107 protein-coding genes are annotated in these 111,994 nt (G+C 59.8%); 28 read left to right on the forward strand and 79 right to left on the reverse strand.

Features of this window, described 5'->3' with window-relative positions; translation table 11 throughout:
• Positions 1-196 precede the first annotated feature (196 nt).
• Positions 197-1,150: a DMT family transporter gene (locus KGB14_RS13170; protein ID WP_223487262.1), complete on the reverse strand. Its 954-nt coding sequence runs from the start codon at positions 1,148-1,150 to the stop codon at positions 197-199.
• Between the two features lie 201 nt (positions 1,151-1,351).
• Between KGB14_RS13170 and KGB14_RS13175 the strand changes: the two genes are divergently transcribed.
• Positions 1,352-1,546, forward strand: coding sequence for a DUF6316 family protein (locus tag KGB14_RS13175; protein ID WP_223487263.1), 195 nt, complete (start codon positions 1,352-1,354; stop codon positions 1,544-1,546).
• Positions 1,547-1,684: 138 nt separating this feature from the next.
• On the opposite strand, the gene KGB14_RS13180 is transcribed toward KGB14_RS13175, so the two are convergent.
• On the reverse strand, positions 1,685-2,869 hold the full coding sequence (locus KGB14_RS13180; RefSeq protein WP_223487264.1) for a thiolase family protein: 1,185 nt from the start codon (positions 2,867-2,869) through the stop codon (positions 1,685-1,687).
• A gap of 105 nt (positions 2,870-2,974) precedes the next feature.
• Positions 2,975-4,498 carry a polyphosphate:AMP phosphotransferase gene (gene pap / locus KGB14_RS13185; protein ID WP_223487265.1) on the reverse strand — a complete coding sequence of 508 codons (1,524 nt, stop codon included), beginning with the start codon at positions 4,496-4,498 and terminating at the stop codon, positions 2,975-2,977.
• 324 nt (positions 4,499-4,822) lie between these two features.
• On the opposite strand from pap, the gene mnmC reads away from it, so the two are divergent.
• The 5 genes from mnmC (at position 4,823) to KGB14_RS13210 (ending at position 12,185) form a co-directional block, all read left to right on the forward strand.
• Complete coding sequence (gene mnmC / locus KGB14_RS13190; RefSeq protein WP_223487266.1) at positions 4,823-6,805, forward strand: bifunctional tRNA (5-methylaminomethyl-2-thiouridine)(34)-methyltransferase MnmD/FAD-dependent 5-carboxymethylaminomethyl-2-thiouridine(34) oxidoreductase MnmC; 1,983 nt, start codon at positions 4,823-4,825, stop codon at positions 6,803-6,805.
• Positions 6,806-6,927: 122 nt separating this feature from the next.
• The gene (locus KGB14_RS13195) at positions 6,928-8,700 is read left to right on the forward strand and encodes an N-acetylglutaminylglutamine amidotransferase (protein ID WP_223487267.1); all 1,773 of its coding nucleotides are present in this window, start codon (positions 6,928-6,930) and stop codon (positions 8,698-8,700) included.
• Between the two features lie 3 nt (positions 8,701-8,703).
• Complete coding sequence (ngg, locus tag KGB14_RS13200; RefSeq protein ID WP_223487268.1) at positions 8,704-10,449, forward strand: N-acetylglutaminylglutamine synthetase; 1,746 nt, start codon at positions 8,704-8,706, stop codon at positions 10,447-10,449.
• 159 nt (positions 10,450-10,608) lie between these two features.
• Entirely contained in the window at positions 10,609-11,799 is a 1,191-nt protein-coding gene (locus tag KGB14_RS13205; RefSeq protein ID WP_223487269.1) for an osmoprotectant NAGGN system M42 family peptidase, read from the forward strand.
• 158 nt (positions 11,800-11,957) lie between these two features.
• Positions 11,958-12,185, forward strand: a complete 228-nt coding sequence (locus tag KGB14_RS13210) for a YheU family protein (protein WP_003199186.1) — start codon at positions 11,958-11,960, stop codon at positions 12,183-12,185.
• Positions 12,186-12,190: 5 nt separating this feature from the next.
• Here the strand turns inward: KGB14_RS13210 and csrA are convergent, their stop codons facing one another.
• The 3 genes from csrA to KGB14_RS13225 form a co-directional block, all read right to left on the reverse strand.
• Positions 12,191-12,376, reverse strand: coding sequence for a carbon storage regulator CsrA (csrA, locus tag KGB14_RS13215; protein WP_064616631.1), 186 nt, complete (start codon positions 12,374-12,376; stop codon positions 12,191-12,193).
• Between the two features lie 153 nt (positions 12,377-12,529).
• Entirely contained in the window at positions 12,530-12,862 is a 333-nt protein-coding gene (locus KGB14_RS13220; protein WP_223487270.1) for a YnfA family protein, read from the reverse strand.
• Positions 12,863-12,926: 64 nt separating this feature from the next.
• Positions 12,927-13,742, reverse strand: a complete 816-nt coding sequence (locus KGB14_RS13225) for an SDR family oxidoreductase (protein ID WP_223487271.1) — start codon at positions 13,740-13,742, stop codon at positions 12,927-12,929.
• A gap of 294 nt (positions 13,743-14,036) precedes the next feature.
• Between KGB14_RS13225 and KGB14_RS13230 the strand changes: the two genes are divergently transcribed.
• Complete coding sequence (locus KGB14_RS13230) at positions 14,037-14,189, forward strand: DUF3309 family protein (protein ID WP_008012020.1); 153 nt, start codon at positions 14,037-14,039, stop codon at positions 14,187-14,189.
• A 62-nt stretch (positions 14,190-14,251) separates the two neighbouring features.
• Here the strand turns inward: KGB14_RS13230 and KGB14_RS13235 are convergent, their stop codons facing one another.
• The 10 genes from KGB14_RS13235 to KGB14_RS13280 form a co-directional block, all read right to left on the reverse strand.
• Entirely contained in the window at positions 14,252-16,345 is a 2,094-nt protein-coding gene (locus tag KGB14_RS13235) for an LTA synthase family protein (protein WP_223487272.1), read from the reverse strand.
• A 365-nt stretch (positions 16,346-16,710) separates the two neighbouring features.
• Positions 16,711-17,313, reverse strand: coding sequence for an START domain-containing protein (locus KGB14_RS13240; protein ID WP_223487273.1), 603 nt, complete (start codon positions 17,311-17,313; stop codon positions 16,711-16,713).
• A 41-nt stretch (positions 17,314-17,354) separates the two neighbouring features.
• A complete protein-coding gene (locus KGB14_RS13245) occupies positions 17,355-17,609 on the reverse strand; it encodes a YkgJ family cysteine cluster protein (RefSeq protein WP_223487274.1) in 255 nt (84 codons plus the stop codon).
• Positions 17,610-17,775: 166 nt separating this feature from the next.
• Positions 17,776-18,243, reverse strand: coding sequence for a translation initiation factor 2 (locus KGB14_RS13250; RefSeq protein ID WP_223487275.1), 468 nt, complete (start codon positions 18,241-18,243; stop codon positions 17,776-17,778).
• A gap of 87 nt (positions 18,244-18,330) precedes the next feature.
• On the reverse strand, positions 18,331-19,770 hold the full coding sequence (locus tag KGB14_RS13255; RefSeq protein WP_223487276.1) for a PLP-dependent aminotransferase family protein: 1,440 nt from the start codon (positions 19,768-19,770) through the stop codon (positions 18,331-18,333).
• Positions 19,771-20,195: 425 nt separating this feature from the next.
• Positions 20,196-21,008 carry an OmpA family protein gene (locus KGB14_RS13260; protein ID WP_223487277.1) on the reverse strand — a complete coding sequence of 271 codons (813 nt, stop codon included), beginning with the start codon at positions 21,006-21,008 and terminating at the stop codon, positions 20,196-20,198.
• Entirely contained in the window at positions 21,005-21,361 is a 357-nt protein-coding gene (locus KGB14_RS13265; protein WP_223487278.1) for a DUF4398 domain-containing protein, read from the reverse strand. The genes KGB14_RS13260 and KGB14_RS13265 overlap by 4 nt, the downstream gene beginning before the upstream one ends.
• Positions 21,362-21,370: 9 nt before the next feature.
• The gene (locus KGB14_RS13270) at positions 21,371-22,207 is read right to left on the reverse strand and encodes a substrate-binding periplasmic protein (RefSeq protein ID WP_223487279.1); all 837 of its coding nucleotides are present in this window, start codon (positions 22,205-22,207) and stop codon (positions 21,371-21,373) included.
• An 82-nt stretch (positions 22,208-22,289) separates the two neighbouring features.
• A complete protein-coding gene (locus tag KGB14_RS13275; RefSeq protein WP_223487280.1) occupies positions 22,290-23,219 on the reverse strand; it encodes an electron transfer flavoprotein subunit alpha/FixB family protein in 930 nt (309 codons plus the stop codon).
• Positions 23,220-23,969, reverse strand: coding sequence for an electron transfer flavoprotein subunit beta/FixA family protein (locus KGB14_RS13280; RefSeq protein WP_003226982.1), 750 nt, complete (start codon positions 23,967-23,969; stop codon positions 23,220-23,222). It abuts the gene before it with no gap.
• 547 nt (positions 23,970-24,516) lie between these two features.
• Between KGB14_RS13280 and KGB14_RS13285 the strand changes: the two genes are divergently transcribed.
• Positions 24,517-26,181: an electron transfer flavoprotein-ubiquinone oxidoreductase gene (locus KGB14_RS13285; RefSeq protein ID WP_223487281.1), complete on the forward strand. Its 1,665-nt coding sequence runs from the start codon at positions 24,517-24,519 to the stop codon at positions 26,179-26,181.
• A 181-nt stretch (positions 26,182-26,362) separates the two neighbouring features.
• On the opposite strand, the gene KGB14_RS13290 is transcribed toward KGB14_RS13285, so the two are convergent.
• The gene (locus KGB14_RS13290) at positions 26,363-27,253 is read right to left on the reverse strand and encodes an AraC family transcriptional regulator (protein ID WP_223487282.1); all 891 of its coding nucleotides are present in this window, start codon (positions 27,251-27,253) and stop codon (positions 26,363-26,365) included.
• A 217-nt stretch (positions 27,254-27,470) separates the two neighbouring features.
• On the opposite strand from KGB14_RS13290, the gene KGB14_RS13295 reads away from it, so the two are divergent.
• Entirely contained in the window at positions 27,471-28,523 is a 1,053-nt protein-coding gene (locus KGB14_RS13295; protein ID WP_223487283.1) for an NAD(P)-dependent alcohol dehydrogenase, read from the forward strand.
• 15 nt (positions 28,524-28,538) lie between these two features.
• On the opposite strand, the gene KGB14_RS13300 is transcribed toward KGB14_RS13295, so the two are convergent.
• The 6 genes from KGB14_RS13300 to KGB14_RS13325 form a co-directional block, all read right to left on the reverse strand.
• On the reverse strand, positions 28,539-29,342 hold the full coding sequence (locus KGB14_RS13300; RefSeq protein ID WP_223487284.1) for an IclR family transcriptional regulator: 804 nt from the start codon (positions 29,340-29,342) through the stop codon (positions 28,539-28,541).
• Positions 29,343-29,402: 60 nt separating this feature from the next.
• On the reverse strand, positions 29,403-30,713 hold the full coding sequence (locus KGB14_RS13305; RefSeq protein ID WP_223487285.1) for an MFS transporter: 1,311 nt from the start codon (positions 30,711-30,713) through the stop codon (positions 29,403-29,405).
• Between the two features lie 190 nt (positions 30,714-30,903).
• Positions 30,904-32,052: a galactonate dehydratase gene (gene dgoD, locus KGB14_RS13310; protein ID WP_030131992.1), complete on the reverse strand. Its 1,149-nt coding sequence runs from the start codon at positions 32,050-32,052 to the stop codon at positions 30,904-30,906.
• Positions 32,053-32,116: 64 nt separating this feature from the next.
• On the reverse strand, positions 32,117-32,737 hold the full coding sequence (locus KGB14_RS13315; protein WP_223487286.1) for a 2-dehydro-3-deoxy-6-phosphogalactonate aldolase: 621 nt from the start codon (positions 32,735-32,737) through the stop codon (positions 32,117-32,119).
• Between the two features lie 19 nt (positions 32,738-32,756).
• A complete protein-coding gene (locus KGB14_RS13320; RefSeq protein ID WP_223487287.1) occupies positions 32,757-33,749 on the reverse strand; it encodes a 2-dehydro-3-deoxygalactonokinase in 993 nt (330 codons plus the stop codon).
• A gap of 213 nt (positions 33,750-33,962) precedes the next feature.
• Positions 33,963-34,445 (reverse strand): GNAT family N-acetyltransferase, encoded by a 483-nt coding sequence (locus KGB14_RS13325; protein WP_052964833.1) that lies wholly within the window; start codon positions 34,443-34,445, stop codon positions 33,963-33,965.
• 364 nt (positions 34,446-34,809) lie between these two features.
• Here KGB14_RS13325 and KGB14_RS13330 point away from each other — a divergent pair, with 364 nt between their 5' ends.
• The 3 genes from KGB14_RS13330 to KGB14_RS13340 all read left to right on the forward strand — a co-directional run bounded on the left by KGB14_RS13330 (position 34,810) and on the right by KGB14_RS13340 (position 36,339).
• Positions 34,810-35,463 carry an HD domain-containing protein gene (locus KGB14_RS13330; RefSeq protein ID WP_223487288.1) on the forward strand — a complete coding sequence of 218 codons (654 nt, stop codon included), beginning with the start codon at positions 34,810-34,812 and terminating at the stop codon, positions 35,461-35,463.
• A 127-nt stretch (positions 35,464-35,590) separates the two neighbouring features.
• Positions 35,591-35,845 carry a hypothetical protein gene (locus KGB14_RS13335; protein ID WP_223487289.1) on the forward strand — a complete coding sequence of 85 codons (255 nt, stop codon included), beginning with the start codon at positions 35,591-35,593 and terminating at the stop codon, positions 35,843-35,845.
• Positions 35,846-35,958: 113 nt separating this feature from the next.
• Positions 35,959-36,339: a Rho termination factor N-terminal domain-containing protein gene (locus KGB14_RS13340; RefSeq protein WP_223487290.1), complete on the forward strand. Its 381-nt coding sequence runs from the start codon at positions 35,959-35,961 to the stop codon at positions 36,337-36,339.
• A gap of 135 nt (positions 36,340-36,474) precedes the next feature.
• On the opposite strand, the gene KGB14_RS13345 is transcribed toward KGB14_RS13340, so the two are convergent.
• The 10 genes from KGB14_RS13345 to KGB14_RS13390 all read right to left on the reverse strand — a co-directional run bounded on the left by KGB14_RS13345 (position 36,475) and on the right by KGB14_RS13390 (position 47,531).
• Positions 36,475-37,404 carry a PfkB family carbohydrate kinase gene (locus KGB14_RS13345; RefSeq protein WP_223487291.1) on the reverse strand — a complete coding sequence of 310 codons (930 nt, stop codon included), beginning with the start codon at positions 37,402-37,404 and terminating at the stop codon, positions 36,475-36,477.
• A complete protein-coding gene (locus tag KGB14_RS13350) occupies positions 37,397-38,863 on the reverse strand; it encodes a purine-cytosine permease family protein (protein WP_223487292.1) in 1,467 nt (488 codons plus the stop codon). The genes KGB14_RS13345 and KGB14_RS13350 overlap by 8 nt, the downstream gene beginning before the upstream one ends.
• Positions 38,864-39,035: 172 nt before the next feature.
• Positions 39,036-40,034 (reverse strand): ADP-ribosylglycohydrolase family protein, encoded by a 999-nt coding sequence (locus tag KGB14_RS13355; RefSeq protein WP_223487293.1) that lies wholly within the window; start codon positions 40,032-40,034, stop codon positions 39,036-39,038.
• Entirely contained in the window at positions 40,031-40,744 is a 714-nt protein-coding gene (locus KGB14_RS13360) for a GntR family transcriptional regulator (protein ID WP_223487294.1), read from the reverse strand. Before KGB14_RS13360 ends, KGB14_RS13355 begins: the two co-directional genes overlap by 4 nt.
• Positions 40,745-40,997: 253 nt before the next feature.
• Complete coding sequence (gene araH / locus KGB14_RS13365) at positions 40,998-41,966, reverse strand: L-arabinose ABC transporter permease AraH (protein ID WP_223487295.1); 969 nt, start codon at positions 41,964-41,966, stop codon at positions 40,998-41,000.
• Between the two features lie 9 nt (positions 41,967-41,975).
• The gene (araG, locus tag KGB14_RS13370; RefSeq protein WP_223487296.1) at positions 41,976-43,520 is read right to left on the reverse strand and encodes an L-arabinose ABC transporter ATP-binding protein AraG; all 1,545 of its coding nucleotides are present in this window, start codon (positions 43,518-43,520) and stop codon (positions 41,976-41,978) included.
• Positions 43,521-43,586: 66 nt separating this feature from the next.
• Positions 43,587-44,591 carry a substrate-binding domain-containing protein gene (locus tag KGB14_RS13375; protein WP_223487297.1) on the reverse strand — a complete coding sequence of 335 codons (1,005 nt, stop codon included), beginning with the start codon at positions 44,589-44,591 and terminating at the stop codon, positions 43,587-43,589.
• Between the two features lie 130 nt (positions 44,592-44,721).
• Positions 44,722-45,540, reverse strand: a complete 819-nt coding sequence (locus tag KGB14_RS13380; protein ID WP_223487298.1) for an SDR family oxidoreductase — start codon at positions 45,538-45,540, stop codon at positions 44,722-44,724.
• Between the two features lie 273 nt (positions 45,541-45,813).
• Positions 45,814-46,689, reverse strand: coding sequence for an SMP-30/gluconolactonase/LRE family protein (locus tag KGB14_RS13385; RefSeq protein WP_223487299.1), 876 nt, complete (start codon positions 46,687-46,689; stop codon positions 45,814-45,816).
• Between the two features lie 125 nt (positions 46,690-46,814).
• On the reverse strand, positions 46,815-47,531 hold the full coding sequence (locus KGB14_RS13390) for a FadR/GntR family transcriptional regulator (RefSeq protein ID WP_223487300.1): 717 nt from the start codon (positions 47,529-47,531) through the stop codon (positions 46,815-46,817).
• A gap of 249 nt (positions 47,532-47,780) precedes the next feature.
• Between KGB14_RS13390 and KGB14_RS13395 the strand changes: the two genes are divergently transcribed.
• A complete protein-coding gene (locus tag KGB14_RS13395; RefSeq protein WP_223487301.1) occupies positions 47,781-48,653 on the forward strand; it encodes an esterase/lipase family protein in 873 nt (290 codons plus the stop codon).
• Positions 48,654-48,714: 61 nt separating this feature from the next.
• On the opposite strand, the gene KGB14_RS13400 is transcribed toward KGB14_RS13395, so the two are convergent.
• From KGB14_RS13400 to KGB14_RS13480, 17 genes are all read right to left on the reverse strand, one after another.
• Entirely contained in the window at positions 48,715-49,275 is a 561-nt protein-coding gene (locus KGB14_RS13400; RefSeq protein WP_223487302.1) for a DUF1285 domain-containing protein, read from the reverse strand.
• A 16-nt stretch (positions 49,276-49,291) separates the two neighbouring features.
• Positions 49,292-49,897: a DUF4823 domain-containing protein gene (locus KGB14_RS13405; protein WP_223487303.1), complete on the reverse strand. Its 606-nt coding sequence runs from the start codon at positions 49,895-49,897 to the stop codon at positions 49,292-49,294.
• 216 nt (positions 49,898-50,113) lie between these two features.
• Positions 50,114-51,082: a GTP 3',8-cyclase MoaA gene (locus tag KGB14_RS13410; protein WP_223487304.1), complete on the reverse strand. Its 969-nt coding sequence runs from the start codon at positions 51,080-51,082 to the stop codon at positions 50,114-50,116.
• A 139-nt stretch (positions 51,083-51,221) separates the two neighbouring features.
• Positions 51,222-51,860: a TetR/AcrR family transcriptional regulator gene (locus KGB14_RS13415; protein WP_223487305.1), complete on the reverse strand. Its 639-nt coding sequence runs from the start codon at positions 51,858-51,860 to the stop codon at positions 51,222-51,224.
• Positions 51,861-52,247: 387 nt separating this feature from the next.
• On the reverse strand, positions 52,248-53,033 hold the full coding sequence (locus tag KGB14_RS13420; RefSeq protein WP_223487306.1) for a TatD family hydrolase: 786 nt from the start codon (positions 53,031-53,033) through the stop codon (positions 52,248-52,250).
• Between the two features lie 14 nt (positions 53,034-53,047).
• Positions 53,048-53,404, reverse strand: a complete 357-nt coding sequence (locus KGB14_RS13425) for a PilZ domain-containing protein (RefSeq protein WP_223487307.1) — start codon at positions 53,402-53,404, stop codon at positions 53,048-53,050.
• A 42-nt stretch (positions 53,405-53,446) separates the two neighbouring features.
• The gene (locus KGB14_RS13430) at positions 53,447-54,433 is read right to left on the reverse strand and encodes a DNA polymerase III subunit delta' (RefSeq protein ID WP_223487308.1); all 987 of its coding nucleotides are present in this window, start codon (positions 54,431-54,433) and stop codon (positions 53,447-53,449) included.
• Positions 54,426-55,058, reverse strand: a complete 633-nt coding sequence (gene tmk, locus KGB14_RS13435; protein ID WP_223487309.1) for a dTMP kinase — start codon at positions 55,056-55,058, stop codon at positions 54,426-54,428. The genes KGB14_RS13430 and tmk overlap by 8 nt, the downstream gene beginning before the upstream one ends.
• Before the next feature lie 19 nt (positions 55,059-55,077).
• Positions 55,078-56,268 (reverse strand): endolytic transglycosylase MltG, encoded by a 1,191-nt coding sequence (gene mltG, locus KGB14_RS13440; protein WP_223487310.1) that lies wholly within the window; start codon positions 56,266-56,268, stop codon positions 55,078-55,080.
• A gap of 3 nt (positions 56,269-56,271) precedes the next feature.
• On the reverse strand, positions 56,272-57,087 hold the full coding sequence (pabC, locus tag KGB14_RS13445) for an aminodeoxychorismate lyase (RefSeq protein WP_223487311.1): 816 nt from the start codon (positions 57,085-57,087) through the stop codon (positions 56,272-56,274).
• Positions 57,087-58,331: a beta-ketoacyl-ACP synthase II gene (gene fabF / locus KGB14_RS13450; RefSeq protein ID WP_223487312.1), complete on the reverse strand. Its 1,245-nt coding sequence runs from the start codon at positions 58,329-58,331 to the stop codon at positions 57,087-57,089. Before fabF ends, pabC begins: the two co-directional genes overlap by 1 nt.
• 110 nt (positions 58,332-58,441) lie before the next feature.
• On the reverse strand, positions 58,442-58,678 hold the full coding sequence (acpP, locus tag KGB14_RS13455; protein ID WP_003175607.1) for an acyl carrier protein: 237 nt from the start codon (positions 58,676-58,678) through the stop codon (positions 58,442-58,444).
• A 191-nt stretch (positions 58,679-58,869) separates the two neighbouring features.
• Positions 58,870-59,613, reverse strand: a complete 744-nt coding sequence (fabG, locus tag KGB14_RS13460; RefSeq protein WP_007942004.1) for a 3-oxoacyl-ACP reductase FabG — start codon at positions 59,611-59,613, stop codon at positions 58,870-58,872.
• A 16-nt stretch (positions 59,614-59,629) separates the two neighbouring features.
• Positions 59,630-60,568 (reverse strand): ACP S-malonyltransferase, encoded by a 939-nt coding sequence (gene fabD / locus KGB14_RS13465; RefSeq protein WP_223487313.1) that lies wholly within the window; start codon positions 60,566-60,568, stop codon positions 59,630-59,632.
• A gap of 126 nt (positions 60,569-60,694) precedes the next feature.
• A complete protein-coding gene (plsX, locus tag KGB14_RS13470) occupies positions 60,695-61,705 on the reverse strand; it encodes a phosphate acyltransferase PlsX (protein WP_263294608.1) in 1,011 nt (336 codons plus the stop codon).
• 3 nt (positions 61,706-61,708) lie between these two features.
• Entirely contained in the window at positions 61,709-61,891 is a 183-nt protein-coding gene (rpmF, locus tag KGB14_RS13475) for a 50S ribosomal protein L32 (protein WP_003179396.1), read from the reverse strand.
• Positions 61,892-61,904: 13 nt separating this feature from the next.
• Positions 61,905-62,432, reverse strand: coding sequence for a YceD family protein (locus KGB14_RS13480; protein WP_004371317.1), 528 nt, complete (start codon positions 62,430-62,432; stop codon positions 61,905-61,907).
• Positions 62,433-62,536: 104 nt separating this feature from the next.
• Here KGB14_RS13480 and KGB14_RS13485 point away from each other — a divergent pair, with 104 nt between their 5' ends.
• Positions 62,537-63,115 (forward strand): Maf family protein, encoded by a 579-nt coding sequence (locus KGB14_RS13485; RefSeq protein ID WP_223487314.1) that lies wholly within the window; start codon positions 62,537-62,539, stop codon positions 63,113-63,115.
• A gap of 148 nt (positions 63,116-63,263) precedes the next feature.
• On the opposite strand, the gene sppA is transcribed toward KGB14_RS13485, so the two are convergent.
• The 3 genes from sppA to rluC are packed head-to-tail and all read right to left on the reverse strand — an operon-like array spanning position 63,264 to position 65,890.
• Positions 63,264-64,253 carry a signal peptide peptidase SppA gene (gene sppA / locus KGB14_RS13490; protein WP_223487315.1) on the reverse strand — a complete coding sequence of 330 codons (990 nt, stop codon included), beginning with the start codon at positions 64,251-64,253 and terminating at the stop codon, positions 63,264-63,266.
• A gap of 25 nt (positions 64,254-64,278) precedes the next feature.
• A complete protein-coding gene (locus tag KGB14_RS13495) occupies positions 64,279-64,941 on the reverse strand; it encodes an HAD-IA family hydrolase (RefSeq protein ID WP_223487316.1) in 663 nt (220 codons plus the stop codon).
• A complete protein-coding gene (rluC, locus tag KGB14_RS13500) occupies positions 64,928-65,890 on the reverse strand; it encodes a 23S rRNA pseudouridine(955/2504/2580) synthase RluC (protein ID WP_223487317.1) in 963 nt (320 codons plus the stop codon). The genes KGB14_RS13495 and rluC overlap by 14 nt, the downstream gene beginning before the upstream one ends.
• Positions 65,891-66,590: 700 nt before the next feature.
• On the opposite strand from rluC, the gene rne reads away from it, so the two are divergent.
• Both rne and KGB14_RS13510 read left to right on the forward strand, forming a co-directional pair.
• On the forward strand, positions 66,591-69,782 hold the full coding sequence (rne, locus tag KGB14_RS13505) for a ribonuclease E (RefSeq protein WP_223487318.1): 3,192 nt from the start codon (positions 66,591-66,593) through the stop codon (positions 69,780-69,782).
• Positions 69,783-69,888: 106 nt separating this feature from the next.
• A complete protein-coding gene (locus KGB14_RS13510) occupies positions 69,889-70,929 on the forward strand; it encodes a LysR family transcriptional regulator (protein ID WP_223487319.1) in 1,041 nt (346 codons plus the stop codon).
• 83 nt (positions 70,930-71,012) lie between these two features.
• Here the strand turns inward: KGB14_RS13510 and KGB14_RS13515 are convergent, their stop codons facing one another.
• The 13 genes from KGB14_RS13515 to KGB14_RS13575 all read right to left on the reverse strand — a co-directional run bounded on the left by KGB14_RS13515 (position 71,013) and on the right by KGB14_RS13575 (position 83,819).
• Positions 71,013-71,930, reverse strand: coding sequence for a DMT family transporter (locus KGB14_RS13515; RefSeq protein ID WP_223487320.1), 918 nt, complete (start codon positions 71,928-71,930; stop codon positions 71,013-71,015).
• 429 nt (positions 71,931-72,359) lie between these two features.
• Positions 72,360-72,953, reverse strand: a complete 594-nt coding sequence (locus KGB14_RS13520; protein WP_223487321.1) for an NTP transferase domain-containing protein — start codon at positions 72,951-72,953, stop codon at positions 72,360-72,362.
• The gene (locus tag KGB14_RS13525; protein WP_223487322.1) at positions 72,950-73,933 is read right to left on the reverse strand and encodes an XdhC family protein; all 984 of its coding nucleotides are present in this window, start codon (positions 73,931-73,933) and stop codon (positions 72,950-72,952) included. Before KGB14_RS13525 ends, KGB14_RS13520 begins: the two co-directional genes overlap by 4 nt.
• Complete coding sequence (locus tag KGB14_RS13530) at positions 73,933-76,263, reverse strand: xanthine dehydrogenase family protein molybdopterin-binding subunit (protein WP_223487323.1); 2,331 nt, start codon at positions 76,261-76,263, stop codon at positions 73,933-73,935. Before KGB14_RS13530 ends, KGB14_RS13525 begins: the two co-directional genes overlap by 1 nt.
• Positions 76,260-76,730: a (2Fe-2S)-binding protein gene (locus KGB14_RS13535; protein ID WP_223487324.1), complete on the reverse strand. Its 471-nt coding sequence runs from the start codon at positions 76,728-76,730 to the stop codon at positions 76,260-76,262. Before KGB14_RS13535 ends, KGB14_RS13530 begins: the two co-directional genes overlap by 4 nt.
• Positions 76,731-76,964: 234 nt before the next feature.
• Positions 76,965-77,984 (reverse strand): UDP-N-acetylmuramate dehydrogenase, encoded by a 1,020-nt coding sequence (gene murB, locus KGB14_RS13540; RefSeq protein WP_223487325.1) that lies wholly within the window; start codon positions 77,982-77,984, stop codon positions 76,965-76,967.
• Positions 77,981-78,445, reverse strand: coding sequence for a low molecular weight protein-tyrosine-phosphatase (locus KGB14_RS13545; protein WP_223487326.1), 465 nt, complete (start codon positions 78,443-78,445; stop codon positions 77,981-77,983). Before KGB14_RS13545 ends, murB begins: the two co-directional genes overlap by 4 nt.
• A complete protein-coding gene (kdsB, locus tag KGB14_RS13550) occupies positions 78,445-79,209 on the reverse strand; it encodes a 3-deoxy-manno-octulosonate cytidylyltransferase (RefSeq protein ID WP_223487327.1) in 765 nt (254 codons plus the stop codon). Before kdsB ends, KGB14_RS13545 begins: the two co-directional genes overlap by 1 nt.
• Positions 79,206-79,391, reverse strand: coding sequence for a Trm112 family protein (locus KGB14_RS13555; RefSeq protein WP_007945752.1), 186 nt, complete (start codon positions 79,389-79,391; stop codon positions 79,206-79,208). The genes kdsB and KGB14_RS13555 overlap by 4 nt, the downstream gene beginning before the upstream one ends.
• Positions 79,392-79,416: 25 nt before the next feature.
• A complete protein-coding gene (gene lpxK, locus KGB14_RS13560; RefSeq protein WP_223487328.1) occupies positions 79,417-80,427 on the reverse strand; it encodes a tetraacyldisaccharide 4'-kinase in 1,011 nt (336 codons plus the stop codon).
• Positions 80,427-80,855, reverse strand: coding sequence for an ExbD/TolR family protein (locus KGB14_RS13565; protein WP_223487329.1), 429 nt, complete (start codon positions 80,853-80,855; stop codon positions 80,427-80,429). The genes lpxK and KGB14_RS13565 overlap by 1 nt, the downstream gene beginning before the upstream one ends.
• The gene (locus KGB14_RS13570) at positions 80,852-81,487 is read right to left on the reverse strand and encodes a MotA/TolQ/ExbB proton channel family protein (protein WP_223487330.1); all 636 of its coding nucleotides are present in this window, start codon (positions 81,485-81,487) and stop codon (positions 80,852-80,854) included. The genes KGB14_RS13565 and KGB14_RS13570 overlap by 4 nt, the downstream gene beginning before the upstream one ends.
• Before the next feature lie 97 nt (positions 81,488-81,584).
• A complete protein-coding gene (locus KGB14_RS13575; RefSeq protein WP_223487331.1) occupies positions 81,585-83,819 on the reverse strand; it encodes a DNA internalization-related competence protein ComEC/Rec2 in 2,235 nt (744 codons plus the stop codon).
• 136 nt (positions 83,820-83,955) lie between these two features.
• Between KGB14_RS13575 and KGB14_RS13580 the strand changes: the two genes are divergently transcribed.
• Positions 83,956-84,471, forward strand: a complete 516-nt coding sequence (locus tag KGB14_RS13580) for a DUF2062 domain-containing protein (RefSeq protein WP_223487332.1) — start codon at positions 83,956-83,958, stop codon at positions 84,469-84,471.
• Between the two features lie 960 nt (positions 84,472-85,431).
• Here KGB14_RS13580 and KGB14_RS13585 read toward each other — a convergent pair.
• The 4 genes from KGB14_RS13585 to KGB14_RS13600 form a co-directional block, all read right to left on the reverse strand.
• Positions 85,432-86,211: an ABC transporter permease gene (locus tag KGB14_RS13585; RefSeq protein ID WP_223487333.1), complete on the reverse strand. Its 780-nt coding sequence runs from the start codon at positions 86,209-86,211 to the stop codon at positions 85,432-85,434.
• Positions 86,208-87,140, reverse strand: coding sequence for an ABC transporter ATP-binding protein (locus tag KGB14_RS13590; protein WP_223487334.1), 933 nt, complete (start codon positions 87,138-87,140; stop codon positions 86,208-86,210). Before KGB14_RS13590 ends, KGB14_RS13585 begins: the two co-directional genes overlap by 4 nt.
• A 133-nt stretch (positions 87,141-87,273) precedes the next feature.
• Positions 87,274-87,897 (reverse strand): glutathione S-transferase family protein, encoded by a 624-nt coding sequence (locus tag KGB14_RS13595; RefSeq protein WP_223487335.1) that lies wholly within the window; start codon positions 87,895-87,897, stop codon positions 87,274-87,276.
• Positions 87,898-87,940: 43 nt separating this feature from the next.
• Positions 87,941-88,600 carry a transglutaminase-like domain-containing protein gene (locus tag KGB14_RS13600; RefSeq protein WP_223487336.1) on the reverse strand — a complete coding sequence of 220 codons (660 nt, stop codon included), beginning with the start codon at positions 88,598-88,600 and terminating at the stop codon, positions 87,941-87,943.
• 249 nt (positions 88,601-88,849) lie between these two features.
• On the opposite strand from KGB14_RS13600, the gene KGB14_RS13605 reads away from it, so the two are divergent.
• Positions 88,850-91,297 (forward strand): acyl-CoA dehydrogenase, encoded by a 2,448-nt coding sequence (locus KGB14_RS13605; RefSeq protein WP_223487337.1) that lies wholly within the window; start codon positions 88,850-88,852, stop codon positions 91,295-91,297.
• 114 nt (positions 91,298-91,411) lie between these two features.
• On the forward strand, positions 91,412-91,819 hold the full coding sequence (locus KGB14_RS13610; RefSeq protein WP_007905217.1) for a PA2817 family protein: 408 nt from the start codon (positions 91,412-91,414) through the stop codon (positions 91,817-91,819).
• A 158-nt stretch (positions 91,820-91,977) separates the two neighbouring features.
• Here KGB14_RS13610 and KGB14_RS13615 read toward each other — a convergent pair whose 3' ends face one another.
• Positions 91,978-92,976, reverse strand: coding sequence for a LysR family transcriptional regulator (locus tag KGB14_RS13615; protein WP_223487338.1), 999 nt, complete (start codon positions 92,974-92,976; stop codon positions 91,978-91,980).
• A gap of 90 nt (positions 92,977-93,066) precedes the next feature.
• Between KGB14_RS13615 and KGB14_RS13620 the strand changes: the two genes are divergently transcribed.
• From KGB14_RS13620 to KGB14_RS13630, 3 genes are all read left to right on the forward strand, one after another.
• Complete coding sequence (locus KGB14_RS13620) at positions 93,067-93,693, forward strand: alanyl-tRNA editing protein (RefSeq protein WP_223487339.1); 627 nt, start codon at positions 93,067-93,069, stop codon at positions 93,691-93,693.
• A 93-nt stretch (positions 93,694-93,786) separates the two neighbouring features.
• Positions 93,787-94,557 carry a 2OG-Fe(II) oxygenase gene (locus KGB14_RS13625; RefSeq protein WP_223487340.1) on the forward strand — a complete coding sequence of 257 codons (771 nt, stop codon included), beginning with the start codon at positions 93,787-93,789 and terminating at the stop codon, positions 94,555-94,557.
• 1 nt (position 94,558) lies between these two features.
• Positions 94,559-95,197, forward strand: a complete 639-nt coding sequence (locus KGB14_RS13630; RefSeq protein WP_223487341.1) for a LysE family translocator — start codon at positions 94,559-94,561, stop codon at positions 95,195-95,197.
• 65 nt (positions 95,198-95,262) lie between these two features.
• On the opposite strand, the gene KGB14_RS13635 is transcribed toward KGB14_RS13630, so the two are convergent.
• Together KGB14_RS13635 and KGB14_RS13640 are read right to left on the reverse strand one after the other, a co-directional pair.
• A complete protein-coding gene (locus KGB14_RS13635; RefSeq protein WP_223487342.1) occupies positions 95,263-96,504 on the reverse strand; it encodes an OprD family porin in 1,242 nt (413 codons plus the stop codon).
• 119 nt (positions 96,505-96,623) lie between these two features.
• Entirely contained in the window at positions 96,624-97,907 is a 1,284-nt protein-coding gene (locus tag KGB14_RS13640; protein WP_223487343.1) for an MFS transporter, read from the reverse strand.
• A gap of 284 nt (positions 97,908-98,191) precedes the next feature.
• Here KGB14_RS13640 and KGB14_RS13645 point away from each other — a divergent pair, with 284 nt between their 5' ends.
• Positions 98,192-99,139: a LysR family transcriptional regulator gene (locus tag KGB14_RS13645; protein WP_223487344.1), complete on the forward strand. Its 948-nt coding sequence runs from the start codon at positions 98,192-98,194 to the stop codon at positions 99,137-99,139.
• 91 nt (positions 99,140-99,230) lie between these two features.
• Positions 99,231-100,034, forward strand: coding sequence for a putative hydro-lyase (locus tag KGB14_RS13650; RefSeq protein ID WP_223487345.1), 804 nt, complete (start codon positions 99,231-99,233; stop codon positions 100,032-100,034).
• Between the two features lie 92 nt (positions 100,035-100,126).
• Here the strand turns inward: KGB14_RS13650 and KGB14_RS13655 are convergent, their stop codons facing one another.
• The 5 genes from KGB14_RS13655 to cysM all read right to left on the reverse strand — a co-directional run bounded on the left by KGB14_RS13655 (position 100,127) and on the right by cysM (position 106,280).
• Positions 100,127-100,669: a DUF2058 domain-containing protein gene (locus KGB14_RS13655; RefSeq protein WP_007899055.1), complete on the reverse strand. Its 543-nt coding sequence runs from the start codon at positions 100,667-100,669 to the stop codon at positions 100,127-100,129.
• Between the two features lie 28 nt (positions 100,670-100,697).
• Positions 100,698-101,531, reverse strand: coding sequence for a nucleoside triphosphate pyrophosphohydrolase (mazG, locus tag KGB14_RS13660; RefSeq protein ID WP_223487346.1), 834 nt, complete (start codon positions 101,529-101,531; stop codon positions 100,698-100,700).
• A 122-nt stretch (positions 101,532-101,653) separates the two neighbouring features.
• Positions 101,654-103,897, reverse strand: a complete 2,244-nt coding sequence (relA, locus tag KGB14_RS13665; RefSeq protein WP_223487347.1) for a GTP diphosphokinase — start codon at positions 103,895-103,897, stop codon at positions 101,654-101,656.
• Positions 103,898-104,025: 128 nt separating this feature from the next.
• Positions 104,026-105,378 carry a 23S rRNA (uracil(1939)-C(5))-methyltransferase RlmD gene (rlmD, locus tag KGB14_RS13670; RefSeq protein ID WP_223487348.1) on the reverse strand — a complete coding sequence of 451 codons (1,353 nt, stop codon included), beginning with the start codon at positions 105,376-105,378 and terminating at the stop codon, positions 104,026-104,028.
• A complete protein-coding gene (gene cysM, locus KGB14_RS13675) occupies positions 105,378-106,280 on the reverse strand; it encodes a cysteine synthase CysM (RefSeq protein WP_007899067.1) in 903 nt (300 codons plus the stop codon). Before cysM ends, rlmD begins: the two co-directional genes overlap by 1 nt.
• Positions 106,281-106,717: 437 nt before the next feature.
• Here cysM and KGB14_RS13680 point away from each other — a divergent pair, with 437 nt between their 5' ends.
• Together KGB14_RS13680 and KGB14_RS13685 are read left to right on the forward strand one after the other, a co-directional pair.
• Complete coding sequence (locus KGB14_RS13680) at positions 106,718-109,468, forward strand: response regulator (protein ID WP_223487349.1); 2,751 nt, start codon at positions 106,718-106,720, stop codon at positions 109,466-109,468.
• A 101-nt stretch (positions 109,469-109,569) separates the two neighbouring features.
• The gene (locus KGB14_RS13685; RefSeq protein WP_223487350.1) at positions 109,570-110,559 is read left to right on the forward strand and encodes a 2-hydroxyacid dehydrogenase; all 990 of its coding nucleotides are present in this window, start codon (positions 109,570-109,572) and stop codon (positions 110,557-110,559) included.
• A gap of 5 nt (positions 110,560-110,564) precedes the next feature.
• On the opposite strand, the gene KGB14_RS13690 is transcribed toward KGB14_RS13685, so the two are convergent.
• Positions 110,565-110,960 (reverse strand): hypothetical protein, encoded by a 396-nt coding sequence (locus KGB14_RS13690; protein ID WP_223487351.1) that lies wholly within the window; start codon positions 110,958-110,960, stop codon positions 110,565-110,567.
• A gap of 134 nt (positions 110,961-111,094) precedes the next feature.
• On the opposite strand from KGB14_RS13690, the gene KGB14_RS13695 reads away from it, so the two are divergent.
• Together KGB14_RS13695 and KGB14_RS13700 are read left to right on the forward strand one after the other, a co-directional pair.
• A complete protein-coding gene (locus KGB14_RS13695) occupies positions 111,095-111,529 on the forward strand; it encodes a hypothetical protein (RefSeq protein ID WP_007899088.1) in 435 nt (144 codons plus the stop codon).
• The gene (locus tag KGB14_RS13700) at positions 111,529-111,933 is read left to right on the forward strand and encodes an META domain-containing protein (RefSeq protein WP_223487352.1); all 405 of its coding nucleotides are present in this window, start codon (positions 111,529-111,531) and stop codon (positions 111,931-111,933) included. The genes KGB14_RS13695 and KGB14_RS13700 overlap by 1 nt, the downstream gene beginning before the upstream one ends.
• Positions 111,934-111,994: the final 61 nt, after the last annotated feature.

Genomic DNA, 111,994 nt, shown 5'->3' on the forward strand with positions numbered 1-111,994 from the left:
GTCCCCAAAATGATGGCGTTAATGGGCTGAAAAGCCTTTTTTCGTCTGCTTCCCGCACAAAAGCAAACGCCCCGAACAAGTCGGGGCGTTTGCTTGATCCGCTAATATTGCGTTTTCACACAGTCTGCTTCGGCAGCTCCTACACAAGATTGGCGAACACCTGTAGGAGCTGCCGAAGGCTGCGATCTTTTGATCTTCAGGCCATTCGCACCCGCCGAGCCCTGAGCCCCGCCATCAACGAGGGCCCCAACGCCACCAGCGCCGACCCCAACACCACCAACACCGCCCCGCCATAACCCAGACCATTGATCTGCTCGGCATGCACGTACTGCGGCCATAACCACGCGGCCACGGCTACGGCGGCAAAGGTCACCAGCGGCGTGATCGCCAGCGTCGCACTGACCCGCGAAGCTTCCCAATGGGCCAGGGCTTCAGCGAAGGCGCCATAAGCGATCAACGTGTTCAAGCAACACGCCAGCAGCAGCCAGCCTTGCAGCGGACTCAATTGCAGCGCTTCCAGCGGATGCACCCATGGCGTCAGCAACAACGCGCAGAACAGGTAGATCACCATCATCACCTGCAGCGAATTCCACACCGTGAGCAACTGCTTCTGACCCAAGGCATAGAAGGTCCAGACCGTGGACGCCAACAGCACCATCAGCACGCCAGCGGTGTAATCGGTCAGGGAGGTGAGCAACTCACTCAAGCGCTGATTGAAAAACAATGCAAAGCCGATCAACAGCACCAACAGGCCAATCCCCTGCCCCACGCTGAAACGCTCCTTGAACACGAACAGACTGGCGATCAGCAACATGATCGGGCCCATCTGCACCACCAGTTGCGCGGTGCCCGGGCTGAGCAGGTTCAGACCCATCAGGTACAGCACGTAGTTGCCGACCAGACCGAGTACCGCCATCAACACCAGCCAGCCGCCGCGCGGGCCGAGGGCTCTGCGACGTGGCAAGCGTTTCGTCGCCGCCAGATAAATGAACAGGCACCCGCCGGACACCAGCAGGCGAAACCAGGTCACCGTCACCGGGTCCATCACCAGCAGCACTTGCTTGAGCTTGATCGGCAGGATTCCCCACAGCAACGCGGTCAGCAACGCCAGGCACAGACCGTAAACCCAGCGACCCGATGAAATATGCATGCGAACCCCGAAGCCCATTGGCGAGAACCGTCATTCTAGGCCCAGACCGAGGCGCGACACAGGAACAGTTGTCGACGGGCCGCGAATGAAACTGTGCAGGTCGCACCATAAAGTTGACGATATGCCGTCGATCAGCTGGCAAGGCGCGATAAGTGGTTCATGCATAAGCTCATTGAAACCGCCATCCGCAGGAGATCGCCCATGTACGGCATGCGCGCCCAAGACAAAGCCCCCGCCACGCATTTTCGCTGTGACCGTCTGTGTCGTGTGAATGGAGCGTTGTACTTCACCACCCGGGAATGCACCCTGGAGGGGCCGTTTGATAATGCGGCGGCTGCCGAGAAAGAAATTCAGGCCTATATCGAGCGGATGCAGGTTTTGTGTACGAGCCGATAATCCGCGGCGCCTTCATCGCGAGCAGGCTCGCTCCCACAGTGGATCTATGGTGAACATGAGGTAGGTGAACACCAGTGATCAACGTGGGAGCGAGCCTGATCGCGATAGCGGTCAATCAGGCAACATGTACTTGCAGGTTTAACGCACCGCCTCAAACAACCCCGTAGCCCCCATTCCGCCCCCCACGCACATGGTGACGATGCCGTAACGCAAGTTACGCCGCTGCAACTCACGCACGATGTGCCCGACCTGACGCGAACCGGTCATGCCGAACGGATGGCCGATGGAAATCGAACCGCCATTGACGTTGTACCTGTCGTTATCGATTTCCAGCCGATTGCGGCTGTACAGGCATTGCGAGGCGAACGCTTCGTTGAGCTCCCACAAGTCAATGTCGGCAATCTGCAAACCCTTGGCCTTGAGCAACTTCGGCACCGAGAACACCGGGCCGATGCCCATCTCATCCGGCTGACAACCGGCCACGGCGAAACCGCGAAAGAAGGCTTTGGGCTTGAGCCCCAGCGCCAAGGCTTTTTCCAGGCTCATCACCAGGGTCATGGACGCGCCATCGGACAGTTGCGAGGAGTTACCGGCGGTCACCGAGCCGTCTTCGGCAAACACCGGTTTCAACCCGGCCAGGCTTTGCAGGGTGGTTTCAGGGCGGTTGCAGTCGTCGTGGTCGACGATGCCGTCGAGGATCTGCACCTGGCCGGTGGTCTTGTCTTCAACCCGATACTTCACTGCCATCGGCACAATTTCATCGTTGAACAACCCGGTGGCCTGCGCCAGGGCAGTACGTTGCTGGCTTTGCAGCGCGTACAGATCCTGCTCCTGACGAGTGACGTCGTAACGCCGCGCGACGATTTCAGCGGTCTGGCCCATGGGGAAGTAGATGCCCGGCACCTGCTCTTTGAGCAGCGGGTTGATCAGGTTGTCGGTGTTGACGCTTTTCATCGTCAGGCTGATGGACTCGACGCCACCGGCGACGATGATGTCGCTGCACCCCGAAGCGATCTGATTGGCGGCAATGGCAATGGCCTGCAAACCCGACGAACAGAAGCGGTTAAGGGTCATGCCCCCCGTGCCGATGCCCAGGTGCGACAGCACCGCGACGTTGCGACCGATGTTGAAGCCCTGGGCGCCTTCATTGGAGCCGGCACCGACGATGCAGTCCTCGACGCTGGCCGGGTCGACGTCATTGCGCGTGAGCAACGCATTGACACAGTGGGCCGCCATGTCGTCCGGACGGGTCATGTTGAACTTGCCGCGAAAGGATTTGGCCAGGCCGGTCCGCACGCTGTCGACGATCACCACTTCACGCATGGCATACACCTCATTGTTGTTATCAGTCAGAAGTTGGACCGAGCATAAGTCCACCCTATGACTGACCGCGACAATCATTCACCCCGCGTATGCGCAACCATCGGCTCAGCGCTTGCGTTTTTGCGCTTTCCTCTCGAGCTTATCGGACTTTTCGAATGCCTCTTCCAGCGCGAGGTTGAGGGTGCGCAGGACCTTGACCCGCGCCCAGCGTTTGTCATTGGCTTCCACCAGGGTCCAGGGTGAAATCTCGGTGCTGGTGCGATCGACCATATCGCCGACGGCGGTGCGATAGTCGTCCCATTTGTCGCGATTACGCCAGTCGTCTTCAGTGATTTTGAAGCGTTTGAAGGGGATCTGTTCGCGCTCCTTGAAACGCTCTATCTGAGTCTGTTTGTCGATGGCCAGCCAGAATTTGACCACGATCACCCCGGCATCGGCGATCTGCTCTTCGAAGTCGTTGATCTCGGCATAGGCACGCATCCAGTCCGCCTTGCTGCAAAAGCCTTCGATGCGCTCCACCAACACCCGGCCATACCAAGAACGGTCGAACACAGTGAATTTGCCCCGGGCCGGAATATGCCGCCAGAACCGCCAGAGATACGGTTGCGCCCGTTCTTCCTCGGTCGGTACGGCGATCGGCACGATGTCGTATTGGCGTGGGTCGAGCGCTGCGGCCACCCGCCGGATTGCCCCGCCCTTGCCTGCCGCGTCGTTGCCTTCGAACACCGCGATCAACGCGTGGCGACGCATGCGCTTGTCGCGCATCAGCCCGGAAAAGCGTGCTTGCTCGGTAATCAGTTGCTCTTCGTAATCGTCCTTGTCCAGCTGCTGGGTCAGGTCCAGGCTATCGAGCAGATTGACTTGATCGACACTGGGGAACAAGGGCGCCGCGCTGACTTTGTGCGGGTGAATCCTGGGTCTCTTCAGCGCAGTCTGCAGGCCTTCGAGCAGGATCTTGCCAACCGTCAGACTGCGGTAGTGCGCGTCCACGCCGGCGATCACATGCCACGGCGCATAGTCGCGGCTGGTGCGGCGCAATACACGTTCGCCGTACTTCACAAACTTGTCGTACGTTTGGGACTGTTGCCAGTCCAGCGGGCTGATGCGCCAACTGTGCAGCGGATCGTCAGCCAGTGCCTTGAGCCGCGCTTTCATTTGTTTTTTGGAGAGGTGAAACCAGAACTTGAAGATCAGCGCGCCTTCGTCGCAGAGCATCTTCTCCAACCGTTCGGCCCCGTTGATGCTTTGATCAAGTCGCGGATCCTTGAACAAACCGTGGACCCGTCCTTGCAGCATCTGGCTGTACCAGTTACCGAAGAAAATCCCCATGCGGCCCTTGGCCGGAAGCATCCGCCAGTAACGCCAGGCGGGTGGTCGCGCCAGCTCTTCGTCGGTCTGCTGGTCGAAGGTGCGGACCTCGATCAAGCGCGGGTCCATCCATTCGTTGAGCAACTTGACCGTCTCGCCCTTGCCGGCCCCTTCGATGCCGTTGATCAGAACGATGACTGGAAAGCGGTGTTGCTGGCGAAGTTCGAACTGCGCTTCGAGCAAGGCTTCTCGCAGAGCGGGCACTTCGGCGTCATAGGTTTCTTTGTCGATGGCATGACCGATTTCGGCGGATTCGAACATAGAGCGGCTCCTTCCAGGATTGATCAAGACTAACGGATTCGGCAGGCGGTCATCAGAGAAATTCCCAGGGAGTTTTGTGGCGAGGGGGGCCCGCAGAACCTGTAGGAGCGAGGCTTGCCCGCGAAGAACGATGACGCGTAATGCCTGAAAAACCGCGGTAAATTCTTCGCGGGCAAGCCTCGCTCCTACAGGTTCTGCTGCCTCCCTCGCCACAAAAGTCTAGTGGCAAATTTTTGCTGCTCCATCGCCCTTATGCTTTGCCGTGGATCAAGCACCCCGCTGGCGATCGGCTAGAATGGCCACCTTGCCGTTGCCGAGCCTGCCATGAAACCTGTATTGCCCCACGCCCAGCTCGACTGGGACGACCAAGGTCGCCCGCGTTCGCGGGTGTTCGATGATGTGTATTTCTCCGACCAGTCGGGCCTTGAAGAAACCCGCTACGTGTTTCTGGAGCAAAACGATTTGCGCGACCGCTTCGCCGCATTGCCGGCGGGTGGTCGACTGGTGATTGGCGAGACCGGGTTCGGTACCGGGCTTAATTTTCTCTGTGCCTGGCAGTTATTCGAACAGCACGCGGTGGCCGGTGCGCGACTGCATTTTGTCAGTGTCGAAAAGTACCCGCTGAGCGCCCCCGATTTGCAACGAGCCCTGGCGTTATGGCCGGACCTCAAGCCGTTCGCCGATCAATTACTGGCGCAATACGTAGCGATCCATCAAGGTTTCCAGCGCCTGGTGCTGGACAATGGCCGCGTCACTCTGACCTTGCTGGTCGGCGACGCGCTGGAGCAGTTGCCGCAACTGGATGCACAGATCGACGCCTGGTTTCTCGACGGTTTCGCACCGGCGAAAAACCCCGACATGTGGACCGCCGAATTATTTGCCGAACTGGCTCGCCTGGCGGCACCCGGCTCGACCATCAGCACCTTCACCAGCACTGGCTGGGTGCGCCGCCTGTTGAACGCGGCGGGCTTCAAGATGAAACGCACGCCCGGCATCGGCCACAAGTGGGAAATTCTACGGGGCACATTCCTCGGTTGGCCTGAAGAGGCCGCTAAACCAGTCTCGGCAAAACCCTGGTTCGCTCGCCCACAACCGCTGACCGGCGAACGCCGCGCCCTGGTGATCGGCGCTGGGTTGGCCGGTTGCGCCAGCGCCGCGAGCCTCGCCGCTCGGGGTTGGCAAGTGAGCCTGCTGGACCGCCACGAAGCACTGGCGCAGGAAGCCTCGGGCAATCCACAGGGCGTGCTGTACCTCAAGCTTTCGGCCCATGGCACGGCGTTATCGCAATTGATCGTCAGCGGTTTTGGCTACACCCGCCGTCTGCTGGAACAGCTGCAGCGCGGCGTCGACTGGGACGATTGCGGAGTCTTGCAACTGGCCTTCAATGCCAAGGAAACCGAGCGTCAGGCACAACTGGCCGCGGCCTTTTCACCGAGCCTGGTGCACCTGCTCGATCAACCGCACGCCCAGGCCCGGGCCGGGATCGAATTGGCGCATGGCGGCTTGTTCTACCCTGAAGGCGGCTGGGTCCATCCGCCCGCGTTGTGCCAGTGGCAGGCGTCCTCAACGAACATCCAGTGGCTGCCCCATCGCGAGGTACTGGAACTGCGCAAGGTCGATGATCAGTGGCAGGCCTGGGACGGCGACGCACTGCTGGCCAGCGCGCCCGTGGTGATTCTGGCCGGTGCCGCCGAGATCAAGCGTTTTCCACACAGCGCCGACCTGCCCCTCAAACGCATTCGTGGCCAGATAACCCGACTGGCGCAAACCCCTGAAAGCCAAAACCTGGCCACCGTCGTTTGTGCCGAAGGCTATGTAGCGCCTGCTCGTCTGGGCGAACACACGCTCGGCGCCAGCTTCGATTTCAAAAGCGATGATCTCGCCCCGAGCGTCGCCGAACACCTTGGCAACCTGGCGTTGCTCGAAGAAATCTCCACTGACCTGGTCGCCCGTCTGCATGTTCCAGACCTGGACCCGCAGCAACTGGAAGGACGCGCGGCATTCCGCTGCACCAGCCCGGACTACCTGCCGATCGTCGGACCGTTGGCCGAACAGGGCGCCTTCGCCGAGGCCTATGCCGCGCTGAGCAAAGATGCCCGACAAGTGCCCGATGTGCCCTGCCCATGGCTCGAGGGGTTTTACGTCAACAGCGGTCACGGCTCTCGCGGTTTGATCACCGCGCCGTTGTCTGGCGAGCTGTTGGCGGCATGGCTTGAAAACGAGCCGTTGCCGTTGCCAAAAACAGTGGCCGAGGCCTGCCATCCCAACCGTTTTGCCTTGCGCCAATTGATCCGCGGAAAAGTCTGACGCGCAGACTTATAACTTATCGGTCTAAAACTCCAGGGATTCACTTGGGTCAGTTTCTGAGTACCCGCCGTTTTTGGCGAGTATCGATTGACCCTCCCCAACGGAAAAACCGGTAAGGACTTATGTGCGGATTAGCTGGAGAATTACGTTTCGACCATCAACCTGCGGACCTCGCAGCCATTGAACGGATCACCCATCACCTGGCCCCTCGCGGCCCCGACGCGTGGGGCTTCCATAGCCAAGGGCCGATTGCCCTGGGCCATCGGCGCCTGAAAATCATGGACCTGTCGGACGGCTCGGCCCAGCCGATGATCGACAACCCACTGGGCTTGTCCCTGGCCTTCAACGGCGCGATCTACAACTTCCCGGAACTGCGCACCGAGCTGGAAAGCCTCGGTTACGCCTTCTATTCCGGTGGCGACACCGAAGTGCTGCTCAAGGGTTATCACGCCTGGGGCGAAGCGTTGCTGCCCAAGCTCAACGGCATGTTCGCCTTCGCCATTTGGGAGCGCGACGCCAAACGTCTGTTCATTGCCCGCGACCGTCTCGGCGTGAAACCGTTGTACCTGTCGCGTACCGACCAGCGTCTGCGTTTTGCCTCGGCCCTGCCGGCATTGCTCAAGGGCGGCGACATCAACCCGATTCTTGATCCGGTGGCGCTCAATCATTATCTGAACTTCCACGCGGTGGTCCCGGCCCCGCGCACCTTGCTGGCGGGCATCGAAAAGCTGCCGCCGGCAAGCTGGATGCGCGTCGAAGCAGACGGCACCACCGAGCAGAAAACCTGGTGGACCCTGCCCTACGGCCCACACGACGACGAGCTGAATCTGACCCTCGAAGACTGGCGCGACCGCGTACTCGACAGCACCCGTGAAGCGGTGGCGATCCGTCAACGGGCGGCGGTGGATGTTGGCGTGCTGCTTTCCGGCGGCGTCGATTCGAGTCTGTTGGTGGGCCTGTTGCGCGAAGTCGGGGTCGAAAACTTGTCGACCTTTTCCATCGGTTTCCAGGATGCCGGCGGCGAGCGCGGTGACGAGTTTCAATATTCGGACCTGATCGCCAAGCACTACGGCACACAGCACCGTCAGCTGCGCATCGACGAGAAAGAAATCATCGAGCAACTGCCCGCGGCGTTCCGCGCCATGAGCGAGCCGATGGTCAGCCATGACTGCATCGCCTTTTACCTGCTGTCTCGCGAAGTGGCCAAGCATTGCAAAGTGGTGCAAAGCGGCCAGGGTGCGGACGAGTTGTTCGCCGGGTATCACTGGTATCCGCAGGTGGACGGTGCGAGCGATCCGTACGCGGCGTATCGCGATGCGTTTTTCGACCGCAGCTACGCCGACTATGCCGCCACGGTGCAGCCGAAATGGCTGACGGCCAACGACGCGGCCGGCGACTTCGTGAAGGAACATTTCGCCCAACCCGGTGCCGACGCAGCCGTGGACAAAGCCCTGCGTCTGGACAGCACGGTGATGCTGGTGGACGACCCGGTCAAACGCGTCGACAACATGACCATGGCCTGGGGTCTGGAAGCGCGTACGCCGTTTCTCGACTATCGACTGGTGGAATTGTCGGCACGGGTTCCGGGCAAATTCAAACTGCCGGATGGCGGCAAGCAAGTCTTGAAAGAAGCGGCGCGGCTGGTCATTCCAAGTGAAGTGATCGACCGCAAAAAGGGTTACTTCCCGGTCCCGGGCCTCAAGCATTTGCAGGGCGATACGCTGAACTGGGTGCGTGAACTGCTGCTCGATCCGAGTCAGGATCGCGGCTTGTTCAACCCCGCCATGCTCGACCGCCTGCTGACCGATCCACAAGGTCAACTGACCCCGTTGCGCGGTTCCAAGCTGTGGCAATTGGCGGCCCTGAACCTGTGGCTCAGTGAACAAGGAATCTGATCGATGAAACCTCACGCCACGGCTTATAGCCAACGCTTGTTGCGCGGTCAGGCGCCCTCCTACGAACGCCTGCAGGCGCGTCTGGCCGAAGACGGCAGTGAATTGGGCGCCGCGCCGATTGCCGTGCATTGCGGCTGGGGCCGGTTGCTGATCGGCCATACCTTTCCCGATGCGGCGAGCCTTGCCCAGGAGTTGCTCAATGAGCAGCCCGGTGAGCGGGACATCGCCTTGTACGTGGCCGCGCCCCAGCAAGTGCTGGGGCTGGAGCCAGCCCAATTGTTTCTCGACCCGTCGGATACCTTGCGCCTGTGGTTCAGCGACTACCGTCAGGCCACCCGGGTGTTTCGCGGTTTCCGCATCCGTCGGGCGCAAAGCGAGGCGGACTGGCAGGCCGTCAATCAGCTGTATCAGGCCCGCGGCATGCTGCCGATTGATGCGAGTTTGCTGACACCCCATCACCAGGGCGGCCCGGTTTACTGGCTGGCCGAAGATGAGGACAGCGGCGCGATCATCGGCAGCGTCATGGGTTTGAATCATCACAAGGCGTTCAACGACCCGGAAAACGGCAGCAGCCTGTGGTGCCTGGCCGTCGATCCGCAATGCTCACGCCCAGGCGTCGGTGAAGTGCTGGTGCGGCACCTGATCGAACACTTCATGAGCCGTGGGCTGAGTTACCTGGACCTGTCCGTGTTGCATAACAACCGTCAGGCAAAAAGCCTTTACGCCAAGCTCGGTTTTCGCAGCTTGTCGACCTTCGCCATCAAGCGCAAGAACGGTATCAACCAACCGCTGTTTCTCGGCCCCGGCCCGGAAGCCGAGTTCAATCCCTATGCGCGGATCATTGTCGAAGAGGCTCATCGCCGTGGAATTGATGTGCAAGTGGATGACGCAGAAGCCGGCCTGTTCACCTTGATTCACGGCAGTCGTCGAGTGCGTTGCCGCGAATCCCTGAGCGACCTGACGAGTGCGATCAGCATGACCTTGTGTCAGGACAAAAGCCTGACCCACAAGGCACTGAAAAACGCCGGTCTCAAATTGCCCGCCCAACAACGGGCAGGGAACGCGGACGACAACCTGGCGTTTCTTGACGAGCACGAACGGGTGGTGGTCAAACCGCTGGAGGGTGAACAGGGGCAAGGGGTGGCGGTGGATCTATGCACCATCGAAGAAGTCCAGCAAGCCATCGAAAACGCCCGCACCTTCGACAGTCGAGTGCTGCTGGAAAGCTTTCACGAAGGCCTCGACTTGCGGATTCTGGTGATCGGTTTCGAGGTGGTTGCGGCCGCCATTCGCCGGCCGGCAGAAGTGGTCGGCGATGGTCAACATTCCATCGATGCGCTGATCGAAGCCCAGAGCCGTCGCCGACAAGCGGCGACCAGCGGTGAAAGCAAGATCCCGCGGGACCATGAGACCCAGCGCACCTTGCAGGCTGCGGGTTATGACTACAGCAGCATTTTGCCGGCCGGCGAGCATCTGTTCGTGCGGCGCACGGCGAATCTTCACACCGGCGGCATTCTTGAAGACGTCACGGCGAATCTGCATCCGACCTTGGTGGACGCGGCAGTGCGCGCGGCGCGGGCGCTGGATATTCCGATGGTCGGGCTCGACCTGATGGTGCCGGCCGCCGACCAGCCGGAGTATGTATTTATCGAAGCCAATGAACGCGCAGGGCTGGCCAACCATGAACCGCAACCGACGGCCGAGCGGTTTGTGGATTTGTTGTTTCCGCATAGTCAGCCGGCGGCCTGACATTGATGTGTCGCCTGTTCCATCGCCATCGCGAGCAGGCTCGCTCCCACATTTGACCGCATTCCCCTGTGGGAGCGAGCCTGCTCGCGATGGGGCCCTGACGGATCACACACTCTTCTCCTCATCGAAACCGATGCTCTCACTTCATCAGGAGTTTCCATGACCCGCAAAATTCCCGAACCGGACCTCAATTATCTGCAAAAAGTCCTGCTGGAAATGCTCGCCATTCCCAGCCCCACCGGGTTCACCGACACCATCGTGCGCTACGTCGCCGAGCGTCTCGAAGAACTGGGCATTCCCTTTGAGATGACCCGTCGCGGCACCATCCGCGCCACCCTCAAAGGCAAGAAGAACACCCCGGACCGCGCCGTCTCGGCTCACCTGGACACCATCGGCGCGGCGGTTCGCGCGATCAAGGATAACGGGCGCCTGACCTTGGCGCCGGTCGGCTGCTGGTCCAGCCGTTTTGCCGAGGGCAGCCGCGTCAGCCTGTTCACCGACAATGGTGTGATCCGCGGCAGCGTGTTGCCGTTGATGGCCTCGGGACACGCGTTCAACACCGCCGTGGATGAAATGCCAATCAGCTGGGACCACATCGAACTGCGCCTGGACGCCTATTGCGCCACCCGCGCCGATTGCGACTCGCTGGGAATCAGCGTCGGCGATTTCGTCGCCTTCGACCCACTGCCGGAGTTCACCGAAAGCGGCCACATCAGCGCCCGTCACCTCGATGACAAGGCCGGCGTCGCTGCATTGCTGGCGGCGTTGAAAGCGATTGTCGAGAGCGGCGAAGAACTGATGATCGACTGCCATCCGCTGTTCACCATCACCGAAGAAACCGGCAGCGGTGCGGCGGCCGCCCTGCCCTGGGACGTCAGCGAATTCGTCGGCATCGACATCGCTCCGGTCGCACCCGGCCAGCATTCCAGCGAACACGCGGTGAGTGTGGCGATGCAGGATTCCGGCGGGCCTTATGACTATCATCTGTCGCGGCATCTGCTGCGCCTGGCCAGTGACAATGAACTGCCGGCGCGCCGTGACTTGTTCCGCTATTACTTCAGCGATGCCCACTCGGCCGTTACCGCCGGTCATGACATCCGCACCGCCCTGCTGGCTTTCGGTTGTGACGCCACCCACGGCTACGAGCGCACCCATATCGACAGCCTCGCCGCCCTCAGCCGTCTGCTCGGTGCCTATATCCTCAGTCCGCCGGTGTTCGCCAGTGATGCGCAACCGGCCAAGGGATCGCTGGACCGGTTCAGTCATCAGCTCGAACACGAGACGCAGATGGAAAGCGATACCCGGGTGCCGTCGGTCGATAGTTTGATTGGGCAGCGCACAAACAGCTAAGGCGAACTGTAGGAGCTGCCGAAGGCTGCGATCTTTTGATCTTGATCTGCAGCGATGCAACAGGTGCAAAGATCAAAAGATCGCAGCCTTCGGCAGCTCCTGCTGGTGATGCGTTCATAACCGCCGTAGCATCGCGCCATTGTTTAGCCGAGGTGCCTATGCTGATCCCCCACGACCAACTTGAAGTCGACACCCTGACCCGCCTGATCGAGGATTTCGTGACCCGCGACGGCACGGACAACGGCGATGACACACCGCTGGAAACCCGCGTCTTGCGTGTTCGTCAGGCACTGACCAAGGGCCAGGCGCTGATCGTCTTCGACCCGGAAAGCGAGCAATGCCAGTTGATGCTCAAGCACGACGTGCCCAAGCACCTGTTCGACTGAGGCTGTTACCGCGCCTTGGCTTTTGCCTGTTTGATCTGGATGCGCTCATAGACTTCGGCTCGATGTACGTTGACCTGCTGCGGCGCTTCCACACCGAAGCGCACGCTGCTTCCGTTGACGGCGAGAACCCGCACGGAAATGTTGTCACCAATGGATATCAACTCGCCCACAACGCGACTGAGTACAAGCATGGCATTCGTCCTTCAGGGTTACCGGGCCTTGAAGATGCCCGGTGCATGGCGGCTGTTCAATGCAGTGGCAGCAAAACAGTCTCGCCCTACAACCCACGATTTATCGCCCTGAAGGACGCGTCCGACAAACCGGTTGAATGAAGGACCGATCCTTCAGGAAGCGGAGAGACGCGGGCCGAACAAGATGACAGTCGCGCCGATCACACACAGTGCCACGCCGATCCAGTCCGAGCCCAGGGGACGAATCCGCTCGACCACCGCCAGCCAGCCGATCGACGCAATGATGTAGATGCCGCCGTAGGCGGCGTAGGCGCGACCGGCGTAGCTCGCTTCGACACGGGTCAGCAGCACCGCGAACAAGACCAGGCTGAGCAGCGCCGGGACAATCCACCACGCGCTTTTACCCTGGCGCAGCCACATCCAGAAGGCGAAGCAGCCAGCGATTTCGAACAGCGCGGCGAGGAAAAACCACAGGTAATTGAGCATGCAGACGTCTCGTTGGGATGACCGGTTGCGGCCACCCTAACGACGGCGTTGCGCACGGGCAAGTTCAGCCTGCGTTTTGTTTGGCCTTGGCGCGCATTCTGTCGGCCATCACAGTCATTTCGTTGTAGAGCAATTGCGGGTCTTTCTGCTTGATCGCCCAAGCCATGCGGCCCTGTTCGTGGGGCAGGATCATGAATTCGCCGACGGCGACCTGCCGATAGATGTAGTCGGCAATGTCGGCAGCGCTGATCGGCGAACTTTCCAGCAACTTGCCGACCTGGGCTTTCATGGCCGGGGTCGGGCCGCGGAAGGAGTCCAGCAAGTTGGTCTGGAAGAACGACGGGCAGACCACATGCACGCTGACTTCCTCGTGGGCCAGTTCGATCAACAGACTTTCGGACAAAGCCACCACACCCGCCTTGGCCACGTTGTAGTTGCTCATGGCCGGACCTTGCATCAGTGCGGCCATCGAGGCGATGTTGATGATCTTGCCTTTGCTTTTCTCCAGCAGCGGCAGGAAGGCCTTGCAGCCCTTGACCACGCCCATCAGGTTGATCGCGATCTGCCAATCCCAGTCTTCCAGCGACAGTTCACTGAAGAACCCGCCCGAGGCCACGCCGGCATTGTTGACGATGACGTCGATGCCGCCGAACTTCTCTTCACAGGCTTGGGCGAACGCCGTCAGCTGACTGTAGTCGCGCACATCGCAACGCTGGATGAAACCGTCGCCGCCGGCCGCGCGCACCAACTTGAGGGTTTCTTGCAGGCCGGGTTCACTGACATCCGACAAGGCCAGCTGCCAGCCTTCACGCGCCCAGCGCAGCGCGATTTCGCGACCCAGGCCTGAGCCCGCGCCAGTGATCATCATGCGATTTTGCATAGCAAACAGCCTTGTTGTTCCGGGGAAGATGCCCCGAGTGTAGCGAAGGATAATGCGCGACCCACGCTCCATCAGATTGCTGAATGGCCAGCAATGAACCATGGCGCGGTCCGGTTGTTTCAACTTTGAGACGCAGGAAAAGAAATAAACATACCTTCCAAATGCATTAAAAAAACCTGGAATTTTTCTTCATATCCATGAGTCGGATTTTGTAAGCAGCTAGGATTAATACAAGTCCAGCTGATGGCTAAAACGCTAGGTCAAATCCACAACGCTTCCAACAAGGAAACAGACATGGGCACAATTCTTATCGTTATTCTTATCCTGTTGTTGATAGGTGGCTTGCCGGTCTTTCCGCACTCCAGAAGTTGGGGTTACGGCCCGTCCGGTATTATCGGCGTGGTGTTGGTGGTGCTGTTGATCCTGCTGTTGCTTGGCAAGATATAAAGAGGTTTGCCGGCAAAAAAAAGAGGCCCTGCGAAGGGCCTCTTTTTTATTTCCGGTAGAACTTAGTCCGGCTTGCCGTCAACCACACCGGCCGTGTTATCGAGCAGGCTTTTCGTGGCCGTCTGGATAAATGACTCGAGCTTCTGCTTGAGCGCGGCTTCGTCAGCCGATGCCGGGATCACTTCACCTTTCGGATTGGCGCCCAGTTCGTACTGATACAACTTCGGCGGCATCTCTTTTGGCAGTACCAGCACGCGGTCGGCGGTGAGCAATGCAACCGTCTGATCGCTGCCCGACGGTTTGATCACACCGAAGCCCTTGTCGCCTTCCGGCAGGTTCAGCAAATCGCGACCCCAGCATTGATGAACCACGTCGCCACCGATCCGGCCCATGATGGTCGGTACGATGTCGATCTGGGTGCCCACGGTGTGATCGACCTGACCGAATTTTTCCTGCACGCCCGGCCCGATCATCAGCATCGGCACGTTGAAACGGCCCAGGTCCATTTCGGTGATCTGCTGTTCATTGCCAAAGCCGTGGTCGCCGACAATCACGAACAGGGTTTCCTTGAAGTACGGCTCTTTGCGGGCCTTTTCAAAGAACTGACCCAACGCCCAGTCGGAGTAGCGCATGGCGGTCAAGTGTTCGTTGAGGCTGCCACGATCGGTCACGCGCTCCACTGGCAACGGCGTCGGCAAGGCGTACGGCGTGTGGTTGGACAGGGTTTGCAGCAAGGCATAGAACGGCTTCTTGTCCTTGCCATCGCGGGCCTTCAATTCTTCCAGGCCACGGTTGAACATGTCCTGATCGGACACGCCCCAGGTCGGATCGGAGAATACCGGGTTGACGAAGTCATTGCGTCCGATGAAGTTGGTCATACCCTGATTGCTGAAGAAGCCCGATTGGTTGTCCCAGGCAAAATCACCGTTGTAGACGTACACATCGTCGTAGTTACGCTCACTGAGCAACTGCGGCAGGCCGGACAGTTTGTGGCTGCCTTCCGGGGTCTGCATCAGGTATTCGAAACCCGGCAGGTTCGGGAAACAGGCCATGGTGGCGAACATGCCCTGGTGGGTATGGGTGCCGTTGGAAAAGAAACGGTCGAACAACAGGCCTTCTTTCGACAATTTGTCGAAGTACGGTGTGATTTCACCCGGACGACCCAGAGCGCCCACCGAGTGACCGGCGAAGCTTTCCATCAGGATCACCACGACGTTCTTGATCGGCAGTGTCTTGTTGGTGTCGGGGGTGTAGTTGCGGCGCATCGCGGCGGTTTCGGGATTGACCAGTTTGTCGCTCGGGGTCAGCAACATATCGCGCACGGTCTGTTGAGCCAGAGGCTGCGGCAGTGTGGCTTTCCAGATGTTGTCGCGTTCTTCGGACATCCGGCTCTTGGCCGCCGCGATCAGCGACAGCGTGCCGTTGAGGCCCAACTGGTTGGCGAAGTTGGAATCGGTCGTATAGACATCACCCCAACGCAGCGGTGGACCCTGGCGCAGGGTGCCACGAGCGGCGACCACGCAAACCATCAGGCAGACCACGAACACCACGCCGCGGGCGTACCACGGAGCCACCTGGCGGGTGCCGATGCTGCCACCGCTGAACGGCCCGCGAGGACGGGTGGCGCGGTCGGCGCCCTTGAACGCGAGGGTCAGAATCAACGTGCCCACGGCCCAGGCCAACAGGTAGCGAACCACCGGAAAACCGTACCAGAGCATGCTCATCACGGTCTTCGGGTCTTCTTTCACGTACTGGAAGACCAGGCCGTTGAGGCGCTGGTGGAACTCGCGGTAGAAGTCCATCTCCATCAGGCCAAGGAACAGCGCAATGCTCGAGGCCACGGTCAACCACAGCCGAAAGAACCCGCGAGCCGCCATGGCCCGGGCGCTGAACAGTGCCAGCAGCAGCGGAATGCAGAGGTAAACCACCAGACGCAAATCGAAACGCAGGCCATTGGCGAACGCTTCCAGAAAGGTCGAAGCCGGTGTGTTGAGAATCATCGAGCTGTTGTAGACCAGCAGCGCCACGCGCAGCAGGCTGAACATGACCATCATGACCAGGGCACACAACAGTATGTAGGCCAGATGAGATTTGACGGTCGGTTGCAGCAGGCGACTAGAAGCTCGCTGCTGACTCAGGGCGTCCGGGTTTGCCATGTCGTTTTAGGACCCATTGGAAGTTGAAGTTTCAAAATACAGCGGCGCCTTGCCCTCTATTGGCCATCTTCGGCCCCGGGGCTTGCGCGGTGCGCAAATGTTGCACGATCAACCGCGGCATTGCCATTGATTACTGACCCGCAGGCCCGGCCATCGTTTATAGCGCTCTGGGACAAGGGGGATGGCGCAAAGTGGCGGGGGCTGCCTGCCTGGAGCACAGGACGTGGGCGAATTGTCTCGGAGGCTTTGTGAAAATTTCGTTCAACGCATATTCAGAAACAAAATAAAGCCCCGCACTGAGTAAAAAACGCAAACGCCCCGAACCATTCGGGGCGTTTTTTTTAACAGACCAAAAGAGCGCGCGGTTACTTTTCGGCGCGTTCTTTCAGGGCTTTGAGGGTATTGAACGGTGCATCGACCACGAACTTGTTGGCCAACCACGACGGCACGCTGCCACCGGGTTCGGTGTGAACCTGATAAGTCACTTCGACCTGATCGCCTTTAGGCACGAGCTTCCAGAAACCTTTGACCTGAGCGACCCGTACGAAGCCTTTTTCTTCCGGCAGGTACTTCGGCTGCCCGTCCAGTTCGCGGGTCAGGCTGCCATCGGCGCCTTCAACGGTGGTGACATGCAACACCGAATCGCGAGCAGTGACTGGCCAAGGCGTATTGAACTGGGTGTAAGTCCAGCTCTGATTGCCTTCGTGCTTGAGCAGTTTCTGGGTCTTGCACTCGTGAATCCAGGCACAGGCACCCGGCACGTCTTCCTGCAAGGCACGCAGTTTGGCCATGGTGGTCTTCATGACGGTGACGCCACGGTAAGCCTTGTATTGGGAACCGGCCACTTCACTCAAGGACACTTTGATGCCCTCTTCTTCCTTGGCGGTTTTCCATTCTTCGGCCTGGGCCGTGGAGGCCAGCAAAACCGTCAAACCACACAGCACAGCCATACGATGCAGCGAACCCATAGTCTTATTCCTTATTGTTGAAGTTCCGTTCGTTGAACCCATCACGCGGCCGTTATTTGCTCCCACCAGCCCAGCAATTTGATTGCGTCGTCGCGGCTGCTTCCGCAAACCTCGACATCGGCTTCAAACGCCGAACACACTGCAGGACGTTCCGGCTTGCCGAAAATGCTGCACAGGTTATCGACAGACAGTTGCACACAACGCTCTCCGGCGGGTTTGCCATTGGGCATGCCGGGAATCGGTGAACTGATGGAAGGGGCAATGCAACAGGCGCCACAGCCTTCACGGCATTTCATGACGACAAGCTCCTCGCGACGGGCAATGAGTTAAAAGGACGGGGCACAGAGTAACGGCTTAAACGGCTGTTTAGAATTACCTGAGGCGGGGTTTTTTCACTCAATCGAATGTGACTGACCAGTCTCCGACAAAGCGTCTGGCCTGCGGGTCACGAATGGCGCTGATTTACTGTTTGAACTCGAAATCCAATACCGCGCCCTCCACGTCCCGGCGCTCTTCTTTGCGCAACTGCAGCTGCATTTCATTGTTGAGCAAGCGGCCGTTGAGCTGAAACGGGCTGCTCTTGTCACCGAACATTTGCGGCAACACCGCATCGTGTCGGGGCAATGGAACCGTGCCGGGCGGTTTCAGTTTATCGACCATGTCCTGAGGCAAACTCAAATCCAGATTCACGGGAGGCAGTCTGGTTTTCACTACTTCACTGGCCGGTTTCGACTTGGAAGCAATGGGGGAACGTTTTTTGACCGTCGCCGCGTTCTTTTTGGCCGCAGTGGCTTTTTTGACCGGTGCCGGGTTTTTCGCGGTTGTGCTGGCTGTCGGTTTTTCCTGAACGGAAGCGGCCATAGCGCCTTGCGCGAGACAGGTCATCAACAGGCAGATCAACAGCCAGACGGCAGGCAAAATCGATTTCATGGACCCAACGGCGCGAACGGCAGAGGGCCATATGCTCGCTTGTTGGAAGCGACAAGACAAGCGGGCAGTTCACAACCGCCCTGCAGGTCAAAAACCGCTCGCTGTCTCTTGACAAAGTTGCGTCGCCAGCAGCCCCAACGTCATCAATGCACGCTCGGCTTCGCGGTTCCAGGGAATGCCACAGTTCAGGCGAATGCAGTGATTGAACTGCTCGGTGTTACTGAAAATCAGCCCCGGCGCAATGCTGATGCCCTGCTGCAACGCACGCACATGCAGTTCCTGCGTGTTGACCCGCCCCGGCAGGCTGACCCACAGAATGAAACCGCCGGTGGGCCGGGTCATCTGCGTGCCTTCCGGGAAGTACTGCTGCACCCCCAACTGGAAAGCGCTGAGGTTCTTGCGATACTCCTGGCGGATGTAGCGCAAATGCCGGTCGTAGCCACCGTTTTCCAGATAAGCCGCGATGCCCATTTGCGTGACGCTGCACGCCGAATGCGTGCTGAAGGTCTGCAAGCGCTGGATTTCCTGCTGGTACTTGCCGGCAATCATCCAGCCAATGCGCACGCCGGGCGACAGGGTTTTGGAGAAGCTGGAGCAATAGATCACCCGATCCAGCCGATCATAGGCCTTGAGCGATTTGGTACGGCCCTGCTCAAACATCAGTTCGCCATAAATATCGTCTTCGACGATCTGGATATCGAAATCCGAGGCCAGGCGTAGCAGTTGTTTCTGCCGCTCTTCGGGCATGGTGCCGCCCAATGGGTTGCTCAGGCGCGTGGTCAGAACCAGCGCCTTGATCGACCACTGGTTGGCCGCCAGTTGCAGAGCTTCAAGACTCATGCCGGTGGCCGGATCGCTGGGGATCTCGATCACTTTCAGCCCCAACAGGTCGGCCAGTTGTAACAAGCCATAATAGGTCGGCGATTCGGCGGCGATCAGATCGCCTGGTCGGGTCAACACGCGCAAAGACATCTGCAACGCATCGACGCAACCGTGGGTGATCACCACTTCCGACGGATCGACCACCACGCCGGCATCGCGCATGCGGATCGCCACTTGCCGACGCAACGGCTCGAATCCGGGGCTGAACATGTAGCTGAACGCCCGCGGGCTATGGAATCGGGTGACTTTGGCCAGCTGCTGATGCAGCGCCCGTACCGGTAAATAGTCGACGCTCGGTACGGCCGCGCCCAACGGGAAGACGCCTTCGCGGCGGGATTCGACCAGGACTTGCTGAATGATGCTGCTGCGAGTGACAAGGCCGGGGCGCTCGACCCGGGCGATGTCCGGGGTGGGCGCCGTGAGCGCCGGCGTCTGGTGCACGTAGTACCCGGATTGCGGCCGGGCACGAATCAGCCCCTGATCCTCAAGGTTGGCGTAGGCCTGCAACACGGTTGCATGGCTGACGTTGAGCTGCGAGCTCATCTTGCGCACCGAAGGCACGCGCTCCCCCGGTTGATAGACACCGCGGCGGATGTCTTCGGCCAGTTGCTGAGCAATTCGTTGATAGAGCAAGAGATTGGTCATGACGCAGCACTCGATTTCACGGGCATTTTATTCTTGTGTGAAACAATACCGGAACAGTTTAGAAGTGTACTGGGACAGTTGCCACAATAGTCGACCGTACAGTGCAGTGTCAGCAAAAACTGTACTGTTTTTTGGCAGATGTGAAGCATTTGGCAGACACAAAAAACCCGACGCTGCTGACAGGCCGGGTTGTAGGAGCTACGTGGAGCCAGTAGGAACTGGTAAGCACCGGTAGGAGCTGGTAGGAGCTGGTAGGAGCTGTCGAGTGAAACGAGGCTGCGATCTTTCCAGCCCCACTTGAGTCCCAAGTGAAGGATCAAAAGATCAAAAGATCGCAGGCTTCGCCAGCTCCTACAGGGTTTCCGGTGTCATCCAGACCGGTGTCGCCAGTTTCCGCAAGCCTGGCTTTTCCAGTGAAGCAGCCCTTAGCGAGCCGCGCCGAGCTGGCCTTTTTCGTCGGAAAACACAATTTCAACCCGACGGTTCTGCGCACGACCGCGCTCGGAAGCGTTGGCATCCACCGGGTATTCATCGCCATAACCTTCGACCTGGATGCGTTTGTCATCGATGCCCAGGTCCATCAGCACGTCGGCCACCGATTGAGCACGGTCGCGGGACAGCTTGAGGTTTTCCTGTTTACCACCGGTGCTGTCGGTGTAGCCCTCGATCCGCACCACACGCTTGGGGTTGAGCTGCAAGAACTGGACAATCTTCAGCACCACGCGGTTCGCCGAGTTTTTCAGCTCCGCTTCGCCGGTATCGAACAGCACATCGCCCAGGGTCATCACCAGACCACGATCGGTCTGGGTGGTCGCCAACGCCACGATCTGTTCTTCAAGCCACTTGCCTTGTTGCTGCACGCTGAGCAACTTGGACTCACGCAGGGCCAGTTGCAGGCGCTGACGCTCCAGTTCGAGCTTCGCGGCGCGCTCTTCGTTAAGCACCTGATTGGTGTGTTCCCGGGCGATTTCACTGTAACGCTGGCTCAGGTAGGCGTAATGCACAACGTCCGAACCGCTGCCCCAGTAGCTGGACAGACGATCGGCGCGAGCCAGGGATTCACCGGAACGGATCACGTCCTTGGGGGCAATTCGCAGCACGTTGGAGTCTTCCTTGACCTTCTGGAAGTCGGCACCGGCCTGCTGCAATGCGGCTTCGCTGTGTTGACCGGCGCAACCATAAAGGCTTGCGCAGCCGGCCAGGATCAAGCCACCGAGTGCTTTGGTCTTGAGGCTCATTGGGCATCTCCCAGTTGCTTGCGCAGGCGAGTGATGCGGGTATTGAGCACGTTCAACTGCTCCTCGCTCTTGAGGGTCAGCACTTTGGCTTCAGCCAGACGCGCGTCCAGTTCGGCCTGCTCGGCCCGCATGCGCGCGTTTTTGAAGGATTGGTCGGCCATGTTGCCCTTGGCACGGTTGAACTTGTCTTCGGCCAGTTTCATTTCCGGCACTTCGTCCGCGGTGGCGCCGACAGCCTTGGCTTGTTCGAGAGCCTGTTCGGTCAGGCGTATTTGTTCATTCGGCGCCGGATCGGCTGCACAACCCGCCAGAGCCATAACGGCCAGGGCAGCGAAAAGAGGTCGAATACTCACTAAAAATCCCTACTGTTTTGGGGTACTGACAGGTTGTTGCTGCGGTTGTGAGGGTTGCGCTTTCCAACGCTCGATATTGCGCAGCAGCGCGGCTTCCGTCAGTCCGGACGCGGGCAATTCTGTCATCTTTTTGGCCAGCTGTCCGCGCAACCACGGATCGTTGCAGGCGGAGTTATGGGAAAGCGCGAGATACAGGCCGGGTTTGTCGATGGGTTGTGGGCGGGCCATCAAGTCATTGGCCATCCCCAGCGTTTGTGCCATGGCCATGCCCGAGTAGCGGCCGGCGAGAACAAATTCCACCTCGCCCAGCAGCAATTTCTGAAAGGCCTGGGTCAAGTTGGGCGTGCGCACGAGTGTCAGTTGCTGCTCGGCGAAAGTGCTGAACGAGGGGGTTACTCGAGACTTTTCCGACAACGCGCCAGGATGACCATGAAGGTCCAGCGCTTCGTTGTAGACCAGTAGCGAGTCGTTGCGAGTCCAGACCAGGTAATCGTTTTCCAGCAGCGGTGGATGGATGTAATCCAGATTTTCCAACTCACTGACCGTCAACGGCGCATCGGCCAGCATGTCCATGCGCCCGCTGCGCACTTCGTCCAAAGCCTGGGAGCGTTTGCCGGCATAAAGCAGTTCGACCTTGATGCCCAACTCCCCCGCCACTTGCTGCAAGAGGTCGGCGCTGGCGCCTATCAGGTACTTGGGGTTTTGCGGGTCTTGCCACAGGTACGGCGGCGCGTCCGGGCTACCGGTCACCACCAGGCGCTCGCATTTGCCGGCAGCGATGGACAGCCCCGGCAACATCGTCAGCCCCAGCAGTAATGACCAGCCACACACGCGGCGCAAATCCATGGCGACACTCCCTACAACTCAATATTTTCGCAAAAAAAAGCCCGACCAAAAGGCCGGGCTCTTTATAAGTCAAGCCGCCGGATTAGACCAGCTTCTCGAACTCGGGGATGGCTTCAAACAAGTCTGCCACCAGGCCGTAATCGGCCACCTGGAAGATCGGCGCTTCTTCGTCCTTGTTGATCGCAACGATCACTTTGGAGTCTTTCATACCGGCCAGGTGCTGGATCGCGCCGGAGATACCGACGGCGATGTACAGCTGTGGCGCAACGATCTTGCCGGTCTGACCGACCTGCATGTCGTTGGGTACGAAACCTGCGTCGACCGCGGCGCGGGAAGCACCGACGGCAGCGCCCAGCTTGTCGGCCAGGGCGTACAGGTGTTTGAAGTTGTCGCCGTTCTGCATGCCGCGACCGCCGGAAACGACGATCTTGGCAGCGGTCAGTTCCGGACGATCGGACTTGGCCAGTTCTTCACCAACGAAGCTGGAAGTGCCAGCGTCGTGAGCAGCGGCAACGGCTTCAACGGCAGCCGAACCACCTTCAGCAGCCACCGGGTCGAAACCGGTTGCACGCACGGTGATCACTTTGACCGCAGCGTTCGATTGAACGGTGGCGATGGCGTTACCGGCGTAGATCGGGCGCTTGAAGGTGTCAGCGCTTTCGACCGAGATGATCTCGGAGATCTGGTCAACGTCCAGGGCAGCGGCAACGCGTGGCAGGATGTTTTTGCCGTTGGAAGTCGCGGCAGCCAGGATGTGGCTGTAGCCCTTGCCCAGCTCTGCAACCAGCGGAGCAACGTTTTCTGGCAGTTGATGAGCGTAAGCGGCGTTGTCGGCCAGCAGCACTTTCGCCACGCCAGCGATTTTCGCAGCGGCTTCAGCCACGGCGCCAGCGCCCTGACCTGCAACCAGAACGTGGATATCACCGCCGATCTTGGCAGCAGCAGCCACAGTGTTCAGCGTGGCCGGGGCCAGTACTTTGTTGTCGTGTTCAGCAATAACCAAGATAGTCATTTAGATTACCTTCGCTTCGTTTTTCAGTTTCTCGACCAGTTCAGCCACCGACTTGACCTTGATACCCGCGCTGCGTGCAGCCGGCGCTTCGACTTTCAGGGTCTTGTTGGTGGAGGCGGTGGAAACGCCCAAAGCGTCCGGAGTCAGCACTTCGAGAGGCTTCTTCTTGGCTTTCATGATGTTCGGCAGAGACGCGTAGCGCGGCTCGTTCAAACGCAGGTCGGTGGTGACGATGGCCGGCAGTTTCAGGGAAACCGTCTGCGCGCCGCCGTCGATTTCGCGGGTCACGGCAACGCTGTCGCCGGACACTTCGACTTTCGAAGCGAAGGTGCCCTGACCGTAGCCGCTCAATGCAGCGAGCATCTGGCCAGTCTGGTTGTTGTCGCTGTCGATGGCTTGTTTGCCGAGGATCACCAGCTGAGGCTGTTCCTTGTCGACAACAGCTTTCAACAACTTGGCAACGGCCAGGGAAGTCAGATCTTCAGCGGATTCGACGAGGATGGCGCGGTCGGCACCCAGAGCCAGCGCGGTGCGCAGTTGCTCCTGAGCGGTGGACGGGCCGATGGAGACGACGACGATTTCAGTCGCAACGCCTTTCTCTTTCAGACGTACGGCTTCTTCCACTGCGATTTCGCAGAACGGGTTCATCGACATCTTGACGTTAGCGAGGTCGACGCCGGAATTGTCCGCCTTGACACGAACCTTGACGTTGTAATCCACAACGCGTTTGACAGCTACAAGAACCTTCATGGATTCCTCGTTACTCTCCGGTGAAAAGAAAGTCGCCTAGGCGAACCTGGCGGTTGATGCTCATCGGCGCAAGGGCACCTCTAAAAACGCTGGCAGGTGTATCGGGTGAACCTTGCTCACGAGGCCGATTAACCGTTCGTCAGTGGTGACCGACGAGTCATTCATTATCGCGGCGTGTAAACTGCGCGCCAAACCTGCGCGGCGCATCACCTTGTACTGCCATCGCCCTGTCTTTAGAGGTGCTCTTGAAACCAACAGTCAGCCTACGGCGAGCGCAAAACCGCCCGTATCTTGACCGGAACCCCTATTCGGGTCAATACGGCAAAATGGCCAGTCATAAGCCGCGTGACTTTGATTTATCTGGCTTTGAGCCAATTCAAACAAACGTTTGTATTGGACGCTAGGAGTGGTGTAGATATAATGCGCCACCTAGAGAGAAAGGTGGGTCATCCATTGTCCCTTTCGGCGTTTGCCGAAGGAAATAATGGATGCAACGCCAAACCTCCAATTAGAAAAAAACTGTTGAGCCTTGAGTAGGAGATAGCCTGTGGAACGCGAATACATGGAATTCGACGTGGTCATCGTCGGTGCCGGCCCCGCTGGCCTGTCCGCCGCCTGCCGTTTGAAGCAGAAGGCCGCCGAAGCCGGTAAGGAAATCAGCGTCTGCGTGGTCGAAAAAGGCTCCGAAGTCGGCGCTCACATCCTGTCCGGTGCGGTGTTCGAACCACGGGCCCTGAACGAACTGTTCCCTGGCTGGAAAGAACTCGGCGCGCCGCTGAATACGCCCGTCACACGCGATGACATCTTCGTTCTGAAAAACGCCGACAGCGCGCAGAAGATTCCTGACCTCTTTGTGCCCAAGACCATGCACAACGAAGGCAACTACATCATTTCCCTGGGCAACCTGTGCCGCTGGCTGGCCCAGCAGGCCGAGAACCTGGGCGTGGAAATCTACCCGGGCTTCGCCGCCCAGGAAGCCCTGTTCGACGAGAACGGCGTGGTTCGCGGGATCATCACCGGCGACCTGGGTGTTGACCGTGAAGGCCATCCGAAAGAAGGCTTGTACACCCCGGGCATGGAACTGCGTGCCAAATACACGCTGTTCGCCGAAGGTTGCCGCGGCCATATCGGCAAGCAACTGATCAAGCGTTTCAATCTCGACAGTGAGGCCGACGCGCAGCACTACGGCATCGGTCTGAAAGAAATCTGGGAAATCGACGAGGCTTTGCACCAGCCAGGCCTGGTGGTTCACACCGCCGGTTGGCCGCTGGACATCATGGGCACCGAGAACACCGGTGGCTCGTTCCTCTATCACCTGGAAAACAACCAGGTGGTGGTCGGTCTGATCGTCGACCTTTCCTACAGCAACACTTTCCTGTCGCCATTCGACGAGTTCCAGCGCCTCAAGCACCACCCGGTGCTCAAGCAATACCTGGAAGGCGGCAAGCGCATCAGCTACGGCGCACGTGCATTGGCCAAGGGTGGTATCAATTCGCTGCCGAAGATGGTCTTCAAGGGCGGTGCACTGATTGGTTGCGACCTGGGTACCATGAACGTGGCCAAGATCAAAGGCAGCCACACCGCGATGAAGTCCGGCATGCTCGCCGCAGACGCCGTGGCCGACGCGCTGTTCGCCGATCTGGACGGCACGCAAGAGCTGACCACTTACGTCGACGCCTTCAAGAAGAGCTGGCTCTATGACGAATTGTTCGCCAGCCGCAACTTCGGCCCGGCGATGCACAAATTCGGCCCGATACTCGGCGCGGCGTTCAACTACATCGACCAGAACTGGTTCGGCGGCAAACTGCCGTTCACCCTGCACGACACCAAGCCGGATTACGCTTGCCTGAAACTGGCGGCCGACTGCAAGAAGATCGACTACCCGAAACCGGACGGCAAGATCAGCTTCGACAAACTCAGCTCGGTGTTCATCTCCGGTACCAACCACGAAGAAGAGCAGCCGTGCCACCTGAAGCTGACCGATCCGAGCATTCCGATCGGCAAGAACCTGCCGCTGTACGATGAGCCCGCCCAGCGCTACTGCCCGGCCGGCGTATACGAAGTGGTAACCCAGGAAGACGGTGAGAAGCGCTTCCAGATCAACGCCCAGAACTGCGTTCACTGCAAGACCTGCGACATCAAGGATCCTGCACAGAACATCACCTGGGTGGCGCCGGAAGGCTCTGGCGGCCCGACTTATCCGAACATGTAAGTCGAATCGCTGAACATCAAGGCTCCCGAAATGGGGGCCTTTTTGTTGCCTGCCATTCAAGCGTCAACACAAGACCTTGTAGGAGCGGGCTTGCCCGCGATGACGGTCTATCATCCAACATTAAAGTCGACTGACCCACTGCAATCGCGGGCAAGCCCGCTCCCACAGCGATTGTGTTATCTCAAGCAGCGCGCTCATCCCCGGGATTGCGCTCAAAGTAACGCTTGTACTCCCGACTGAACTGCGACGTGCTCTGATACCCCACCCGATGCGCCACCTGAGCCACGCCCAGGCCTTCGCCCAGCAACAACTGCTGAGCCCTGAGCAAACGCAAACGCTTCAAATACTGCACTGGCGACAACAAAGTGCTGCGTTTGAAATGCTCATGAAACGTCGACGCGCTCATGTTCGCGCAACTGGCCAGGGTCTCGACGTTCAGCGGCTCGGTGTAATGCGCGTGCAGATGACTCAGGGACGCCGCGATCCGGGCGAACTGCCCCTGTTGTTCCACCAGCGCCCGCAACACATCGGCTTGCGGCCCCCGCAACGCCACGAACAACAATTCACGCAAGCGCGCCGGGCCCATGATCTGGCACTCCAGCGGATCGTGCAGGCAGCGCAACAACCGTTCCACGCAACCGCGCATGGCATCGTCGAGCACTGCCGAGGTCATGGACTCGGGTGTCTGCGCAGGAACAGTGCGCCCCGGCGACAATCCCATGGCCAGCACCAACTCACCGAGCATCACCCGGTCAATGGCGATGGAAACGCCCAGCATCGGGCCATCTGGAGCCGAAAACGTCTCGCATTCGAAGGGTACCGGCAACGCCTGAATCAGGTAATGCCCGGCACCATATTCAAGCGTACGAGGGCCCAGATAGGCCAACTTGCTGCCTTGGGCGATGATGACCAGGCTTGGCTCGTAGATTTGCGGGCCACGGGCCACATCACAACTGGCCCGCAAAACCTGCACCCCCGGCAATGCGGTGGGTGCGAAACCATCGCGAACAGTCAGCGGCTGAATCAGCGAAACCAGGGTGGCATTGGCATCGAGATGACGGGTCAACAACATGAGGGAGCTCTTCACAAAAGAAGTCACAAAAGAAGTCACAAAAAAAGTCGCGAAAAAAGGGATGAAAGCATCATCGCAGGTCTGAACGCCAATGCGACCCATCAACGGTGCATGCCGGAGGATTAGGCATGACACCCGGAGGAATCGCCATGGCCGGTAACCCGTGCGGCGCCCAGAATGGCTCGCCTCACCTGTCACTGCTTTTGCGAGGTTCACCATGTACACCGCCATCGGATACGCCGCTCAGTCAGCCACCACTCCCCTCGCCCCGATGAAATTCGAACGCCGCAGCCCGCGCGCCGACGACGTTGCGATCGACATTCTCTACTGCGGCGTCTGCCATTCCGACATCCATCAGGCACGCAACGAGTGGGGCATTGCGGTTTACCCACTGATGCCTGGTCACGAGATCGTCGGAAAAGTGACCGCCGTTGGTGCGAATGTGACCCAACACAAAGTCGGCGATCTGGTCGGGGTCGGCTGCATGGTCGACTCGTGCCGCCACTGCGAAGCCTGCAAGGCGGATCTGGAGCAATACTGCCTGGAAGGTCCGACCATGACGTATGCCACCCCGGACCGGGTCGATGGCAGCAACACCATGGGCGGTTACTCCGACAGCATCGTGGTCAGCGAGCACTTTGTCGTGCGCATCCCGGAGAAACTCGACCCGGCCAGCGCCGCGCCGATTCTGTGTGCCGGCATCACCACCTACTCGCCGCTCAAGCACTACGGCGTCAAAGCAGGCGACAAGGTCGGGATTCTCGGCATGGGTGGCCTCGGCCACATGGGCATCAAGTTCGCCAAGGCAATGGGTGCTGAAGTGACGTTGTTCACCCGCTCGGCGAGCAAGGCTGAAGAAGGTCGTCGTCAGGGCGCGGACCACGTGATCGTGTCCACCGATGCGGAACAGATGAAAGCTGCCGCCGGGCATTTCGACTTCCTGCTGGACACTATTCCGGTGCAGCACGACCTCAACCCCTACCTCGATACGCTGCGTTTCGACGGCGTACACATTCTGGTGGGTTTGATTGAACCGGTCGATCCACCGGTCCACGCGGCCAAACTGGTATTGGGTCGTCGTGTGCTGGCCGGCTCGCTGATCGGCGGCATTGCCGAAACCCAGGAAGTGCTGGATTTCTGCGCCGAACACGGCATCACCTGCGACATCGAAATGCTCGACATCCGCCAGATCAACGAGGCTTACGCCCGCATGATTGCCGGTGACGTGAAGTACCGCTTCGTGATCGACATGGCGACGCTGAAAGTCTGATCAGACCCGCTCGACTTATACCTTCAAGCCGAGCTCCGCCGACAGCCGGGCTGTGACTCCTTTGATCAGGGGAATCAGCTCGGCCATTTTTTCCAGCGGCATGTAGGGCACGGTGCTGGCGATGCTGATACCGGCGACGATGCGCTTGCTGGCGTCACGAATCGGCGCCGCCACGCAGCGGATCGACGGTTCGTTGTCTTCCAGGTCGAAGGCGTATCCACCGGCCACGTATTCGATCATGCGCTGTTGAAACTGCTCCCAGGATTGCTCCGGGTGCTGCGGCCAGAACTGATTTTTCCCACCCACCGGCAAGCTGACTTCGTACAGCCGTTGCCACTCTTCCTGCGAGTCATCGAGCATCAACGCCTTACCGATGCCGGTACGCGCCAATGGCATGCGATGGCCGACCCGCGAGCGCATTTCCGGACCGTTGCGTCCTGGATTCTTGAGCAGGTACAGCACCTCGTCACCTTCGCGAATCGCCAGGTGAATGGTGTCGCCGGTCAACGCCGACAACTCATCCAGATACGGCCCGGCCAACGTCACCAGCGGCAGCTCTTCACGTGCCTGGAAACCCAGCTCGATCAGTTTCGGCCCCAGCAGATAACCGACTTGCGGCACCACCCGCAGATAACGCTCGTCCACCAGGCAGCTGGCCAGGCGATGGGTGGTGCTGCGCGTCGTGCCGATCAGCCGGGCAATTTCCTTGAGATCGCGGGCGCCACTGGCCACGGCCTGAACCACACCCAGGCCACGAAGCAGTGTCTGGGTGCCGGTCGGCGCGGCGTCCTTGGCGATTTTTGGGGCGTCTTCCTGCATATCCAGCCTTTACCGTTGAGCGAGTGAACGGGCGGCATTATGGTCGCCCGACGGCTGCGACTACAACTTGATACGCTCGACCTTGCCCACCAGCAACACGTAGGAAAGCGCACCCAACAACGCCAGAACCGAGATATAGGTAATCGCTGGGGCAAACGAATCACCGGAGGCGAGGAAACCGATGACGATCGGTGTGGTAATCGCCGCCAGGTTGCCGATGAAATTGAACACGCCACCGGTCAGTCCAAGCAACCGCGCCGGGGCCAGGGTCGACACCAGCGACCAGGTGATCGAGGCCAGGCCATTGCCGAAGAAGGCCAGTGCGAGGAAGGCAATCACCAGCGGCGTCGACTCGACGAAGTTGGCGCCGATGATCGAGGTGGAAATCAGCAGGCCGCCAATGATCGGCAACTTGCGGGCGAAACCCACCGTATAGCCGCGACGGATCAAAAAGTCCGAGAAGAACCCCGAACACAGCACGCCAACGAAGGCCGCCAGAAACGGTAGCGATGCCAGCAAGCCAGACTTGATGAAGTCCATGCCGCGATATTTCACCAGGTACGTCGGGAACCACGTCAGAAAAAACCACAAGGTCGAATTGAGGCAAAACTGGCCGAGGTAAATGCCCCACAACTTGCGCTTGCTCAGGACAATCCCGAGATCGACCCAGCTGAATTTCGCCTTGGCCTTCGCGGTTTCAGCCTGGATATCCACCAGCCCGCCACCCTCGCGGATCAATTCGATTTCAGCGTCATTGGCGCCCTTGAAATCCCGTGGTTCGCGATACACCGCGTACCAGATCACCGCCCAGATAATGCCCACCACGCCGGTGCTGACAAACACCATGTGCCAGCCATATTGGTGTTGCAGCCAGGCGAGTACCGGCGTCAGGAACGCCAGGCCGACGAACTGCCCGGAGGTGTAGAAACCAATGGCGGTGGCGCGTTCGCGCTCGGGGAACCAGGTCGTCACCACGCGGCTGTTGATCGGATAGGCCGGCGCTTCCAGGGCACCGACGGCCATGCGCAGCACGAACAGCGCGATGAAACTGGCGGCGAAGCCGAGCATCACCGTGGCCAGCGACCACAGCAGCAAGGCGACGCTATACAGAATGCGCGGCGGCACCCGATCCACCAGCCAGCCGCCGGGGATCTGCATGGCGGCGTAGGTCCAGCCGAACGCAGAAAAGATCAGCCCGACATGGATCGGATCGATGCCCAGATCGCTGGTCAGCGCCGGAGCGGCAATGGACAGGTTGCTGCGGTCCAGGTAGTTGATCACCACGGTGATGAACAACAGGACCATGATGAAAAAACGCTTGCGACTGGGCGTCACCAACGACGCCTGCCCGGTGAGGGTTTGCGGTTGCATGGGGGGTGCCTCTTCTTATGTTTATTGAGGTCGTGGAACGAACATGAACGCGGATCTCCTCTGCCTGGAGATCAAACCTGTGGGAGCGAGCCTGCTCGCGATGGCGTCTTGTCAGTCACATCAATGTCGGATGTACCGCCATCATCGCGAGCAGGCTCGCTCCCACAGGGGGCGGTGTTGTGTCAGCCACTCACCACTCGGCAAAGCTGCCATCGGCATGACGCCAGATCGGGTTGCGCCAGCGGTGGCCGACGGCGGCGCGTTCGATCACGTATTCCTCGTTGATCTCGATGCCCAGGCCCGGGCCGTTGGGGATTTTGACGAAGCCCTTGTCGTAGTCGAACACCCGTGGATCCTTCACATAATCGAGCAGGTCATTGCTCTCGTTGTAGTGAATGCCCAGGCTCTGTTCCTGGATGAACGCGTTGTAGCAAACCGCATCCAGTTGCAGGCACGCCGCCAGGGCAATCGGGCCCAACGGGCAATGCAGCGCCAGTGCCACGTCGTAGGCTTCGGCCATGTTGGCGATCTTGCGGGTTTCGGTGATGCCGCCTGCGTGGGAGGCATCCGGCTGGATGATGTCGACGTAGCCTTCGCTGAGCACCCGCTTGAAGTCCCAACGCGAGAACAACCGCTCGCCGAGGGCAATCGGTGTGCTGGTCAGCGGCGCCAGTTCTTTCAGCGCTTCGTAGTTTTCGCTGAGCACCGGCTCTTCAATGAACATCAGTTTGTACGGATCGAGTTCCTTCATCAGCACCTTGGCCATGGGCTTGTGCACCCGACCATGGAAGTCCACGCCGATGCCGACATTCGGGCCGACCGCATCGCGCACGGCGGCGACGTTGGCCAGGGCCAGGTCGACCTTCTCGAAGGAATCAAGGAATTGCAGTTCTTCGGTGCCATTCATTTTCACCGCTGTGAAACCACGGCTGACCGCTTCTTTCGCAGCGCGTGCGGTGTCCGCCGGGCGATCACCACCGATCCACGAATAAACGCGGATCTTGTCCCGCACCTGACCACCCAACAGATCGCTGACCGACACCCCCAGGGCCTTGCCCTTGATGTCCCACAACGCCTGGTCGATGCCGGCCAGGGCGCTCATGTGGATCGCGCCGCCCCGGTAGAAGCCGCCACGGTAGAGCACGGTCCAGATGTCTTCGATGTTGCGTGGGTCTTTGCCGATCAGGTAGTCGGACAATTCCTCAACCGCAGCAGCGACAGTGTGCGCGCGGCCTTCGACCACGGGCTCACCCCAACCGGTCACGCCCTCGTCGGTTTCGATTTTGAGGAAGCACCAGCGCGGCGGAACGATGAAGGTAGTGAGTTTGGTGATTTTCATCTCTCGTACTCTCTTTTTATTAATGCAGCTCTTATAGATGCAGCGCTCACAGCGCCAAAAAGTCTTAACGCAGAGCGTTCCATGCAGCGACATACGCCTTGGCGTTTACTGCCACTTCCTCAGGTGTCATGCCCGGTTTGAACAACCCGGACCCGAGGCCGAAACCTTTGACGCCGGCCTCGACAAACACCTGCATGTTGTCCGGCGTAATCCCGCCCACCGGCACCAGCACCGTCCCTGCCGGCAACACCGCCAGCCAGGCTTTCACAACGGCGGGCCCCATTTGTTCGGCCGGGAACATCTTCAGCACATCCGCCCCTTCGGCCAATGCTGCAAAGGCTTCGGTCGGCGTCGCCACGCCCGGCGACAGAAACAGCCCTGCGGCCTTCGCCGCGCGCAACACCTTGGCATCGCTGTGGGGCATGACGATCACCTGGCCACCCGCCGCTTTCACTTGCTCAACCTGTTCCGGCGTCAACACCGTGCCCGCACCGATCAGGCAATCGGCGGGTAAGGTACTGCGCAGGATGCGGATACTTTCGTACGGCTCGGGGGAATTAAGCGGCACTTCGATGACGCGAAATCCGGCCGAATACAGGACTTCGCCGACGGCTGCCGCTTCTTGCGGACGCAGGCCACGCAGGATCGCGATCAGACCGTTTTGTGCCAGTGCTTGCTTGAGCATGTCAGACCTCCAGTCAGGTTTAACGGGATGGGGGTGTCGTGATCAGTCCGGCGGCGACCGCCAACTGCCACAACCCGCGTTCGGTGGCCTGTTCGGCCAGGGTCACCCGGGCAAAACCGCAGGCGTCGAGTGCCCGGCTGTAGCGGGCGCAGAGTTGCGCGTTTCCGATGAGGATGATCGAGGGCAGGTGCACGCTGTTGCGCCGACGCCGCTGAACGTTGGCCAGCGCCGACAGCTCATGGCCGATCAACAGACCGGAGAGATAGTCCGGTTGCGCGACGGCACTGAGTTCACCGGTCAGCCCCAGACTGCGGGCGCTGAACAACGTCGACAGCGGCCCGATCTCGCCGTCCGCCGACAGGGTCACCCGCACGCCACGATCAAACGCTTCGCCATCGAAGGACATGCCGCGCTGCTGAGTGCGACCGAGAATGCTGTGCTCACTGAGGACGGCGAAGATCTCGCCGGTCATGAACGTATCGAAATGCACGATGCAGCCGTCGGCCACTTCCACCCATTTCGAATGACTGCCCGGCAGGCCGATCAACAGATCGTTGCCCGTCCCGCTCGGCAGATTCTGCAATACGCCGAGGACTTGGGTTTCCTCGCCGCGCATCACGTTCGGCAAGCGCGAACGCTGAATCACGCCCGGCACGATGTGCACATCGACACCGCGAAGACTGCGAACGGTTTGTAGGGAAGTTCCGAGATTGGCGACGTTCGCCGGCGTGTCGCAATAGGCCGCTTCGCGCCAGCCCTGAGCACTGCCAACCATGCCGCAAGCAATCACCGGCAAATCGGGCTGCGCATCGAGCCAGTCACCGCAGGCCTCATCGAAGGCCAATTCAAAACCGTCGGCGCATTCCTGGCCGGCGATGATTCGCGGCGTCTTGGGCAGTTGCATGATCCCGGACGACAGCGAGCGCTGTTCCAGCACCTGGCCACCGAAGCCGAGTTTGTAAGCACGTAATGAGGTTGTCCCCCAATCGAGCGCGATCAATTGCGCCAGCATCGCTTCACCTGTTTTGTTTTTTGGCAGTGAGTGAGCTGGACTATAAACCTGAACGAAGGAATATCTCAATATATAAATATCAATCCCACATAATGGGAGGTGGCAAAAAAATCGCAGCCTTCGGCAGCTCCTACAGATTCGATGTACGACGCAATATCGCGGTCGAACACAATCCCGTGCAGGAGCTGCCAAAGGCTGCGATCTTTTAGGGGATCAATTACCCTCGGCAAAATCCCTTAACACCGCCCCATCCATCCGATACCGCACCCACTCTTCCTGCGGCTGTGCGCCCAGCGATTTATAGAATTCGATCGCCGGCTTGTTCCAGTCCAGCACGCTCCATTCGAAACGGCCGCAATCATTGGCGCAGGCGATTTTCGCCAGGTGTCGCAGCAAGGTTTTACCGGCGCCGCCGCCTCGTTGTTCGGGAGTGATGTAGAGGTCTTCGAGGTACAGGCAGTTGCTACCCAGCCAGGTGGAATAGCTGAAGAAGAACACCGCAAAACCGATCGGCAAGCCGTCGCGCAGGCAGATCAGGCCATGGGCTGTGGCGCCTTCGCTGAACAGGCTGCGCTCGATGTCGGCGACGCTGGCGATGACTTCGTGGCGGGCGCGTTCGAAGTCGGCCAGTTCAGTGATGAACGCGAGGATTTGCGGAGCATCGCTGGGGGTTGCCGGGCGGATTTCGATCGTCATGGACGTGCCTTGTCAAAAGTTGAAAACGCCATACTAAGTCCGCGCACGGCGCTCGTCACATTTGAAAGCAAAACGTCATGTAGCATCACTGTTTTGTGGCGCTTTGTACGAACGGGGCTGTCTGTGGGATCAGCGTGGCTGGGCTGGCGTCTTCGCGGGCAACCCCCAATGCCAGTCAGTTAAGGATAAATCGGACCTGTAGGAGCCAGGCTTGCCGGCGAAAGCGCACTCAAGGACGCCTTCGCCGGCAAGCCTGGCTCCTACGAAAGGCGGTTTGCTCGCTTAACTGACTGGCATTGGGGCAAGCCCGCTCCCACAGGGTGCTCATTGATCACAAAAAACCGAGTCGAATCCAAGGAGCTCCATGACCACCGCCGCTTTCGCGCCTCTGCACACTCTGGCTTCTGAACTGCTCCCGCATGCCCTGGAACCTGGCGAGGACGGCGCCCATGACCTGTCGCACTTGCAACGGGTATGGCACAACGTGCGCACGCTTCATGCCGAGGAAGGCGGAGATCTTGAGGTGATGCTGGCAGCCGTGCTACTGCACGACTGCGTGGCGGTGGAGAAAAACTCGCCGCTGCGCTCACAGGCATCACGGCTGGCGGCGCAGAAAGCTTCAACAGTGCTGATAACCATGGATTGGCCTGACGCAAAAATCACAGCGGTCGCCCACGCCATCGAAGCCCACAGTTTCAGCGCCAACATCACGCCCACCACCCTCGAAGCGAAAATCATCCAGGACGCCGATCGCCTCGACTCCCTTGGCATGCTTGGCGTGGCGCGTACCTTCTACATTGCCGGGCGCATGGGCAGTGCGTTGTACGACCCTTTGGACCCAGAGGCCAAAGAACGGGACTACGACGACAAGCGCTTTTGCCTCGATCATTTCCAGACCAAGTTGCTGCACCTGGCGGACGGTTTCCAAACGACCACCGGTCAACATCTGGCGCAAATTCGCCATCAACGTCTGAAGGGATTCATGGAGCTGTTCAAAGAAGAAATAGGTGTCGACTGATCAGCCAGAACGGCACCACTCGTCGTTCCTCAGGCACCAATCCAGGTCGGGGATGGACCAATATCGGGTAAGGGCTCGCCGATGCGAGCCTGGTGCAATACCCGTCCATCCCAACCAAGAGGTAACCATGAACGTCGATAAAAACCTGGAGAAAGAAGTCCTGACCCGCCTGCTGCACGCCCACCCAAGTGGCTTGGGCAAAGAGGTTCTGGACAATTACCGGGGGGAGAAAGTCGTGGCCAGCACCCTCGCCACGCTGCAGGAGCGCGGGCTGATCCAGCACGGTCATGTGATCTGCAACGAAGCGGGTGAGCACTCGTTGAGTTTGCCGATCAAACTCAGTGCCGCAGGGGTTGAGGCGGCGCGCAAGCTGGATGTCTAACCGTGTAGGAGCTGCCGCTTTGCCTTTGGATTCGAAGATCGAAAGATCGTCCGAACACGACCCAAGCCTTCGCCAGTTCCTACGGATACACACCTGAAGCAAGGAGAAATCCCATGCCTCGTGGAAGCAAAGACAAATACACCGCCGAGCAGAAACGCAAGGCCGAACACATCGAAGAAAGCTACGAGCACAAAGGCGTGTCCAAAGATGAAGCCGAAGCTCGCGCCTGGGCCACGGTGAACAAGCAGTCGGGTGGCGGTGAACGCGCCGGCGGTTCCGGGCGCAAGAAGTCGGCCAGCGCCAAGTCTGCAGACCGCAAGGAGTCGGCCCGACGTGCGGTGGCCACCCGTGAAGGCAAGCCGCGCAATAGCAAGGCTTCGCGCAATACGCAGACAGTGGACAGCCTGATGAAAGAAGCCCGGGCGAAGAAGATTCCGGGGCGCTCGAGCATGCGCAAGCAGGCGTTGATCGAGGCGTTGTGCAAGGCCGGATAGACGTCCGGATTTGATGGTGAGTTTGAGGGCCCCATCGCGAGCAGGCTCGCTCCCACATTGGATTTATGCCTGCCGCCAATAGTGCGGTTCACACGAATCAACTGTGGGAGCGAGCCTGCTCGCGATGGCGGTCAATCAGGTGCCATAGGTCTCCCGGATCAACGCATCCACCTCAGCCGCCCCCGGCGAGGTCGCCGGCCCCCAGCGAGTGACCGCCAACGCCGCCGCCACATTCGCCCGTCGTGCCGCTTCGACTGCCGTTAATCCGTGCGCCAACCCGGCGACAAAAACGCCCGCATGAGCATCCCCCGCGCCATTGCTGTCCACCGCCTCGACCTTGAATCCCGGCACAGGCTGGTGATCGCCATGCTGGCTGATCCAGCACCCTTGCGGCCCATCGCGTACCACCATCAACACTTCGGTCGGCAGATGATCAGTCAATCGATTCAACGCCTCGGCAATGTCCGTCGCCCCGGTAAACCGCAGCGCCTCGACACGGTTGCTGGTCCACAGATCGATGCGTGGCAACAAGGCCTTCATCAGCGGCGCGTCCGGCGAATCCACCAGCGGGCCCGGATCGAACACCACCTTGACTCCGCTCGGCAAATCCAGCACCCAATCCACCAGCACCTGAGCCTTGCCGCCATGCAGCAGGCTGTAGCCACTGACATAGACAAAGTCGCCCGCCTCTGCCGGCACACTTCTGAGGTCTTCGGCGGTTATTTCGCCTTCGGCACCGATGCAGGAAATGAACGTGCGCTCGGCTGAGGCTTCGGTCAGCGCGACGCACACTCCGGTATCGCGCTCGGTGCTCTGATCGAGGGCAATCCGAATCCCTTCAGCCGTCATCGCCTCCCGGGCCAGATCGCCGAAACGGCCCTTGCCATGGCCACCGAGGTAGACCACCGGCAAGCCGTTTCGCTGGGCCGCCGCCATGACATTGAAGCCCCCGCCGGCCTCGAAACGGGCAGACTGCGCCAGCACATCGCCGCCCGAATGAGGCAGTTTATCCACGGCCATGACCAAATCGATCATGACCTGGCCGGTGTGCAACAGCTTAGCCATGGGCAGGCTCGAGCAACCCGGCGCGGCGGTCCTTGGCACCGCCGAGCACCCCGTAAATACCACCGGCCACCAGGAACGTCACGATCCAGCCCAGGCCGTTGTGACCCAGCCAGGAGTCGGACAAAAAGCCCCGGAACCAGACATCTTGGTCGGTGGTGCCGATGGTGGTGAAACTGAAGCCCAGCACGATCGCCACCGCCCACGCACCGAAGGCGCGCCACTCGACGCCACCGCGATACCAGTAGGCGCTGCTCGGGCTGACGTCCAGCAGGTCCTTGGGGCTGTAGTAATGACGATGGATCAAGTCGATCACGAAGATTCCGACCCACGCTGTGATTGGCACGGCCAGCAAGGAAATGAAGGTGATGAACGGGCCGTAGAAGCTCTCGGCGATCAGCATGAAGTAGATCGAACCGGCGAAGATCGCGACGATATCGACCACCACCGCGTACAAGCGCTTGACCTTCAGGCCGAGGGTCAAGGTAGTCAAACCGGCGGAGTACACCGACAGGTTGTTCGACAGCAGCAGCCCGCCGAACGCGGTGATCAGGTACGGCACGGCCATCCAGGTCGGCAGCATGTTGCGGATCGCAACGATCGGGTCAGTGGCCGAGGCCAGATCATTGTTGCCCACCGACAATAGGCCGCCGAGGGTGATCAGCAGCACCAGCGGAATCCCCGCCCCGAAGGCCGCCGACGCCACCAGACGCACGGCTTTGACACTGCGGTGCTGGTAGCGCGACATGTCCGCACCGGCGTTGGCCCAACCGATCCCGGTGCCGGCGGCCATGGTGCCGATGCCAATGATCATCGCGCTCAAGGGCGCTGGCGTGGCGTTGAACACGGCGCTCCAGTCGATGGTCGCGCAAAGGAAACAGCCGACCAGGATATTCAGTGCACCGAACACGTAGGTCGCCCATCTCTGGATCACCAGCAACGTGGCGTGACCGAGGCCGGATACCGACAACGTCAGCAGCACGAAAATCGCGATAAACACCAGGGTCAGCAGCGGCGCGCTTTTGGCTTCCACCGGCGAGCCGAACAGAATCGAGCACAGCGACAACAAGACGAACGCGGCGGTGGTGGTGTTGACCGTTTCCCAACCCAGACGCGACATCAGCGAGACCAGCGTCGGGCCGATGTTGCCGCGTACGCCAAAAATTGCTCGCGACAACGTCAGGCTCGGTGCGCGACCACGACGACCGGCAATGGAGATGATCCCGACCACCGCGAAAGAACCGGCGGCACCGAGGATGGCAACGATGATCGCCTGCCAGATCGCCAGGCCGCGGAAGGCCACCAGCGTGGCGCCCAACGGCAAGCCGAGGATGGAAATGTTGGCCGCAAACCAGACCCAGAACAGTTGCAACGGATGACCATTGCATTCCCCTTCCGGCACCGGTTCGATACCACGGGTTTCCAATTGCCCGGCACTTTGCCCGGCTTTCGATGAACTCATGAAAATTGCTCCTTGCAATTATTGTGGTTGTGGCCAAGACAGACTCAGATCGACACCCGTTGTAGGAGCTGCCGAAGGCTGCGATCTTTTGATCTTTGGCGGTCGTCAGATTGCCAAAAATCAAGATCAAAAGATCGCAGCCTTCGGCAGCTCCTACGGGGGGTGGTGTTACTCAGCGCAGCGCGAGGAGTCCTTGCACCAACGGTTCCAGCTGCAAATCATTTACCGCTTTAACCTGCTCGATCATCGCCACAGGCCAACTCTCAAGACCCAGACAAGCCCCGAGCATTGCACCCAGAATCGCCGCGATGGTGTCGGTATCGCCGCCCAGACTGGCCGCCATGCACAGCGCTTCGAAGGCCGTCATTTTCCCGATAGCCACTTGCTGAGCCAGCGCAAACGACACCACCACCGATTCCTGTGACGCCACGGAAGTGCCGATCACGTCGTACATCAAGTCCGCCAGCAACGCCTTATCGCTGTCGATGCTGATGCTGCGCGCCCAACGGATGCGCGAGGCGATACGTCCGCCGGCAACCCAGTGGCCATGACCTTCGGCTTGTTGCGCGATTTGCAGGCCCAGGCTCAACGCCTCACCCAGGTGCATGCCGTTGATCCCGGCGGAAACCACCGCCGCCACCGCCGCCGCGCTGGAAATTCCCAGCGAGGTGTTGTGAGTGACCTGACAGGCTTGCACCACGGCGCGGATGAAACGCTCGGGATCGGCCACATCGGCGGCAATCCCCACCGGCGTGATGCGCATTGCCGCGCCATTGGTGGTGCCGTAGCGCCCCGCCTCCTCTGGCGAGTAGCCGGCGAGAATCATCTCGATCGCACGTTTGGTCGATGGGCCGAGTAAATCCTGCGAGCCCTTGGCCCGCATTCCGGCTTCCCATTCGATCAATCGTCGGGCAAGCACCGTCGGTTCGATCCGGCCCTCGCCGTCAATCAACAACCGGCCGATCAGGATCGCCTGTTCGGTATCGTCAGTGATCGAGCCTTTGGGCATGTTCGCGGCGATCGGTTGATCCGGGCCAGCGTCTTGCAGCTCCGTGATTTCGCCGAAGCGCGCCTTGATCTCGGCGCGGCTCAGGGATTGGGTGGGCATGCCCAACGCATCCCCCAGGGCCAGTCCGTAGAACGCACCGAGGGCATGGTCGAGCGCAATCATTTTGCAGTTCCAATTTGCAGGTGCAGACGAAAATGCACCGGATCGAGCAGGCTTTCGACTTGTTCCATGAAACGGTTCTGACGGTCGTAAGTGGTGCGCAGGGCCTTGAGGAACACCGTGCCCTCCGGGCGCCCGAGCAGTTTGGCGTCTTCGGCATTCAAGGGTTCGGCACCGATCCATTGATCCCCATGCTCGCCAATGTAGCCGTAAGCGGCCAGGGTGATGGTCAGGGAATCATCGATCAACCCCACTTGCGGCAGGCTTTCCAGACCTCCGGTGGCGGGCATCAATGAACGTTCAAGAGACACCAGCGTGCCATCGGTACTGCGGCGGCGCCGGTCGAGCGTGATGAACTGATCGGTGCCGAAACGTGGTAGCAAGTCAGGACGGGACACGGCCTCCAGCCGCAGCACTTCAGTGTTGATCAACGCCCCGTTGTCGGCCAGTGCCTTGCCCCAGCCGTTGCGTTGATCGAGCACCACCCCGTCGTAAGTGACGATGGAGCCCACCGCGCTTTGCGTGGCGAGGTCGTGGCGTCGTTTCAGTTCGACCAGCGCTTCACGCAATGTGCCGTGGCTGACCTTGAATTCTTGAGCCAATCGATGTTCGCCCGGCAATAGAATACCGTCCTCTATGAGGCCGCTTTCGATGCGCCGGATGAGCTCGTCGCTCACCTGTTGTTTCTTGTCAATTCGTAGCGGTCTAATCATGTACACCTCGGGTGTACCCTCATAGCTGAAACGGGTTGGGGCGAGCAAGGAATATTTTGTGAAAGTGGGTGAAGGATGCGGGTTCAAAATCGACCGCTCTGCGGTCAATCGCGAGCAGGCTCGCTCCCACAGGGATCTGTCGTGTAGATAAATCTTGTGCGCGACACAGATCAACTGTGGGAGCGAGCCTGCTCGCGATGGCGTCGTCACATTCAATCTCAATGTGTCAGACAGCCCACTCCCACAAGGAAAATCAGCGTTGTTTCAGTCGGTCGATCACCACCGCCAGCAACAGGATCGAACCGCGAATCACGTACTGATAAAAGGTATCGATATTCTTCAGGTTCATCGCATTCTCGATGATCGCCAGAATCAGCACCCCGGCAATCACATGCCGAATCATCCCGATCCCACCACTCAGCGATACCCCGCCGAGCACGCAAGCCGAGATCACTGTCAGCTCGAAACCCTGGCCAATCATCGGCTGACCGGACGTCATGCGCGACGCCAGAATCACCCCAGCCAACGCACCGATCACACCGTGCACGGCGAAGATGATGATCTTGGTCCGGTCAACATTGACCCCGGCCAGCAACGCCGCTTCCTGGTTGCCGCCGATGGCCATGGTGTTGCGCCCGTAGGTGGTGTAATTCAGCAACCAACCGAAAAACAGGAAGCAGACGATGGTGATCAGAATCGGCACCGGCACCCCGAACAACTGGCCGTTACCGAACACGAAAAACTGCTCCTGGGACACGCCCACCGCTTTGCCGTTGGCAAAAATGTAAGCCAGGCCGCGAACGATCTGCATGGTCGCCAGCGTGGTGATCAACGCATTGACCCGCAACTTGGCGATCACGATCCCGTTGATCAGCCCGACAATCAGCCCCATCACCAGCGCCGCGCTCACGCCAAGGAACACGCTGTCGGTGTCGCGCATCACCACCGCCGCGACCACGCCGGCGCAGGCAATCACCGAGCCCACCGACAAGTCGAAATGCCCGGACGCCAGGCAATACAACATGGTGCACGCGGCAATCCCGGTGGTGGAAATCGCCAGGCCCAGGCCACGCATGTTCAGCGGCGACAGGAAGTTGTCGATCAGCACGGTGCAGAGCACGAAGATCCCGATGGCCGCCAGCAGCATCACCCAATCATCGAGAAAACGCCGCAAGTCCAGAGGTTTGCGCGGGGTTGGCAGAGCGTTGTTTTGGATGGTCATAGTCACCTCTCAGTTTGCCACGTCGGCAGCGCGTTGGCGTGGCAACGCCAATTGCAGCAGGTTGGATTCATTGGCTTGTTCGCGGGTCAGTTCGCCGCGCATCGCGCCTTCGCAAAGCACCAGGATGCGGTCGGAAATGCCCATGACTTCCATCAGGTCGCTGGACACCACAATCACCGCGATGCCGCTGGCGGCCAGGTTATGGATGATTTGGTAAATCTCCGCTTTTGCACCGATGTCGATGCCACGGGTCGGCTCGTCGAGCAGCAGGACTTTCATCGGCATCGACAACCAGCGACCGAGAATCGCCTTCTGCTGATTGCCGCCGGACAGGTACATGATTTTCTGCGCCGCGTTGGGCGTCTTCACCTTCAGCGCCTTGATCTGCTTGTCGGCGTTGCCCTTTTCCCACAGCCCGCGCAGCAGGCAGCCGAAGGTGGAATGAGCGCCGCGGGCGCTGATATTGATGTTCTCGGCGACGCTTGCGAGCGGCATGATGCCCTCCTTCTTGCGGTCCTCGGGGCACAGCAGAATCCCCGCCGCAATGGCATCGCGTGGCGAACGCAATTTCAGTTCATGACCGCGCAACTCCAGGCGCCCGGCAGTGTTGCGCGTGAGCCCGCTGAGCATCCGGAACAGCTCGGTACGCCCGGCGCCGACCAGGCCGAACAGCCCGAGAATTTCGCCCTTGTGCACCTCGAAACTCACCGGTTCTCGCAAGCCCGGCCCCAGTAACCCGTCGACCTTGAGCGCCACTGCGCCACGCGGACGACTGCGGTAATCGTAGATGTCCTGAATGTCGCGACCGACCATGCAGGTCACCAACTGATCGTGGGTCAGCGCGCTCATGTCCTCGAAGGTGCGCACGAAACGACCGTCCTTGAACACCGTCACTGCGTTGCAGATGCGGAACACTTCTTCCATGCGATGGGAGACGTAAAGCACCACTTTGCCTTCGTCGCGCAGGCGGCCGATGATCGCCATCAAGCGATCGATTTCCCGGGCAGAAAGACTGCTGGTGGGTTCGTCGAACGCAATCACATGCGCCCCACGGGACAACGCCTTGGCGATTTCCACCAATTGCCGCTGGCCGAGGGACAAGCGCCCGACTTTCTCTTGCGGGTCGATTTCATCGGCCAGGCCTTTGAGGCAAGCCAGTGCCTGTTGCCGCAGAGCGCCGCGATTGATCAGGCCGAAACTCGCCGGCAGATGGCCGAGAAACAGGTTCTCGGCCACGGTCATTTCCGGCACCAGGTGCAGCTCCTGATGGATCACCGCGACCCCGCTGCCAATGCTGTCGGCGGTGGACTTGAAGACCATGGTCTGCTCGCCGATCCGCACATCGCCGCTGCTCGGTGTGTAAGCACCGCCAAGGATTTTCAGCAGCGTGGATTTACCGGCGCCGTTCTCGCCCATCAAGGCATGAACCTGCCCCGGATGGGCGACGAAGCTGATGCCGTCCAGTGCCTTCACCCCGGGAAAGGTCTTGCCGATCCCGTTGAAGCGCAGGCTGCCGCCAATGCTCTGTTGATCTGTCTGTACTTGTGCGTGCATAAACCCACCTCATCACACCGATCAGGCAACCCCGTCGCCAGGGTCGCCGATGAAATCAACCGCGCCTCAGTTCCACAGGCCGATCTTTTCCAGTTCCTGCTTGAAGTTGTCGCGCGTGATCAGTGTCACGTCGTCCATGGCGGTGTATTTCGGCGGTTCTTTACCGGTGGTGACCCACTCGTACATCATGCTCGCGGTGTTGTAGCCCTCGATGTGCGGGCTCGGCAGCATCGAGCCGAAGAAGCCGCTGTTGGCTTTCTTCAGTTCGCCGATGGCGTCGGTGCCATTGATGCCGATGCCGATCACGTTGGTCGCGGCGAAACCGGCGCTTTCGGTGGCACGCACGCCGCCCAGCACAGTGTTGTCGTTCATCCCGCCGATGATCAGGTTTTTCGCCCCGCTCGGGAGCTTCACCAGCGCCGAGTTGGTGGCGTCCATGCTGCCGGGTACGTCGAGGGTTTTCAGCGCCGAAAAGAGGATGTGGTCTTTCGGCAGGCCAGCCTCTTCAAGGGACTTGGCCGAACCGTCGGTGCGTTTCTTGCCGGTGTCGAGTTCGTTGTAGGTGTTGATCACCGCGTACGTGTCTTTCCAGTCCCAGCCGCGTTTTTTCGCTTCGGCGGCCATGGCGGCGCCCTGCTTCTGGCCGACTTCGAAAGCTGCCATGCCGAGGTACGGCACGTCCTCCATGAACTTGCCGCTGGCATCGACGAAGCGGTCATCGACGGCGATCACTTTCAAACCGTTGAGCTTGGCCTTGGCCATGATCGCAGGTCCCAGGGACACGTCCGGCGGGCAGATCACGAAGCCCTTGGCGCCGTTGGCCGCCAGGCTGTCGATGGCCGAGAGGGTTTTCTCGCCGTCAGGCACGGCGATCTTGATGAGGGTGAAGCCCTTGTCCTTGCCGGCCTTTTCGGCGAAGGCCCATTCGGTCTGGAACCAGGGTTCTTCCGCTTGCTTGACCAGAAAACCGATCTTCACTTCCTCGGCCGCCAGCAAGGTGCTGCTCAGGCTGACCGCAGTGACCGCCAAAGCGGCACAGCACAGGGAACGGATCCCACGACGACGTTTCATAAGCTGACTCCTTGTTATTTTTTTTGAGCGTTATTTGAAAGCCAATACAGCGGTCAAAGCCTGCAACCAATAGTCATATCGTATGATGATTGGATTTCAGACGTGGTTTCGCGCCAGAAATCCAGATTATTCAGTCGTGGTACATCACCGAGCGCCCACCATCGATGGTGATGCACGAGGCGTTGATAAACGGCGCTTCATCACTGGCCAGGAACACGGCGGTCATCGCCACTTCAATCGGTTGGCCGATACGCCGCGGTGGATGCAGGTCGAAGGCCCGCTGACGTTCGGCATGGGGGTCGGCAAAACCGTTCCAGTAATCGACGTTCAATTGGGTTTCGATGTAGCCCGGCGCGATGGCGTTGACGCGAATGCCCTTGGGTGCGTATTCGATGCCCAGGGCGCGGGTCAGCCCGAGCAAGCCATGTTTGGCCACCGGGTACGGGAAGCAGCCAGGAATGATGTGAGTGGAATGGGTCGAGGCGATGTTGATGATGCTGCCGATGCCCTGCTCGATCATTTGCGGCAATACGGCTTTGCAGCCATACCAGGCGCCGTCCAGGTCAATGGCGAAGCAACGATGCCAGTCTTCTTCGGTCATTTGCAGCGGGTCGCGGAACACGTTGACCCCGGCGCAATTGACCAGCACGTCGATTCGACCGTGAAGCTCGATGGCCAATTTGGCCATGGCGTGCAGGTCTTGCTGGCGCGACACGTCGGCCTTGATCGCCACGACATCCGCGCCTTGTTCACGCCAGTGGGCCGCGACTTTTTCGACTTTCTCGACCTGGATATCACTGATGATCAGCCTGGCCTGCTGAGAGGCGAAGGTCGCGACAATCGCTTCGCCGATCCCCTGGGCAGCGCCGGTCAGCAGCACGACCTTGTTTTTCAACCGTTCGCCCTTGGGCGGTTCGGGCACCGGTGGCAAGGAAAGAGGTTCAGCCATGGATCAACACTCCTGTTTGAAGGCACGACGAAAACCGGACATCTGTCGATGTCCGGTCAAAACGCTTTTGGGAATAGGCAGGCAGGCGCGAAAACGCCCGGGCGCCGAGGCGGCCTGAAGCACTGACTCCGCAAGGGAGTACGGTGGAATATCGCTGCATCACTTCACCTGTTTTGTTTTTTTAAGTGTGAGTGCGTGTAACTGATGGAGCCGACTATAAACCCGACCGCCAAATAATCTCAATATATAATTTCACATCCCATATTTTGGGATTTATCCAGCAAATCGCTGACAGGGTTTTCCGGGCACATCCACTCGAATCGATAACAGCGCGCCGTCCAATGGGTGGTTCAGCGGGCTTGCGGCGCTGGTGATGTACAGGGTCTTGAAGTCTTCGCCACCGAACACGCAACTGGTGGGACGGCTGACAGGCAGTTCGATCACCCGATCCAAATAACCGTCCGGGGTCAGTCTGAGCAGACAGCTGCCATCCCAACGGGCATTCCATATGTAGCCCTCGGCATCCATCGCGGAACCATCGGGGCCGCCACGTTCATGGGGGCCGAACCAGACATAGGCGGTGTCCAGGTTGCCGTCGGCATGGATGAAATACCGGTAAAGCGTGCTGTCGAGGCTGTCGGCGAAATACAGGGTTGTTCCGTCGTCGCTCCACAGCAATGTGTTGGGAATGCCCAGCCCACGGAGCAATGGCGTGACCCGAGCATCGCGGTCGATACGAAACAGACCACCCGAGCGGTGCACGATGGGCAAATCTTCGCCCTGCTCGCCGATATTGTTTTGCATGGTGCCCAGCCAGAGCCGGCCCTGAGCATCACAACGGGCTTCGTTGGCGCGATTGCCGGGTTGCGGATCGGCCACGCAGAGCAAGGTCAGCCGAGGCTCCAGGCCTGGAGAATCCAGGTCCAGCCGATAAACCCCACTGCTCAATGTCACCAGTGCATCGCCGCTTTCGCAGGGGATGAACGCGGACACGTGTTCCGGCATCTGCCAGATGTCCACATTGGCGCCGATCAGCCTCAGCGCTTGTTTACCCGCGATGTCTACCCAGTAAAGAGCCTGGGTCGGTGCATCCCAGAACGGCCCTTCGCCGAGTCGCGCACGGTGTCCGGTAACCGCAGTCCACGTCATGAAGCCTCCTTTTTGTTTTGTGTGGGAGCGAGCCTGCTCGCGATGACTGAGTCACATTCGGCATAGATGTCGACTGATCCACCGCTATCGTGAGCAGGCTCGCTCCCACAAGGGGTTCTTTATTGTTAGCTGGCCTTCTTGTCGGCCATGACTTGCGGGTAGAAGCGTTTGATCGCCAGGTCCGCGTTATCGATCAGGGTCATGCAGGCCCACACCCCCCGCGCGGCATCCCGGGCGGCGATGGCGTCGGCCATGTCTTTGTGGATTGGCAAGGTTCGGCGCAGCTCGTCCGGGTCGGCGGCAGACACTTCAAAAGACACGGCCAGCAACGCGCCGAGGGCCGGGACCATTTGTTCGATGAATTGATTGTGGCTGGCGGCGAGGATGCACTCGTGGAAGAACTGGTCGGCGCGGTTGTAATCGATGCCGCTGTCCACGGCCCGCTCCAGCGCGTTATAGGCCTGGAGCACGGCCTGGATCTGTTCGACTGAGGCCCGTTCACACGCCCAGCGCACCGCCATGGGTTCGATAGTGCGGCGCAGGTCGAGCAGGTCATCGACAAAATTCTCCGGCAAGCCACTGCGCGACAGCCAGCCGACGACTTGCGGGTCGAAGAGGTTCCAGCGTCGCACCGGCAATACCCGTGTGCCGACCTTCGGCCCGACTTCGAGCATGCCTTTGGCCACCAGGGTTTTGATGGCTTCGCGGATGACCGTGCGACTGACACCGAGCTGCTCGCCCAAGTCGGCTTCAACCTTGATGGTTTCGCCGGGTTTCACCTGGCCAGCGGCAATCCAGCATCCCAGCCAGTCGACCGTCGACGCATGAAAACTGCTGGACATGGGCACCTCGTCGACCGGTGATAAAAAACGACACGACACAAAGCCGTTCGCGATGGATGCCCACGCTAATCATCATATGATTGAGTGTCAATTGGATTTTTAGCAGGCCCTGCCAATACGGACAGGGCTGTTCGTCCGAATCCTGCTCGAAGCTTTGAACCCATCCACTTTCTAAACTACGGTTAGCCGCAACAGATCAGGCCGTCAGCGATCTGTTCCCCCTTCAAATCCCTATCGACAGGTATGAACATGGACATGGATGCGTCTACGAAGTACCCCATTGTGTTGGTTCACGGTCTTTTCGGCTTCGATAAAATCGCCGGTTATCCCTACTTCTTCGAAATCGAGGAAGCCTTGGAACGCGCCGGCGCTCAGGTGTTTGCCGTCAATATCCCAACCGTCAACGGGAATGAGGAACGCGGTGAAAAACTGCTCGAACACGTCAACCGCATTTTGCTGGAAACGGGAGCCGCCAAGGTCAATCTGATCGGCCATAGCCAAGGCCCCCTGGCTGCACGCTACGTAGCCGCCCTGCACCCGGAAAAGGTCGCGTCGGTCACCTCGGTCAGTTGCCCCAATCACGGCTCCGAGATCGCCGACCAGTTGCATAAGGCACTGACACCCGGAGAGTTGCCCGAAGCGTTGGTACTGGCCCTGCTGGGCGCAGTCGGCACTTTCATTTCCTTGATCAGCGGCCACCCGGAAAACCCGGTGGACGCTCAAGCGGCGTTCGAATCGCTGACCAGCGCAGGATTGGCGGCCTTCAATCGCAAGTACCCGCAAGGGCTGCCAAAGGTTTGGGGCGGGGAAGGCAACGAAGTTGAAAACGGCGTGTATTACTACTCCTGGAGCGGGATCGTGCAGAATTTTCAAAGCCTGCAACCACTCGACCCGAGTCATTTGAACTGCAAAGTGCTGTCACTTTTATTTTATAAAGAGAAGCACGCCAACGATGGGTTGGTCGGCCGCTACAGCTCGCACCTGGGCAAGGTGATTCGCTCGGACTACCCCATGGACCACTTTGACGCAGTCAATCAGCTGGCCGGGATCAACAGTTGGAACGTGAGCCCGGTCAGGCTCTACCTTGAACATGCCGCCCGGCTCAAGAGCAAGGGTTTGTAAGCAAAAAAAAACGGCCCGTTGAAATAACGGGCCGTTTTTCACAGCACAAAAGCACAGTGCGTCACGGCTCAAGCCCGATAGGGAAGAACTCGCCACCGCTCCACACACCCAGCCAACTTTGCCCGTCGATCTCACGGGTTACCGCCAGTTCCACCAGTTGGTAGAACACATTGCGGTGAATCAGTGCTTCAAGATTGGTGCGTACATGCACGTACGGCGCAGGCTCTTGAGTCACCGGGTCGATTACCACGCGCATGGGGTGCTCGGCGCCGGCATCGGCCGTTTCATCGACATTGGTGGTAAAACGCAGGACCTGGGCTTCACCCTCGCCTTCGACCTCCACGGCAATCGCCACGAACGGCGCGTCGTCGACCTTGATGCCAACCTTCTCGACCGGGGTAATCAGGAAGTAATCATCGCCGTCGCGGCGAATGATGGTGGAGAACAGCTTGACCATCGGCTTGCGCCCGATTGGCGTACCCAGGTAATACCAGGTGCCGTCGCGGGCGATGCGCATGTCGATGTCGCCGCAGAAGTCGGGGTTCCACAAGTGGACCGGTGGCAAGCCTTTGGTTTTGGGGATTTGCCCCAACAGGTCGTTGGCTTTTTGCGGGCCACTCATGGCGTTCTCCTTTGAATTACTGGTCGCTGAGCCCCAGCAGGCTACGAGCGTATTGCTCCAGCGGCGGGCCCAGCAAGTCTTCTGGCTTGTTGTCGTGGAACGTCAGTAAACCGCCACGACTCTTGATACGTGCAGTATCGATCAAATACTGGGTGCTGGTCTCGATCAACATGATCTGAATCACGCCGCTGTCGATCCCGAGGCGATCCACGTGTTCCTGATCGAGCCATTCATCCGAGTTGCCGATGCGGTCGTCGGCCTTGGCGAAACGGGTGTAAAGCAGATAATGCGCGCCAACGGCACGGGCCTCGCCCATGGCCGCATCGAGGCCTTCCGGCGCACGGGCACGGCGGACCATCGGGAAATATTCGATAAAACCGTTGAAGGCTTCTTCGGCCACCACGTTGGGTCGCGGGTAGGCACTGCCCGGTGGCGCGAAGGCACCCTGGGCGATGTAGATGAACGAGTCCGGCTGAATGCGGAGATTATTCACGCGACGGCTGTCGCTGTGGTCCAGCAGCCCCGCGTCGCTCATGTGGTAGCGAGTCCCTTCAGCCATATCGCTGACATTCATGCAGCCACCAAGCGCCAAAACGGCCAGCAGCAAAACCAGGCTACGCATCCTACCCTCCAGAGGCCGGTGACGGAAAACCGGCGAATGGCCATGGGATGCAGCTTCCGCGCCAGCTCAATGAGCAGGGATGTGTCAGGTGTTTTTAAGGTGACTGGAAGATGGCTATCGCGGGCAAGCCTCGCTCCTACAGGTCATGTGTCGAATGTAGAAACTGCAACTGACACATGACTTGTAGGAGCGAGGCTTGCCCGCGAAGAGGCCCGATCAACCGCCGATGATTTTCATGATGGTCGCGCCACCGGAGAACGCCACTTCCTGTTTGTCCCCCAAGGCTTTGACCAGCAGTCGCTGCAAAGCCGGCAGCGCCTGGTGGCGAGGCTTGTCCAGGAGGTCGCCGACATAGTGGCGATTGCTCGACGACAGGCAGCCATGCAGCCAGCCAGTGGACGACAGACGAAGCCGAGAACAGGTCCGGCAGAAAGGAACGCTTTCATTGGCGATCACGCCGAAGTGGCCCAGCCCCGGAATCTGATAGCGCACCGCCGTGGCATCGACCGGCGCATCGGCCTGAAGGTACTCGTAGCGTTCGCCGATCAGGCTCAGCAACTGCTGAAGGCTGACGAACTGCTGCAGGAAGGCGTTGGAGTCGGTGGCCAGGTGCCCCATGCGCATCAACTCGATGAAGCGCAACTCATAGCCGCGCTCCAGGCAGTAATCGAGCAGCGGCATCACCTGATCGAGGTTCTGCCCCCGTAGCGGCACCATATTGACCTTGATCTTCATGCCCGCCGCAGCGGCCTGGTCCATGCTGTCGAGGACGGTCGCCAGATCGCCGCCACGCGCAATGCTGCGAAAGGCGCTGGCATCCAGAGTATCGAGGGAAACGTTGATGCGCCGAATGCCGGCATTCACCAGCAGCGGCAGCTTTTTCGCCAGCAATTGACCATTGGTGGTCAGGCTGATGTCCGCCAGGCCCATCTGCCCGACAGCGGTCATGAAGGCTTCGAGTTTGGGACTGACCAGTGGCTCGCCACCGGTAATGCGCAAACGCTCGATGCCCGCGGCCTCGATCAGATAGGCGACACCGCGCGCCATGGCCTCGGCCGACAACTCATCCTGCGCAGCCACCAGCCGCTTGCCGTTGGGCACGCAGTAGGTACAAGCGTAGTTACAGGCTGAAGTCAGACTGATCCGCAAATTGCGAAAACGCCTGCCTTGACGGTCAACGATCATGGATCACTCCGGCGAAAGAAGATTCGAACGCGCAAAACTTGACTCACAAATCAAGTTTTAGCAAGCCCTATGCCTGAGTATATTCCTGTGGTAGTGCGCCATGTAGCGAAATCATGGCGCTATAAGGCAACTGAATGGCTCAACTGCTCGGTGTGTCGGTATCGCGCTTGCGCTTGTTGCCCATGCGCACGCCGATGTCCATCAGGAACTGGAAGAAACCTTCCTGATCTTCCAGCACGTTGCTCCAGAATGGCGAGTGATACAGCGCCACGGCGCCGTGCACCAGCGCCCAGGCCGCGCAGTAATGGAAGTAAGGCGGAACGTCTTCAAGCTTGCCTTCGCTGATCCGACCCTTGATCAGCAGGGTCAGGCGTTCGAAGTTCGAAGCACGGATCTTGTGCAGTTCCTCGACCATCTCCGGCACCTGGTTGCCCTTGACCACCTTTTCTTCCAGGCGATCGAACAACCGATAGCGTTGCGGATCGCGCATGCGGAATTCGAAGTAGGCGCGAGACAGGGCTTCCTTGTCCTTATCGACATCGGCCGAGTGCAACAGCTCGTTCAAATCACGCTCGTAGTCGAGCATCAGGCGCAGGTAGATCTCCGCCTTGGATTTGAAGTGCTTGTAGATCGTGCCTTTGCCGATACCGACGGCATCAGCAATCATCTCGACGGTGACACTGTCTTCACCCAGTTCGAGGAACAGCTTGAGCGCGGTATCGAGAATTTCTTGCTCGCGGCGACGAAACTCACGGACCTTACGAGGTTCTTTATGCATAAGAAAAGGTCTGTAGGGGTCAAAATTCGAAGCCGCGTATTATGCCTAACTTGCGCCAAAATGCACGGATCATCCGACCATATATGTGTTTCTTGATGAATTCACGCAATGTCGACGATTGATGAGAACCCAACCGAAGCGCCCGTATTCCAAATTTGTTTAAAAACCCGACCGGCTAAACTGGACTCGGGGCGATACTGATCAATACTTCAACTGTCGGCGAGACATCTCCCCCAAGTGTCGCGCCGATGAAGGTACCAAAGGACTGCGTATCTTTGTTTTACTCCTAATGGTCTTAACCCGGATTCACCCCCCAGAACCCGGGTTTTTTTTGCCTGCGATTCAGCGGCCAAAGCCCTTAGGCTGCGAACCCTTCTAACGTTACACCTATGCCCCGACGTGCGCCAACGGGAACAAACGCTTGAAATTCTCGGTGGTCTGCTCGGCAAATCGCTCATAGGACTCACCACGCAACATTGCCAGAAATTCCGCTACCTCTCGTACGTATTGCGGCAGGTTCGGTTTGCCGCGATAAGGGATCGGCGCCAGGTACGGGGAGTCGGTTTCCACCAGCAACCGGTCAGCCGGTACCTTGCTGGCCACATCCCGCAAGGCATCGGCATTGCGAAACGTGACAATGCCGGACAAGGAAATGTAATACCCCATGTCCAGCGCAGCCTTGGCCATCCCCCAGTCTTCGGTGAAGCAATGCAGCACACCCGCCTGAGGCAGCGCCGCCTCTCGCAGCAGCTCGAGGGTGTCGGCCCGGGCACCACGCGTATGGATGATCACCGGTTTGCCGGTCTGCCCCGCCGCTTGCAGGTGCAGACGGAACGACTCCTGCTGCAGGTCTGCCGCCTCCGGCTCGTAGTGATAATCCAGGCCGGTTTCACCGATCGCCACTACCCGCGGATGATTGAGTTCGCGCAACAACCAATCCAGTGCTGGTGCGGCACCCGGCTGCACATCCAGCGGATGCACACCGACCGAACAATCGACGTCGTCATAACGTTCGGCCAGGGCTTTGACGTCGGCGGCGTTGTCGACGCTGACGCCAATGCACAGGAAGTGCCCTACCCCGCGCGCACGGGCTGCATCGAGCGCGGCATCCAGGGAGCCGTCGTGGGCGGTGAGGTCGAGACGATCAAGGTGGCAATGGGAATCTACGAGCATAAAAGGGCTGCAACTTACATCGTATGAGTGGGACGGTCGGATTTCAGGGCTCCGGCCAGATGGGTTTCGATTCGACTGCGCGCAGTGTTGTCGCCTTCGTTGAATTGCACGCCAACTCCGGCGGCGCGGTTACCCTGGGCCCCTTTGGGGGTGATCCAGGTGACCTTGCCGGCGACCGGAATCTTTTCCGGTTCATCCATCAAGTGCAGCAGCATGAAGACCTCATCGCCCAACTTGTAGCTCTTGTTGGTCGGGATAAACAGGCCACCGTTTTTGATGAACGGCATGTAGGCCGCGTAGAGCACGGATTTGTCTTTGATCGTCAAAGACAAGATGCCATTGCGCGGTCCCGGACTGACGGATTCATTCATGCTGACCTCCACTGCTGATCATCAGAGTCTAGGCGCAGACTGTCACTTTTGGGCAGGCAAGGATACCCATTGCACCAACAGCGCCTCCAGCAACAGCGCCGGATTGAGGTTGGCTTTGCTCATTACTTTCTGGCGTTGGGCGAGGATCCAGTCCTGAATATTCAGGACTTTGTCCTGTGCGGATTTCTGCGCCAGGTATTGAATCACCTTGCGCATGTCCGCCAGCCCCAGCCCGGCTTCATCCTGAGTCAATTGATAACGCAGGATCAGGCTCGACCAGTCGCAAAACCAGTCGAACAGCAGCAACATGGGAATGGTTTTCCATTCCTCGGCCAACTGAGTCGGCGATTGCTGTTGCTTGAGCAACTTCTTCACACCCTCGACCACCAGCGCCCGCTGTTCGCGAACGCCCTGTGCCTGCAATTTGACCGCGGCCAATGGCGAACCGGCGGCGAGGGTCAGCAGCTCGATGCGCTCTTCTTCCGAGCAATCCGGCAACGTCTTGGCCAGCCAAGCCAGACTCATGGCTTCGCTCGGCAACGGACAGGCCTGCTGCACACAGCGGCTCTTGATGGTTGGCAGCAGACGGCTGGTCTGATGGCTGACCAACAGCAATACGGTATCGCCGGACGGCTCTTCAAGGCTTTTCAGCAAGGCGTTGGCGGCATTGATGTTCATCGACTCGACCGGCTCGATCAGCACCACTTTGCGCCCGCCCATCTGCGCGGTCTGGACCACGAAACTGACCAGGTCACGCACCTGATCGACCTTGATCGCCTTGTCCGCCTCTTCCGGTTCAAGAATGTAGTTGTCGGGATGACTGCCAGCCTTGAGCAGCAGGCAGGATTTGCACTCGCCGCAAGCCCCCTGCGGGGTCGGACGCTGGCACAACAAGCTGGCCATCAAACGCTCGGCCAGCGCACGCTTGCCGATCCCGGCCGGACCATGCAGCAAATAAGCGTGGGCGTGCCGGGCGCGACCGGCCAGTTGCTGCCAGAGACTGTCCTGCCACGGATAGGCTTCAGCCACGGGCCAACTCCAGCAGACGTGGCAGCAAGGCATCCAGAGACTGCTGAACCTGCGCCAGCGGTTGGGCGGCGTCTACCAGCACATGACGCGCAGAATCCGCTTTGGCACGCTCGAGGAAGGCATTGCGCACCGCATCGAAAAACGCTCGGCCTTCAAGCTCGAAGCGGTCCAGACGACCGCGAGCGGTGGCGCGGGCCAGGCCCACTTCCACCGGCAGATCGAAGATCAGCGTCAAGTCCGGGCGCAGATCGCCCTGGACGAAGGTTTCGAGGGTTGCGATGCGCTCCAGCGACAAACCACGACCACCGCCCTGATACGCGTAAGTCGAATCGGTAAAACGATCACACAAGACCACCGCACCACGGGCCAGCGCCGGGCGGATCACCTCGGCCAAATGTTGAGCTCGCGCAGCGAACACCAGCAGCAGTTCTGTGTCGGGGTTCATGACCTCATCGACCGGCGCCAACAGCACATCACGGATCCGCTCGGCCAGGGGCGTGCCGCCGGGCTCCCGGGTCAACACGACCTCGATACCGGCGGCGCGCAGACGCTCGGCCAGGTATTCGCGATTGGTGCTCTTGCCGGCACCTTCCGGGCCTTCCAGGGTAATAAACAAGCCAGTCACAGGCAGTCCTTAGTCAGAGTCATTGCGGGCTTTGCGGCGCGGGCGCATCCGGCTCGGGTGCTGGCGCCGGCTCTTGCGCGGAGTCTTGCGGCGCTACGGGTGGCATCTCTTCGGGCGCCGTATCGGGCGAAGCTGCCGGGATCGGCGCCTGAGCATCCTCCGTCGGCGGCGTAACAGTCGGCGCAGGGCTGGAACGGTAATCGGCACGTCGATTGATCTGGAACTCCCGCACCGCATTGTTGTGGGCGTCCAGGTCATCGGAGAACACGTGGCTGCCATCACCCCGCGCGACAAAATACAGACTGTTGCCGTCCGCCGGATTCAGCGCCGCATGGATCGCTTCGCGCCCCACCATCGCAATCGGCGTCGGCGGCAGGCCGGCGATCAGGTAAGTGTTATACGGGGTCGGTTCCTTGAGGTGGGCACGGGTCAACTTGCCGTTGTAACGATCACCCAGACCATAGATCACGGTCGGATCGGTTTGCAACAGCATGCCCATTTCCATGCGCCGTACGAACACCCCGGCGATCTGCCCGCGCTCCTGCGGCACACCGGTTTCCTTTTCCACCAGCGAGGCCATGATCAGCGCTTGATAGGGCTCGGTATAGGGCACGTCGGCAGCACGCTGACTCCATTCCTTGGCGAGAACCTCATCGAGGCGGTCGTAAGCCTTCTTGAGCAGATCGACGTCAGTCATGCCCCGCACGAAACGGTAAGTATCGGGAAAGAATCGCCCTTCCGGAAAAATCCCGCTGTGTCCGAGCTTGTCCATCACTTGACTGTCGCTCAAACCGTTCAGGGTCTGCTCGAGCTTTTCATCCTTGGCCAGGGCTGCGCGGACCTGATGGAAATTCCATCCTTCGACCAGGGTTACGCTGTACTGCACCATTTCCCCGCGCTTCCACAGATCGATCAGCCCTTCGACCGTCATGCCAGGAACCATCCGGTATTCGCCGCTGTGCAGCGGTTGCCTTGCCAGATTGAAGCGCCAATACACCCGCAGCCAAAACGCGTCCTTGATGACGCCATCGGCTTCGAGTCGAATGAAGGTGCGGTTTGGCGTAGTGCCTTTGGGCACGTCCAGCAGTTCTTCCTGGGCAATGTTCAGCGGTTGTACCAGCGCCGAATGAATTTTCCAGGCGCTGGCACCCGCCAACAGCCCCGCCAGAACCAGTCCGGTTTCCAGCAGCAGCAACAATTTACGTCTCACGAATCAAATATCCAGTAGCGCACGGGCAATGGTTTGGAGTTTACGGGTGAGCGGCCCAACCGGCCAGCTCAGTGCGGCATAGGCGCGCACCGGCCAAACGCCATACACGCTGTTGCAGACAAAGACCTCATCAGCCCATTGCAGCTGTTCCAGGGTGATGTCGGTGATTTGCGTGGGGATCCCCAATGACTCGGCCTGAAACAATAACTCGGCACGCATCACGCCCGCCACGCCACAGCGCTTGAGATCGGCGGTAACCAGCACACCATCGCGCACCAAAAACAGATTGCTGAACACGCCTTCGATCACCCGCCCGACCTGATCCAGCATCAAGCCTTCGGCATGCTCGGAGTCCTGCCACTCGGAGCGGGCGATAACCTGCTCCAGACGATTCAGATGCTTGAGTCCGGCGAGCAGTGGCTGTTTGGAAAGTCGTGTCGCACAAGGAAACAGACGAACACCCTGTTCCGCATGAACAGCCGGATAAGCAGCAGGAGGATTGCCTTGCAGAATGCGTCGAGCCTGCGCCGTGGGATCGGGGGCGTAACCACGCAGGCTGTCGCCACGGGTGAGGATGAGTTTGAGCACGCCCTCGCCCAGCGCGGCGGCATAGGCCAGCAGCTCCGTGCGGATCAGCTCGTGATCGGCGCGAATCGCCAGGCGCGAACAACCCTGCGCCAGACGCGACAAATGTCGATCCAGCAGCAGCGGCTGCCCGCCCTTGACCAAAAGGGTCTCGAACAGACCATCACCGTAAGCCAGGCCGCGATCCTTCAGCGACAAAGCGTCAGCCGGTTGACCGTCGACCCAGCTGTCCATCAGTCAGCGAACCGGCGGAACACCAGCGAGCCATTGGTACCGCCAAATCCGAAGGAGTTGGACAGCACCACGTCGATATCCATGCCGCGCGCGGTGTGGGGTACGAAGTCGAGGTCGCAGCCTTCATCCGGCTCATCGAGGTTGATGGTCGGTGGGGCTACCTGACTGTTGATGGCCAGTACGCTGAAAATCGCCTCGACCGCGCCCGCCGCACCCAGCAGGTGCCCGGTCATCGACTTGGTCGAACTGACTGCCAGTTTGTAGGCGTGGTCACCGAACACGGATTTGATCGCACAGGCTTCAGCGAGGTCGCCGGCCGAGGTCGAGGTGCCGTGGGCGTTGATGTACTGAACCTGATCGCCATTGATTTTGGCATCGCGCAGCGCATTGGTGATGCAACGTGCAGCACCCGCACCGTCGGCCGGTGGCGAAGTCATGTGATAAGCATCGCCACTGGTGCCAAAGCCGATCAGCTCGGCGTAGATGGTCGCGCCACGGGCCTTGGCGTGCTCCAGTTCTTCAAGAACCAGGGCACCGGCACCGTCGGACAATACGAAGCCATCGCGGCCCTTGTCCCATGGACGGCTGGCGCGGGCCGGCTCGTCATTGCGGGTCGACAGCGCGCGGGAGGCACCGAAGCCACCCATGCCCAGACCACACGCGGCCATCTCGGCACCACCGGCGATCATCACGTCGGCTTCGTCGTACATGATGTTGCGTGCCGCCATGCCAATGCAGTGCGTACCGGTGGTACACGCGGTGGCGATGGCGTAGTTAGGCCCCTGTGCACCCAGGTGAATGGACAGGAAACCGGAAATCATATTGATGATCGAGCCAGGCACGAAAAACGGAGAGATCCGTCGCGGGCCCGAATCATGCAGCGTTCGGCTGGTTTCTTCGATATTGGTCAAACCGCCAATACCCGACCCCATGGCCACGCCAATGCGCTCGCGGTTGGCGTCGGTGACTTCAAGACCTGCGTTACGCACGGCCTGAAAACCTGCTGCCAGACCGTACTGAATGAACAGGTCGAGCTTGCGAGCTTCCTTGACCGACAGGTATTCCTCGACATTGAAGCCCTTTACCGAACCGCCGAAACGGGTGGAATAGGCAGAAAGGTCGGTGTGTTCGATCAGACCAATGCCACTGCGGCCAGCCAGAATGCCCTGCCAACTGCTCGGCACATCCGTGCCCAGTGGCGACAACATACCCATACCGGTGACTACGACGCGTCTACGCGACACAGCACTCTCCTTTTTTCAAATGACGACTTTGCATCAGGCCTAAAGGAAAAAACCGCACGCCATGATGGCAGTGCGGTTTTTCCATGACAGCGAGCGACGACTAAAAACTATTACGCCTGGTGGCTGGTAACGTAGTCGATTGCAGCTTGTACAGTAGTGATCTTTTCAGCTTCTTCGTCAGGGATTTCGGTCTCGAATTCCTCTTCCAGAGCCATCACCAGCTCAACGGTGTCAAGGGAGTCGGCACCCAGGTCTTCAACGAAGGAAGCAGTGTTGACCACTTCTTCTTCTTTAACGCCCAGTTGCTCAGCAACGATTTTCTTGACGCGCTCTTCGATGGTGCTCATACCTTGTTTTCACTCCTAATGGACAAATTCAGGCAGCTGGCCAGTGGGTAAGTGTATAGAAAGACTTTTCAGCTTTTCAACTGAAAGCTTCACTCCTCAAACCCGGCGGCCCTCTGCCTATAAATAGATTGCAGCTTTATAACGGATTTTAGACAGCTCGTATGACATTTTTTTGAAGCGATCCGTCACATTTAACTCATGTACATCCCGCCGTTCACCGGGATTGTAGCCCCAGTAACGTAAGCCGCACCGTCGGATGCAAGAAAAGCGACCACAGACGCGATCTCTTGAGCTTGCCCCAGACGACCCAGCGGAATCTGCGTCTGCAAGGCTTCACGCTGCGCCTCAGGCAGTTCGCGAGTCATATCGGTGTCGATGAACCCTGGGGCCACCGAGTTTACCGTAATCGAACGCGAACCGACTTCACGCGCCAGTGCACGGCTGAAACCTTCCAGACCGGCCTTGGCGGCTGCATAGTTTACTTGGCCTGCGTTGCCCATGGCACCCACAACCGAGCCAATACTGATAATTCGTCCCCAACGAGCCTTGGTCATGCCGCGCAAAACGCCCTTGGACAGGCGAAACAGACTGTTCAGGTTGGTATCGACGACATCATGCCATTCGTCATCTTTCATGCGCATCATCAGGTTATCGCGGGTGATACCGGCATTATTGACCAGGATCGCCGGCGCACCAAACTGTTCCTGAATGCTCGCCAGCACGGCCGCTACGGACTCGTCGCTGGTGACATTGAGTTCCAGGCCAGTGCCCTGAATACCATTTTCTTTCAGGGTGGCAGCAATACGCTCGGCCCCCGAAGCGGAAGTCGCGGTGCCGACAACAATAGCACCCTGACGACCCAACTCCAGAGCGATAGCCTGGCCGATACCACGGCTGGCACCGGTGACCAGTGCAACTTTACCTTGCAGACTCATGCAAGCTTCTCCTTGTTCAGGCCAGCGCTGCACGGGCGGCAGCGAAAGCGTCTGGGGTATTGAGGTTAGAGGTCGACACGCCTTCGGCGCAACGTTTGTTCAAACCGGCAAGTACTTTGCCAGGGCCGCATTCGACCAGTTCGGTCGCACCCTTGGCAGCCAGTGCCTGGACCGACTCGACCCAGCGTACAGGCTTGTAGAGCTGTTCAAGCAGATCGCGCTTGAGGGTTTCCAGATCGGCCGGCACGTTGGCGCTGACGTTCTGTACCACAGGGATCTGCGGTGCCTGCCAGTCGATCGCTGCGATCGACTCGGCGAACCGCTCAGCGGCTGGGCGCATCAATTCGCAATGGGACGGCACGCTGACCGGCAACGGCATGGCGCGCTTGGCACCACGCGCCTTGCAGCCTTCGATGGCGCGCTCGACCGCCGCCTTGGCACCCGCGATAACCACTTGGCCCGGGGAGTTGAAGTTGACCGCGCTGACCACTTCGCCTTGTGCCGCTTCGGCGCAGGCTGCCAGCACATCGGCGTCCTCCAGACCGAGGATGGCGGCCATGCCGCCCTGCCCGGCCGGAACAGCCTCTTGCATCAACTGGCCGCGACGCTCTACCAGTTTCACCGCGTCGCCCAGACTCAGGCTGCCCGCAGCCACCAGGGCGCTGTATTCGCCCAGGCTGTGACCGGCAACGTAAGCCGGACGCACGCCGCCTTCAGCCAGCCACAAGCGCCACAAGGCGATCGAGGCGGTCAGAATGGCCGGCTGGGTTTTATCGGTTTGATTGAGTTGCTCTTCCGGCCCTTGCTGGGTCAGTGCCCACAGGTCGTAACCCAGAGCCTCGGAAGCTTCTTTGAATGTTTCAAGGACCACCGGATGTTGCGCGCCCAACTCGGCCAGCATGCCGAGGGACTGCGAACCCTGTCCTGGAAAGACGAATGCGAGGGAAGCAGACATGTAACAAGCCCCTAATGATCTTGTCGTCGGAGAAATGACGTCCCGTTTTGGGGAACGCAAGAAACTCACAGTTGGATGGCCAATTGAACTGAGCGGTCACATTTAAGCATTGTCCGACGAAAACGCCTAAGGCAACAAATCCTCCATGCGCCCATGAAGCCGCTCCGGCAAGTTTTCCTGGATCTCGATCAACGCGCGTTGAATCGCGCTCTGAAAACCCTGAACGCCCGCCGAACCGTGGCTTTTCACGACAATTCCCTGCAAACCGAGGAAACTTGCACCGTTGTGCCGCGCCGGCGCCAGTTCGGCCTGCAAGCGTTTCATCAGCGGCAGCGCCAGAGCGCCGACCACTTTCGACGCGAAATTTTTCTTGAACAACGCTTCGATGCGCCCGGCAATCATCGTCGCCAGTCCTTCGCTGGACTTGAGCAGGATATTGCCAACGAAGCCGTCGCATACCACCACATCGGCCTCGCCACGGTACAAACCGTCACCTTCGATAAATCCGATGTAGTTCAGGCCACGCGCATTTTGCAGCAGAGTCGCCGCCAGCTTGACCTGCTGATTACCTTTGATGTCTTCGGTGCCGATATTCAGCAACGCCACCCGGGGGCGAGCGATGCCCAGGGTTTGCGCCGCCACCGAGCCCATCACCGCAAACTGCAACAACTGCTCGGCACTGCAATCGACATTGGCACCCAGATCGAGCAACTGGCAGTAGCCCTTTTGCGTCGGAATAGCCGCGATCATCGCCGGCCGATCGATCCCCGGCAAGGTTTTGAGCACAAACCGCGACAACGCCATCAGCGCACCGGTATTGCCAGCACTGACGCAGGCCTGGACCTTACCGTCGCGCAGCAACTCCAGCGCCACGCGCATCGACGAGTCGGGCTTGCCGCGCAAGGCCTGGGCAGGCTTTTCATCCATGGTGATGACTTCGGACGCCGGCGCAATCGACAGGCGCGCGCGATCCACCGCCGAATGGCTGGCAATCAATTCTTCAAGAAGGGAGGGTTGACCGACAAGGGTCAGGTGCAACGAGGGCGTAGCAGACAGACAAGCAAGGCTGGCCTGAACAATGCTGCGGGGACCGAAGTCCCCGCCCATTGCGTCAATCGCGATGACTTGAGCGGACAAGGATTACTCGTCAGCGCCCTTGTCGATCACTTTACGACCACGGTATACGCCTTCTGGCGATACGTGGTGACGCAGGTGAACTTCACCGGTGGTTTTTTCTACAGACAGGGTGCTAGCCTCGAGAGCGTCGTGCGAACGACGCATGTCACGGGCAGAGCGGGATTTTTTGTTCTGCTGAACAGCCATAATTGATTAACTCCTAAACGTTTGGGTCACGCTTTAACTGCGCCAATACACTGAACGGGTTGGACCGCGTTACCTCGTCCTCGCTCGGTTCGGGCTCATCGAGACCCGCCGGCTGCTGGCATTCTTCCGGATGATGAGCAGGCACAATGGGCAAGGCGAGCAGAAGCTCCTCCTCGATCAGTGACTGCAGATCCAAAGGATCTTCGCCCAGTTCCAGCACGTCATAACCTTTCGGCAACGACTGGGTATTCGCACCCTCCTTCACCACAGCATAACTGCATTCGCTATGGATCGGCAGGGTGACCAGCTCAAGACAACGCTGGCAAACCATTTTGACTTCAGTGTCGATAAAGCTGTGAATTACCACAGATTTACGTTCATCTCGTTCAAAAACGAATTTAGCCTGCACCGTACCGACAGTGTCGGAAAGCGGGTCGCAGAGTCTCTCCAAATCGGCCAGCAGCAGTTCACCTTGAAGGGTGGTGCCACGGTCAGCCAATTTGCGCGGGTCAACGTGAGGTGGAATCGGGTCATTCAACATAGGCGCAGCATTATAGGGATGCCCCCAGCCATGTCAAAGGAAATTCAGCCCTGTCCGTCACTTGAGCCTGCGCTAGAATTCGCCCCTGCCCTTTGGAGATGCGCATGCTGCCTTTATTACTCGCTTCAAGCTCGGCCTATCGCCGGGAATTACTGGCCCGCTTGCAGCTGCCGTTCACGTGCAGCTCGCCGGATATCGACGAGAGCCATCGCCTGGCCGAGCCAGCCATCGAACTGGTAAAGCGCCTCGCCGAAGAAAAAGCCCGCGCGCTGGCAAGCAGCCATCCAGCCCATCTGATTATCGGCTCGGATCAGGTCGCGGTACTCGGCGAGCGGATTATCGGCAAACCTCACACCTTCGAAAAGGCCCGCGAACAATTGCTGGCATCCAGCGGTGCAAGCGTGACCTTCCTGACCGGCGTGGCACTGCTCAACAGTCAGACCGGTCACTGCCAGGTCGACTGCGTGCCATTCACTGTACACATGCGCACACTCGACGTAGCGCGCATCGAACGCTACCTGCGCGCCGAACAGCCCTACGACTGCGCTGGCAGCTTCAAGGCCGAAGGTTTGGGGGCGAGCCTGTTTCAAAGCACCGAAGGCCCTGACGCCACCAGCCTGATCGGCCTGCCGCTGATTCGCCTGGTGGACATGTTGCTGGCCGAAGGCGTGCAGATACCTTAAAGGTCAAAAGATCGCAGCCTCGCTTCACTCGACAGCTCCTACATTGAAATGCGTATCCCTTGCAGGAGCTGTCGAGTGAAACGAGGCTGCGATCTTTTGACTGTAAAAAAACCGGCAAAAAGCCGGTTTTTTTTATGCAGCAAGAAGATCAGCGCAACGAAGGCCCCTGAAACCCCATCCACATCGCCAAATGCTCAGCCACACTGGCGCCGAGCTTTTTCGAGAAGCGATCGAATGGCGACTCCTGAACGGTGAAGTCCACCAACTCCTTCTCGCCAATCACATCACGCGCCACCGAACTGGCATTACCCAAACCATCGATCAAGCCCAGCGCCAGCGCCTGCTCACCCGACCAGACCAGCCCGGAGAACAGCTCCGGATGATCTTTATCCTTCAGGCGATCACCCCGGCCCTTCTTGACGCTGCTGATGAACTGCTGATGAGTGGTATCGAGCACACCCTGCCAGAACTGGGTTTCCTCAGGCTTCTGCGGCTGGAACGGATCGAGGAACGATTTGTGCTCGCCCGACGTATAAGTACGGCGCTCGACACCCAGTTTCTCCATGGTGCCGACAAAGCCATAACCCGCCGCCGTCACACCGATAGAGCCCACCAGACTCGCCTTGTCGGCGTAGATCTGATCAGCCGCGCTGGCGATGTAGTAGGCACCGGAGGCCCCAAGATCCGAGATCACCGCATAAACCTTGATGTCCGGATGCAGGCCGCGCAAACGGCGAATCTCATCGTAGACGTAACCCGATTGCACCGGACTGCCGCCCGGACTGTTGATCCGCAGGATCACACCCTTGACCTTCTTGTCCTCGAAGGCTGCACGCAGACTGCCGACGATGTTGTCGGCGCTGGCCGGCTCTTTGTCGGCAATCATGCCCGTTACGTCGATCATCGCCGTGTAGCCGGAGCCCAGGCTTGCGGTTTTTTCCATATCTATCAGCGGCGACAACAGAATCAATGCGCCAAACAGGTACAAAAAAGTCAGCGACTTGAAGAATATCCCCCAGCGACGGGCCCGGCGTTGCTCCTGCACACCCGCCAGCAGGGTTTTTTCCAGCAGCTTCCAGCTTTTCTCGTCACCGCCTTCCGCGCTCGCCTTGGCGGGCGCTTTCCATTCGTCGGTCATGACATCTACCCCAGCAAAAAACCCATTAAACCTGCTGACTCAGCCAGGCGTGCAACTCCGAAAAACGATCAATGGCCAGCTTCGGCTCAAATAATTTCAACGCATCGATCGATTGAGCACCATAGCTGACGGCCACCGAATCCATGCCCGCATTGCGCGCCATTTGCAGATCGAACGATGAATCCCCAACCATCAACGCCTGCTCCGGGCGAACCTCGCAATGGGCGAGAATCTGCTCGAGCATCAGCGGATGGGGCTTGCTGGCGGTCTCATCGGCGGCACGAGTGATATCGAAATAATCTTCCCAACCGTGAGCCTTGAGCACCCGATCCAGCCCGCGCCGCGCCTTGCCGGTGGCCACTGCCAAGTGATAACCGTCGGCACGAAACGCGTCCATCGACTCGATTACACCCTCGAACAGAGGCGAAGGAACAGCCTCCGCCGCAATGTAGTGATCCGCATAATAATCCCGGAACGCTACCAGTTCGGCATCACTGATCTCGGGATACAAAGTGCGAATCGCCTCCGGTAATCCGAGGCCGATGATGCCTTTGACGTCTAAATCATCGCGCAACTGAAAGCCGGAGCGCTCGGACGCCACGTGCATCGCCTCGACAATCCGACCAATGGAGTCTGCGAGCGTGCCATCCCAATCGAAAATCAGCAGTTTGTAATCAGATGGGCGCACTCAATCGCTCCACGGTCTTGGCCCACATTTCGTCGACCGGGGCCTGCAACTTGAGTTCACCGCCATCGGGCAGCGGCACGGTCAGCATATAGGCGTGCAGGAACAGGCGCTTGCCACCGAGGTCACGTATTTCCTTGCTGAAATCGTCATCGCCGTACTTGGTGTCGCCGGCAATGCAATGCCCAGCATGCAGAGTATGGACGCGAATCTGGTGAGTACGGCCGGTGATCGGCTTGGCTTCGATCAGGGTGGCAAAGTCGCCAAAGCGACGCAGGACCTTGAATACGGTCACAGACTCCTTGCCCTCCTCCTCGTCGACCTCGACCATGCGCTCGCCAGAGCGCAGATTGCTCTTGCCGAGCGACGCACGGACTTGCTTGATCGAGGACGCCCAGTTGCCACGCACCAGCGCCATATAGCGCTTATCGACGCCATCGCCGCGCAATGCCGTATGCAAGTGGCGCAACATGCTGCGCTTCTTGGCAATCATCAGCAGGCCGGAGGTATCACGATCGAGACGGTGAACCAGTTCGAGCTCTTTGCAATCGGGACGCAACTGACGAAAGGCTTCGATCACCCCGTAAGTCAGGCCGCTGCCGCCATGAACCGCGATGCCGCAAGGCTTGTTGACCACGATCAGCGCCTTGTCTTCGTAGACAATCGAGGCCTCGAGCCGCTGCAACAGACCCTGGGCCAGCGGCACAGGTTCGTCGCGCTCAGGCACGCGAACCGGCGGCACGCGCACGATATCGCCCGCCTGCAGCTTGTATTCGGGCTTGATCCGACCTTTGTTCACCCGCACTTCGCCCTTGCGCAAAATGCGGTAAATCAAGGTCTTGGGCACGCCTTTGAGCCGAGCGAGAAGGAAGTTATCAATACGTTGGCCGGCATATTCCGGCGAGACCTCCAGCAGTTGTACGGCTGGGGTCGAAGGGGCAGTAGTCGTCATGGTGCGGATGATAACAATTTTTTATGGAATTGAAGCACTTAATCATTGCTGCTATAGTCGCGAACGCCGCCAAAAGTGGCCTGGACAGCGGACTAACGGTCAAAAACCGGCCCTGACCAACGCAATTCACGAGGACGAGAGGCCGTCCTACGGGGCTTTCGCTACGTAACGGCAGAGTTTTCAGTTGTAACGAGCGCAGGTGACATAAGGCCTGAATCATGCCGCAAAGCAGAGTTTTCACTCGCCTTCCGAGCAAATATTCACGGCCAGTTCACAAAGTGCAGTCAGCTGCGAACGACCCCGAGCGAACGCTTCGGAAACAACGCCTAAATTAGCCATGATGCGTGACCTCCCCTTTCGGAGCTCACGGTAAATGCCAACCCGCTGCGGATTCTGCGCGCGGCAGCACCCGAATTATCAGGGATACGTGTAGGGTGGAGATGCACAACCGCTGGACTGTGTAGCAATAGGCTTTATCAAGACGCTTCATCTCGTCCACAGCCGCCGGTTGATTCCTCCTCCTGACTGAGTGCTTAAGTAGCCACAGCAAGCAGGACGCGTACGTCGCGACACCGGCCCAATTGGTCGGGGTTCGCTAGACACTGGAGTGGCCAACCACTCCTGACGCACCTGACACCGACCGTGAGAAGTCGTGTGTGCCGAACGCCGTTTCCGGCAGCCCGGAAACCGACGGTACTACATGAAAAGAATGCTGATTAACGCAACTCAACCCGAAGAGTTGCGTGTTGCACTGGTAGATGGCCAGCGCCTCTACGACCTGGACATCGAATCCGGTGCACGCGAGCAGAAGAAGGCCAACATCTATAAAGGCCGGATTACTCGCATCGAACCAAGCCTTGAGGCTGCCTTTGTCGATTTCGGCTCTGAGCGCCACGGCTTCCTGCCCCTCAAAGAAATCTCCCGCGAATACTTCAAGAAAGCCCCCGAAGGCCGCGTCAATATCAAGGACGTCCTGAGCGAAGGCCAGGAAGTCATCGTTCAGGTCGAAAAAGAAGAACGTGGCAACAAGGGCGCTGCCCTGACCACCTTCATCAGCCTGGCCGGTCGTTACCTGGTGCTGATGCCGAACAACCCGCGTGCCGGCGGTATCTCCCGTCGCATCGAAGGTGAAGAGCGCAACGAACTGCGTGAAGCCCTGAACGGTCTGGTTGCCCCGGCCGACATGGGTCTGATCGTTCGCACTGCCGGCCTTGGCCGCAGCAGCGAAGAAATGCAGTGGGACCTCGATTACCTGCTGCAACTCTGGACCGCCATCAAAGAAGCTTCGCTGGATCGCTCCGCGCCATTCCTGATCTACCAGGAAAGCAACGTGATCATCCGCGCCATCCGCGATTACCTGCGCCAGGACATCGGCGAAGTGCTGATCGACAGCGTTGAAGCCCAGGACGAAGCCCTGACCTTCATCCGCCAGGTGATGCCGCAGTACGCCAGCAAGATCAAGCTGTATGAAGACAGCGTTCCGCTGTTCAACCGTTTCCAGATCGAAAGCCAGATCGAGACCGCCTTCCAGCGCGTCGTCGAACTGCCTTCCGGCGGCTCCATCGTTATCGATCCGACCGAAGCCCTGGTGTCCATCGACATCAACTCGGCGCGCGCCACCAAAGGCAGCGACATCGAAGAAACCGCTCTGCAGACCAACCTTGAAGCCGCCGAAGAAATCGCCCGTCAGTTGCGCTTGCGCGACATCGGCGGCCTGATCGTCATCGACTTCATCGACATGACCCCTGCCAAGAACCAGCGCGCCGTGGAAGAGAAAGTCCGCGAATGCCTGGAAGCCGACCGCGCTCGCGTGCAAGTCGGTCGCATCTCGCGCTTCGGCCTGCTGGAAATGTCCCGTCAACGCCTGCGTCCATCCCTGGGCGAAAGCAGCGGTATCGTCTGCCCGCGTTGCAACGGCACCGGCATCATCCGTGACGTCGAATCGCTGTCGCTGGCGATCCTGCGCCTGATCGAAGAAGAAGCCCTGAAAGACCGCACCGCCGAAGTTCGCGCACAAGTGCCGATTCCGGTTGCAGCTTTCCTGCTCAACGAAAAACGCAACTCGATCACCAAGATCGAACTGCGCACCCGTGCCCGCATCGTCATTCTGCCGAACGATCACCTCGAAACGCCGCACTTCGAAGTTCAGCGTCTGCGTGATGACAGCCCGGAAGCCGCGGTCGGCCAGTCCAGCTACGAAATCGCCGCTGCCGCTGCCGAAGTCGAAGAAGTCCAGCCAGCCGCCGCGACCCGCACCCTGGTTCGCCAGGAAGCCGCGGTCAAGACGGCTCCAGCTCGCGCCAACGCTCCGGTTCCGACCGAAGTCGTCGCCGCTCCAGTGGCTGCACCGGCCGTCGCGCCAGAGCCAAGCCTGTTCAAAGGCCTGGTGAAATCGCTGGTCAGCCTGTTTGCCAGCAAGGAAGAGCCTGTTGCGCCGGTTGTGGTTGAAAAACCAGCCACCGAACGCCCTGCCCGCAACGAAGAGCGTCGCAACGGTCGCCAGCAGAGCCGCAACCGTAACGGTCGCCGCGATGAAGAGCGCAAGCCTCGTGAGGAACGTGCACCGCGTGAAGAGCGCGCACCACGTGAGCCACGCGAAGAGCGTCAACCACGCGAAGCCCGTGAAGAAACGCCAGCAGTAGTCGCCCGCGAAGAACGTGCTCCACGCGCCCCTCGTGAAGAACGTGCACCGCGCGCCCCGCGTGAAGATCGCAAGCCACGTGGCGAGCGTGAAGAACGCCCGGTCCGTGAACTGCGCGAGCCTCTGGATGCCGCTCCGGCCGCCGCTGCCAACGCTGAAGAGCGTCCAGCCCGTCAGCCACGTGAAGAACGCGCTCCACGCCCACCGCGTGAAGAACGTCAGCCACGTACCGAGCAAGCCGTTGCTGCCGTTGCTGAAGAAGAGCTGCCAGCCAACGAAGAGCAACTGCAGGAAGACGGTCAGGAAGGCGCCGAAGGCGATCGTCCACGCCGCCGCTCCCGTGGCCAGCGTCGTCGCAGCAACCGTCGTGAGCGTCAACGCGATGCCAACGGCAACGTGATCGAAGGTTCGGAAGAATCCGAATCGGCTGAAAACGCCGAAGCGCCAAGCGCTGCCGATCTGGCCGCCGGCCTGGCTGTTACCGCAGCCGTTGCCAGCTCCGTGATCAGCGCGCCTGCTGAAGCACAAGCCAACGAGCAAGCAGAACGCGCCACTGCCGCCACGCTGGAAACTGCTCCGGTTGAAGCGCCAGTCGTTGAAGCGACCACGCCAGTAGAAGTCACCGCTGCTCCGGAAATCGAAGTAGCACCGGTTCGTGAAGCACAGCCTGAAGTTGAAGCTGCCGCTGAACCGGCTGTCGTCGCTGAACCAGCGACTGCTACCGAGCCTGTGGTTGAAGCGCCAGCTGAACGGGTACGTGAAGTTCGCGAAGAACAAACCACGTTCAACTGGGTTGCCGAGCCACCTGTAGCGGTCGAAACTCCAGTTGCTGAAGCCCCGGTGGCTGAAGCCATGGTCTCCGAGCCAGTGGTTGCTGCCGCCGAGCCTGCTCCGGTAGTTGAAGCGCCGGTTGTTGCCGAAGAGGCTGCACCAGTGGTTGAAGCCGCCCCTGTCAGCGCTCTGACCCCAAGTGGCCGTGCGCCGAACGACCCGCGTGAAGTACGTCGTCGCAAGCGTGAAGAAGAGCGCCTGCAGAAGGAAGCCGAACTGGCTGCCGCTGCTGCACCGGCCGCTGCCGAGCCAGCACCGGTTGTTGCTGAAGTCGTCGAGGCAGCCCCTGCCCCGGCCGCTGAAGTCGCTGCCGAACCGGTTGAATCCGTGATCGACGAAGCACCGCGCTCCGTTCAGGAAGCGGTAGAGCAACATGAGCAAGCCCTGGAAAAAGAGCACGAGCCTAAACCCCTCGCCTGATTCCATCGGCCACTAAAAAGCCCCGCCTGGTGATCCAGGCGGGGCTTTTTTTGCTTGTAGAAATTGAAGCCTGTCGCTACCTGGCAACGGTTAATTACCGAGGCGATTGCGCTCCTCACTAAACACCCGTCTAAATACTTGTAAGCAAGTATTACGAAATAGCCGTACAACATGCAGAATAGAGCGGTGCAGGGCTCAAAGCAGGTCCTGCCACGGCCCGAAAACCTTCGGCCCGTTATGGAGCAAAGAGTGCGTGACTATGGAAATTGCTGAACTGGACGCTTTCAAAGCGATTGTTGACTACGGCAGCGTCACACAGGCAGCGATCAGGTTAAACCGCGCTCAATCCAGTATTTCCTTCCGCATCAAGACACTCGAATCACGGCTCGATACCAAGCTGTTCGAACGCTCCGGCCGCGGTATCACGATGACGGCGCAAGGCAAGGAACTCTATGCCTACGCTTCACAAATCCTCGAACTGGTTGCTCGCGCTCAAGCCAGCCTGAGCCAGACAAAAACCGAAACACGGGTGCGTTTGGGGGTCATCGAAAACCTCACTATTACTCGCCAGAACCTGTTGCAAAGCATCGTTGCCAATCCCGACGGGCTGACGGTGGATGTCAGCATTGGTAATACACAGTCGCTGCTCAAGGATCTTGAGGCCGGCAAGCTCGACGCAGTGATTGTCGGCGCAGGCTTTGCACCTTCGCATTATCGCCGGGTAACGCTGTTCAACGATCCGCTGGCCTTGATCTACAGCGCAGCACACCCCGCCATCCAGGACCTGAAAGCGTTCAGTGGCCAAGTGTTCCTGGTCAACAGCCGGCGCAGCGCTTCACAACGTAATCTCGACGAACTATTCATGATGGGCAATATCACCCCGGAAAAAATCATCGAATGTGGCTCGTATCCGCTGTTGTTTTCTAATGTGATCAACGGCGTGGGCGTTGCCCTGGTGCCGTTGTCACTGGTCGATTCGTGCTGCCGCAGTGAACAGGTGCAAACGTATTTCCTGAGTGGTTCATATGCCTCGCTGACCACCGAATTCGTATTTTTTGATCACCCTGGCAAACCAGCCCCCAGAGCGCTGGCGCAATGGGTGCTGGACTTCGAAAAACCGGCCCGCTTACCGCTAACGGAAGGGTAACGGGCCGGACCCCCGCCCCCTTGCCCTGCACGATACCCACCCACCGCACACGTGGCGGTCGACCGAATCGATAATTCTGTCCATCAAGCCGCCTCCGTGCGCAGTGCCACCGGCGCCCGCCTTTTAATGGAACAGAGGATCACCCCAAACACGATCAGCACCAGACTGACCAGGTGATAGGCGTGCAGTTGCACGTCCAGGAACACGATACTGAACAGCCCACCGGACAGTGGCACCAAGTGAGTGAAGATCTCACCACGGGTGGCACCGATTTCACCGATACCTTTGCTCCAGAACAAGTACGACAGCCAGGACGGGAAGATCACCAGATACGCCAGGCCCAGCCACGGTGCAGCGCCCTGCCCCAGGTTGAACGTCAGATCAGGGCGCAATGCCCAAATTCCCAGGCTGAACGGAATCAGGCACAGGGCCCCCACCACCGCGCAGTACGTCACGAACGCATTGCCGGCGATGGTTTTGGGCTTTGTCCGCAAAAAGGAGCAATAGACAGCCCAACTGGCAGCCGAGGCCATGGTCCAGAAATCGCCTTTGTTGAAGCCTTCCAGGAAGCTCAAATCGGACAGATGCCCCATGGTCACCAGCCAGAACACACCCACCGTACTGATGACCACGCCGAGCATGTTCGACCTGGAGATGAAATCACCGAAAACGAAACGATTGAGGGCCAGTACCAGACACGGCGTGGCCGACAGGTAAATCGCCGCATTCAATGAACTGGTGTATTGCAAACCGATATACAAGGTCAGCGGAAATATAACTTGGCCACAGACCGCCAACATAACCAGGGTCAGCCATGATTTACGTGCGGCCGGCAAACTGGCGATCACGGCTTTATAGTTAATCAGCAGTAGTAAAGCGCTGGTAATCAGCCATCGAAGTTGCGACAGCAGCACCGGATCAACATCCACCACCATCAACTTTCCGACGACATAGTTACCACCCCAGAATACGGCAGCGAGTGAAAGTAATAAGTACGGCATTGACGCCTCCGTTAGATCTTCTTCATTAACATGAAAGAGGCACCGTCGAACTCGACTTCCCCTTGCAGATGGAACAAGTCTTGATACACAGACAGTTGCGCCTGCAACACATCCGTAATGGACACCAACAACAGTGCCTGCGTCGCCAGCACCCGGGCCAGTTCATTGACATAGACTCGGCAAGGCTCGGCCTCGACAGGCGAACTGTTGGCGACAATCAGTGAGTAACCAATCGACGGCGATTTTTTCCAATAAGTACTGACCGGATGCTCACCCCTACTGTGAACACCACACGCCACATGATCGTATGTCGGATAGAACCCGCTGAATAACGAGTTTTATATCTGGCACCCATCGATAAATACGAATGGGTGAATGGAAGAACCGATTATTCCGAGGAAAGTGCGAATACAATCCCGCTGACAACCGTTATTGAAAAACCAGCGCCTCAGGCACATCCACATCCCACAACACCCCCGGATCCTCCACCGCCACCTCGACCACCCTCGCCTGCGCGAACAGCGACTTGGCGCCGTGATCACCGGTCAACGCCATCAATCCCGGACCGAAGCTTCGACCGAACCCCACCGGATGCCCGTATTGCCCCTCATGCACCGGCACGCTGATGGCGTCATCGGCAATATTCGCAACAACCTGCTCAATGCTGGACGGCAGGATAAACGGCATATCCCCCAGCATGATCAGCCAGCCACCGAGTTGCGAGCACGCCGCCACACCCGCCGCAATGCTGTTGCCCAGGCCGGTCGACTCGATCCGCACGATCTCGCAACCATAGGCCTGAGCCATGCGAATCACTTGCGGGCGATCCGCCGTGGTCACCAGCACGCGTTTCTCAAGGGCGGCCGGCAGATTCACCAGCACCTGTTCGATCATCGAGTGCACGGTGATACCGTCACGAGCGGTGCATTCCACCAGCAGCTTGTCCTTCTCGGCACCCGCCACCTGCCTATACCGACTGCCCTGCCCGGCGGCCAGAACGATGACGCCGATGGAGTCGCTCATACCCCCTCCTGCAACGGCCTCTTCTGTTTCAGCTCGACGCCGTTCTTGATCGCCACAACTTCGGCCAGCAGCGACAAGGCGATTTCCGCCGGTGTATGGCTGCCGATATGCAAACCGATCGGCCCGTGCAAGCGCTCGATGGCCTGTTGTGACAAGCCTAGCTGAGCCAGGTTGTCCCTGCGCTTCTGGCTGTTGACCCGCGAGCCCAGCGCACCGACATAAAACGCTTTGGAATCCAGCGCCGTGAGCAACGCCATGTCGTCCAGGCGCGGATCGTGGGTCAGGGCGACGATGGCCGTGCGTTCGTCGGTCTGAATGGTCAGCACCGCTTCGTCGGGCATGCCCGGGACAAAGCGACCGTGTTGTTCTTCCCAACCGTAGACGAACTCGGTGCGCGGATCGCAGATCAGCACTTCGAAATCCAGCAGTCGGGCCATCTCGGCAACGTACCGCGACAATTGGCCAGCACCGATCAGCAACAGCCGCCAGCGCGGGCCGTAAATGGCGCGCAAGGTCTGGCCGTCGAACACCAGCGCATCCGTCTTGTTCGCCGGCTGCAAAACCACTTCACCGGTCGCAATATCCAGCGAGCGCGCAACGATTTCATGGGCCTCGCAGCGTGCCAGCAATTCGGCGACCCACGCCGGATCGCCGACGCGCTCTTCGGTCAGGCGCAATGTGCCACCGCACGGTAAACCAAACCGTGCGGCCTCCTCCCGGGTGACGCCATAGGTGATCAGTTGCACCGGCGGCCCATCAACCGGGATACGGCCATCGTGCAGCCGGGCAATCAGATCATCCTCAACACAGCCACCGGACACCGAGCCAATCACCACGCCGTCTTCACGCAAGGCCAGCATGGCACCCGGTGCCCGGGGCGCGGTGCCCCAGGTCTGGACCACGCTGTACAACATCACCCGCTGACCGGCGCGGCGCCATTGCAGCACGCTGCGCAGGACGTTCAGATCGACGCTGTCCATCAGGCTTGCGCCTTCTGCCAACCTTGCAGCTGATAGCGCACCGGCAGGTTCCGAATGCGCTTGCCGGTGGCAGCAAAGATCGCGTTGCACAGCGCTGGCGCAATCGGCGGCACGCCCGGCTCACCGACGCCGCCCAACGGCACATTGCCCGGTGGCGTGACCAGATGCACGGCGACTTCCTTCGGCGCCAGGGACATGCGCGCCACTTCATACATGTGGAAGTTATCCTGCTGAACCTTGCCGTCCTTGAAGCTGATTTCCCCCAGCACCGCGTTGCCCAGGCCCATGACGCAGGCGCCTTCGAACTGCGAGCGAATCCGCTCGGGGTTGATCTGCGGGCCGCAATCCACGGCGATGTCGGCCTTGTGCACAATCAGCGTGCCATCATCTTTGACTTCGACTTCGATCACCGCCGCCACATACGTGACGAAGCTGTAATGCACCGCCAGGCCCAAGCCTCGCCCCTTGGGCAACTCACGCCCCCAACCGGCGGCTTTGGCGGCAGTTTCCAGCACGGTGCGCATCCGCGCGGTGTCGATTGGATAACGCTCGGGGGATTCGCCGTAGTTCCACTCTTCACTTAAGGTGCGCGGATCGATCTGTCGGTCCGGGCCGAGCAGTTTGATCTGGTACTTGAGCGGATCCTGACCAGCCTTGTGGGCCAGTTCATCGACAAAGCTCTGAATCGCAAAACCGTGGGGAATGTTCGACACCGAGCGATACCAGCCGACCCGGGTATGGACCGTCGCTTCAGGGTTTTCCAGGCGCACGTTGGGGATCGCATACGCCATGTTGGTAAAGCCCATGCCCAGCTCGAAAGCCGCCTCGTGATTCATGCCCGGCGCGAACAACGCGGTGATGCTCGGTGCCACCGTGCGGTGCAACCAGCCGGATGGCAGACCGTCCTTGTTCAGGCTGGCCTTCAGGTATTCGGCAGACACGGTGTGGAAATAGGAGTTGTGGATGTCGTCTTCACGGGTCCATTGCACCCGCACGGCCTTGCCGGGGAATTCCTTGGCGAGGACGGCGGCTTCGATAATGAAGTCCGGCTTGGATTTGCGACCGAAACCGCCACCGAGCAAGGTGACGTTGAACGTGACGTTATCGAATGGAATGCCAAGGCGTTCGCCAATCCGTTCGCGGGTGACTTGCGGTGCCTGACTTGGGGCCCAGGCTTCGCACACACCGTCCTTGAAACGGGCGATGGCGACCATCGGTTCCATCGGCGATTGTGCCAGGTGCGGCAGGTAGTAAGAGGCTTCGAGGGTGCTATCGGCAGCGCTCAAGGCCTGGTCGATATTGCCGGTATTGCGCACCACTTTGCCGGGCTTGAGGGACGCGGCTTCAAGTTCCTTGCGGTAGGCGATCGAGTCGTAACTGGCATTGGGGCCGTCATCCCACTCGATTTTCAGCGCTTCGCGGCCCTTGATCGCCGCCCAGGTATTGCTGGCCACCACGGCCACACCGCCCAGCGGTTGAAACTCGGACGGCAATGGATGGCTTTCGATTTGCAGAACCTTGATCACGCCCGGGACTTTCATCGCGGCACTGGCGTCGAAGGATTTGACCTTGCCGCCGTAGACCGCTGGACGGGCGATAGTGGCGAAGAGCATGCCGTCGAAATGCACATCGGCGCCGTAGACCGCACGACCATTGACGATGTCCGCACCGTCGATGGCCTTGGTGCCTTCCTTGCCGATGTAACGGAATTCCGATGGCTGCTTGAGCCGCAGACTGTCGCGGGCCGGTACTGCCAATGCGCTGGCAGCAGCGGCCAACGCGCCGTAGCCCAGTTCACGGCCGGTCGGTTGGTGTATGACTTTATGCAGCTGGGCACGGCATTCGCCGACCGGCACTTTCCACTGCTCGGCCGCGGCCTGCTCAAGCATGGTTCGCGCGGCAGCACCGCAACGGCGCATCGGCTCATACCAGTGACGCATGCTGCGCGAACCGTCGGTGTCCTGATTGCCGAAACGCACTTCGTCGCCCGGCGCCTGTTGCACTTTGACCTGCGCCCAGTCGGCGTCCAGCTCATCGGCCACCACCATCGTTAAACTGGTGCGCACGCCCTGGCCCATTTCCGAGCGGTTGCAGACCACGGTCACGCTGCCATCGGCGGCGATGCTGACGTAAACCTTAGGATCATCGATCGAGCCGTTGGGCATGCCCTCGGCGCCGAACTTCTTGTCTTTTTCGGCAGCGAGCGCGTCCTGCCAGCCCCAGCTTGCCGCCAGCACCAGGGCACTGGTGGCGCCCACGCCTTTGAGGAAACCCCGGCGGCTGAGGTTGCTCAGATTGCTCAGCGCAAAATCATTCGGTAGCTGGCTCATGCCTTGGCCTCTTTCAGGTGGGTGGATGCCTGGCGGATGGCGGTCTTGATCCGGTTGTAGGTGCCGCAACGGCAAATGTTGCCGACCATCGCCTCTTCAATCTGCTCATCGCTGGGGTTCGGGTTGGTTTTCAGCAACGCGGTGGCCGACATGATCTGCCCACCCTGGCAGTAACCGCACTGAGCCACGGCGCTGTCGAGCCAGGCTTGCTGGACGACTTTGCCAACCGGGTCGGCGTGCAGGTTATCGATAGTGGTGATGTTCTGGCCGACCACCGAGCCGATCGGCGTGATGCAACTGCGCGCGGGCGCGCCGTCGATATGAATGGTGCAGGCACCGCACAGGCCCATGCCGCAGCCGAATTTTGTGCCGCTGTAACCAGCCACGTCACGGATCGCCCAGAGCAGCGGCATGTCCTCGGTGACATCGAGTTGATGATCTTGACCATTGAGTTTCAGGGTAATCATGGGCACGCCCGCATAGTTATAGAGGTTATGGGGTCGAGCAATCTGCCGCGTGGGTTCCTTCACGCAGATCGACTCAGGCTAATGGGCTCTCTTATGCGGACGCGACGTCTGCACCGGGCCTTTGGTGGAGCAAATGCTTGCATCGTTAGGTAGCTAAGTTAACCCAGCATTAACAAAAAAGCCCTGCACATTTGAAGATGTGCAGGGCTTTGGGATCAGCCTGAAAGCGTAGCCTCAATACCGGTTGGGTTCCATTTCCAGGTCGACCTTGAAGCGCTCTGAAATGTCTTTCTGGATGCGCTGCGCCAGGTTCAGCAATTGCAGGCCCGTTGCGGTACCGTAGTTGACCAGCACCAGCGCCTGTAATTTGTGTACACCGGCATCACCGTCGCGAAAGCCTTTCCAGCCGGCCCGCTCGATCAGCCAGCCCGCCGCCAGCTTCATTTGCCCGTCGGGTTGCGCGTAAGCCACCAACTCCGGGTATTGCTCCTTGAGTTGCGCCACCAATGTCGCCGACACCAAGGGGTTCTTGAAGAAACTGCCGGCATTGCCGAGCACCGCCGGGTCCGGGAGTTTTTCGTTGCGAATGCTGCAAATGGCCTGGCTGACATCGGTGGGCGTCGGGTGATCGATGCCCAGCGAGGTCAGGCGCTGACGAACCGGACCGTATTCCAGGTGCAGGTGCGCGGTGCGATCAAGGGTGAAACGCACCCGCAGGATCAACCACCGCCCCGGCTCCTGTTTGAACAGGCTGTCGCGGTAGGCGAAGTTGCACTCGGCCAGCGTGAAGTCCCGCAACTCGCCGGTCTGGCGATCAAGGGCGGTGAGGCCGGCAAACACGTCTTTTATCTCGACGCCGTAAGCGCCGATATTCTGCATCGGCGCCGCGCCCACAGTGCCGGGAATCAGGCTGAGGTTTTCCAGCCCCGACAACCCTTGCGCCAGCGTATGTTGCACAAACGGATGCCACGGCTCGCCCGCCTCGGCTTCGATCACCACCTGATTGCCGTCATCGCTCAGTACACGAATCCCGCGGGTGGCCATGCGCAGCACCAGCGCCTGCACATCAGCGGTCAGCAGCAGATTGCTGCCCCCCCCGATCACCAGCAACGGCACAGCATGTTCCGCTGCATAAATCAGGGCTTCGCGAACGTCGGCATCGCTGTGAGCCTCGGCAAACAGCCGTGCCTGAACGTCCACGCCAAAGCTGTTGAACGGCTTGAGCGATACCAGCGGATGTACCTGCAAACTCATAACCGGCCCTTCAATTCGATGACCAGCAGATCGCTGGCGCGCTCGATCAGGTCCAGTACCAATTCGAAGCCCTGTTCGCTGTCGTGATAAGGATCCGGCACTTCATCGATTTCCGACTGGTAGCGACGCAGGAACAGGTCCAGCTCGGCCTTGCCCTTGACCGGTTGCAGGGCCTTGAGGTGGCGCAGGTTGCTGTTGTCCATCGCCAGAATCAAGTCGTAGGTGGCGAAATCGGCGCGGCTCACTTGCTGGGCGCGCTGGGCGGACAGGTCGTAGCCGCGTCGTTTCGCCGCCGCCTGGCTTCGTTGGTCCGGGGCCTTGCCGACGTGCCAGTCACCGGTACCGGCGGAGGCGACTTCGATTTGATCGGCCAACCCCGCTTCGCGCAACTTGTGCCGCAGCACCCCTTCGGCCGTGGGGGAACGGCAGATGTTGCCCAGGCAGACGAACAGAACCCGCATCAGGCCTCCAGCAAGCGACGGACGCGCTCGAGGTCTTCGACGGTGTCGACACCGGTAGGCGGTGCGATCAGCGCATCGGCGACGTGAATCCGCACGCCGTGCCAAAGTGCCCGCAGTTGTTCCAGAGACTCGGTATTTTCCAGCCAGCACGGACCCCAGGTGACGAAGTCCTGCAGGAAACCGGCGCGATAGGCATAGATACCAATGTGGCGACGATACGGCACGCCTTCCGGTAATTGCTCGCGGCTTTTGGCGAACGCATCGCGTGCCCACGGCAAAGTGGCACGACTGAACGTCAGCGCCAGGCCATTGAGGTCACTGACCACCTTGACCACATTGGGGTTGAACAGGGTTTCCACGTCTTCGATCGGCTCGGCCAGGGTGGCCATGCGCGCTTCGGTGTGGGCAGCCAGGTTGGCGGCAACCTGATCGATCACGCTCGGCGGGATCAACGGTTCGTCGCCCTGAACGTTGACCACGATGGCGTCCGGGGCCAGGCCCAGTTTTGCCGCGACTTCAGCCAGACGGTCGGTGCCGGAGTTGTGGTCTTCGCGAGTCAGCACCACTTCGGCACCAAAACCTTGGCAGGCCTCGACGATACGCGCATCGTCGGTGGCCACGACCACGCGCTGGGCGCTGCTTTTGCTCGCCTGTTCCCAGACATGCTGGATCATCGGCTTGCCGGCGATCAGCAGCAGGGGTTTGCCCGGCAGACGGGTGGAGGCATAACGCGATGGAATGACGACGGTAAAGGCTGTGGTCATTTATCCAGACGCTCGTCGGTGGTCAGGGTGCGCGCTTCGGTTTCGAGCATCACCGGGATGCCGTCGCGAATCGGGTACGCCAGGCCGGCGCCCTTGCTGATCAGCTCGGTTTTGTCGGCGCTGAGCTTGAGCGGGCCTTTGCAGACCGGGCAAGCGAGGATGTCGAGCAATTTGGTGTCCATGAGCATTCCCTGGATAAAAACGGAGTTAAGGCAAAAGACGAGCCGGCAACAGGCGTGTCAGCTGCGTATCGAACCAGGCCACGAAGGCCGGCGATGGCACAGCATCGACCGCCAGGTACCACCAATCGGCGACGGCGAAGGCACGGCACTTCACCGCGTCTTTTTCCGTCATCACCACTGGCAATGACGGTGTGAAATTCAAGGCCTGCACGCTGTACTCGGCGTGATCGGCAAATGCATGGGGCACTGGCCGCCAGTGTAGCGTTTCGAGGGTCGTGAAGAAACGCTGGGGATTGCCGATCCCGGCCACGGCATGCAGCGCCTGGTCAGCGGGAAAATGGTCGAGGGGCCGTCGTTCGCCGCTGTGCAGGTTGACCAGTGCCGTGGGTTGCAGCTGGAAGGCAAAACCGTCGCCGCGATCGGCCGTGGCACCGTTGTAAAGCACCGCATCGACGCTTTGCAGACGCTCGATCGGCTCGCGCAACGGCCCGGCCGGCAGGCAACGCTGGTTGCCCAGGCCCCGGGCGGCATCGATCAGCACCAGTTCCAGGTCCCGGGCCAGCCGATAATGTTGCATGCCATCGTCGGAGAGGATCAGGTCCAGCGGCTCACTTGCCAGCAAGGCTTTGACTGCGCTGCTGCGGTCCGGGTCGATCATCAGCGGCACGCCGGTACGCTGGACGATCAACAATGGTTCATCGCCCGCCACGTCCGCGCTTTGATCCGCCTCGACCCGCCACGGTAACTGCGGCGGTTTGGCGCCGTAACCACGGCTGACCACGCCGACCCGCAGACCGTTGCGCTGGCAATGCTGGATCATCCACAGAATCAGCGGCGTCTTGCCGGTGCCGCCCACCGTGATGTTGCCGACCACGATCAGCGGCACCGGCGGCTGGTAGATCTCGCCCTCGCCGGCCAAAAAGCGCTTGCGCTTGCCGGTAACCACGCGCCGATACAGCCATTCAAGCGGCTGCAACAGCTTCAACGCCGGATGACCTTCGTACCACGCGGCGAGCAATCGATCGGACATGGCCATCAGGACGCCGGCGCCGCCTCGACAGTGGTCATGCGCAAGTGGCTGAAACCGAGCTTGCCGGCGGCGTCCATCGCAGTGATGACGGACTGATGGGGAGTTTTGCCATCGGCGCTGATGGACAATGGCAAATTGGTGTCGCCATTGGATTCTTTCTGCAGTGCTTCCATCAGGCTGGTCAGGTCGTTCTTGGGCAACAACTGGTTGTTGACCGAATACGCCCCTTCGGCGCTGATGGCGATGTCCAGCTGCTTGAGCTGCTGGTCTTCCGCCGGAGAGCCGCTGACTGCTTCCGGCAGGTCGACACGCAATTGGGTTTCACGGGTGAAGGTGGTGGTCACAACGAAAAACAGCAGCAGGATAAACACCACGTCGATCAACGACGCGAGGTTGATGTCTATCGTTTCCCGTGGTTTACGACGGAATTTCACGCTTTGCCCTCAGCCAGATCCACGTCGCGGTCGCCCTGCACCACCTCGACCAGTTTGATCGCTTCCTGCTCCATGCCCACCACCAGTTCATCGATCCGGCGTTGCAGGAAGCGGTGGAAGAACACCGCCGGAATACCGACCATCAGGCCTGCGGCGGTGGTGATCAGCGCCTTGGAAATGCCCCCGGCCAGCACTGAGGCGTTGGTGCCCATGCCCGAGCCCATGAACGCACTGAAAATATCGATCATGCCCAGCACGGTACCCAGCAACCCCAGCAACGGGGCCATGGCGGCAATGGTGCCCAGCGCATTGATGTAGCGCTCGAGCTCGTGAATCACCCGCGCTGCAGCCTCTTCGATGCACTCTTTCATGATCTCGCGGCCATGCCTGGAGTTGGCCAGACCGGCGGCCAGGATCTCGCCCAACGGAGAGTTGGCGCGCAGTTCCTTGAGTTTGTCTTTATTGAGTTGTTTGTCCTTGATCCAGACCCAGACCTGCCCGAGCAAATACTCCGGGGTCACACGGCTGGCACGCAGGGTCCAGAGACGCTCGGCGACGATCGCCATGGCCGCGATGGAACTCAGAATGATCGGCAGCATCATCCAGCCGCCGGATTTGACCAATTCCCACACAGTGACAGTCCCCTCGAAAAAGTGCGTCACTCTAACATAGGGGGTGGACGCACCGAAGACCGCGATGTCGCATCCGGTCGGGCTTCAATAACTCGGGTTACTGGCTGGATGGTGGCAGATCGCGCCAGAAGCGCCGTTCTTGAAGCATCGTCCACGGCGGTCTGAAACGCCCCAGTTGCAGACGAATGGCACCTTGCTCGGCGCTGTCGTAAATCTCCATGCCGCGTTTTTGATACCGCGCCACGACCGTGGGATGGGGGTGGCCGAAAGAATTGCCGTTGCCACGGGAAATCAGCACCGCGCTGGGTTGCAATGCGCCGAGCAACGCCATCGAAGAGGAACTGCGACTGCCGTGGTGCGGGGCCTGCAACCAATCCGTCGGCACCGCCAATGGACTGTCGAGCAACGCTCGCTCGGCTGCGGCATCAATGTCGCCGGTCAGCAGCAACCGCTCGCCATTGGCTTCGATCTGCAGCACGCAGGATTTCTGATTGCTATCGCTGGCCGATGACCACTGCCAGAGTTGGAACCTTACACCGTCCCAGCTCCACTGCTGACCGCTCTCGCAGCCCTCGGCGTGCAGCTCGTCTGGCAGGGCCTGGGGATCGCCGCTCAGTACGCGCATCACAGGAATCGCGCCGGCAATTGCCCGCGCACCGCCGGCATGATCGGCATCGGCGTGGCTGATCAGCATCAGATCGAGCCCGTTCACGCCCAGTTTGCGCAATGTCGGCAACACTACCCGCTCACCCAGGTCGATATCGCCGAACCGTGGCCCGGCGTCATACAGCAGAGTGTGCTGGCGGGTGCGCACCAGGATTGCCAATCCCTGGCCGACATCCAGCTGCCAGACCTCGGCGATGCCTTCAGGCAATGTGTGCCGGGGCGCAAAAACCAGCAACAGCAACATCGGCCAGCCCAACGGGCGCAACGGCACGCCTCGCGGCAGTAACAGAAGAAACGCCCCCAGCGCGCCAAGCGCCCATATCCATAAAGGAACCGCCACTGGCACCCATGCGGGTAGTTGCCCGGCTATCAATACCAACCCCTTGAACAAAAGGTCGATCAGACCACCGGCCAACCACAGCAACCCTTCGCCCACATAAGGAACGGGCAGCAACAGCGTCCCGAGCAAGGCTGGCGGCAGGACTACCAGACTGATCCACGGCACCGCCAGTAAATTAGCCACTGGCCCGCTGAGACTGATCGGCAACCCCAACACCAACAGCAGCGGGCACAGACCGATCGCGATCAGCCATTGGGCGCGGGTCCAGGTTTGCCACCAGCGCCACGGACCCAATCGCCCGCCAAACGTAAAAATCAGCACCGCGACCGCCACAAAGGACAGCCAGAACCCCGGTTGCAGGCTCGCCAGCGGGTCCAGCAGCAACACACCGTCAAGCGCCAGCAACAGCGGCCACCACGCGCCGAGGTGACGAAATCGCAGCCGCCACAACAGCACCAGACCAATCATCAGGCAGGCCCGTCGCACCGGCACTTCGAAGCCGGCCAGCAGTCCATAACCGAGCGCCGCCGCGAAGGCCAGTCCGCAGGCCCATGGCAGCCACGACAAGCGCCTCGGCCACAGGCCATATCGTGCCAACCCGGCGATCAGCAGATACACCAGCCCCGCCAGCAAACCGATGTGTTGCCCGGAAATTACCAACAGATGCACGGTGCCAGTATCTTGCAGCACCTGCCAGTCCTCACGACGCAGCCCGGCGCCATCCCCCAGCACCAACGCCGTCAGCGCCCCCGTTCGCCCCTGGGCGTCCACGGCCTGCAAACGCTGACGGATGCCATCGCGCCAGGCCCACTGCGCCTCCCTCAGCCGCTGGCCATCCTTGACCGTCCCGGTGGCGCCGATACGCCGGGCGAGCAACCAGGCGTCGTAATCGAATGCATGCGGGTTGAGCAGCCCTGAAGGACGCTTCAATTTGACGGCCAGCCGCCAATGCTCGCCGCTGTTGACGGGCGGCCCGCCATACCAGGCCAGGCGCAGGTGCCGAGGCAGTCTGGTGCGACGCGACTGACTGTCGGTCAGTTCAAAACGCACCACGCCCTCGGCCTGCTGCGGCAACCCGGTCACACGACCTTCGAGCCAGCGAGTCTCGCCATCGAGATTGCGCGGCAGGCGATCACTCAGTGCCCACTGTGCATTCGCGCACGCCCAACTGAAACCGAATAGCAAAAATGCCAAGGGAAACGTCCGAAACGGCAGCAACATCAAACCCGCTATCGGCAACAACAACCACAACCCGGTCGGCGGCAAAACCGGTAAAAAACGCAGGGCCAGCAGACCCAACGCCAGCGCCATCATCCCTGTGCGCATAAGCCCGTCCTTGAGAGTCCCTCCCCTAGGCTTAGCCGGCCAGCCGCACGTATGTCGTTATCAATTGTCACAAAGTCTGAATGGGCGGTTCGTAGAATCCAGACATACTTGCCGCCTTAACCGACCGAGAAGCCTTATGCCCCGGCGCTTATTCAAACGTTACATGCCCGACCCGAGCAGCATCAGGGAACACAAATCCTTACGCTTTCTTGGCACCCTGCTGCATGACCCGAACCTCTGGCACCTCAACCGTCACTCCGTTGCGCGGGCGATGGCGGTCGGTCTGTTCGCGGCGTTCCTGCCTATTCCGTTGCAGATGCTGTTGGCGGCCATCCTCGCTATCGGGGTGCGCGGCAACCTGCCTATTGCGGTCAGCCTGGTCTGGCTGACCAACCCCATCACCATGCCCGCGGTGTTCTTCTGCACTTACCAGACTGGCGCCTGGCTGATGGACGTCCCCGCCCGCAGCCTGCCGGATGAGTTGACCTGGGCATGGATCAGCGGCGAACTCTCGAGCCTGTGGCAACCGTTCTTGCTTGGCTCGGTGGTCATGGGGCTGGTGCTGGGTGCCCTCGCCTATTGCCTGACCATGATGTACTGGCGCTGGTGGGTGAGTCGGCAGTGGGCGCGGCGCAAGAAAAGTCGAATGTGAGAATGTTGAACGGCCTTCGCTTGGGAGGCTGTTCTTCTATATCGATTGTTTGATTGGGGACATATCCGTTTCTGCGGTAGCGGCGGCTTTTTGGTTGTGTACATATCCGTTTTTGCGGTAACGGCCGCCTATGGTTTCGCTCTTACAGCGAGTCACTTTCGAAAAGCGCGAAAGTAACCAAAGCGCTTTTGCCCCGCCATTCGGTGCCTCGCTTAGGCTCGGCATGCCCTCACTCCGGCATTGCTCCGGGGGCCCGCCGCCATCGGCCATCCATGGCCGGGGGCGGCTACCGCGGCATCCCTGCCGCGGTGCCCCCTGCGCAATGCCTGCGTTCGGCCTCTGGGAAAGGGGCAACAGATCAAGAGCCAAAGCAACAGCAACAGCAACAGCAACGGCAAGATCAACAGCTTCGCGAGCAGGCTCGCTCCCACAGTTGGACTGGGTACATCCGGGGGAAGATTGGTCGGCTGACAGGCCGCCATCGCAGGCAAGCCAGCTCCCACAGGTGGACTGGGTACATCCGGGGAAGATTGGTCGGCTGACAGGCCGCCATCGCAGCGATGCGGCGACCCGACAAGCCAGCTCTCACAAAAAATCAGAGCACATCCGCCTTGCCTTTCACCACTCAACAGGCCGAGCGTTAGCTCGTCTGCAGCTTTTGATGTTGACGCACCGCCCCCTCGAGAGGCTTCGTTCCGGTTCTGCGCAGTGGGCAACCCGGCATGGATGCCGGGTTAGCCGCGCACGGCCATGGATGGCCGATCGCGGCGGGCCCACGGAGCAGGACCGGAGCGAGGGCATGCCGAGCCTGGGCGAGGCACCGAACGAAAGGGGCAAAAGCGCTTTGGTTACTTTGGCGCTTTTCCAAAGTGACCCGCTGTAAGAGCGGAACCATTAGCCGCCGTGACCGCAGCAATGGATATGTACACCATCAAAAACCACATCGCGCCACGGTCTTGATCAGGTACGCATCCCGCGCCCACTCACCAACAACCGCGCACAACCGATGTACAGCACAACAGTCGCCACCAGCATGAAGGTGATCGCCACACTGATCTTGATGTCCGACACACCGAGGATGCCGTAACGGAAGGCATTGACCATGTGCAGCACCGGGTTGGCCAGCGACACGGTCTGCCAGAACGGTGGCAGCAAATTGATCGAGTAGAACACCCCGCCCAGGTAGGTCAGCGGTGTCAGCACGAAGGTCGGGATGATTGAGATGTCATCGAAATTGCGCGCAAATACCGCGTTGATGAAGCCCAGCAGTGAGAAGATCGTCGCCGTCAGCACCACCACCAGAACGGTCACGCCCAGGTGATGCACCTGCAGCTTGGTGAAGAACAGCGACAGCAAGGTCACGATGATCCCGACCATCAACCCGCGCAACACGCCGCCCAGGGTGTAGCCGATCAGAATCGTATGCGGCGACACCGGTGACACCATCAATTCTTCAATGGAACGCTGGAATTTGCTGCCAAAGAAACTCGATACCACGTTGCCGTAGGCGTTGGTGATCACCGACATCATGATCAGCCCCGGCACGATGTACTCCATGTAGGTGAAACCACCCATGCCGCCGATCTGCCGACCGATCAAATTGCCGAAGATCACAAAGTACAGAACCATGGTGATGGCCGGCGGCAGCAGGGTCTGCGGCCAGATCCGGGTGAAGCGCCGGACCTCACGGTAAACAATGGTATTGAGGGCAACGAGGTTGGGTTGCAGTTCGGAACTCATACCGCCACCTTCGACAGATTCTTCTCCACCAGGGACACGAACAACTCCTCGAGGCGATTGGTTTTGTTACGCAGGCTCAACACTTCGATGTTCTGCTGCGCCAATTGAGTGAACAGCGCGGTGATCCCCATGGCCTTGTCGACCTGGACTTCCAGGGTGTGACTGTCGATCAGTTTGGTCGGGTAACCCATCAGTTGCGGTGCCACTTGCAACGTATTTTTTATGTCCAGCAAGAAGGTTTCGACATGCAGTTGGCTGAGCAACTGTTTCATGCTGGTGTTCTCGACAATGGTGCCGTGGTCGATGATGCCGATGTTGCGGCACAACTGCTCAGCCTCTTCCAGGTAGTGGGTGGTGAGGATGATGGTGATGCCTTTCTTGTTCAGTTCGGTGAGAAAGGTCCACATCGAGCGACGCAATTCGATGTCCACCCCCGCCGTCGGTTCGTCGAGGATCAACAGGCGCGGTTCGTGAACCAGCGCACGGGCGATCATCAGCCGCCGCTTCATGCCGCCGGACAAGGAACGCGACGGCACATCGCGCTTGTCCCACAGGCCCAATTGGGTCAGGTACTGCTCGGCGCGTTCCTTGGCGATTTTCGCCGGGATGCCGTAGTAACCGGCCTGGGTCACGACAATGTCGAACGTCTTTTCGAACTGGTTGAAGTTGAATTCCTGGGGCACCACACCAATGCAGCGCTTGAGCGCCGCCGGTTCCTTGTCCAGGTCGTGACCGAAGATATTCACCGTTCCGCTGGTCTTGTTCACCAGGGTCGAGAGAATGCCGATGGTCGTGGATTTGCCGGCACCGTTAGGGCCGAGCAAGGCGAAAAAGTCACCTTCGGCGACGTCCAGATCGATACCACTCAAGGCCTGGAAACCGTTGCCGTAGGTTTTGGTTAGCTGCCGGATGGACAGAGCGGAACTCATATCGGATTTACGCACCAAGAAGGGAAGAAAGGAATAAATAAGGGCGGGCGGCGAGCAATGCAACCGCGGCACATGAGCGCAATGGTGCTTGTCGCTGCCGCACAAGTACAGTCAAGTGTGTCGATAGTAAGTATTAAGTCAACGCGGTCATGACCGCCTTCTGATAGGCCGGACGCTGTTTCAATCGCGCATACCAGGCTTGGAGATGAGGCTGCGGCGCGCGCTCGATCGGCATCTCGAACCAGGCATAAATGAAACAGCCAAGGGGGATGTCACCCATGCCGATCTCATCGCCGGACAGGTACGGCTTAGCCGCCAGCGCTGTATCTGCCATCGACAGCAGATCGTCGCACTCCTTGATCGCGGCCTTGATGGCCGGCCAGTCCTGCTGCTCTTGCGGGGTGCGCAACACGCCCCAGAACACCGTGCGGAACGGGAAGGCAAAACTCGAGGTGGCCCAGTCCATCCACTTTTCCGCCGTGGCACGGGCCTGCAAATCCGTCGGATACCAGGCCGTACCGCTGGCGTGGCGAGCCATCAGGTAACGGACAATGGTGTTGGATTCCCACAGGACAAAACCGTCGTCTTCGATCACCGGCACGCGGCCGTTGGGATTCATCGCGCGGTATTCAGGCGTGTCGACCACACCAAAGGCACCGCCGGCATTGATGGCTTCATAGGCCAGGCCCAGTTCTTCGGCGGCCCACAAAGGTTTTCTGACATTCGACGAATTTTTCCGACCCCAGATCTTCAGCATGACCGCCTCTCTTTGGATGAATGCGCAGGCAGCATACGCCGGATCAGGCGCGACTCAAATCACTCTGCATGTCACCCAGTTGCAGGGGCACCTGCTCGCCGAACAGATGCGGATAGCACTTTTTCAGGTGTTCGAAAAAGAACGCTTCAGGCACATCGGTGAACTGGCCGTGATCGATCAGATATTCCATCAGCTGCTCGCCATCACGGTTGAAGGGGTGGAACACGCTGTCGTTGATCCCGTCGAACTCCAGCGGCGCGACATTGAACAGTTCGCAGAGTTGTTGATTGAAGGCTGGGGTGGCTTTGACCCAACGCTCGTTCAGATACAACTCGGTGTAACCGTGCATGGCGAACACATCGCTCTTGAGCAGTTCGAGCAGGCGCGGCGTCGACAGATGATTACGCACATCCGCCAGACCGATACGCGCCGGGATCCCGCAATGCCGGGCGGCACCTGCCAGCAGGGTGGCTTTGGGCACGCAATAGCTCTGCCCCGTCGCCAGCGCATAGCTGCCGCGCAAGGTCTCTGGATCACGGCTGAAGGTGTAGGGGTTGTAGCGCACGGCCTCGCGCACCGCGTAATAGAGATTGATCGCCTGCTCAAGCGGATCGCGCCCGGCGCCACGATGTCTTTCGGCGAACTCCACCACCGAGGGATGGTCGCTGTCGATGAAGCGGCCGGGGCTCAGACATGCGTGCATGGGAACAATCTCCTGGGGGAAGCCACGAGTCTAGCGACAGCTTCAGCACAGAGATAACGACGTTTCGGCCAAATATCGGCGTTTGCCGACCTGTTGACGAAAGCGTTCAACCGTCCACCATCGAAATATCTGACGAATTTCAGCCGTTGCTTCCTACACGCTCAGACTCATCGCTCTGACGACCCACTTTTATGGATGCCGTCTAAGCTCTGAGAGTGGTTTTGCCTCTGGCTTCATGGAGAATTGAATATGCTGCTGTTGTGGATACTGGTTCTGGTGGTCGGAACTGCCTGCTTGGCACACCGCCGCACTGCGCCTCTGCCCGTCTTGGGCATCATCGCTGTCTATCTGCTGGCGATGGGCATCTTCAGCCGTGCCCCCGTCTGGCTCATGCTGATTCTCTGGGTGGCGCTCGCAGCCGTGGGCGCTTTCCTGTTGCTGCCGGATCTGCGCCGAAAACTCTTCACGGCACCGATGTTCAACTGGTTTCAAAAAAACTTGCCGCCGATGTCGCAAACCGAACGTGAAGCCATTGAAGCCGGCACGGTCTGGTGGGATGGCGAACTGTTCAGCGGTCGCCCGGACTGGAACAAGCTGCTGGCCTATCCAAAAGCGCAACTGAGCGAAGAGGAACAGGCGTTCATCGATGGCCCGACCGAAGAGCTCTGCGCCATGGTCAGCGATTGGCAGATCGGCCAGTTGATGGATCTGCCGCCCAAGGCCTGGGAGCACATCAAACAGCATGGCTTTTTTGCCCTGATCATTCCCAAAGAATACGGGGGTAAAGGCTTCTCGGCTTATGCCCACTCCCAGATCGCAATGAAACTGGCGACCCGCAGCGGTGACCTGGCCTCCACCGTCATGGTGCCCAACTCCCTCGGCCCGGCGGAACTGCTGCTGCATTACGGCACCGACGAACAGCGCAATCATTACCTGCCACGGCTGGCCCGCGGCGACGATATCCCCTGCTTTGCCCTGACCGGCCCGATGGCGGGCTCCAACGTCGGCGGGATGACCGACACCGGGGTGATCTGCAAAGGTGAATGGGAAGGCAAGGAAACCCTCGGCCTGCGCCTTAACTGGGAAAAGCGCTACATCACCCTCGGCCCGGTGGCGACCTTGATCGGCCTGGCCTTCAAGGCCTATGACCCGGATCATCTGCTGGGCGACAAAGTCGACCTGGGGATCAGCCTCGCCTTGATTCCAACCCAGACCCCCGGTGTAGAAATCGGCCGCCGTCACCTGCCGCTGGGCGCCTCTTTCATGAACGGCCCGAACTCTGGCAAGGATGTGTTCGTGCCGCTGGAGTTCATCATTGGCGGTCAGGAGATGCTCGGTGAGGGCTGGATGATGCTGATGAACTGCCTGTCGGTCGGGCGTTCCATTTCACTGCCTGCCATCGGTACCGCTGCGGGCAAGTTCACCAGCCTGGTGACGGGCCAATATGCGCAGGTTCGCGAACAATTCAACGCGCCGCTGTCAGCCTTCGAAGGGATTCAGGAAGCACTGGCGCGGATCGGCGGCAGTACCTGGCTGATGGACAGCGCACGGATGCTCACCGCCAACGCGGTAGACCTCGGCGAAAAACCGTCGGTACCCTCGGCCATTATCAAATACCACCTCTCCGAGCGCGGCCGCGAGTGCATCAGCCATGCCATGGATGTTCACGGCGGCAGGGCCATCATCATGGGCCCGAACAACTACCTGGCGCGTAGTTGGCAAGGTGCGCCCATTTCCGTCACGGTCGAAGGCGCGAACATCCTGACACGCAATTTGATGATCTTCGGCCAGGGTGCCATTCGCTGCCATCCGTTCGTACTCAAGGAAATGGCCCTCGCCCACCGCGAAGACAAACAACAGGCACTGATTGAATTCGACGCATTGCTGCTCGACCACATCGGTTTTGCCATAAGCAACGCCGCCAGCACCCTGGTGCTGAACCTTGGCCTCGGACATTTCGAACACGTGCCCGGGGACAAGCTCAGCCAAGGCTACTTTCGCGCCCTCAACCGTCAGGCTGCGGCCTTTGCCCTGCTTGCAGACCTGAGCATGATGCTGCTGGGCGGCGAACTGAAACGCCGCGAACGGTTGTCCGCGCGTCTGGGTGATGTGCTCAGTCATCTGTATCTGGCCTCCGCCGCGCTCAAGCGTTATCACGATCTCGATTCACCGGAGCATATGCATCCGCTGTTCAACTGGGCCATGGAGGAGAGCCTCGGTCAGTCCGAACGTGCACTGGACGAACTGCTGACCAACTTCCCGAACAAGGTACTTGGATGCCTGCTGCGGGTGATGGTGTTCCCGTTCGGTCGCCGCCACAGAGGCCCGTCGGACAGATTGGCGGCCAAAGTCGCGGCGGTCATCGGTCGCGCCAAGGGCGATCCAACACTTGAGGAGTTATTGGGAGGCTGCTATCGCCCGCAATCACCAGAGGATTCGGTCGGCGCCCTGCAGCACGCCTGCGATTTGTTGAACGCCGCCAAGCCTCTGCAGAAAAAACTCAACACGGCACTGAGAAGTCGCCAGGTTAAACCCACTATCAGCGAAACCGCCATCGATGCGGCGCTCGAGGCTGGCGTCTTGCAACCGGTTGAAGCCGAGACCTTGCGCGTGGCAGAAGTGGCACGACGCAAGGTGATTGATGTCGATGATTTCGACCCAAAGGAGCTGGTATTGGCCAAAGGCAAGGTCCGCTGATCCGGCGGACCCTGTGTCTTGCACGGGACTCTTTACTATGTGCTCTCTATCATGGGAAAAGGGGCGCAAGAGCTTTATACTCTCGCGCCCGTTTTGCTCTTGAGGACTTATCTCGTGTCCAACGTCGTTGCCGATCATCTCGTCTTGCTCGACCACCTGCGCAGCATCCTGGTCGCCGTAGGTGAGGCCGAACAGGTTCCCGAAGAAAGCCATGCCTTGTTCCTGGAGCGCTTCGACGAACTGCGTGCCCTGCTGCCGGTCGACCCGATCGAAAGCCAATACCTGGGCCAGGACATTCTGTGCCAGGTCATCACTCGCTATCCGCAAATTGCCCACCTGGTCCCGCGCGACCTGCTTTGGTACTTCGCCGGTGACTGCCTGCATTACATGCCCGATGATGAAATCGACCTGTACCAGGCCCTGGAAGAACGTCGCTTCGAAGCCGAACAGAACGACGAACCGTTCGACTGGAATCAGGAAAAACAGCTGCTGGCGATGTCGAACCAGGACAGCAAGCACTGATCCCACGATCAGTTATGCAAAAGGCCCGCATGGTTGAACATGCGGGCCTTTTTATTGGTTCGTGAAGATCAAAAGATCGCAGCCTTCGGCAGCTCCTACGGGGTGTACGCCATCTCAATGTAGGAGCTGCCGAAGGCTGCGATCTTTTGATCTTGACCTCAAAGCAATCCATCACTCTCGGGCAACTCATACTCCGCCGCGACCTTGCCCGAATCACTTGACCTGCCCGGCTTGCTCAAGGTCGGCTCCTTCTCCAGGCATTCCACCAGATAGTCGATAAACACCCGTAATTTGGGCGGTAAATAGCGGGTTGGCGAATGCAATAACCAGGCGCCTCCGTGGTAGGACGCCAGAAAGGTCCAGTCCGGCAGTACCTGCACAATCAGCCCTTGCTCCAGCGCATAACGGGCGGTGAAGTACGGCAGGCTGCCGATCCCGATGTGTTGCAACACCGCGCCCAATCGCACGCCGGTGTGATTGGCGGCATAACGCCCGCGCACGCCGACCGTCACAGCCTTGGTGCCCTTCTTGAACTTCCAGCGTGCATCGCTCGGGGTTTCGCCCAGATAGATGCAACTGTGGTTGAGCAAATCGTGGGGATGAGTCGGCGTGCCGTGTTCGGCCAGGTACTGCGGTGTTGCACAGAGCAAATGATCGATGGTCAGCAACTGCCGCCCCACCAGCCCTGCGGGCGGACGATCGGTAATACGGATCGCCAGGTCGACGTTATCGTCGATCAAATCCACCTGACGGTCCTCAAGCAACAATTCCACATCCACTTTGGGATAACGCCGCAGAAATTCCGGCATATGTGGATGGATCACGAATCGCCCGACGGCCTTGGGCACACTGACGCGCACCAGCCCTTCCGCTTCATGGGTGAACTGACCGCTGATTTCCATTACCGACTTCGCCGCGCTGACCATCTCCTGACAACGCTTGAACACTTCTTCACCACCGTCACTCAAGCGCAGCTTGCGCGTGGTGCGTTGCAGCAGACGGGTGGCAAGCGCCTTCTCCAGACGTGAAATGCTGCGACTGACCGCTGAGGGGGAAGAGCCTAATTGGCGCGCTGCTTCAGAGAAACTGCCGGTCTCGACAACCTTGACGAAAATCGCCATTTCACCGAGCAATGGCAGGGGAAGATTTATGCTCACAGCGCAACAGTCCTTTGATGATTGGACGGATTATCACGCAATTCCACGATTCATATAATAAAAATAGAAACTTTAATGAGGGCATGGAATATGACGCTTCGCCTCTTTTTCCATAGTGATGACCTCAAGGCCAATGTGGAAGTCCTGGATTGCACACCCCAGGAAAACGAATTCGCCGTGGTGCTGCGCGCCACACTGTTCCACCCCCAAGGCGGAGGGCAGCCCTCTGACACCGGGTGGATCGGCGAAAGCCAGGTATTACGCGTGGTTCAGGATCCAGACCGGATCATCCATTTCGTCGACCACCCGGTAAAACTCGGCATGATCCAGATTCGGGTCGACGAACAACGCCGTCAGTTCAATACGCGCATGCATTCGGCGGGGCATTTGATCGGTCACTTCGTTCAGGCCATGGGCTGGATGCCGACCAAGGCGCATCACTGGCCAGACGAAGGACGTGTCCAGTTCAAACCGGGTGATGGCGCGCAGGAAGTCGATGCCCAGACGATTCAACACGGCATCAAGCAATGGATCGCCCATGACCTGCCGCGCCTGACATCGTTGCGCGAAGGTACCCGGGAGATCGGTTTCGGTGAACTGCCCGCCTACGGCTGTGGCGGCACCCATGTACGGAGCCTGAAGGATTTGGGCACGGTCACGATCGCTTCCCTTTCACAGAAAAAGGGAACGCTGTCAGTCCACTACAACGTGGATTGAGCATTTGGGCGATGTCGGCCCCGTCATCGCCTGACGCCGGGGGAGCCTGCATTCGCGGGCTCTGTTGACTCTCTGATAGATGGACCTAAAAACATGATGCTTGACGTCGAGCGTCTCGATGAGACGTGCATACAAAAACTGGCCAATGAAGAAGTCCTCGCCATCCGTGTCAAAGGCCTGTTGCCTCGGCCGCTGGCGATACAGATCGGCGACAAGATCCTCGCCCCGGGTTTCGAAGGCTACATCAACGCGCCAAGCATCGGTCGCATCGGCATGGCGTTTTATGAGGCGGAAAACCAGCCGCTGCTGATCGAGGACTATTTCGAACGCGCCACCAGCAACATCGCTGAATTGCGCAGCCGTTGTGCCCCCTACTCCTCTCCTGTCGACACCCTGCGCTGCATGCTCGACGAATCCTGGCCCGCGGGCGCGCATCTGGAAAATCTCTACGGTCGCAAGATGTATGTGGGCTTGTCCCGGGTCGTCAAACCGGGAGTGTGCTTCCTCGCCCATCACGACATTTTCGCCAAGGATGCCCCGGACAGCTTCCAGGCCAGAAGCCTGGAAGCGCAGTTCGCCTGCAATGTTTACCTGAACATGCCGACCGAGGGCGGCGCGTTACAGATGTGGGACCACGACATTACCCCGGACCAGTTCGACGAAATGCGGGGTGACAGCTACGGCATCGACCCGGCCTTGCTCGGCCCTCCAACGCTGGAGATTCGTCCGGAGTCAGGGGATTTCATCATGTTCAACTCGCGCTGCATGCACTCGGTAACCCCGGGCGTGGACGACCCGCGATTGAGCCTTTCTTTCTTTGTCGGCTATCGCGGCAATGCTTCCCCCCTGACTTTCTGGAGTTGAGATGTTTTCGAATTACCTGGGCGAGTTTCTGGCGCTGGCAACCATCCACTTCCTGGCCGTGGTCGCACCTGGCCCGGACTTCGCCGTGACCATCCGCCAAAGCGTGCGTTTCGGCCGGTTAGTGGGCATCTGCACGGCGCTGGGCATTGGCGCGGGCATTTCCGTGCATGTGCTTTACACCTTGCTCGGTGTCGGCGCGCTGATGCACACCACGCCCTGGTTATTGACAGTGGCCAAGGTGGTCGGCGGCGCCTACATTTTGTACCTCGGCGTCAGCCTGTTGCGCAGCAAACCCAAATCAGCGATTGAAGGCGACAAGGGTGAAGAAGCGTCAATTGAACAGCAGACCTTGTTCAAGGCCTTCAGCACGGGGTTTCTGACCAACGCCACCAACCCCAAGGCAACGCTGTTTTTCCTGGCGATTTTCACAACGATCATCAGCGCCACGACGCCGCTGCAGATTCAGGCGCTGTACGGGCTGTGGATGTGTTTTGTGAACGCCTTGTGGTTCGTGATCGTGGCCCTGTTCTTTTCCAGCGCCCGGGTACGATTGCTGTTCATGCGCATGGGGCACTGGTTCGAACGAACCATGGGGGTGATTCTGATTCTGTTCGCCGGCCGGTTGATTCTGTCGATGTAAAAAAACGGCCCGCTCAGTCTGACTGGCGGGCCGTCGATATCATTTCTTGCTCGATAGTCCAGACCTTACCAAAGCGCCAGGGTGTAGCTGATGATCAAGCGATTCTCATCCAGATCATTGCCAAAGTTCGAACGCACCGACGCGTTGCGCCATTTGAAGCCCAGGCCTTTCAACGTACCGTCCTGCACCACGTAGGCGATATCGGTGTTGCGCTCCCACTCCTTGCCTTCACCCGGAGCACTGCGCTGCACGTTATCTCCCGAGATGTAGCGGGTCATAAAGCTCAACCCCGGCACACCCAATGCGGCGAAGTTGTAGTCATAACGCGTTTGCCAGGAGTGTTCGTCAACGTTGGCGAAGTCACCGATCTGCACGAAGTTGACCAGGTACGGATCGCTGCGTCCGATGTAAGGGAACGGATCGTCGCCGCTCATGCGCTGGTAGCCGAAGCCCAGCGCGTGGCCGCCGAGGCTGTAGGTAAACATCGCACCGAAAGCCTGGTTGTCGAGGTCACGAAAGTTGCCATCTTCGGTGCTGCGCGCATAGCGCACGTCGCTCTTGAGCGACTGGCCGGCCCCCAAGTCCAGCAGATGCACCAACCCGAGGTAGTTTTGCCGGTAGATATTTTCCAGCGTGCCGTAGCGGTACTGCGCTGTCAGGTTCGGCAGAAACTGATAGTCAGCCCCGGCGAACTGGAACTTGTCGCTTTTGCCACCGATGCGATTGGCAGTCATGTCCTGATAGTCGGTGGAATCGACAAAGTTGATCTGCGTGAGTTGACCGGCGGTGAGCTTCAAACGGTCGATTTCCTGCACATTGACCAGGCCGCCCTTGAAAGTTGACGGCAACAGACGAGTGTCGTTGGAACTCACCACCGGATCCTTGATCTGCAACGTCCCCAGCTTTAGCGTGCTGTTGGACAAGTGCACTTTGGCGGTCAGGCCCAACTCGCCATAGCGATCCTGCGAGCCACCCGACAAATCCGGTGGCAACAGATTGGTGCCCGCCGTGCCGCCGCCGGAGTCCAGTTTAAAACCGGCCATGCCCAGCGCATCCAGACCAAAACCCAGCGTGCCAGCGGTATACCCGGACTCCATCCGCAGCAGAAAACCCTGCGCCCATTCCTCGGCCTTTTCTCGCGACCCGTCCTGGCGGAAATCGCGATTGAAGTAAAAGTTGCGTGCCTCCAGGCTGCCTTTACTGTCGGCAATGAAATCCGCCTGAGCGGCCGGTGCGCCGAGCAAGCTCAAGCCGAGCAATGTGCCGACCGGGAGGTACAACCGTTGGGTGGAAAGCGAATTGTTCATGCCTGCTCCTGTTACGGACGCGAGCGAGCCCTCTCGGGGGCGTTGCGATCGCGACCGATGTTTGTCGATTAGCAATGGATCAGCGACGTCTGAGCAGAGCTGCCCAGACGTGTCCGGGTTCAGGATTCGAGTTGTCGACCGCGGGTTTCCGGCAGGCTTAACGCGGCCAGAATCACCACGCCATAGGCACCGGCAGCAAAGACGCCGATTCCCGTGCCAATCGGCAACGTTTCGCTCAACGCACCGATGAACAACGGAAACAGCGCCGCAATGGAGCGCCCGGCGTTATAGCAAAAGCCCTGGCCCGAACCGCGCATGCGGGTGGGAAACAACTCGGTCAGAAAAGCGCCCATACCGGCAAAAATACCCGAGGCGAAAAAACCCAGCGGAAAGCCCAGCCAGAGCATCCAGGTGTTGTCGATGGGCAGTTGGGTGTAGGCCAGAACGATCGCCATGGAGCCGACGGCAAACAGGATGAAGTTCTTCTTCCGGCCGATGGCATCGGTCAGCAACGCACTGGTCACATAGCCGATGTAGGAGCCGACGATCACCATCGCCAGATAGCCGCCAGTGCCGAGCACGCTCAGGCCACGCTCGGTTTTCAGGTAAGTCGGCAACCACGTGGTGATCGCGTAGTAGCCGCCCAGCGCGCCCGTGGTCAGCAACGAAGCGCGCAAGGTGGTACTGAGCATCCGTGGCGCGAAGATTTCGAAGAAGGCCCAACGCGAATCCGCCTCAGGCTTGGCCTTGCGCTCAACGCAGGCCTGCTCGAAGGTGTCCGACTCCTTGACCAGTCGGCGGATCACCAATACGAACAGCGCAGGCACCAACCCGATCATGAACAGCGCCCGCCAGGCTTCTTCCGGAGGCAGAAAGCTGAATAACCCGGCATAGAGCAACGCCGTTAGCCCCCACCCCAGCGCCCATCCGGCCTGCACCATGCCCACTGCCTTGCCGCGATCCCGGGCGCGAATCACCTCGCCAATCAGCACTGCACCCGCTGTCCATTCACCACCGAAGCCAAACCCCATCAAGGTCCGGGCCACCAGCAATTGCTCGTAGTTCTGCGCCAGTCCGCAGAGGAAGGTGAAGAAGGCGAACCACAGCACCGTCAGTTGCAAGGTGCGCACCCGGCCGATGCGGTCGGACAGTATTCCGGCGACCCAGCCACCCGCCGCCGAGGCCAGCAACGTGCAGGTGCCGATCATTCCGGCTTCGCCCTTGGAGATGCCCCAGGTGGCGATCAGGGTAGGAATCACGAAACTGAGCATCTGGGTGTCCATGCCATCCAGGGCATAGCCGATCTTGCAACTCCAGAACGTACGCTTTTCATTTTTCGACAGGGGGCCGTACCAACTGAACGGGCCGGTGCGGCCCGAACCTGAAAGCACGTGGTCAGTCATGGTCTTTTCCATGGGAGTTCCTGCGGCAGAAGCGAAGATGACGGACACGCCTCATTATTTTTTTGTGAAGGCGTTGTCGTGGGGGGGCAGACGCAGTGGCTGCGTCGTGGAGCGGATTCTTCGCGCCAAGGCCAAACCGCGTCAAACGGGAAAAAAACGAGGTTATACATAAGAAAATTTGATACCCCCGGCGACGAACTCTGGAGTAACAATTGCAGTGCGCCGACCATGGTTTTCTGTGGAAAACCGTGACCACCCTCTCCACGCGCGCCACGAGAACCGCCATGAACCTCAAATTCCTCGAAACTTTCGTCTGGGTCGCCCGCCTACAAAGCTTCAGCCTCACCGCAGAGAAAATGTTCAGCACTCAGGCCGCTATCTCCAGCCGGATTGCCTCGCTGGAAGAAGAGTTGGGCCTGCGTTTGTTCGTGCGCGATTCGCGGGGGGTGTCGCTGACGCTCGAAGGTCTCAAGGTGCTCGACTACGCCGAGCAGATGCTCGAGGTTCAGAGAGCGTTGAAACACTCGCTGGACAACACCAACCCGCAACAGGGCCTGGTGCGCATCGGCGTGATGGATACGGTGATCCACACCTGGCTCAGCCCGTTGATGTCGACCTTGATGCAGACCTTCCCCGCCGTGGAAATCGAGATCACCGCCGACGCCGCACGCAATCTGTGCGAGCAGCTGCAAAAAGGCTACCTGGACATCGTGTTCCAGACCGACCTGATCCGCCACGAAAGTGTGCGCAACCTCGAACTGGCGCACTATCCCATGCACTGGATCGCCGCCAGCAATTCGATCTATGCCCGCCCCTATGCCTCACTGGCTGACATGGCCAGTGAGCGCATCATCACCTTCGTTAAAAACTCCCGGCCGCATCAGGACGTACTCAACCTGCTGCACGCCCATGGCATCAGTACGCCACGCGTCAGTTGCGTCAACTCGGTGTCGGCCATGACCCGGCTGATCCGTGACGGCTTCGGTATTGGTGCCTTGCCGGCCGCGCTGGTGGCCAAGCCCTTGGCCAGCGGCGAGTTGATTCAGCTGGAACCGGGCACCCGCTTGCCGCAACTGGATGTCGTGGCTTCGTGGCGCACCGGAGTCGGCCTGGAATTGATCGAGAGCATCGTCGACATGAGCCGCCAAGTGGTCTCCCAATATGCTGCGGATGTCGGCCCGCTTCGAATGGTTCCGGCACCCGGTCTCAACAGCCGACGGTCTCTTGAATAACTTTTAGTTGTCCGGGGGTAACAACATTCCTTGTTGGACGCCAGCGTCCCGGTTTCTTAAAAAGAACCCACGAACCTGTGGAGATGCCGTGATGAATCAGTCAGCCCTGTCCTTTGAACAATTGCAGCAGCGCTCCCCTCTGGCCCTGCGCCAAAGCATCGCCGCCGGACACTATCAGGGCCACACCAGCGGCCTGGGCCAGGGTCGGGTGCAAGCCAATATCGTGATTTTGCCCAGCGATTGGGCCAATGAGTTCCTCAGGTATTGCACCCTCAACCGGCAAGCCTGCCCGTTGCTCGACGTTACCGAGCCTGGGGATCCGTATTTTCGCAATCTCGGCACAGCCATTGATATTCGCCATGATGTGCCCCGATACAGGGTCTATCGCCATGGGGAACTGAGCGAAGAACCGCTGGATATCGGGCATCTTTGGCAGGATGACCTGGTGGCCTTCGCCATTGGCTGCTCGTTTTCCTTCGAACAACCCCTGCTGGATGCCGGCATCGCCCTCAAGCACATCGATTTGGGGCGCAATGTCGCCATGTACCAGACGAACATTGACACGCGCCCCACCGCTCGCCTGGGTGGCAAGCTGGTGGTCAGCATGCGGCCGATGAAAGCCGTCGCCGCGATTCAGGCGATTCAGATCACCGCACGCATGCCCAACGTCCACGGCGCCCCTGTGCACATCGGTGACCCATCGCTGATCGGCATCCACTCGCTGAACACCCCGGATTACGGTGATGCCGTGCCCGTCGAGGCCGACGAAATCCCGGTGTTCTGGGCCTGCGGAGTGACGCCTCAATCGGTAGTGCAAGCCTCACGCCCCCCCTTGTGCATCACTCATGCTCCGGGGTGCATGCTGGTAACGGACTTGTGGAATAGCGCGTTGTAAAGGCATCGGATGTAAATCACGCGCAAACAAAAACCCCGCTCAATGGGTGATCGCCATGAGCGGGGTTTGTCGTTACAGCAGCCGCTAACGGCTTACCACATCAGATCGTCAGGGATCTGATAGGCCGCGTACGGATCGTCTTCGGCGCTGACTTCTTCTGTCTTCACATTCAGCTGCACGATGCGCTGCGGATCGCGCTCCTGAATCTTCAAGGCCGCTTCACGGGGGATCACTTCGTAACCGCCGGCGTGATGCACGATCGCCAGCGAACCGCTGCTGAGCTTGTTGCGCATCAGGGTGTTGACGGAGATGCGCTTGACCTTCTTGTCGTCGACGAAGTTGTAGTAGTCCTCGGTGGTCAGCTTGGGCAGGCGCGAGACTTCGATCAATTGCTTGACCTGGGCGGCGCGGGCCTTCGCTTCGGCTTTCTCCTGCTGCTGGCGGTTCAGCTCCTGGTCGCGCTTGACCTTCTCGGCCATGGCTTCCTGAGCGGCACGCTGCTGGGAGTCATCGAGTTCGATCTGGCCTTTGTGGGCCAGACGCTGTTGTTTCTGCTTCTCTTTGCCGACCTGTTTGGCCTGCTTTTGGTTGACCAGCCCTGCTTTGAGCAACTGGTCGCGAAGGGAAATGCTCATGGTGCTTATTTCTCACTTAGGCAACTGCTCAACCGCAGCTGGGCAAATTCTTTTCCTGACGTTTGGCTTCGCCCCACAAGGCGTCCAACTCTTCGAGGGTGCAATCTTCTATGGGACGGTGGGTGTCGCGCAATGCCTGTTCGATAAATCGGAAGCGTCGTTCAAACTTGTTGTTGGCGCCACGCAGTGCGGTTTCCGGATCGACCTTGAGGTGTCGCGCCAGATTGACCACTGAAAACAGCAGGTCGCCGACTTCATCGGCAATCGCCGCCGAGTCGTTGTCAGCCATGGCTTCGAGCACTTCATCAAGCTCTTCGCGGACCTTGTCGAGTACCGGCAAGGCGTCCGGCCAGTCAAAACCGACCTGCCCTGCACGCTTTTGCAATTTAGCCGAACGGGACAACGCCGGCAGCGCGGCAGGCACGTCATCGAGCAGAGACAATTGCTCCGGCGCCGAAGCCTTCTCGGCCCGTTCTTCAGCCTTGATCTCTTCCCAGCGCTGCTTGACCTGCTCTTCATTCAGACGCGGGATGTCCAGCGGCGCGTACAGATCGCCGGTGGGGAACACGTGAGGATGACGGCGGATCAACTTGCGCGTGATGCTGTCGACCACGCCATCGAACTCGAAGCGCCCTTCTTCCCGAGCCAGTTGGCTGTAATAAACCACCTGGAACAACAGGTCGCCCAACTCACCCTGCAAGTGATCGAAGTCCCCACGTTCGATGGCGTCGGCGACTTCGTAGGCTTCCTCAAGGGTGTGCGGGACGATGGTGGCGTAGGTTTGCTTGATGTCCCACGGGCAACCGTATTGCGGGTCGCGCAGACGGTTCATCAGGTGCAGCAGGTCTTCAAGTGAATACATCTTTTATCAATCTCTACATACCTGTAGGAGCGAGGCTTGCCCGCGAAGGCGGCATACCTGACACACCGCCTTCGCGGGCAAGCTTCGCTCCTACAGTCACCATCAATTTCCGTGCAGGTCTCTCACGGTGTGCGGTTACGGCGGGTTTCGATAATGTTCGGCAACTGGGAAATCCTCCCCAGCAACCGCCCCAACGCATCCAGCCCCGGAATCTCGATGGTCAGGGACATCAACGCCGTGTTGTCCTCTTTGTTCGAGCGGGTGTTGACCGCCAGCACGTTGATCCGCTCGTTGAGCAGCACCTGCGACACGTCACGCAGCAAACCGGAACGGTCGTAGGCACGGATGATGATGTCCACCGGGTAGGTGAGCACCGGCACCGGGCCCCAGCTGACCTGAATGATCCGCTCCGGCTCGCGCCCGGCCAGTTGCAGCACCGAGGCGCAGTCCTGACGGTGAATGCTCACGCCACGGCCCTGGGTGATGTAACCGACGATGGCATCCCCCGGCAACGGCTGGCAGCAGCCGGCCATCTGGGTCATCAGGTTGCCGACGCCCTGGATCTGAATGTCGCCGCGCTTGCCCGGTTTGTAGCCGGTGGCTTTGCGCGGGATCAGTTCCAGCTGTTCGTTGCCGCGCTCCGGCTCGACCAGTTGCTGCGCCAGGTTCACCAGTTGCGCCAGGCGCAAGTCGCCTGCGCCCAATGCGGCGAACATGTCCTCGGCGGTCTTCATGTTGGCCTTCTCGGCCAGCTTGTCGAAATCCACCTGCGGCAGGCCGAGGCGATTGAGTTCGCGCTCGAGCAAGGTTTTACCGGCCGCGACGTTCTGATCGCGCGCCTGCAATTTGAACCAGTGAACGATCTTCGCCCGCGCCCGCGAGGTGGTGACATAACCCAGGTTCGGGTTCAGCCAGTCGCGACTCGGGGTGCCGTGCTTGCTGGTGATGATCTCGACCTGTTCACCGGTTTGCAGGCTGTAGTTGAGCGGCACGATCCGCCCGTTGATCTTGGCGCCACGGCAGTTGTGACCGATTTCGGTGTGCACGCGGTAGGCGAAGTCCAGCGGTGTCGCGCCCTTCGGCAAGTCGATGGCGTGACCGTCCGGGGTGAAGATATAGACCCGGTCCGGCTCGATATCGACCCGCAATTGTTCGGCAAGACCACCAATGTCGCCCAGCTCTTCGTGCCACTCGAGCACCTGACGCAGCCAGGAAATTTTCTCTTCGTAGTGGTTCGAGCCGGATTTGACGTCGGTGCCCTTGTAGCGCCAGTGCGCGCAGACGCCCAACTCGGCTTCTTCGTGCATCGCGTGAGTGCGGATCTGCACTTCCAGCACCTTGCCCTCAGGGCCGATCACCGCCGTGTGCAGCGAGCGATAGCCGTTCTCTTTGGGGTTGGCGATGTAGTCGTCGAACTCTTTCGGGATGTGCCGCCACAGGGTATGGACGATGCCGAGCGCGGTGTAGCAGTCGCGCATTTCCGGCACCAGCACGCGAACGGCGCGCACGTCGTAGATCTGGCTGAATTCCAGACCTTTGCGCTGCATTTTGCGCCAGATCGAATAGATGTGTTTGGCCCGGCCGCTGATGTCGGCATCGACGCCGGTGGCCTGCAATTCGTCCTTGAGCTGGGTCATCACGTCGGCGATGAAACGCTCGCGATCCAGACGTCGCTCGTGAAGCAACTTGGCGATTTGCTTGTACTGGTCGGGCTCAAGGTAACGGAAGGACAAGTCCTCCAGCTCCCACTTGATATGGCCGATACCGAGGCGGTGGGCGAGCGGCGCGTAAATGTCGAAGACTTCACGGGCGACGCGGTTGCGCTTCTCGTCGTCGGCGGTTTTCACTGCGCGGATCGCGCAGGTGCGTTCGGCCAGTTTGATCAGCGCGACACGCACGTCGTCGACCATGGCCACCAGCATTTTGCGCAGGTTTTCGACCTGACCCTGAGTGCCCATCACCATGGATTTACGCGGGCTCAGGCTGTCGCTGATCGCCGCCATGCGTTGCACGCCGTCGATGAGTTTGGCCACCACCGGACCGAAGCGCTGGCTGACCGCCGGCAATTGGATCTGGCCTTCACGCACGCCACGGTACAAGACCGCCGCAACCAACGAATCCTGATCGAGTTTGAGGTCGGCGAGAATCTCGGCGATCTCAAGGCCCGTGCGGAAACTTGAGGTCCCTTCGGACCACAGATTCTTCGCCGCATTGGCTTGTTGTTCAGCCTCGCGAGCGAACTCGCAGGCTTCTTTCAAGGCTTCGCGATCCAGCGCCGCATCGACACTGACCGCGTGATCGAGCCAAGCCTCGAGATTGATACTGCCGTCAGTGTTGATCGGCTGGTGTGCTCTCACCTGTACCATCTTGCTTTACCTTCCCTACGACGCAGATTCAATGCGTCAAATCGCTGACCTTCGCTGCCCGTGTGCACTCGCGGGGCTAAGACGAATGCGCTTTGCACGAGCGGGTCAGTCGGACCAGACGAGCCATCCTAGCTCGCTTCAAATAACGCCATGGCCTCGACATGTGCCGTCTGAGGAAACATATCGAGAATCCCGGCACGTTTTAACCGGTAGCCCTGCTTGATCAATTCGACCGTGTCGCGCGCCAGCGTTGCAGGGTTGCACGACACATACACCAATCGCTTGGCGCCCAGGGATGCAAGCTTGCTCACCACCTCAAAAGCGCCATCGCGAGGTGGGTCCAAGAGTACCGCACAAAAGCCTTTATCGGCCCATTCGGCATCGGCCAAAGGCTGGGATAAATCGGCCTGAAAAAACTTCGCATTATGCAAATTGTTGTTAACGGCATTCGCGGCGGCGCGCTCGACCATAGCCTGCACGCCCTCCACCGCCACCACTTCGCGAACGGTTTTGGCCAGCGGCAAGGCAAAGTTGCCCAGCCCGCAGAACAGATCCAGAACCCGTTCATCCGATTTCGGCGCCAACCACGCCAGCGCCTGGGCAACCATCGCTTCATTGACCCCGGCGTTGACCTGAATGAAATCTCCTGGCCGATACGCCAGGTTCAAATCCCACTGTTCAAGGCGATAGCCCAAAGACTGATCGGCCTCGACCGGTTGCGGCTCGCCGTCGCCATGCAGCCACAACTGGGCGTCATGGAACGCGCAGAATGCCTTGAGGATGGTCATGTCGGCCTCGGACAACGGCGCCATGTGCCGCAGCAATACCGCCACTGACGAACCGCTGAACAACTCCACATGCCCCAGCGCCTGAGGTTTGCTCAAGCGTCGCAGCATCTCCGGCAAGCCGGTCATGATCGGTTGCAAGGGCTGTACCAGCACCGGGCATTCGTTGATGGCGACGATGTCCTGACTGCCGGCAGCGCGGAAGCCGACTTCGAGTTTTTTCGCTTTCATGTCCCAACGCACCGCCACTCGGGCGCGACGACGGTAACCGAATTCCGGACCGCTCAACGGCGCTGCCCACTCTTCAGGTTCGACACCGGCAACCCGCGACAATTGCTCGGCGAGCATGCGCTGTTTCAGGGCGAGCTGTTCGTTGTGGGGCAGATGTTGCACGCTGCAACCGCCGCAACGAGCGGCATGAGCGCAGGGTGCGGGGCGGCGCATTTCACTGGCCTGGAATACCCGCTCGGTACGCGCCTCGACCACTTTGCCGTGGGCACCCAAGACCCGCGCCTCGACCTCTTCACCGGCCAATGCGCCGATGACGAACCAGGTGCGACCTTCGAAAAACGCGATACCGCGACCGTCATTGGCCAGGCGCTCGATGCTCAAGCGCTGCTTTTTGCCGGTCGGGACTTGCGGGGCCTTGCTGCCACCCGTGGGCTGGAAGCGCAGGCCTCTCTCTTGCTTGGCCATCAGTTGGGCGCGTCGAAAATGCCGGTCGACAGGTAACGGTCGCCACGGTCGCAGATGATCGCGACGATCACCGCGTTTTCAACTTCTTTGGACAGGCGCAGCATCGCCGCCACGGCACCGCCCGAGGACACGCCGCAGAAGATGCCTTCTTCGCGCGCCAGACGACGGGTCACGTCTTCGGCTTCGCTTTGCGCCATGTCGACGATCCGGTCCACGCGCTCGGCCTGGTAGATTTTCGGCAGGTATTCCTGTGGCCAGCGACGGATGCCCGGAATCGCCGAGCCTTCCATCGGTTGCAGGCCGATGATCTGCACGTTGTCGTTCTGTTCTTTCAGGTAGCGCGAAACGCCCATGATGGTGCCGGTGGTGCCCATCGAGCTGACGAAATGAGTGATGGTGCCTTCGGTCTGACGCCAGATTTCCGGACCAGTGGTGGTGTAGTGCGCCTCGGGGTTGTCACCGTTGGCGAACTGATCCAGCACCTTGCCGCGGCCTTCGGCTTCCATTCGCTGGGCGAGGTCGCGGGCGCCTTCCATGCCTTCTTCCTGGCTGACCAGAATCAGCTCGGCGCCATAGGCCGTCATCGCGGCTTTACGCTCAGCGCTGGAGTTGTCCGGCATGATCAGGATCATCTTGTAACCCTTGATCGCGGCCGCCATCGCCAAGGCGATCCCGGTGTTGCCCGAGGTCGCCTCGATCAGCGTATCGCCGGCGTGGATCTGCCCGCGCAACTCGGCGCGGGTGATCATCGACAGCGCCGGACGGTCCTTGACCGAACCCGCCGGGTTATTCCCTTCGAGCTTGAGCAAAAGGGTGTTGCTGGTGGCGCCAGGCAGGCGCTGCAAACGGACCAGCGGAGTGTTGCCGACGCAATCGGCGATGGTTGGGTACTGCAAGGTCATGGCGTATTCGCAATCCAGACTGCGGGGGCGCCTATCATACCGGCAAACGCGCGCAGGCCATATCACGCAAAGTAAGGGGCTTATGGCTTATGGGAATAAGGGTGGTTTTGTATTGGATATAAGGGCCCCTTCGCGGGCAAGCCTCGCTCCTGCAAGGGCAACGCTTGTACCGTAGGAGCGAGGCTTGCCCGCGAAGGCGGCCGCGAGCCCTCGCAGTTGCCCCAGGTCCCGCTCGCTTTCGCAGGCCACCCGCATTCGGCTCAGCGCCGTGCGCAACTCAACACAAGGTTTGCCCCCGAGTCCAAAGTGCTGAACGGGCCGACGAATAACGACATCAATTTTACGAAGATTGCCCGCATGCAAATCGCTACACTGCGCAGGTGGCGCGTGCCGGACGCATGTGCAGGTCAATAAACAGCTGGATGCAGGAGAGATGCGTGCTCAAAGAACTGGGAATTAAAGGCCGCGTGCTGTTGCTGACCCTGTTGCCGACCAGCCTGATGGCGTTGGTCCTGGGCGGTTATTTCACCTGGATGCAGCAGTCGGACCTGCAAAACCAACTCATGCAGCGTGGCGAGATGATCGCCGAACAGCTGGCCCCGCTGGTGGCCCCGGCCATGGCTCATAAAGACAGCGACCTGCTGGAGCGCATCGCCACCCAGTCCCTGGAACAAACCGACGTGCGCGCGGTGACTTTCCTCGCCCCCGACCGCACACCGCTGGCCCATGCCGGCCCGACCATGCTCAATCCGGCCCCTTTGGGCAACGGCTCACAGCTGCTGCGCAGCAGTGGCAATGACGCCACTCGTTATCTGCTACCGGTGTTTGGCAAGCACCGCAATCTGGCGGGCGACCTGATCCCCGAAGAAGCCGACCGCCTGCTGGGCTGGGTCGAACTCGAACTGTCCCACAGCGGCATGTTGCTGCGCGGTTATCGCAGCCTGTTCGCCAGCCTGCTGCTGATCGGCGGTGGCCTGGGCGGTGCGGCTCTGTTGGCATTACGAATGGGCCGGACCATCAACCGACCTCTGAGCCAGATCAAACAAGCCGTGGCGCAACTCAAGGACGGTCATCTGGAAACCCGCCTGCCGCCCCTCGGCAGTCAGGAGCTGGATGAGCTGGCGTCCGGTATCAACCGCATGGCCGGCTCCCTGCAGAATGCCCAGGAAGAATTGCAACACAGCGTCGACCAAGCCACCGAAGACGTGCGTCAGAACCTGGAAACCATCGAAATCCAGAACATCGAGCTGGACCTGGCGCGCAAGGAAGCCCTGGAGGCGAGCCGGATCAAATCCGAGTTTCTGGCCAACATGAGCCATGAAATCCGCACGCCGCTCAACGGCATTCTCGGCTTCACGCACCTGCTGCAAAAAAGCGAGCTGACCCCGCGCCAGCTCGATTATCTGGGCACCATCGAAAAGTCCGCCGACAGCCTGTTGGGGATCATCAACGAGATTCTCGACTTCTCGAAGATCGAGGCCGGCAAACTGGTGCTCGATCATATTCCGTTCAACCTGCGCGACCTGCTGCAGGACACCTTGAACATCCTCGCCCCGGCCGCCCACGCCAAGCAGCTTGAACTGGTGAGCCTGGTTTATCGCGATACACCACTGTCGCTGGTGGGCGACCCGCTGCGACTCAAGCAGATTCTCACTAACCTGGTGAGCAACGCGATCAAGTTCACCCGCGAAGGCACCATCGTCGCCCGGGCCATGCTCGAAGAAGAACATGAAGACAGCGTGCAACTGCGCATCAGCATTCAGGACACCGGCATCGGTCTGTCGAATCAGGACGTGCGCGCCTTGTTCCAGGCCTTCAGCCAGGCCGATAACTCGCTGTCCCGACAACCTGGGGGCACCGGCCTTGGGCTGGTGATCTCCAAGCGTCTGATCGAACAGATGGGCGGCGAGATCGGCGTCGACAGCACACCGGGCGAAGGCTCGGAATTCTGGATCAGCCTCAACCTGCCAAAAACCCGCGATGACGCCGAAGACCTGCCCGGTCCACCGCTGCTCGGGCAACGGGTGGCGCTCCTGGAAAACCATGAGCTGGCCCGTCAGGCATTGCAGCACCAACTGGAAGACTGCGGCCTGGAAGTCACACCGTTCAATACCCTGGAAAGCCTGGCCAATGGCGTGACCAGCGCGCATCAGACCGATCAGGCGATCGATCTGGCGGTGCTCGGCATCACCAGCAACGACATGCCCCCAGAGCGACTGAACCAGCATATCTGGGACCTCGAGCACCTGGGCTGCAAAGTATTGGTGCTGTGCCCGACCACCGAACTGACGCTGTTCCACCTCTCGGTCCCCAACCCCCACAGCCAGCTCCAGTCCAAACCGGCCTGCACCCGCAAGCTGCGTCGAGCCTTGTCCGATCTGGTCAACCCGCGTCAGCAGCGTAGCGATCCCGGCGAGCCGGTTTCCAGCCGCGCGCCGAAAGTCCTTTGCGTCGACGACAACCCGGCCAACCTGCTGCTGGTGCAAACCCTGCTTGAGGACATGGGCGCCAAGGTGCTCGCGGTGGAAAGCGGTTACGCCGCCGTCAAGTCGGTACAGAACGAGACGTTCGATCTGGTGCTGATGGACGTTCAGATGCCTGGCATGGATGGGCGTCAAAGCACCGAAGCCATTCGCCATTGGGAAAGCGAACGGCATTGCACGCCACTGCCGATCGTCGCCCTCACCGCCCATGCGATGGCCAACGAAAAACGCGCCTTGCTGCAAAGCGGCATGGACGACTACCTGACCAAACCCATCAGCGAACGGCAACTGGCGCAGGTGGTGTTGAAATGGACCGGCCTGGCGTTGCGCAATCAGGGGCCGGAGCGCGCCAGCGATAGCTACAGCGGTAATGATTTGCTGGTACTCGATCATGAAGAAGGTTTGCGCCTGGCCGCCGGCAAGGCCGATCTGGCGGCGGACATGCTGGCAATGCTGCTGGCCTCACTGGAAGCCGACCGCGAGGCCATCCGTGTCGCCCGCGAAGCCAAGGATCAGAATGCCCTGATCGAGCGGGTCCATCGCCTGCATGGGGCGACCCGCTATTGTGGCGTACCGCAACTGCGCGCCGCCTGTCAGCGCAGCGAAACCCTGCTCAAGCAACAAGACCCGAAAGCGCCTGGCGCGCTGGAAGAACTCGAACGGGCCATCAATCGTCTGGCGGCCCAGGCGCGTATCAATGCCTGATGCAGCGCAATAACGCCGGGCGCCTTGAAAGCTAAGATCAACGCTTTGTAGCGGCTGGCGAAGCCTGCTGCTACAAGGCTTGAGACTTTCAGGAGGACAGCATGCGCACGATTCTTTTCAGCAGCCAGACCTACGACCGCGACAGTTTTCTGAGCGCCGACCTGCCCGTCGGCATCGAGCTGCATTTCCAGTCGGCGCGACTGAGCCTGGACACGGTGGCGCTGGCGGAGCATCACGACGCGGTCTGTGCCTTCATCAATGACGACCTCAGTGCCCCGGTGCTCGAACGCCTGGCCGCGGGCGGCACACGCCTGATTGCCCTGCGCTCGGCCGGTTACAACCATGTCGACCTGGTCGTGGCGAAGCGCCTGGGACTTTCGATCGTGCGGGTCCCCGCCTACTCGCCCCACGCCGTGGCCGAACACGCGGTGGCGCTGATCCTGGCGCTCAACCGTCGACTGCACCGTGCCTATAACCGCACCCGCGAGGGGGATTTCAGCCTGCACGGGCTGACCGGTTTCGACCTGGTGGGCAAGACCGTCGGCGTCGTCGGCACCGGCCAGATCGGCGCGACCTTCGCGAAAATCATGAACGGCTTCGGCTGCCGGTTGCTGGCCTGTGATCCATACCCGAACCCACAGGTCGAAGCCCTCGGCGCGCGCTACCTGAGTTTGCCGCAACTGTTGGCCGAGTCGCAGATCATCAGCCTGCATTGCCCGCTCACCGAACAGAGCAAACACTTGATCAACAGCCAGTCACTGGCACACATGCAGCCCGGCGCCATGTTGATCAACACCGGGCGCGGCGGGCTGGTGGACACCCCGGCGCTGATCGATGCGTTGAAGGACGGCCAATTGGGCTATCTGGGGCTGGATGTGTATGAAGAGGAGGCACAACTGTTTTTCGAGGATCGCTCCGACCTGCCACTGCAAGACGATGTGCTGGCGCGGCTGCTGACCTTTCCGAATGTGATCATCACCGCTCACCAGGCCTTCCTGACCCGTGAAGCCCTGGGCGCGATCGCCGCGACCACGCTGCAGAACATCGCGGCCTGGGCGGCCGGTTCGCCACAGAATCAGGTCGAGGGCTGACCGGCTCAGGCCTTGGACAACAGGATCATCAGTGCCAGCCAGCCGAAGCCTGTCAAGCGCTGCCCCAGCGAATGCCCGCGACGCAGCAGGAACCAGACAAAAAATGGCGGCAGCAAGAAAATCATCAATTTCAGCCAGAGTTCCACCGGACGCGGCTCGCCGGGTGCCCGTGCCGGGATCTCAGCCTCGACTTCGGCTTTACGTTTGCGCCCGAAAGCGGCCGGGGTCACCCTGGGCACGCTCTCATTGGTCGGTAAACGCCCGAAAGAAAGAGCCGCCTGCGCAGGCGTTTCCGTCGACGTAGCCGTTTGCACCGCCACCGCAGGTGCACCGCAATGAATGCAAGCAGGCGCCGTGGAGCTGATGCGTTGCTTGCACTCAAAACATTCGATCAACGCCATTTCCATTCCTTAGAGATGCAAAAGCGGCAGTGTGCCATGACTCGACAGATAATTTGAACCAGATCGAAGGTCACATGCCCGCGCCATGCTGCGTTCATGCCCGTGCTAGCATATCGCGCATATTTGGAGGACCCATGGTCGAACACGATTTCCGCTACAGCCTGATGAACCCGCAACACACCCTCACCGAATGCCGCGCCCTGGTGCCGGGGCGTTATCAAGTCACCGGCAACGGCGGCTCGATTCGTAATAACGACGTGCTGGTAGTGACCCTCAAAGGCAGCAAGGACTTGTCCATGCGCCTGACCGTCGAAACGGTTCGCCACCTGATCAACCCGCCTGGCCAATGGGTCGCGGTGGCCAGTGGTCCGGTGTTCGGCGAACTGGCGATTCACACCTGGAAAGTCAACTGCGACAGCTGCGCCAAAGAGCTGAGCTTTGAGTTCGCGGTCGATGCCAAGCTGGGCAACAAGGCCGAAAAACCGGCGGCCACTGCACGGATTGCCGAGCTGGGCTGGGCCACCGTTGCCGACAAGCACCTGTGCAAGAAGTGCCAGGAGCCTGCGTGATGAAACGCCTTGCTCTGAGCGCCATGGCTGGCGCCAGCCTGTTGGGCTGCGCCGCCGAACCGGTGCAATTGCAACACAACCGCAGCTACATTCTGGAGTGGATCGGCGAGCGTCCGCTGATGGATTACAGCCACCTGACCATCACCCTCGATGAAGACGGACGGGCCTATGGCAACGGCGGCTGTAACCACTGGTTCGCGCCGTACACCCTGGAAGGCGACAAACTGAGCTTCGGCAAGATCGGCAGCACCCGCAAAATGTGTGCGCCGGCGTTGATGGAGCAGGAAAAGCGTTTCCTGCAAGCACTGGAAAACGTCCAGCGCTGGGACGTCTCGCCGATCGAGCAGATGCGCTTCTGGCCGGCCGAAGGCAAGCCGTTGCGCTGGTGGCTTGAAGAGGGTTGATCAGTCTCTTTTCGTAGGAGCCAGGCTTGCCGGCGAAGGCACTCCAAAGTACGCCTTCGCC

Origin of the sequence: Pseudomonas sp. A-RE-19, assembly GCF_019956555.1 — a bacterium.
Lineage (GTDB): Bacteria > Pseudomonadota > Gammaproteobacteria > Pseudomonadales > Pseudomonadaceae > Aquipseudomonas.

What these genes read in the sequence shown, in the direction of transcription:
- KGB14_RS13170 (WP_223487262.1), bottom strand. Translation starts at nt 1,150, where the DNA reads ATGCATATTTCATCGGGTCGCTGGGTTTACGGTCTGTGCCTGGCGTTG.
- KGB14_RS13175 (WP_223487263.1), top strand. Translation starts at nt 1,352, where the DNA reads ATGTACGGCATGCGCGCCCAAGACAAAGCCCCCGCCACGCATTTTCGC.
- KGB14_RS13180 (WP_223487264.1), bottom strand. Translation starts at nt 2,869, where the DNA reads ATGCGTGAAGTGGTGATCGTCGACAGCGTGCGGACCGGCCTGGCCAAA.
- pap (WP_223487265.1), bottom strand. Translation starts at nt 4,498, where the DNA reads ATGTTCGAATCCGCCGAAATCGGTCATGCCATCGACAAAGAAACCTAT.
- mnmC (WP_223487266.1), top strand. Translation starts at nt 4,823, where the DNA reads ATGAAACCTGTATTGCCCCACGCCCAGCTCGACTGGGACGACCAAGGT.
- KGB14_RS13195 (WP_223487267.1), top strand. Translation starts at nt 6,928, where the DNA reads ATGTGCGGATTAGCTGGAGAATTACGTTTCGACCATCAACCTGCGGAC.
- ngg (WP_223487268.1), top strand. Translation starts at nt 8,704, where the DNA reads ATGAAACCTCACGCCACGGCTTATAGCCAACGCTTGTTGCGCGGTCAG.
- KGB14_RS13205 (WP_223487269.1), top strand. Translation starts at nt 10,609, where the DNA reads ATGACCCGCAAAATTCCCGAACCGGACCTCAATTATCTGCAAAAAGTC.
- KGB14_RS13210 (WP_003199186.1), top strand. Translation starts at nt 11,958, where the DNA reads ATGCTGATCCCCCACGACCAACTTGAAGTCGACACCCTGACCCGCCTG.
- csrA (WP_064616631.1), bottom strand. Translation starts at nt 12,376, where the DNA reads ATGCTTGTACTCAGTCGCGTTGTGGGCGAGTTGATATCCATTGGTGAC.
- KGB14_RS13220 (WP_223487270.1), bottom strand. Translation starts at nt 12,862, where the DNA reads ATGCTCAATTACCTGTGGTTTTTCCTCGCCGCGCTGTTCGAAATCGCT.
- KGB14_RS13225 (WP_223487271.1), bottom strand. Translation starts at nt 13,742, where the DNA reads ATGCAAAATCGCATGATGATCACTGGCGCGGGCTCAGGCCTGGGTCGC.
- KGB14_RS13230 (WP_008012020.1), top strand. Translation starts at nt 14,037, where the DNA reads ATGGGCACAATTCTTATCGTTATTCTTATCCTGTTGTTGATAGGTGGC.
- KGB14_RS13235 (WP_223487272.1), bottom strand. Translation starts at nt 16,345, where the DNA reads ATGGCAAACCCGGACGCCCTGAGTCAGCAGCGAGCTTCTAGTCGCCTG.
- KGB14_RS13240 (WP_223487273.1), bottom strand. Translation starts at nt 17,313, where the DNA reads ATGGGTTCGCTGCATCGTATGGCTGTGCTGTGTGGTTTGACGGTTTTG.
- KGB14_RS13245 (WP_223487274.1), bottom strand. Translation starts at nt 17,609, where the DNA reads ATGAAATGCCGTGAAGGCTGTGGCGCCTGTTGCATTGCCCCTTCCATC.
- KGB14_RS13250 (WP_223487275.1), bottom strand. Translation starts at nt 18,243, where the DNA reads ATGAAATCGATTTTGCCTGCCGTCTGGCTGTTGATCTGCCTGTTGATG.
- KGB14_RS13255 (WP_223487276.1), bottom strand. Translation starts at nt 19,770, where the DNA reads ATGACCAATCTCTTGCTCTATCAACGAATTGCTCAGCAACTGGCCGAA.
- KGB14_RS13260 (WP_223487277.1), bottom strand. Translation starts at nt 21,008, where the DNA reads ATGAGCCTCAAGACCAAAGCACTCGGTGGCTTGATCCTGGCCGGCTGC.
- KGB14_RS13270 (WP_223487279.1), bottom strand. Translation starts at nt 22,207, where the DNA reads ATGGATTTGCGCCGCGTGTGTGGCTGGTCATTACTGCTGGGGCTGACG.
- KGB14_RS13275 (WP_223487280.1), bottom strand. Translation starts at nt 23,219, where the DNA reads ATGACTATCTTGGTTATTGCTGAACACGACAACAAAGTACTGGCCCCG.
- KGB14_RS13280 (WP_003226982.1), bottom strand. Translation starts at nt 23,969, where the DNA reads ATGAAGGTTCTTGTAGCTGTCAAACGCGTTGTGGATTACAACGTCAAG.
- KGB14_RS13290 (WP_223487282.1), bottom strand. Translation starts at nt 27,253, where the DNA reads ATGTTGTTGACCCGTCATCTCGATGCCAATGCCACCCTGGTTTCGCTG.
- KGB14_RS13295 (WP_223487283.1), top strand. Translation starts at nt 27,471, where the DNA reads ATGTACACCGCCATCGGATACGCCGCTCAGTCAGCCACCACTCCCCTC.
- KGB14_RS13300 (WP_223487284.1), bottom strand. Translation starts at nt 29,342, where the DNA reads ATGCAGGAAGACGCCCCAAAAATCGCCAAGGACGCCGCGCCGACCGGC.
- KGB14_RS13305 (WP_223487285.1), bottom strand. Translation starts at nt 30,713, where the DNA reads ATGCAACCGCAAACCCTCACCGGGCAGGCGTCGTTGGTGACGCCCAGT.
- dgoD (WP_030131992.1), bottom strand. Translation starts at nt 32,052, where the DNA reads ATGAAAATCACCAAACTCACTACCTTCATCGTTCCGCCGCGCTGGTGC.
- KGB14_RS13315 (WP_223487286.1), bottom strand. Translation starts at nt 32,737, where the DNA reads ATGCTCAAGCAAGCACTGGCACAAAACGGTCTGATCGCGATCCTGCGT.
- KGB14_RS13320 (WP_223487287.1), bottom strand. Translation starts at nt 33,749, where the DNA reads ATGCTGGCGCAATTGATCGCGCTCGATTGGGGGACAACCTCATTACGT.
- KGB14_RS13325 (WP_052964833.1), bottom strand. Translation starts at nt 34,445, where the DNA reads ATGACGATCGAAATCCGCCCGGCAACCCCCAGCGATGCTCCGCAAATC.
- KGB14_RS13330 (WP_223487288.1), top strand. Translation starts at nt 34,810, where the DNA reads ATGACCACCGCCGCTTTCGCGCCTCTGCACACTCTGGCTTCTGAACTG.
- KGB14_RS13335 (WP_223487289.1), top strand. Translation starts at nt 35,591, where the DNA reads ATGAACGTCGATAAAAACCTGGAGAAAGAAGTCCTGACCCGCCTGCTG.
- KGB14_RS13340 (WP_223487290.1), top strand. Translation starts at nt 35,959, where the DNA reads ATGCCTCGTGGAAGCAAAGACAAATACACCGCCGAGCAGAAACGCAAG.
- KGB14_RS13345 (WP_223487291.1), bottom strand. Translation starts at nt 37,404, where the DNA reads ATGGCTAAGCTGTTGCACACCGGCCAGGTCATGATCGATTTGGTCATG.
- KGB14_RS13350 (WP_223487292.1), bottom strand. Translation starts at nt 38,863, where the DNA reads ATGAGTTCATCGAAAGCCGGGCAAAGTGCCGGGCAATTGGAAACCCGT.
- KGB14_RS13355 (WP_223487293.1), bottom strand. Translation starts at nt 40,034, where the DNA reads ATGATTGCGCTCGACCATGCCCTCGGTGCGTTCTACGGACTGGCCCTG.
- KGB14_RS13360 (WP_223487294.1), bottom strand. Translation starts at nt 40,744, where the DNA reads ATGATTAGACCGCTACGAATTGACAAGAAACAACAGGTGAGCGACGAG.
- araH (WP_223487295.1), bottom strand. Translation starts at nt 41,966, where the DNA reads ATGACCATCCAAAACAACGCTCTGCCAACCCCGCGCAAACCTCTGGAC.
- araG (WP_223487296.1), bottom strand. Translation starts at nt 43,520, where the DNA reads ATGCACGCACAAGTACAGACAGATCAACAGAGCATTGGCGGCAGCCTG.
- KGB14_RS13375 (WP_223487297.1), bottom strand. Translation starts at nt 44,591, where the DNA reads ATGAAACGTCGTCGTGGGATCCGTTCCCTGTGCTGTGCCGCTTTGGCG.
- KGB14_RS13380 (WP_223487298.1), bottom strand. Translation starts at nt 45,540, where the DNA reads ATGGCTGAACCTCTTTCCTTGCCACCGGTGCCCGAACCGCCCAAGGGC.
- KGB14_RS13385 (WP_223487299.1), bottom strand. Translation starts at nt 46,689, where the DNA reads ATGACGTGGACTGCGGTTACCGGACACCGTGCGCGACTCGGCGAAGGG.
- KGB14_RS13390 (WP_223487300.1), bottom strand. Translation starts at nt 47,531, where the DNA reads ATGTCCAGCAGTTTTCATGCGTCGACGGTCGACTGGCTGGGATGCTGG.
- KGB14_RS13395 (WP_223487301.1), top strand. Translation starts at nt 47,781, where the DNA reads ATGGACATGGATGCGTCTACGAAGTACCCCATTGTGTTGGTTCACGGT.
- KGB14_RS13400 (WP_223487302.1), bottom strand. Translation starts at nt 49,275, where the DNA reads ATGAGTGGCCCGCAAAAAGCCAACGACCTGTTGGGGCAAATCCCCAAA.
- KGB14_RS13405 (WP_223487303.1), bottom strand. Translation starts at nt 49,897, where the DNA reads ATGCGTAGCCTGGTTTTGCTGCTGGCCGTTTTGGCGCTTGGTGGCTGC.
- KGB14_RS13410 (WP_223487304.1), bottom strand. Translation starts at nt 51,082, where the DNA reads ATGATCGTTGACCGTCAAGGCAGGCGTTTTCGCAATTTGCGGATCAGT.
- KGB14_RS13415 (WP_223487305.1), bottom strand. Translation starts at nt 51,860, where the DNA reads ATGCATAAAGAACCTCGTAAGGTCCGTGAGTTTCGTCGCCGCGAGCAA.
- KGB14_RS13420 (WP_223487306.1), bottom strand. Translation starts at nt 53,033, where the DNA reads ATGCTCGTAGATTCCCATTGCCACCTTGATCGTCTCGACCTCACCGCC.
- KGB14_RS13425 (WP_223487307.1), bottom strand. Translation starts at nt 53,404, where the DNA reads ATGAATGAATCCGTCAGTCCGGGACCGCGCAATGGCATCTTGTCTTTG.
- pabC (WP_223487311.1), bottom strand. Translation starts at nt 57,087, where the DNA reads ATGGACAGCTGGGTCGACGGTCAACCGGCTGACGCTTTGTCGCTGAAG.
- acpP (WP_003175607.1), bottom strand. Translation starts at nt 58,678, where the DNA reads ATGAGCACCATCGAAGAGCGCGTCAAGAAAATCGTTGCTGAGCAACTG.
- fabG (WP_007942004.1), bottom strand. Translation starts at nt 59,613, where the DNA reads ATGAGTCTGCAAGGTAAAGTTGCACTGGTCACCGGTGCCAGCCGTGGT.
- fabD (WP_223487313.1), bottom strand. Translation starts at nt 60,568, where the DNA reads ATGTCTGCTTCCCTCGCATTCGTCTTTCCAGGACAGGGTTCGCAGTCC.
- rpmF (WP_003179396.1), bottom strand. Translation starts at nt 61,891, where the DNA reads ATGGCTGTTCAGCAGAACAAAAAATCCCGCTCTGCCCGTGACATGCGT.
- KGB14_RS13480 (WP_004371317.1), bottom strand. Translation starts at nt 62,432, where the DNA reads ATGTTGAATGACCCGATTCCACCTCACGTTGACCCGCGCAAATTGGCT.
- KGB14_RS13485 (WP_223487314.1), top strand. Translation starts at nt 62,537, where the DNA reads ATGCTGCCTTTATTACTCGCTTCAAGCTCGGCCTATCGCCGGGAATTA.
- sppA (WP_223487315.1), bottom strand. Translation starts at nt 64,253, where the DNA reads ATGACCGACGAATGGAAAGCGCCCGCCAAGGCGAGCGCGGAAGGCGGT.
- rluC (WP_223487317.1), bottom strand. Translation starts at nt 65,890, where the DNA reads ATGACGACTACTGCCCCTTCGACCCCAGCCGTACAACTGCTGGAGGTC.
- rne (WP_223487318.1), top strand. Translation starts at nt 66,591, where the DNA reads ATGAAAAGAATGCTGATTAACGCAACTCAACCCGAAGAGTTGCGTGTT.
- KGB14_RS13515 (WP_223487320.1), bottom strand. Translation starts at nt 71,930, where the DNA reads ATGCCGTACTTATTACTTTCACTCGCTGCCGTATTCTGGGGTGGTAAC.
- KGB14_RS13520 (WP_223487321.1), bottom strand. Translation starts at nt 72,953, where the DNA reads ATGAGCGACTCCATCGGCGTCATCGTTCTGGCCGCCGGGCAGGGCAGT.
- KGB14_RS13525 (WP_223487322.1), bottom strand. Translation starts at nt 73,933, where the DNA reads ATGGACAGCGTCGATCTGAACGTCCTGCGCAGCGTGCTGCAATGGCGC.
- KGB14_RS13530 (WP_223487323.1), bottom strand. Translation starts at nt 76,263, where the DNA reads ATGAGCCAGCTACCGAATGATTTTGCGCTGAGCAATCTGAGCAACCTC.
- KGB14_RS13535 (WP_223487324.1), bottom strand. Translation starts at nt 76,730, where the DNA reads ATGATTACCCTGAAACTCAATGGTCAAGATCATCAACTCGATGTCACC.
- murB (WP_223487325.1), bottom strand. Translation starts at nt 77,984, where the DNA reads ATGAGTTTGCAGGTACATCCGCTGGTATCGCTCAAGCCGTTCAACAGC.
- KGB14_RS13545 (WP_223487326.1), bottom strand. Translation starts at nt 78,445, where the DNA reads ATGCGGGTTCTGTTCGTCTGCCTGGGCAACATCTGCCGTTCCCCCACG.
- kdsB (WP_223487327.1), bottom strand. Translation starts at nt 79,209, where the DNA reads ATGACCACAGCCTTTACCGTCGTCATTCCATCGCGTTATGCCTCCACC.
- KGB14_RS13555 (WP_007945752.1), bottom strand. Translation starts at nt 79,391, where the DNA reads ATGGACACCAAATTGCTCGACATCCTCGCTTGCCCGGTCTGCAAAGGC.
- lpxK (WP_223487328.1), bottom strand. Translation starts at nt 80,427, where the DNA reads ATGGCCATGTCCGATCGATTGCTCGCCGCGTGGTACGAAGGTCATCCG.
- KGB14_RS13575 (WP_223487331.1), bottom strand. Translation starts at nt 83,819, where the DNA reads ATGCGCACAGGGATGATGGCGCTGGCGTTGGGTCTGCTGGCCCTGCGT.
- KGB14_RS13580 (WP_223487332.1), top strand. Translation starts at nt 83,956, where the DNA reads ATGCCCCGGCGCTTATTCAAACGTTACATGCCCGACCCGAGCAGCATC.
- KGB14_RS13585 (WP_223487333.1), bottom strand. Translation starts at nt 86,211, where the DNA reads ATGAGTTCCGAACTGCAACCCAACCTCGTTGCCCTCAATACCATTGTT.
- KGB14_RS13590 (WP_223487334.1), bottom strand. Translation starts at nt 87,140, where the DNA reads ATGAGTTCCGCTCTGTCCATCCGGCAGCTAACCAAAACCTACGGCAAC.
- KGB14_RS13595 (WP_223487335.1), bottom strand. Translation starts at nt 87,897, where the DNA reads ATGCTGAAGATCTGGGGTCGGAAAAATTCGTCGAATGTCAGAAAACCT.
- KGB14_RS13600 (WP_223487336.1), bottom strand. Translation starts at nt 88,600, where the DNA reads ATGCACGCATGTCTGAGCCCCGGCCGCTTCATCGACAGCGACCATCCC.
- KGB14_RS13605 (WP_223487337.1), top strand. Translation starts at nt 88,850, where the DNA reads ATGCTGCTGTTGTGGATACTGGTTCTGGTGGTCGGAACTGCCTGCTTG.
- KGB14_RS13620 (WP_223487339.1), top strand. Translation starts at nt 93,067, where the DNA reads ATGACGCTTCGCCTCTTTTTCCATAGTGATGACCTCAAGGCCAATGTG.
- KGB14_RS13625 (WP_223487340.1), top strand. Translation starts at nt 93,787, where the DNA reads ATGATGCTTGACGTCGAGCGTCTCGATGAGACGTGCATACAAAAACTG.
- KGB14_RS13630 (WP_223487341.1), top strand. Translation starts at nt 94,559, where the DNA reads ATGTTTTCGAATTACCTGGGCGAGTTTCTGGCGCTGGCAACCATCCAC.
- KGB14_RS13635 (WP_223487342.1), bottom strand. Translation starts at nt 96,504, where the DNA reads ATGAACAATTCGCTTTCCACCCAACGGTTGTACCTCCCGGTCGGCACA.
- KGB14_RS13640 (WP_223487343.1), bottom strand. Translation starts at nt 97,907, where the DNA reads ATGACTGACCACGTGCTTTCAGGTTCGGGCCGCACCGGCCCGTTCAGT.
- KGB14_RS13645 (WP_223487344.1), top strand. Translation starts at nt 98,192, where the DNA reads ATGAACCTCAAATTCCTCGAAACTTTCGTCTGGGTCGCCCGCCTACAA.
- KGB14_RS13650 (WP_223487345.1), top strand. Translation starts at nt 99,231, where the DNA reads ATGAATCAGTCAGCCCTGTCCTTTGAACAATTGCAGCAGCGCTCCCCT.
- KGB14_RS13655 (WP_007899055.1), bottom strand. Translation starts at nt 100,669, where the DNA reads ATGAGCATTTCCCTTCGCGACCAGTTGCTCAAAGCAGGGCTGGTCAAC.
- mazG (WP_223487346.1), bottom strand. Translation starts at nt 101,531, where the DNA reads ATGTATTCACTTGAAGACCTGCTGCACCTGATGAACCGTCTGCGCGAC.
- relA (WP_223487347.1), bottom strand. Translation starts at nt 103,897, where the DNA reads ATGGTACAGGTGAGAGCACACCAGCCGATCAACACTGACGGCAGTATC.
- rlmD (WP_223487348.1), bottom strand. Translation starts at nt 105,378, where the DNA reads ATGGCCAAGCAAGAGAGAGGCCTGCGCTTCCAGCCCACGGGTGGCAGC.
- cysM (WP_007899067.1), bottom strand. Translation starts at nt 106,280, where the DNA reads ATGACCTTGCAGTACCCAACCATCGCCGATTGCGTCGGCAACACTCCG.
- KGB14_RS13685 (WP_223487350.1), top strand. Translation starts at nt 109,570, where the DNA reads ATGCGCACGATTCTTTTCAGCAGCCAGACCTACGACCGCGACAGTTTT.
- KGB14_RS13690 (WP_223487351.1), bottom strand. Translation starts at nt 110,960, where the DNA reads ATGGCGTTGATCGAATGTTTTGAGTGCAAGCAACGCATCAGCTCCACG.
- KGB14_RS13695 (WP_007899088.1), top strand. Translation starts at nt 111,095, where the DNA reads ATGGTCGAACACGATTTCCGCTACAGCCTGATGAACCCGCAACACACC.
- KGB14_RS13700 (WP_223487352.1), top strand. Translation starts at nt 111,529, where the DNA reads ATGAAACGCCTTGCTCTGAGCGCCATGGCTGGCGCCAGCCTGTTGGGC.